The organism is Streptomyces sp. NPDC050504, assembly GCF_044458065.1.
In the GTDB taxonomy this organism is placed as follows: Bacteria; Actinomycetota; Actinomycetes; order Streptomycetales; family Streptomycetaceae; genus Streptomyces.
The window spans coordinates 171,687-285,594 of record NZ_JBITHO010000003.1 but is presented as its reverse complement, the minus strand read 5'-3'; the positions used below and the strand labels follow the sequence as shown (position 1 = coordinate 285,594).

Sequence of the window (113,908 nt, the reverse complement as noted above, 5' to 3'; positions counted from 1 at the left end):
GTCCGCCTCGGCGTCCATCGCAGCACGGCCGCTGAGCAGCGCGGGCTTGGTGGACGTCGTGAAGGACAGCTGCGCGACCGGGGAGTCGATGGCGCTCAGGCCGTCGAGCAGGAAGGTCGGGTTGAAGGCGATGGAGATGTCGTCGCCGTCGAGCTGGGCGTCGACCCTTTCCACAGCCTGTGCGTCGTCGCTGGAGCCGGCCTCCAGGATCAGCACGCCCTGCTCGAAGCTGAGGCGCACCGGGGTGTTGCGCTCGGCGACGAGCGAGACGCGCTTGACGGCCTCGACGAACGGGGCGGTCTCGATGACCGCGACCGAGTTGAACTCGGTGGGGAACAGCGTGCGGTACTTCGGCAGGTCGCCTTCGAGCAGCCGGGTCGTGGTGCGGCGGCCCGCGCCCTCGAAGCCGATCAGGCCCTCACCGGCGCCGGAGCCCGACAGCGCGAGCGTGACCGTGTCACCGCTGGTCAGGGCCTTGGCGGTGTCCAGGAGCGTCTTGGCGGGCACCAGGGCGACCGCGGAGGCGTCCGGGTTCTCCGGCTTCCACAGGAACTCGCGGACCGCGAAGCGGTAGCGGTCGGTGGAGGCCAGGGTGACCGTCTCGCCCTCGATCTCGATGCGCACACCGGTGAGGACGGGCAGCGTGTCGTCGCGGCCGGCGGCGATGGCGACCTGGGCGGCCGCGGACGCGAAGACCTCGCCGGGGACGGTGCCCGTGGCGGTCGGCATCTCGGGCAGCGCCGGGTACTCCTCCACAGGAAGGGTGTGGAGTGTGAATCGCGAGGAGCCGCAGACGACCGTCGCCCGTACACCGTCTGTGGAGATCTCCACCGGGCGGTTGGGGAGGGCGCGGCAGATGTCGGCGAGCAGGCGGCCGGAGACCAGGACCGTGCCGTCCTCGTCGATCTCGGCGTCCACCGAGACCTTCGCGGAGACCTCGTAGTCGAAGCTGGAGAAGCTGAGGGCGCCGTCCTCCGCCTTCAGGAGAAGGCCCGCGAGCACGGGCGCCGGCGGACGGGCCGGGAGGCTTCGGGCCACCCAGGCCACTGCCTCCGCGAGTACATCGCGCTCCACCCGGATCTTCACCGGAACCGCCTCCTGCTGTTGCTCGCTCGCCCTGCTGGCCTTCGTCGTCGGCTGTGACGCCGGAGACCAGTCTGACGTACGGCACTGACAGTCGCTGCGGCTCGGGGTCAAGTCGCGACAAGTGGCGTCGGGAGGTCCGGCGCCGAGTTGTGCACAGCCCCGTCTTCCAAACGAAATCCGAGCTAACTCTAAGTGGGAGTAGTAGTAGGGCCTGTGGAAACCGTGGATAACCCCGTCTACGCAGGTCAGCGCCTGTTTTTTGTCCACCGCGCCTGTGGGTGGAGCCGGTGGATAACCCCGGTCTTCTGTGGACGCGGGAAAGTTCTGCACACCCGATGCACAGGTAGCCCCTACTTCTCCCCAGCGCTGTCCCCAGCTTTACCCACGTTCCCCACAGCCCAACCGACCTCATTGGTGTGACGCCTTTCACTCGGGCCGGTGAGGCCGGGTGTCGGGTTGCCGAACAGTGGACAGGGGTGTGGGGAAGCTGTGGGCAACCTCCCCCAGCCTGTGGACCGCCCGTGGACAACCTCGATCCACACCTGTGGATGAAGTTTTTATCCACAGTCTGTGGAACGCGGTTGACCACAAATCCACAACCACCTGACCTGGTGTGATGAACTTTCAGCAGTCGCCCCTGTGGATGCCGTCTGGACAACTTCGCAGTCCCCAGCCTGTGGACGGAGGATTCCGCACAGATCTGTGGAGAACTGCCGCTGACCAGCCGGTATTCGAACAGCCGTCATGTGCGGGACGCCCCGCGGACGGCTGCCGGACGCCCGTCGGAGAGGTTTGAAGAGCGGTTCCGGGGTGGTCCTGGGGCGGTTTCGGAGCGCCTGTGGACGCGCGCAGGAGCCGTCCTGACGAAGCGCGGGCGTGCCGCCGGCAGGCCCCGGACGGGGTCCTCGGCGGGTCCTCGACGGGGTCTCGACGGGTCCGTGACAGGGTCTCGACGGGCTCGGGAACGCGAAAAGGCGCCCGGGGAGCGTTGTCCCCGAGCGCCTTCCAGAGGGCCGTACGAAGCGGTCTCAGCCGTTCTTGATGCGGTTGGTCAGCTCCGTGACCTGGTTGTAGATGGAGCGCCGCTCGGCCATCAGCGCGCGGATCTTGCGGTCCGCGTGCATCACCGTCGTGTGGTCGCGGCCGCCGAACTGCGCGCCGATCTTCGGCAGCGAGAGGTCGGTGAGCTCGCGGCAGAGGTACATGGCGATCTGCCGGGCCGTCACCAGCACCCGGCTGCGCGACGATCCGCACAGGTCCTCGACCGTCAGCCCGAAGTAGTCCGCGGTCGACGCCATGATGGCGCTCGCCGTGATCTCGGGGGCCGAGTCCTCGCCGCCGGGGATCAGGTCCTTGAGGACGATCTCCGTGAGCCCCAGGTCGACCGGCTGGCGGTTGAGCGAGGCGAACGCCGTGACGCGGATCAGCGCGCCCTCCAGCTCGCGGATGTTGCGCGAGATGCGGGACGCGATGAACTCCAGCACCTCCGGCGGGGCGTTCAGCTGCTCCTGCACCGCCTTCTTGCGGAGGATCGCGATGCGCGTCTCCAGCTCGGGCGGCTGCACGTCGGTGGTCAGGCCCCACTCGAAGCGGTTGCGGAGCCGGTCCTCCAGCGTCATCAGCTGCTTGGGCGGGCGGTCCGAGGACAGCACGATCTGCTTGTTGGCGTTGTGCAGCGTGTTGAAGGTGTGGAAGAACTCCTCCTGCGTCGACTCCTTGCTCGCGAGGAACTGGATGTCGTCGACCAGCAGGATGTCCACGTCGCGGTAGCGCTTGCGGAACGTGTCGCCCTTGCCGTCGCGGATGGAGTTGATGAACTCGTTGGTGAATTCCTCGGAGCTCACGTAGCGGACCCGGGTGCCCGGGTAGAGGCTGCGCGCGTAGTGGCCGATCGCGTGGAGCAGGTGCGTCTTGCCGAGCCCCGACTCGCCGTAGATGAAGAGCGGGTTGTACGCCTTCGCGGGCGCCTCCGCCACGGCCACGGCGGCCGCGTGCGCGAACCGGTTCGACGAACCGATGACGAACGTGTCGAAGAGGTACTTCGGGTTCAGCCTGGCGTGCGGCTCACCGGGGCCGGGCGGCTGCGAGGGCTGGGCGCCGAGCGGCCCCGTACCGCTGCCGTGGCCGCTGCCGGGACCGCCGCGGTGCGGCTGCTGGGGCTCGGGAAGGTCGCGGCGCTCCGGGCGCTCGGGGCGGTGGGACTCATAGGACTGCTGGGGCTGCTGCCGCTCGGGCGGCTGCGGCCGGTAGTCGTGCTGCGGCTGCTGGGGGTGGGCCTGGCCGTAGGGCTCGCGCCACTGGTCCGCCGGCGCCTCGCGCTCCTGGAAGCCGCCGAGCCGGGGCTGCTGCCAGGAGGAGATGTCCTCGGACGTGCGCGGCCAGGCGCCGGGCTCCGGGCGCTGCTGCTGGTAGTCCGGGTAGGCGGGGCGGGCGGTCGGCAGCCCGTCGTCGGCGGGCCGGTGCCCGTAGCCGTCGTAGCCCTCGCCCTGCTGGGGGCGCTCGTCGTGCTGCGGGCCCTGGTAGCGGGGCTGCTGCGGGTGCTGGGGCTGGGAGTGCTGCGGCGGGGCCGCGGACGGACCGGCCGGGCCCGACGGCGCGGGGGACTCGCCGACCGAGTCGTCGACGGTGATCGCGATCCGGATCGGACGGCCGCACTCGCGGCTCAGCGTCTCGCTGATGAGCGGCGCGAGCCTGCCCTCCAGGACGCGCTTGCCCCATTCGTTGGGGACGGCGAGCAGCGCCGTGTCGGCGACCAGGGCGAGCGGCTGGCACCGCTCGATCCACTGCTTGTCCTTCGCTTCGATGCCCTGCTGGCCGTCTCCGAGGAGCTGTTCCAGCACTTGCGGCCACACTGCGGCAAGATCGGCAGGTACGTCAGCCACAGGGCACGCTCTCTCACGAGTCCCACGAAGGTGTGGTTCTTGGGACGGGACGGGACGGACAGGCAAGGACACAAGGGAAGAGAATCCGAGTTCAGACACGGTAGTCGTGGCGCCTTGCGTGCTTCAAGTTTTTGTCCACAGGCTGTGCACAGTGGGCCCCCGAGCGCCCCCGGTTTGACCGGATGGCGTAGCCGCGCGTACCGTAACCAGGTCGAGTTGTCGATGGCTGCTGCCGCCTGCCTCCGATGGGCAACGATCACGATCAGTGATCACGAAGCGGTGCACTCGGGCGTATACGCGAGCTACTCGTGGGCGCACGGTGACAGCCAGGCGATGCACCCGCCATCAACGATTTACTTCTGGAGCCCCCGAGTGAGCAAGCGCACCTTCCAGCCGAACAACCGTCGTCGCGCGAAGACCCACGGCTTCCGCCTGCGCATGCGGACCCGTGCCGGCCGCGCCATCCTGGCGAACCGCCGTTCCAAGGGTCGCGCCCGCCTGTCCGCCTGATCTCGTACAGGTCATGACGTGCTGCCTTCCGAGAATCGGCTGAGGCGGCGCGAGGACTTCGCGACCGCGGTACGACGAGGACGCCGGGCTGGCCGCCCGCTTCTGGTCGTCCATCTGCGCAGTGGTTCAACGGACCCGCACGTGTCGGGGGAGCAGACTCCCCCGACACGTGCGGGTTTCGTCGTGAGCAAGGCAGTGGGCGGCGCCGTAATCCGTAACCAGGTGAAGCGAAGACTGCGTCACCTGATGCGCGAACGTGTCACGCAGCTGCCCCCCGGTAGCCTGGTGGTCGTACGGGCACTGCCCGGTGCGGGCGATGCCGACCAAGCACAGCTGACCCAAGACCTGGATGCCGCCCTTGAGCGGCTACTGGGAAGGGGTGCGCGGTGAAGTACCCACTGCTGGCTCTCATCAAGCTGTACCAGTGGACGATCAGCCCTCTCCTGGGGCCCGTCTGCCGGTACTACCCGTCGTGCTCCCACTATGGATACACGTCCATCGACCGGCATGGCGCGCTGAAGGGGACGGCCCTGACCGCCTGGCGCATTCTGCGGTGCAATCCGTGGTCGCCCGGCGGTGTGGATCACGTTCCGCCCCGCAAGCGGCCGCGCTGGCACGAATCGCTGCGCAATGCGGTGCGCGGTGACAAGGGCGGGCAGTCCGCCGCCGGCGTGCAGCCCCCAGGGGCCGCATCCGGACCCCCGAGCCCGGCCGCAGAGACCTCGCCCAATGCTCAAGGAGCCTGATTAGTGGACACGATTGCCAGTCTGTTCAGCTTCATCACCTGGCCTGTTTCCTGGGTCATCGTCCAGTTCCACAAGCTGTACGGAGCGATCTTCGGTCCTGACACGGGCTGGGCCTGGGGCCTGTCCATCGTGTCCCTGGTGATCGTGATCCGCGTCTGCCTGATCCCGCTCTTCGTGAAGCAGATCAAGTCGACCCGGAACATGCAGGTGCTCCAGCCGAAGATGAAGGCGATCCAGGAGCGCTACAAGAACGACAAGCAGCGTCAGTCCGAAGAGATGATGAAGCTGTACAAGGAGACGGGCACCAACCCGCTCTCCTCGTGCCTTCCCATCCTGGCGCAGTCGCCGTTCTTCTTCGCCCTGTACCACGTGCTGTCCAACATCGCGTCGGGCAAGGAGATCGGCGCGATGAACCAGGCGCTGGTCGACAGTGCCCGGCAGGCCCACATCTTCGGCGCCCCGATCGCGGCGAAGTTCATGGACAGCCCGGACAAGGTCGCCGCGCTCGACGCCTCGCTGAACTCCGTCCGCATCGTCACCGCGATCATGATCGTGATGATGTCGGCGTCGCAGTTCTTCACGCAGCGCCAGCTGATGACCAAGAACGTCGACCTCACGGTCAAGACGCCGTACATGCAGCAGCAGAAGATGCTGATGTACATCTTCCCGGTCATCTTCGCCGTCATGGGCATCAACTTCCCCGTCGGCGTCCTCGTCTACTGGCTGACCACCAACGTGTGGACCCTGGGCCAGCAGATGTACGTGATCAACCAGAACCCGACCCCGGGCAGCAAGGCGCAGGAGCAGTACCTGACCCGCCTGCTGAAGAGCGTCACGACGCACGGCGAGGTCCGCGGACGCACCCGGCGCGGTGCGGTGAAGCGGCTCGTGGAGAAGGGCTCCAACCGCAACGAGATCGAGCGGAAGTTCATCACGGGCCTGGCGAAGGCCGGTCTGGCCGCCGAGGCCGACGGCTCCGTGGTGAAGAGCGACGTTCCCGCGGCCGAGGCGGACGGCACCGCCGCCAAGCGTCAGCAGCCCAAGCGCCAGACCAAGGCGAAGCGCCAGACCGCCAGTACGCCGGGTCCGGCCAAGGCCGTGACCGCCAAGACCTCGCTGGAGAAGTCGGCCGAGGCGCAGGACGCCGAGCCCGCGTCGGGTGGCAAGTCCGCCTCCGGTTCCGCACGTCAGGCCAAGTCCGGGCAGCGCAAGGGTCCGCAGCGGCCCAAGCACCCGACCAAGAAGTAAGAAGGAGTCCATCCCGTGACGGAAGGCACCACCCCCTCCGCGCCCGAGGGCGCCGACACCCTGACCCGCCTTGAGCAGGAAGGGGAGATCGCGGCCGATTACCTGGAGGGTCTGCTCGACATCGCCGACCTCGACGGCGACATCGACATGGACGTCGAGGCGGACCGTGCCGCCGTCTCGATCATCAGCGACTCGGGCGGCCGCGACCTCCAGAAGCTGGTGGGCCGCGACGGTGAGGTGCTGGAGGCGCTCCAGGAGCTCACCCGGCTCGCCGTGCACCGCGAGACCGGTGACCGCAGTCGGCTGATGCTGGACATCGCGGGCTTCCGGGCCAAGAAGCGCACCGAGCTCGCGGAGCTCGGCGCCAAGGCCGCGGACGAGGTGAAGAACTCCGGTGAGCCGGTGAAGCTGGACCCGATGACGCCCTTCGAGCGCAAGGTCGTCCACGACGCGGTCGCGGCGGCGGGTCTCCGCAGCGAGTCCGAGGGCGAGGAGCCGCAGCGCTTCGTCGTCGTGCTCCCGGCCTGACCGGACCATTGCCACTCGGCCCCGTCTGTTCGCAGGCGGGGCCGATCTTTGTCAGCCTGATAGTCAGCAACCACAGTTTTGGTAGCGCGGTACGGAAGGACGGTTCCCGGTGACGGAAGCAGCGGAGCTCCCGCAGGCGCCGGAAGAGGCGCGGGCGGTATTCGGCGAGTACTTCCCCGATGCCGTCCGGTACGCGGAGCTGCTCGCGGACGCGGGAGTCAAGCGAGGGCTGATCGGCCCGCGTGAGGTCCCCAGGCTGTGGGAGCGGCACCTGCTGAACTGCGCGGTGCTCTCGGAGGTGGTGCCCGAGGGCGTCACCGTGTGCGATGTCGGTTCGGGCGCCGGTCTGCCCGGCATCCCGCTGGCGCTGGTGCGCCGCGACCTCAAGATCACGCTCCTTGAGCCCCTGCTGCGGCGCACGAACTTCCTCCAGGAGGTCGTCGAGCTGCTCGGCCTCGACCACGTGACTGTGCTGCGGGGCCGTGCCGAGGAAGTGCTCAGCACCTTCCAGCCCGTCCACGTCGTGACGGCGCGCGCGGTGGCGCCGCTGGACCGCCTCGCGGGCTGGGGCGTTCCGCTGCTGCGGCCCTACGGAGAGATGCTGGCGCTCAAGGGCGACACCGCCGAGGAGGAGATCAAGAGCGCGCGTGCCGCTCTGATCAAGCTCGGTGCGGTGTCCTCCGAGGTGCTGCACGTGGGTGAGGGCGTCGTCGATCCGCTCACCACCGTGGTGCGGGTCGAGGTCGGGGAGAGCCCCGGCGGTGTCAGGTTCGCCGCGAAGCGCGCCAAGGCAGCGAGGAGCGGGCGCACCCGGCGTCGCCGCTGACGCTTCCTTCGGAGTGTCGTAGCGCTCCTGCCGTGCATGCGCGGGCATCGTGTTTCACGTGAAACATCGCTCTCTGCTGCATGGGATCATCAGTCGCGGTCGTGCGGCTGCCTTGCCCCGCGGACTGAGGTCCACAAGGGCTACGGAGTTGTCCACAGACGTGGATTCATCCACAGAAGAGCGGGCCTCGCTGGTTCACGACCCCGAAAGCATGGCAGGCTCTGAGCATTCCGAGCCTGAAGTCGAGGAGAGTGAATCCTTGCGGTCCGACGCCAACATCGCGGGACCGATGACCGATCCGGTCCCCGGTCCCCGTACCGAGTCGGCGGCAGCGGATGTTTCACGTGAAACATCGCCGTCGATGGACGACACCCCCATCGGCCGTGCGGCCCAGCTGGCGGTCGAGGCACTCGGCCGCGCCGGTGAGGGTCTGCCCCGACCGGCCCAGACCAGGATCATGGTCGTCGCCAACCAGAAGGGCGGCGTAGGGAAGACCACGACGACGGTCAACCTGGCCGCCTCGCTCGCTCTCCACGGCGCACGGGTCCTGGTGATCGACCTCGACCCGCAGGGCAACGCCTCCACAGCACTGGGGATCGACCACCACGCCGAGGTCCCTTCCATCTACGACGTCCTGGTGGAGAGCCGTCCGCTCTCCGAGGTGGTGCAGCCGGTCTCCGACGTCGAAGGCCTCTTCTGTGCCCCCGCCACCATCGATCTCGCCGGTGCGGAGATCGAGCTGGTGTCGCTGGTGGCACGGGAGAGCCGACTGCAGCGCGCCATCCAGGCGTACGAGCAGCCGCTGGACTACATCCTGATCGACTGCCCGCCGTCGCTCGGTCTGCTGACCGTCAACGCACTGGTGGCCGGGGCCGAGGTGCTGATCCCCATCCAGTGCGAGTACTACGCGCTGGAAGGGCTCGGTCAGCTGCTGCGCAACGTCGATCTGGTGCGCGGCCATCTGAACCCGACGCTCCACGTCTCGACGATCCTGCTCACCATGTACGACGGCAGGACGCGACTCGCCTCGCAGGTCGCGGACGAAGTGCGGAGCCACTTCGGCAAGGAAGTGCTGCGGACCAACATTCCGCGGTCGGTGCGCATCTCGGAGGCACCGAGCTACGGACAGACGGTGCTGACCTACGACCCGGGTTCCAGCGGCGCGCTCTCCTATCTCGAAGCCGCGCGTGAGATCGCGCTGCGGGGGGTCGGGATCCACTACGACCCGGCGCAGGCCCATGCGGGCGCACAGGACAACCAGCAGATCATGTCGGAGGGGATTCAGTGAGTGAGCGTCGTAGGGGACTGGGGCGTGGGCTCGGTGCGCTGATCCCCGCCGCCCCCCAGGAGAAGGCCGGCCCGTCGATCGGTTCGGGTGCGATGTCGTCGGGTGCCGTACCGGTGCTCACGACGGACCGTGGAGTGGCGGCGGCGAAGCTGACCACGCTGCCCTCGCCTCCGGTGGAGCCGGAGCCGGTCGCGCCCGAGCCGGAGGACGAGCCCGCCCTGGTGGCGGGCGCGTACTTCGCCGAGTTGCCGCTGGACTCCATCACGCCCAACCCGCGTCAGCCCCGAGAGGTGTTCGACGAGGACGCCCTCGACGAACTGATCACCTCCATCAAGGAGGTCGGGCTCCTCCAGCCCGTCGTCGTACGTCAGGTGGCGTCCGAGCGCTATGAGCTCATCATGGGCGAGCGGCGCTGGAGGGCCTGCCGCGAGGCCGGCCTTGAGCGCATCCCCGCCATCGTGCGGGACACCGACGACGAGAAGCTGCTGCTGGACGCGCTCCTGGAGAACCTGCACCGGGCCCAGCTGAACCCGCTGGAAGAGGCGGCCGCCTACGACCAGCTGCTCAAGGACTTCAACTGCACGCACGACCAGCTGGCGGACCGGATCGGGCGCTCGCGTCCGCAGGTCTCCAACACGCTGCGCCTGCTGCGGCTCTCTCCCGCGGTACAGAACAGGGTGGCCGCCGGGGTGCTGTCGGCGGGGCACGCCAGGGCGCTGCTCTCGATCGACGACTCCGAGGAGCAGGACCGGCTCGCCTACCGCATCGTGGCCGAGGGGCTCTCGGTGCGGGCGGTCGAAGAGATCGTGACCCTGATGGGCACCCGCCCCAAGAGCTCGACCAAGTCGAAGGGCCCGCGTGCCGGTGCCCTGGTCTCGCCCGCGCTCAGTGATCTGGCCGCTCGGCTCTCCGACCGCTTCGAAACCCGGGTGAAGGTCGACCTGGGGCAGAAGAAGGGCAAGATCGTCGTCGAGTTCGCCTCGGTGGAGGACCTGGACCGCATCCTCAGCAGCCTCGCTCCCGGCGAGGGCAAGCTGATGGAGAAGGTCCTCAAGGACGAGGAGACGGAGGACGGCGAGGACTGAGCCGTCCCCGGTCCACGAGGGCGGGCCATGTTCCGGTACTGACCGGAACATGGCCCGCCCTTTCCCGTCTCTCGGTATCCGTCCGATCGCCCGGTGGATACGATGCGTTCTGGTACGGCGCTTCCACCCTGGTCCATCTCACTCGGAGGGCTCAATGGGAGGGCAGAGACCATGCGATCGGTGAGCCGCAACCAACTGCTGACAGCGGGCCTGGGGCTTGGAGCCGTGGGCGGGTTCATCGGCAGCCTGCTCAGGGAGCGGAGCGCGCTGTCGGCCGCGCTCGGTGCGGCAGGCGAGGGAAGTGAGGAACACCCTTCATGGGGCGTCGGCTCGTACCGCTCACGCTGGACAACCTTCCGGACCTTCCCAAACGCTGCCGTTCGTGTGTCTTCTGGGAACTCGACCCGGTCAGCGGAGAGGCCGCGGTAACGGCCGGCACGTCCGACCTGGAGAAGGAGGCGTGGATCTCCGCCGTTCTCCTGGACTGGGGATCCTGCGGCCGGGTCGTCTACGTCGATGAGGTGCCGGTGGGCTTCGTGCTCTACGCGCCCCCGGCGTACGTACCGCGCTCCACGGCCTTCTCCACCAGTCCGGTCTCGTCGGACGCCGTGCAGCTGATGACGGCGTGGATCGCCCCCGGCTATCAGGGGCAGGGTCTGGGACGAGTGATCGTGCAGACGGTCGCCAAGGATCTGCTGCGGCGGGGCTTCAAGGCGATCGAGGCGTTCGGCGACACCCGCTGGAACGAGCCCGCCTGTGTGCTGCCCGCCGACCATCTGCTGGCGGTCGGCTTCAAGACCGTACGGCCGCATCCGCGTCATCCCCGGCTGAGACTGGAGCTGCGCACCACGCTCTCCTGGAAGGAAGACGTGGAGATGGCGCTCGACAGACTGCTGGGGGCGGTACAGAAGGAACCCGCGCTGCGACCGCTGTAGAGCGCGGTGGACAACGCGGTGGGCCCGACTCCCTCAGGAGTCGGGCCCACATGTTTCACGTGAAACAGCGTGGCGTCAGCCCTTGACGACCTCGTCGCCGATGAAGTCCTCAAGGTCGCGCACGATCGCGGCCTTCGGCTTCGCGCCCACGATCGTCTTGGCGACGTCGCCGTTCTGGTAGACGTTCAGCGTCGGGATGGACATGACGCCGTACTTCGCGGCGGTGGCCGGGTTCTCGTCGATGTTGAGCTTGACGATCTCGATCTTGTCGCCGTGCTCGGCCGCGATCGCCTCCAGGGAGGGGGCGATCTGGCGGCACGGACCGCACCAGGCGGCCCAGAAGTCCACCAGGACCGGCTTGTCGCTCTTGAGGACGGTCTCCTCGAAGTCTGCGTCAGTAACGTTCTTCAGGGTGCCAGCCATGGCAACCTCCTTGCTTTACGGGGGTGTGGGGAGGGGGTGTGTGGCTCAGACGGACGTGGCGGCCTTCTCGTCGTCCGTCAGCGCGGCGAGGAAGCGCTCGGCGTCGAGGGCGGCGGAGCAGCCGGTACCGGCAGCGGTGATGGCCTGTCGGTAGGTGTGGTCCACGACGTCACCGGCGGCGAACACACCGGTGAGGTTCGTTCGGGTCGTGGGGGCCTCGACCTTCACGTAGCCCTCGTCGTCCAGGTCGATCTGGCCCTTGAAGAGCTCGGTGCGCGGGTCGTGGCCCACGGCGATGAAGAGGCCGGTCACCGGGAGCGGGGAGGTCTCGCCGGTCTTGGTGTTGCGCAGCACCAGACCCGAGAGCTTCTGGTCGCCCTGGATCTCGGCGACCTCGCTGTCCCAGGCGAACTTGATCTTCGGGTCGGCGAAGGCACGCTCCTGCATCGTCTTGGAGGCGCGCAGGCTGTCGCGGCGGTGGACGATGGTCACGGACTTGGCGAACCGCGAGAGGAAGGTGGCCTCCTCCATCGCGGTGTCACCGCCACCGACCACGACGATGTCGTGGTCCTTGAAGAAGAACCCGTCGCAGGTGGCGCACCAGGAGACGCCGCGGCCGGACAGCGCGTCCTCGTTCGGCAGGCCGAGCTTGCGGTAGGACGAGCCGGTCGTGATGATCACGGCCTTGGCGCGGTGGACCGTGCCCGCGGTGTCCGTGACGGTCTTGATGTCCCCGGTCAGGTCGACGGAGACGATGTCGTCGGGGATCAGCTCGGCACCGAAACGCTCGGCCTGCGCGCGCATGTTGTCCATGAGGTCGGGACCCATGATGCCGTCGCGGAAGCCGGGGAAGTTCTCCACATCGGTGGTGTTCATCAGCGCACCGCCTGCGGTGACGGCACCCTCGAAGACCAGCGGCTTGAGCGCCGCGCGCGCGGTGTACAGCGCTGCGGTGTACCCGGCCGGCCCGGAGCCGATGATGATCACGTTACGGACGTCGCTCACGGGTTGATTCCTCGTCTCTGCAGACTGCCTACTGCCTACTGGGGTGGGTCCATCGACTCTCACCCCACCCAACGGATCCTACGGGGCGTGCATTCCCGAGAGGCCCGAGCAGCGTCGGCGGAGTGTCAGCGGCGGGGGTAGACCTGGCTGAGAAGGAGCTCTCCCTTGGCGGGCGGCGAGGCGTTCACACAGGAGGCGGCGACGACGTACGCCTGGACGCGTTCGGCATCGGAGGGATCGGGCAGGACGAGGAGATAGGCGTCGGAGCCCTCGAACCGTCCGTGCTCGGCCGCCAGTGGATCCGTCGTGCGCCCGGTTCCCTGCAGTACACACGCCGGAACGTCGGTCGTGTGGAAGGCGGTGCCGCCCTCTTCCTGGACGCCCGCGGTCGGCGATTCCGAATTCGCTGTGCCCATGGATGACGGCTTCCCGGACTTCGTGCCCGGTGCGCTCTCCTGGAGCTTCGGCTTCTGACCGAGCAGGGTCTGGACCTTGCTCTCGATCGCCACATTGGAGAAGAGCCGGTCTCCGGCCATTTTCGCGCCTTCCGCCGCCCTTCCTCCAGTGGCGTTGTCCGACTGTGAGTTCGATTGGAGGGCGAAGACGCCCACCCCGAGGACCACCGCGGCACCGAAGGCGGCTCCGAAGACGGCCGTGTGCCGACGCCGCCTCCGTTGGGCGTCGCGGCCCGGTCCTACAGCGGCCCGTGGGCGCCCGCTGGGCCGGGTCACGGCAGTGGGCTCCATGGTGCGGATCGGCGTTGTTTCACGTGAAACATGCGCGGCACTCTCGACGGACTCCGGCATCGTGGCGTCGAGCAGGGCCTCGGCGGCGAGAGCGGCGTCGATACGGCCTGCGATGTCGGCGGGCATGCGCTGTGGCCCCGGCAGGGTCCCGAGCAGGCCGCGGATCTCCTCAAGCGAGGTGTGCACATCGGCGCAGAGCTCGCAGCTCTCCAGGTGCCGTCGTACGTCGGCCGTGCGGGACTGCGGGAGGATCCCCTCGGTGAGGTCGGAGATCTCCGAGACGTCCGGGTGCTGTGCTGTGTCGGCCTCGTCGGTCGTGGATGTCACGTGCGCCCACCTCCGCCCTTCACAGCAGTCTGATCGTTCGGTCCCGGGTCTTCGGGACTCGGCTCCGGTGGGACGGATGTCCCCTGCGTCCGGTTCCTTCCCACGCCGACGTCACTGTTACCCCTGCTCTCGTCGCGCAGATGAGTGAGCATCGGGACCAGTCGGGCGCGACCCCGGGCACAGCGGCTCTTCACCGTCCCGACCGGCACGTCGAGGGCCTTGGCGGCCTCGGCCACGGGATACCCCTGCATGTCGACCAGGACGAGCGCCGCGCGCTGTTCGACGGGCAGGGTGGCGAGCGCGGCCAGGAGCTGGCGGTGGAGGTCCTGGCGTTCGGCGGGGGCCTCGGCGGACTCATGGGGTTCGAGCAGTTGCTCCAGCCGCTCGGTGTCGTCCACCGGGGCCGTCCTGCGGGAGGCGGCCTTGCGGGCCCGGTCGAGGCAGGCATTGACGGTGATGCGGTGCAGCCAGGTCGTGACGGCGGACTGGCCGCGGAAGGTGTGGGCCGCGCGGAAGGCGGAGACGAGCGCGTCCTGGACGGCGTCAGCGGCCTCCTCGCGGTCCCCCAGGGTGCGCAGGGCCACGGCCCACAGACGGTCGCGGTGACGCCGTACGAGCTCACCGAAGGCGTCCGGGTCGCCCGCGACGTGCCGCGCCAGGAGTTCCTGGTCGGCTATGCCGTCGAGTGCGGCGTCTTCCAACGGTGAGCCCCTCCCCTCCCGTTCGTCAGGTGCTGACCTTGATCTCCGAGATCCTGCCCCGGTACGAGTCTCCGCCGTCGCTCGGCAGGTCGGTCAGCCAGACGAGAACATAGCGTGCCTCGGCAGCCTTCCCCGGCTTGAGCGAGACACTCGTTCCGCTCCCCTCGGCGACCTTGCTGAAGGCGTCCAGCGAGGTCGGACGGCTCGACGCGTCGGCGGCAGCGGCCCGGAGCTCCACCTTCGTGTTGCCCACGAACGTGACGTCCACCTTGCCGACCTTCTGCACCTTGCCGAGGTCCAGGATGAGCCCGAGCCCCTTCTTCTTGTTGCCGAAGTTGGAGAAGCCGTAGTAGGCGTCGGTCTGCCAGTAGGTGCCCGGGTCGCCGTCGTACGTCTTCGGCACGTCCCTGGGCTTCTCGGCGCCGTCTCCCAGCGGGTCGAAGTCGGTGGCGTCCTCGATGGCGATCGGCTTCGGCGGCGCGGGCTTGACCGGCTTGCCGCCGGTCTGGTTGGTCTCGGAGGAGTCCGTGTCACCGGAGTTCCCGCCCCGTCCCAGCACCGCCTCGGCCAGCTGCCAGCTGCCCAGCCCGAGCGCCGCGATGAGCAGCGCGGAGACGGCCCACTTGAGGACCTTCCCGGTGCGGCTCTGCAGCGGGCGCGGCGGGTGGTGCGCGGCGACCTGGGCGGTCGCCGTCGTCGGGAGGCCGGGCGGCCGTCCGTAGGTGCCCTGCTGGTACGTGGTGCGCTGGTACTCGGGCGGGGCGGTGAACGTGGGCTCCGGCGGGCGGACGCGGGGCATCGCGGCCACGGCCTTGGCCAGCTCGTCGGGCGTGGTGCAGGGCGGTTCCTGGCGGGACGCGGTGGCGCCGTCGTTGGCCAGGGCGCGCATCGCCAGCTCGGAGAGGCCGCGGTGGACCCCGGCCCGGACCTGGTCGGGGGCGATGAGGCCGACGCCCTTGGGCAGGCCGGAGAGGCCGTGCGCGTCGTTCTCGTACGGCCAGCGCTGCGTCAGCGCCGCGTACAGCAGGGCGCCGATCGCCTCGGTGTCGGTGCGCTGCGGCCGCTCGGCGCTGATGCCGCGCAGCGCCGCGTTCACGGCGAGGCCGCGGATCCGGTACTGGCCGGTCGAGCTGCGCAGCACCGCGCCGGGGGTGAGGCGCAGATGCGCGAGCCCCTCGCGGTGCGCCGCGGCCATGGCCTGGGACACCTGGCTGACGAGCTGATAGGCGTCGTGCGCCTCCAGCGGCCCGGACGCGAGCAGGGTGGTGAGCTCCGTGGCGTCGGGCAGCCACTCGTGGACGACGTAGACGAGGTCGTTCTCCTCGACCGCGTCCAGGACCTGAACGAACCGGGGGTCGCCGAGCAGCGCGGATGAGCGGGCGGCGGCCAGGACCGAGCGGGCCCGGGAGTGGTCGGCGGGCAGCACGTGGACGCCCACCGCACGGCGCAGTTTCTCGTCGACCGCGCGCCAGCTGCTGAAACCGTCCAGACGGGTGACGCACTCCTCCAGCCGGTAGCGTCTGGCCAACTTGTGGCCGCTGTGCAGCTCGGGAGTGGCGACCGTGGGCGGCTCGGCCGCCTTGCGCTCGCCGTCCGCCTCCCGTGCGCTCTTGTCCGCCGGGTCCTGGGCTTTCGCGACCCCGTCGGCCGTGGCCTCGCCCGCCTTGGCGGTCAACGGCTCATCGCCGCTGTTGTCGGCCACGTCGACGGCAGTCGTGCTACGTTCCGCCACCGTCGTTCCTGCCTCCCCATCCGTTGCGCGATGCCAGCCAGCTCTGCACAGTCATGCCAATTGTGCCCACAGTCCGGTGCTATGCACGACACGCGGCGGTGGGCGATGGTTGTGCGGGGACGTGCCCCACTAGCGTCCGAGCCGCCCTCGGACCATTCCGACCAGGGCATTGAGCTCCTCGATCCGCATCTTCCGCGCCGCGACGAAGAAGATCCCGAGGAGCACGACTCCGCCGCCCACCAGCGCGGCCAGCGACCCGAACGGACCCTGCCCGAGCACCTGGGTGATCCCGTACGCGGCTCCGCCCGAGAGGGCGGCCGCGGGCACCGAGGCCAGTCCGAGACGGGCGTACGTACGCAGGACGCGGGCGCCGTCCAGGTCGCCGCCCAGCCGCTTGCGCAGCCGCTGCCACGCCACGCCGACACCGATGGCGTAGGCCAGGCCGTACGAGGCGGCCATGCCGGCGACGGCCCAGCGGGACGGCAGGACGAAGTAGCAGAGGGCGGAGGCACCGGCGTTGACGGCGGCCACGATGACCGTGTTGTAGAAGGGCGTCCTGGTGTCCTCGTACGCGTAGAAGGCACGCAGGACGACGTACTGCACGGAGTAGGGGATCAGGCCGAGGCCGAAGGCCATCAGCATGTAGCCCATGTTCGTGGCGCTGCCCGTGCCCGATGAGCCGAACATCAGGGTGCACATCGGGACGCCGAGAGCGACGAACCCGAAGGCGATGGGGACGATCGCGACGGCTGTGGTGCGCAGTCCCTGGGAGATGTCGTCGCGTACGGCGCCGCTGTCGCCCTCGTTGGCCGAGCGGGCCAGCCGGGGCAGCAGGGCCGCCATCAGCGAGACGGTGATGATCGCCTGCGGGAGTCCCCAGATGAGCTGGGCGTTGGCGTAGGCCGCGATGCCGGTACCGGCGACGCCCGAGTCCTTGCCCGCCGACGTGGAGAGCTGGGTGACGACCAGCGCGCCCGCCTGGTTGGCGAGGACGAACAGGATCGTCCACTTGGCGAGCATGGCGGCCTTGCCGAGGCCGTGGCCCTTCCAGTCGAAGCGCAGCTGCGGCTTGAAGCCGGACTCGCGCAGATAGGGGAGCATCGCGAGGGACTGCACGACCATGCCGAGCAGGACGCCGACGCCGAGCAGCCGCACGGCCTCCGTCGGGATGGTCTCCGCGGAGATGCCGGAGGTGGACGCGCTGCCGTACACCCAGAGGAACGCGCCGAGCGTGGCGATGATGATGACGTTGTTGAGGACCGGGGTCCACATCATCGCGCCGAACCGGCCGCGCGTGTTGAGGATCTGCCCCATCACGACGTGGACGCCCATGAAGAAGATCGAGGGCAGGAAGTAGCGCAGCAGCGTGACGGCGACGTCGTTGGCCGCCGGATCGTTCGCCACCGGCAGCGACAGGAACTTCACCAGGAGCGGTGCGGCCACCATCGCCAGGGCCGTGAGGGTGCCCAGGACGACCATGACGAGCGTCAGCAGCCGGTTGGCGTACGACTGTCCGCCGTCCTCGTCCTCCTTCATGGCCCGGACGAGCTGCGGCACGAAGACGGAGTTGAGGCCGCCGCCGACGGTCAGGATGTAGATCATCGTCGGCAGCTGGTACGCGACCTGGAAGGAGTCACCGAGGATGGCGACGCCCAGGGCCGCGACGATCATCGCGGAGCGGACGAAACCGGTGAGGCGCGAGACCAGGGTGCCCGCGGCCATCACCGCGCTGGACTTCAGCAGCCCGGAGGCGCGGCCGCCCGACTTCTTGGGCGGGGCGGGTGCCGGGGGCGGCGCGGGCGGTGCCGGGGGCGCCGCGCCGGGCGTCTGCTGGTCGCGGAAGAGGTGGGCGAAGGCGTCCGGCTGCTCGCGCTCGTCGGCGGCGTGGGTCACCAGGTCGTCGACCCCGGTGAACTGGACGGTCCTGGCGTCGTCGCCGTACGGCAGGTGGCGGGAGGGGCCGTCCGGCTCGGGCGGCGGGGTCTGCGCCCAGATGCGGGGGTCGGGGGCGTGTTGGGGCGCCACGGGCTGCTGGTAGAGCGGCTGCGGCTCCTGGTACGTGCCCGGGGGTGGCGGCGGGTGCGCCGAGCGGTCGTAGAGCGCCTCGGCCACCGGGTCCTGGGCGGAGAGGTCCTGGCCCCGGTAGGGGTCGTAGCCGTAGGCGTCCTGGATGTACGGGTCCTGGTTGTACGGAGCCTGGTTGTACTGAGCCTGGTCGTACTGAGATTGGTCGTACTGAGGTTGGTTGTACGGGGCCTGGTTGTACGGGTCCTGCGGAGGCACGGGGTCGGCGGCGGGAGGCTGCCCGCCGTAGTGCCCGCCTCCGCCCGCGCCCTGACCGCGGTCACCGTCGTACGGCGCGTTCATCGAAACCCCACCTCATCGTCCCCAGGCCGGCCGGCCACGACAGACATCGCTCAACGGTCCACTTTCTCACCCGCGCCCGACGGGTCCCCGCTTTCCGGCCCGGTGTCACCGGTGTCAGGCGTCGGGTCACTCGGCTGCCCGGATCCGGTGGTGTCATCCGGGGCCTCGGTGGTGTCCTTCCGCTCCGCTTCGGCGTCCTCCCGGGCCGCTGCCGCGGTGGCGGCCGTGCGCTTGCGCTGGGTGTACATCCTGACGCCCGCGAGCACCAGGAGCAGCACGCCTCCCGCGATGACCAGCATCACGGTGGGGGTGATCTCGGAGACCTTCACCGTGAACGTCATCTCTTTGCCGTACGGCAGGTTGTCCGCGGTGTAGAGCTGGGCGGTCACCCTGGCCTGGCCGTTGGCATTGGCGGAGGTGTCGAACTTCACCGTCTGGCGGTGTCCGCCGGAGATCTTGATCGGCTCTTCCGACACGACCTTGCCGTCGTCGAGCGTCAGTCGCCGCGGAGTGTCCGACTTGAGCCGCAGCACCAGGTTGTCGACACCCTGCACGAGCTTGTTCTGCACGGTGACCGGGATCGTCGCGCTGCGGCCCGAGAGGGTCACGTCGGACTTGTCGATGAGCTTGACCTCGGAGGTGAGGTCGCTGAGGTACATCTGCACCGAGTCCCGGTACCGGGTGGCCTCCGCCTCGTGACCGCGCCAGGACGTCGACATCTCGCGGTTTATGGCGTTCCCGAAGGGCGTCACCACGCGGTCGGGCTGGGTGAGGATGCCCTTGAACGTGTCGAGCGTGCCCTGGACCGTCCTGATCTGCTGGAACGCCCCGTCGGTCAGTTCATCGGCGCGGAGCTTCTTCGGGTACCGGGCGGTGCTGGGAACCTTCGTGGTGGCCTTGGGATCCGGCTTGACGGCCGACGCGGCGACCAGGTCGAGGGGCTGGGTCCAGCGCTGGGCTTCGAGCGTGCGCAGGGCCTGGGCCATGGACTGGGCCTGGGCCGCCGTCGGCATCCGCTGCGGAGCGACGACGATGCTGCGCTGCTTGTCGGGCTCCTGGAGGGTGAAGGCCAGGCTCTGGGCCAGGAACTCCTGGACGGCGAGGGTGGAGTTCTCCGCGTCCGTCATGTCGCCCTGGAAGGCGGTGGAGAGCCGGGCGTCGGAGACCACGGCCGTCGTACCGCCCCCGATGGGACGGGCCGCCGTGGGCGTGTACGGCAGCCCCGCGGTCTCCCGGAGGCTGTCGCTGCGGGCGATCACCTTGTGGGCGCCGGCCGAGGTGGCGACGTTCACGATCGACGGATCGATCGCGCCGTCCACGGGCCAGGCGAAGTCGACCGAGGGCTTCACGTGGAGCACCGTTTCCACGGTCATCTCCGCCACCTCCGTGGCGGGCTGGAGGTGGCTCAGGGAGCCGGAGACGCCGTGGTGGGCGAGAGATGCCAGGTCGGGGTCGCCGAAGGGCAGCGCGACCACCTTGCGGCCCTGGACGGCGGTCTCCAGCGCGGTGAGCCACTGCCGGGCGACGGCCTGGTTCTTGCCCGCGACGGTGGTGTCGTCGGACTTGACCCGGTAGCTCTTGGTCATCGCGTCGACCGAGGCGAGCAGGTCCGGGTCGATGACCCAGGTCACGGGGAGCTGGGAGCCGAGCGAGACCATCTGCTCCAGGCGGCCGCCAGGGGCGAGCTCCGCCGCCAGCGCTTCGTCCTCGAACACCGGCGTCTGCTGCTCGTCGGAGCCCGTCTCGGCCGTGAGGTGCACCGAGGAGATCAGCGGCCACAGGTAGGTGAACTGGCTCTTCTTCCCGGTGGCGGAGGGCTGCCAGGGGAGGAACGTGCGCTCGCTGCCGAGCACGTGGTCGTAGTCCTCGTCGGCGGTCTCGCCGGACAGGGACACCCCGAGCTGGTAGACGCCGTCGCCGTCGAGCCCCAGCTTGTCGACGGGGACCGAGATGCTGAAGTCGGTGCTGATGCCCGAGGCGAGCTTCGAGACCTTGACGGAGTACTTGTCCTCGATGGACGAGAGGTCGTCGCTGGAGGAACCCGTACGGGCGGCGGCGTCGTCGATCTCGATCCGGCCGGAGAGCTTGCGGCCCACCCGCAGGTCGACATGGGCGTTGGTGACGGTCTCCTTGCCCTTGTTCGTCAGGGTCCCGGAGACGGTGACCGTGTCGCCCTTCACGGGCGCCGCGGGCATCAGGGAGTCGAGCGAGACGTCGACGCGCGGGCCCGTGTCCTTCTCCGCGGCTGTCGCGGCCGTCGCGGGCTTCGCCGCGGGGCCGTAGATCAGCGCTGCCAGGATCGGTGCTCCGGCGACCAGAGCGGCTGTGCGGCGCACCCAACGGCGGGCAGGGGAGGGATTCATTCCCTGGATGTCTGCCGCCTCGGCCACGCGCCCGTCCGTCCCTCGTCGTCTGCGGTCATCGGTGGTTGTCGCTTGCTGCGTCCACGCATGGTAACGATGCGGGCTGGGGCTAAGTGCCGCGGACTGCTCCACGTGATCGTCAAAGCCTCCCGGGCAAGCGGGACGAGACGGTGGACCTCAGAGTACGAGCGGTGGAATTCGGCCGCCGGGAAACCTGGGAGCCAGGGTCGGCCGGGGCACGTACCCTTTTCTGTTGTGCCGAACGCCAACGAAGACAATCCCCTCGCACTGAGCCAGGTGCAGCGCCGCGCGGTCAGCGAGCTGCTGCGGGTGGCTCCCGTCGCCGACGACCTGGCCCGCCGTTTCCAGGAGGCGGGTTTCAGCCTCGCCCTGGTCGGAGGCTCGGTCCGGGATGCCTTGCTCGGGCGGCTCGGTAACGATCTGGACTTCACGACCGACGCCCGTCCCCAGGACGTGCTGAAGATCGTCCGGCCGTGGGCCGACGCCGTCTGGGAGGTCGGGATCGCCTTCGGTACGGTCGGCAGCCAGAAGGACGGCTACCAGATCGAGGTCACCACCTACCGCTCCGAGGCCTACGACAGGACCTCGCGCAAGCCCGAGGTGTCCTACGGCGACTCGATCGAGGAAGACCTCGTACGGCGTGACTTCACGGTCAACGCGATGGCGGTCGCCCTCCCGCAGAAGGAGTTCGTCGACCCGCACGGCGGCCTGGAGGACCTCGCGGCCCGCGTGCTGCGCACCCCGGGCACGCCCGAGGAGTCCTTCTCCGACGACCCGCTGCGGATGCTGCGCGCCGCGCGCTTCGCCGCCCAGCTGGACTTCGAGGTGGCCCCCGAGGTCGTGGCCGCGATGAAGGACATGGCGGGACGCATCGAGATCGTCTCCGCCGAGCGCGTGCGCGACGAACTCAACAAGCTGCTGCTCTCCGAGCACCCGCGCAAGGGCCTCGGGCTCCTCGTCGACACCGGGCTCGCCGAGTACGTACTGCCCGAGCTGCCCGCGCTGCGGCTGGAGAGCGACGAGCACCACCGTCACAAAGATGTGTACGAGCACTCACTGACCGTGTTGGACCAGGCCATCGACCTGGAGGAGAACGGGCCGGACCTGGTGCTGCGGCTGTCCGCGCTGCTGCACGACATCGGCAAGCCGCGCACCCGGCGCTTCGAGAAGGACGGCCGGGTCTCCTTCCACCACCACGAGGTGGTGGGCGCGAAGATGACCAAGAAGCGCATGACCGAGCTGAAGTACTCCAACGACATGGTCAAGGACGTCACGAAGCTGGTGGAGCTGCATCTGCGCTTCCACGGCTACGGGACGGGAGAGTGGACCGACTCGGCGGTGCGCCGCTACGTGCGGGACGCGGGTCCGCTGCTGGAGCGGCTGCACAAGCTGACCCGCTCGGACTGCACGACCCGCAACAAGCGCAAGGCGACGGCCCTGTCGCGCGCCTACGACGGCCTTGAGGAGCGCATTGCCGCGCTCAAGGAGCAGGAGGAGCTGGACTCGATCCGGCCGGACCTCGACGGCAACCAGATCCAGGAGATCCTGGGGATCGGCCCGGGACCGGCGATCGGCAAGGCGTACAAGTTCCTGCTGGAGCTGCGGCTGGAGAACGGGCCGATGGAGTACGACGCGGCGGTCACGGCGCTCAAGGAGTGGTGGGCCGGACAGGGCTGAGGCGGCCCTGGGTCATGTTTCACGTGAAACATGACCCAGGAGCGACCCCTGTTCCGCGGTCGAGGGGCGATGTTTCACGTGAAACATCGCCCCTCGGCGCGTCGCCAGGAGCTCAGCAGCAGCGCGACCGAGGCGTAGAGGACGGCCACCGCGACCACGAGCACGGCCGACCGCCCATCGGCGGGCAGTACCAGCGCGGCCACGGCCGCCGCCCCCACGAAGGCGACGTTGAACAGCACGTCGTAGAGCGAGAAGACCCGGCCGCGGAAGGCGTCATCCACCTCCGTCTGCACCACGGTGTCCGTCGCGATCTTCGAGCCCTGGGTGACGAGACCCAGTACGAAGGCGGCGATCAGTATCGGTACGGGGGTGAACGGCAGCCCGAGCGCCGGTTCGAGCACCGCCGCGGCCGTCGCGCACACCACCATCCAGCCGTACGGGCCGAGGCGGCCCACCGCCCAGGGGGTGAGCAGCGCGGCGGCGAAGAAGCCAGCTCCCGAGATCCCCACGGCGAGGCCCAGAAGTGCGAGGCCGTCGGACGCGGAGCCCGCGCCGCCCGAAGCGTCGCCGGGCCTGGTGGCATCGGACCAGGCGTACCGGCAGAGCATCAGCACCATCACCGTCAGCGCCCCGTAGCAGAACCGCAGCAGGGTCATGGCCGCCAGTGCGCGGGCCGCGGTCCTGCGCTCCCCCAGGTGCCGCAGCCCCTCGACGAGGCCGTGCGCCGTCGAGGCGACCGCCGCCCGCAGTCTGGGCCGGTACGCCGACGGGTCGGGGCCGAGCAGTTCCCGGCCCAGGCGCAGCGAGGCGAGCGCCCCGCAGAGGTAGAGCGCCGCGCCCAGCAGCACCACGGCGGCGTCCGAGTCCGAGCTCAGGATCCGTACGGCGAAGGCCAGACCGCCGCCCGCGGTCGCGGCGAGGGTGCCCGCGGTGGGGGACAGCGCGTTGGCCGTCACGAGCCGGTCGGTGTCCACGACGCGCGGCAGCGCGGCCGACAGCCCGGCGAGCACGAAGCGGTTGACGGCGGTGACGCTCAGGGCGGAGGCGTAGAAGAGCCAGTCGGGGGCGGAGCCGAGGATCAGCAGGGCCGTGCAGCAGGCGAGGGCCGCGCGCAGCAGGTTGCCGTAGAGGAAGACCTGGCGGCGCGGCCAGCGGTCCAGGAGCACTCCGGCGAAGGGGCCGACGAGCGAGTAGGGAAGCAGGAGCACGGCCATCGCGGAGGCGATGGCGGCGGGCGAGGTCTGCTTCTCGGGGGAGAAGACGACGTAGGTGGCGAGGGCGACCTGGTAGACGCCGTCGGCGGACTGGGAGAGCAGGCGTACGCCGAGCAGACGCCGGAAGTCGCCGAGGCGCAGGAGCACGCGTAGATCACGCACGACGGACATGTGCGCAAGCGTCACACACGAGGAGGGTCCCCGGGCGGATTGCCCGGGGACCCTCGCACGTCGAACGGGAAGGGGAGCTTTAGCGCTCGACCTCGCCCTTGATGAACTTCTCGACGTTGGCGAGCGCCTCGTCGTCGAAGTACTGCACCGGCGGGGACTTCATGAAGTACGAGGACGCGGAGAGGATCGGGCCACCGATGCCCCGGTCCTTCGCGATCTTCGCGGCGCGCAGCGCGTCGATGATGACACCGGCGGAGTTCGGGGAGTCCCACACCTCGAGCTTGTACTCAAGGTTCAGCGGGACGTCGCCGAAGGCGCGGCCCTCAAGGCGGACGTACGCCCACTTGCGGTCGTCCAGCCAGGCCACGTAGTCCGACGGGCCGATGTGGACGTTCTTCTCGCCCAGCTCGCGGTCGGGGATCTGCGAGGTGACGGCCTGCGTCTTCGAGATCTTCTTGGACTCGAGGCGGTCGCGCTCCAGCATGTTCTTGAAGTCCATGTTGCCGCCGACGTTGAGCTGCATGGTGCGCTCAAGACGGACACCGCGGTCTTCGAAGAGCTTCGCCATCACGCGGTGCGTGATGGTGGCGCCGACCTGCGACTTGATGTCGTCGCCGACGATCGGGACACCGGCCTCGGTGAACTTGTCGGCCCACTCCTTGGTGCCGGCGATGAAGACCGGGAGGGCGTTGACGAAGGCGACCTTGGCGTCGATGGCGCACTGGGCGTAGAACTTCGCCGCGTCCTCGGAGCCGACGGGCAGGTAGCAGACGAGAACGTCGACCTGCTTGTCCTTCAGGACCTGGACGACGTCGACCGGGGCCTCGGTGGACTCCTCGATGGTCTGGCGGTAGTACTTGCCGAGACCGTCGTGGGTGTGGCCGCGCTGGACGGTCACGCCGCTGGTGGGCACGTCGCAGATCTTGATGGTGTTGTTCTCGCTGGCGCCGATGGCGTCCGCGAGGTCGAGGCCGACCTTCTTCGCGTCCACATCGAAGGCGGCGACGAACTCGACGTCACCGACGTGGTAGTCGCCGAACTGCACGTGCATCAGACCCGGCACCTTGGTCGCCGGGTCGGCGTCCTTGTAGTACTCGACGCCCTGCACCAGCGAGGCGGCGCAGTTGCCCACGCCGACGATGGCTACGCGAACCGAACCCATTCCGGTTGCTCCCTGTGTGTTCTAGACGAAGCCCTGCGGACGCAGGGCCTCACTTGGCGGTGTCGTCGGACGGATCCGGCGGGGCGATGCCCCGGTGCCGGGGCAGGCCGCCCGCGTCCCCTGTTGTGTGGTCGTGCTGAGCGGAGCTCTCGGGGGCGGACCGTCTCTGGTCCCGCCCCGCGCGCTCGCTCTCGATGAGCTCGTTCAGCCAGCGCACTTCGCGCTCCACGGACTCCATGCCGTGTCGCTGCAGCTCAAGCGTGTAGTCGTCCAGGCGCTCTCGTGTACGGGCCAGCGAGGCCCGCATCTTTTCGAGCCGCTCCTCCAGCCGGCTGCGCCTGCCTTCCAGGACCCGCATCCGCACCTCGCGCTCCGTCTGCCCGAAGAAGGCGAAGCGTGCCGCGAAGTGCTCGTCCTCCCAGGTGTCGGGGCCGGTGTGGGAGAGCAGCTCCTCGAAGTGCTCCTTACCTTCCGCCGTCAACCGGTAGACGATCTTGGCGCGGCGCCCTGCGAGTGAAGCCGCGAGCGCGTCCTCGGGGGCGCTGCCCGGCTCTTCGGCCAACCAGCCGTTGGCGACGAGCGTCTTGAGGCAGGGGTACAGGGTGCCGTAGCTGAAGGCGCGGAAGATCCCCAGCGAGGTGTTGAGGCGTTTCCGCAGCTCGTAACCGTGCATGGGGGACTCACGGAGCAGACCGAGAACGGCGAATTCGAGGATGCCCGAGCGTCTGCTCATCCCCGCCTCCTCTGACCGTTCTCGTCCGATATGCCGTGCTGATGTATCGACTCGATACATCAGCACGATAGAACGGCCCCGCTGTCGCGACAAGGGGGGTCATCGTGAACGGCGTCACATCGTCAATTCGCAGGCGGTGACTTGCCTGATTTGGGGTGAACATCGGCCCTAGATGGGTTTTGACCGTGCGTAGTCTGTGCGGCATGCAGACCACCGGGAACCGCGCGACGACGGGGAACGCCGCGCCGCGGGGCGTGTCGGGAGGCGTGCCGAGAGGCGTGCCGCACACGTGCCGCGAGGTCCACCGGGGTCCGCGTGTCGGGGGGACACGGATCTCAACTGCCGCTTCCAGGCGCTCTCGCCTGCCCGAGGAGTAGTCGTTCGATGAGCGAGCACCGTCGCAAACCGCCGCAGCCGCAAGGTGGCGGTCGAGCCGCGGCCAGACGCGCAGCGCAGCAGCCCCAGGGCCGACGCGCGGCACCCTCACATGACGTGCCGACCGGTTCGCCGTCCGGCGCGTCCGATCCCGAACGCCCGTACGGCGGGCGTGCCGAGGCCCGGAGGGCCGCCCAGCGCGGCGGCGGTTCGGGCCGCGGCGGAGGCGGGGGCCGCCGCGGCACGGGCGGTGGCGGCGGGGGGTCCGAGGGCCCCGGGCGCGGGCGGGGCGGGGGCAGGGCTCCGCGGTCCAAGAAGCGCTTCATCGACTACCCGCGCGCCGGCAAGACCGGCGCGCGGCGTTTCGTACCGTCCTGGAAACAGGTGCTCGGCACCTGCTTCGGCTTCCTCGCGATCCTCCTGGGCGCCGCGGGCGCGGCCATCGCCTGGGTCGAGGTGCCGGACGTCAACAAGGTCACCCAGGCGGAGAACAACGTCTTCTACTGGGCCGACGGGACGCAGATGGCCGCCACGGGCGGTACCCGCAACCGCCAGATCGTGGGCCTGGACCGGATCCCCGACACGATCCGCGACGCCGTCATCGCGGCCGAGAACGACTCCTTCTACGAGGACAAGGGCGTCGACCCGATGGGCATCGCCCGCGCCGTGGTGAACATGGCCAAGGGCGGCGAGACCCAGGGCGGCTCGACCATCACCCAGCAGTACGTGAAGAACACCTTCCTGAGCCAGGAGCAGAGCCTGGACCGGAAGGTGAAGGAGCTGTTCATCTCCATAAAGGTCGGTACGACCCAGGAGAAGAACGACATCCTCGCGGGGTACCTGAACACCGCCTACTACGGGCGCGGTGCCTACGGCATCCAGGCCGCGGCCCAGGCGTACTTCGGCGTGGACAGCGAGGACCTGACGGAGTCGCAGAGCGCACTGCTCGCGGCCACGCTCAAGGGGCCGAACCTCTACACCCCGGACGGCGGCATCGGGCCCAAGGCCACCCGGGAGGAGAACACCGCGCGCGCCAAGAAGCGCTGGGCGTGGATCCTCAACCGCGAGGTCGAGGTGGGCCGGCTGGACGCGGCCACCCGCGACAAGGTCATCCAGGAGGGCTTCCCCAAGATGATCGACTCCACCGCGGCCACCGGGCTCGACGGGCAGAAGGGCTATCTCGTCGAGATCGCCAAGAAGTACGTCCTGAAGACGCGCCCCGAGCTGAAGCCCGAGGACCTCGACCTCGGGGGCTACCGCATCTACACGACCTTCGAGAAGCCGAAGGTCGACGCGATGGCGGCGGCGGTGGAGAAGACCCGCAAGGACTTCCTCGACCTCAAGGAACGCCCCGAGCTGGACAAGTACGTGCAGTTCGGCAGCGCTTCGGTCGACGTGAAGACCGGTGCGATCGTCGCGGTGTACGGCGGCGAGGGCTGGGACAAGAAGCACTTCACCAACAACGCCGACACCTCCGGCGTCCCCGTGGGATCGACCTGGAAGCCGTACGTCCTCGCCGCAGCGATGAAGTACGGCACGCAGAACACCGATCCGGGCGAGGGCCTGTCGCCGCAGAGCAAGTACAACGGCGACGACCTGATCGTCATCAAGGACCGCAACGGCGATCCGCTGCTGTCGCAGGGCAAGCCCTTCCGGCAGAAGAACGAGAGCCCCACGCCGTACGGCTACGTCACGCTGGAGAAGGCGATGGAGAAGTCCATCAACACGCCCTTCGTGCAGCTCGGCGTCGACGTCGGACTGAAGAACGTGCGGGACGTCGCCGAGAGCACCGGCATCCTCAAGGACTCGATGGACCAGCTGAACGCCTCGTTCTCGCTGGGTACCTCCACGCCGAGCGCGATCCGCATGGCCGACTCGTACGCCACCTTCGCGGCGTCGGGCGAGCACCACGAGCCGTACTCCGTGACCAAGGTGGTCCGCAAGGGCGAGGAAATGGCGGGCTTCGAGAAGCCGAAGCCGGAGAACGCGCTCGACTCCGACATCGCGGACAACATCACCAAGGTGCTGGAGAACGTCGTCCAGAACGGCACCGGCACCCGGGCCAAGGAACTGGGCCGTCCCGCGGCGGGCAAGACGGGTACGACCGACAAGAACAAGTCGGCCTGGTTCGTCGGCTACACCCCGCAGCTGTCGACCGCCGTCACCCTGTTCCGTACGGATCCCGAGTCCCGCAAGCTGCTGTCCATGAACGGCACGGGCGGCAAGGACTCCATCCACGGTGGTGACATCCCCACCCAGGTGTGGACGGACTACATGAAGGCCGCGCTCAAGGGCGTCTCGGAGGAGAAGTTCCCCGAGGCCGACGACATCTGGGACAAGGCCGACAGCGACGGGGCACCGACCTCGCCGCCGCCGACCTCAGAGAAGCCCGAGGAGAAGCCGTCCGAGACCCCGTCCGAGACGCCTCCGACGAAGATCCCGCCGAAGCAGCCGACCCAGACCCCGTCCAAGACCCCGGACCCCGATCCGGATCCGACCTGCAAGCCGTGGGACCCGAACTGCGGTACCGACGGCGGCGGGGACCCGGGCGGCGCGGCCAACGGTGACCCGGGCGGCGGGGATCCGGGCGGCGGGACGATCGAGGGCTCGACCGACGGCTCCACCACCGGCAGGCCGGGCGGCGGAACCGGAAGACCGGGCGGGGGCGTCAACGACGGCACGAACGACGGCGGAGGACTGTTCCGCTAGCGCCCCGTGGCACCGCACAGCACGGCGAGGGCCGCCGCACCGATCAGGTGCGGCGGCCCTCGCCGTACGCCCCGTACACAGCCCCGTACGGCAGGATGGCCCGCATGCCAAGCGCGGAGGGAACCAGCGTGAACCAGGACCGGCCGGTCGTACGGCCCACGCAGCAGGACGAGGTCGCCGCCGCGGGCAGCGAGCTGATCGGCGGTCCGCTCGGGCGCTGGGCACGCACCGGCGGACGCGCCTGGATCACCCCGGTCCAGGTCGTCGCCCTGGTGGCGATCGGGATGTTCGCCCTCGGCATGGTGCAGAAGATGCCCTGCTACGAATGGGCGTGGTTCAGGGGCGTGAACTCGCAGTACACCCACGCCTGCTACTCCGACATCCCGCACCTGTACGGCGGGCGCGGCTTCGCCGACGGGCTCATCCCGTACTTCGACCGGCTCGACGGCGACATGGAGTACCTGGAGTACCCCGTGCTGACCGGCCTGTTCATGAAGGTCGCGGCCTGGCTGACGCTGCCCTTCGAGGGCACGTCGACCGAGAGCGAGCAGGCGTACTGGATGGTCAACGCGGCCATGCTGATGGTCTGCACGGCGGTCATGGCCGTGTGCGTCGCGCGCACCCACAGGAGGCGGCCCTGGGACGGCCTGCTGGTCGCGCTGGCGCCCGCCTTCGCGCTGACCGCGACCATCAACTGGGACCTGCTGGCCGTCGCGCTCACCGCGGCGGCCCTCTTGATGTGGTCGCGCGGCAGGAGCCTGGCGTTCGGCATCCTGATCGGCCTCGCGACGGCGGCCAAGCTCTACCCCGTCCTGCTGCTCGGGCCGCTGTTCGTGCTGTGCTGGCGGGCCGGGAAGTGGCGGGAGTTCGGGGCGGCGGCGCTCGGCACGGCGGGCGCCTGGCTGGTGGTGAACCTGCCGGTGATGTTCCTCGCGCCCGAGGGGTGGAAGAAGTTCTACACCTTCAGCCAGGAGCGCGACGTCGACTTCGGCTCCTTCTGGCTGATCATCGCCCAGCGCGGCAACACCCAGCTCGACGTGGAGTCGGTGAACACCTACGCGGTGCTGCTGATGGTCCTGGCGTGCGCGGGCATCGCCGCGCTGGCCCTCATGGCGCCGCGCAGGCCGCGCTTCGCCCAGCTGGCCTTCCTGGTGGTCGCGGCCTTCATCCTCACCAACAAGGTCTACTCACCGCAGTACGTGCTGTGGCTGGTCCCCCTCGCGGCGCTGGCCAGGCCGCGCTGGCGGGACTTCCTGGTGTGGCAGGCGTGCGAGGTCCTGTACTTCCTGGGGATCTGGATGTACCTGGCGTTCACCATGAGCGGCGACAAGCAGCAGGGGCTGCCGCAGGACGGCTACCACCTGGCGATCGTGCTGCACCTGGTGGGAACGCTGTACCTGTGCGCACTGGTCGTACGGGACGTGCTGATGCCCGAGAAGGACGGCGTACGGCGCGACGGTTCGGACGATCCGTCGGGCGGGGTGCTCGACGGGGCCGAGGACGTCCACGCGTACGGTCAGGCGGCCCGCCCGCCGCACGCGGCGCACGGTGCGGAGGGGCCCAGGGTGGAATGGGGCACGGAGGGGCGGAACTAGCCCGCGACGTGCCCTACGTGCCCTACGGCGGGGCGTTTCCTCAACGCCCCGCCGTACGGCGCCGCACCGCTCAGCGGTCTCCTGCTCAGCGGTCTCCTGCTCAGCGCTCTACGAGGCGGTCGAACTGCGTCGTCGTGTGCCGCAGATGGGCCACCAGTTCGTCGCCGACCTTCGGCTCCTGCGCGTCCGCGGGCACGAACAGGATGGACACCTGCATGTGCGGCGGTTCGGCGAACCAGCGCTGCTTGCCCGCCCAGACGAACGGCGAGAGGTTGCGGTTGACCGTCGCGAGCCCGGCGCGCGCCACGCCCTTGGCGCGCGGCATCACCCCGTGCAGCGCCTTGGGGGCCTCCAGGCCGACGCCGTGCGAGGTGCCGCCGGCGACGACCACGAGCCAGCCGTCGGACGCGACCTTCTGCTGGCGGTAGCCGAAACGATCCCCCTTGGCGACGCGGGTGACGTCCAGCACCGAACCCCGGTACTGCGTCGCCTCGTGGTCGCCGAGCCACAGCCGCGTGCCGATGCGGGCGCGGAAGCGGGTCTGCGGGAACTGCTGCTGGAGCCTGGCCTGCTCCTCGGCCCGCAGGTGGCTGACGAACATCGTGTGCAGCGGCAGCCTGGCGGCGCGCAGCCGGTCCATCCAGCCGATGACCTCCTCGACCGCGTCGGACCCGTCGGCGCGGTCCAGCGGGAGGTGCAGCGCGAAGCCCTCCAGGCGGACGTCCTCGATGGCCGCCTGGAGCAGCCCCAGCTCCTCCTCCTTGACGCCGTGGCGCTTCATCGAGGACATGCACTCGATGACGACGCGCGCGCCGACCAGGGCGTGCACCCCGTCGACCGACGACACGGAGCGGATCACGCGGTCGGGCAGCGGCACCGGCTCCTCGCCGCGGCGGAACGGGGTGAGGACCAGCAGGTCACCGCTGAACCAGTCCTTGATCTTGGCCGCTTCGTAGGTGGTCCCGACGGCGAGGGTGTCCGCGCCGAAGCGCGTCGCCTCCTCCGCGAGCCGTTCGTGACCGAAGCCGTAGCCGTTGCCCTTGCAGACCGGGATGACCCCGGGGAACTGCTCGAGAACGGACTTCTGGTGCGCCCGCCAGCGCGCGGTGTCGACGTAGAGGGAGAGCGCCATGGCCGGCCCGGAACCTTTCTGGTGGCAGCGGTGTACAAGAGGTGTGAACAGGAACGAGATTAAGGAATGCTCACCGGCGCGACATGTAGATGTCGAGTGCCTTGTGGAGCAGCTTGTTGAGCGGGAAGTCCCACTCGCCGACGTACTCCACGGCCTCGCCGCCCGTGCCGACCTTGAACTGGATCAGGCCGAAGAGGTGGTCGGTCTCGTCGAGCGAGTCCGAGATGCCGCGCAGGTCGTAGACGGTCGCGCCCATCGCGTAGGCGTCGCGCAGCATCCGCCACTGCATCGCGTTCGAGGGCCTGACCTCGCGGCCGATGTTGTCGGACGCGCCGTAGGAGTACCAGACGTGCCCGCCGACGACGAGCATCGTGGCGGCGGACAGGTTCACGCCGTTGTGGCGCGCGAAGTACAGCCGCATCCGGTTGGGGTCCTCGGAGTTGAGGACCGACCACATGCGCTGGAAGTACGACAGGGGGCGCGGGCGGAACTTGTCGCGCACGGCGGTGATCTCGTAGAGCCGCTGCCACTCGGCGAGGTCCTCGTAGCCGCCCTGGACGACCTCGACGCCGGCCTTCTCGGACTTCTTGATGTTCCGCCGCCACAGCTGGTTGAAGCCCTTCAGGACCTCGTCGAGCGAGCGGTTGGCCAACGGCACCTGGAAGACGTAGCGGGGCTGTACGTCGCCGAAGCCCGCGCCGCCGTCCTCGCCCTGCTGCCAGCCCATCTTCCGCAGCCGGTCGGAGACCTCGAAGGCGCGCGGCTCGATGTACGAGGCCTCGACGTCGCGCAGGCGCTTCACGTCGGGGTTCTGGATGCCGGACTTGATGGCCGCGGAGTCCCAGCGGCGGATGACGACCGGCGGGCCCATCTTCACGGAGAAGGCGCCCTGCTGCTTGAGGTGGGCCAGCATCGGCTGGAGCCACTCGTCGAGGTTGGGCGCGTACCAGTTGATGACCGGGCCCTCGGGGAGGTACGCGAGATAGCGCTTGATCTTGGGCAGCTGCCGATAGAGCACCAGGCCGGCGCCGACCAGCTGGCCGTTCCTGTCGAACCAGCCGAGGTTCTCCGAGCGCCACTCCGTCTTCACATCGGCCCATGCCGGAACCTGGCAGTGGCTCGCCGACGGCAGGCTCTGGATGAATGCCAGATGCTGCTCTCGGCTGATGGTCCTCAGGGTCAGGCTCATGCGGGGCGCTCCTCGGCAGGTGTGTCCCCATGGGTTCAGGGGCTCCGGCTCTCGCGCCGAAGCCTACTGTGACCGGGGAGCGCCCCGACTGGCCGTATGGGGGCGGGCCGCGGACGGCCCGTCCGTGAGGGGTGGCGGTGGCTAGCCGACCACCCCGCCGAAGAGGCCGCCGTGGGCCATGCCGAGGAAGAAGCCGACGCCCGCGGCGCCGAGCCCGACGACCAGTGCGAACCGCTCGCGGGTCGTCACCGAGATGAACTGTCCGTACGCCCCCGTGAGGATTCCCACCAGCCCTGACCAGGAGCTGAGCAGGTGGAGGTTGTGGAACTGGGCCGTCACGAAGGAGAGGACGCCCAGGACGAGGGTGACCGCGACCAGGGTGTCCTGGAGCGGGTGGGGTTTGCCGTCCGTGGCGAAGAGGGAGACGGAGGGATTGGGTCGCATTGCCTGTGCCATCGGGCACCTCCTGCCGGAAGCGGCGCATCGTAACGCCGCGCACATCCGATGTGTACAGATTGCGGCCGATGACCGTTGGATTTCAACCGGAACCGGGTGTGCGGGTACTCTGTACGGTCTGCACCGGTGTCTGCCCTGCCCAGAGTCACGATCGCCCTCTTCGAGCGTCGATTGTCAGTGGCGGCCGATACCGTTGCTCACGCATCACGACCCTCCTGCCACGGAACGACCGTGGCCGCTGAGTCCAAAGGAGGTGGGTTCCACATGCGTCACTACGAGGTGATGGTCATCCTCGACCCCGATCTGGAGGAGCGCGCTGTCTCCCCCCTGATCGAGAACTTCCTCTCCGTCGTCCGTGAGGGCAACGGAAAGGTCGAGAAGGTCGACACCTGGGGCCGTCGTCGTCTCTCGTACGAGATCAAGAAGAAGCCCGAGGGCATCTACTCGGTCATCGACCTGCAGGCCGAGCCTGCGGTCGTCAAGGAGCTCGACCGCCAGATGAACCTGAACGAGTCGGTCCTCCGGACCAAGGTCCTCCGCCCCGAGACCCACTGAGCTTCTAGCTCAGAGGTCATCGGGTTCGAGTAGCAGCAAGCAGCCAGAAGCAATCCCGCCGAGAGGTTCACCCATGGCAGGCGAGACCGTCATCACGGTCGTCGGCAATCTCGTCGACGACCCCGAGCTGCGCTTCACCCCGTCCGGTGCGGCGGTCGCGAAGTTCCGTGTCGCGTCCACTCCCCGCATCTTCGACCGGCAGACCAACGAGTGGAAGGACGGCGAAGGCCTGTTCCTCACCTGCTCGGTCTGGCGTCAGGCGGCGGAGAACGTCGCGGAGTCGCTCCAGCGAGGCATGCGCGTCATCGTGCAGGGCCGGCTGAAGCAGCGGTCCTACGAAGACCGTGAGGGCGTCAAGCGCACGGTCTACGAGCTGGACGTCGAGGAAGTCGGCCCCAGCCTCAAGAGCGCCACGGCCAAGGTCACCAAGACGTCCGGTCGCGGTGGTCAGGGCGGCCAGGGTGGTTACGGCGGCGGTGGCGGCCAGCAGGGCGGCGGCAACTGGGGCGGCGGCTCCGGTGGCGGCGGCCAGCAGGGTGGCGGCGGTGCTCCCGCCGACGACCCGTGGGCCACCAGCGCCCCGGCCGGCGGCGGTCAGCAGGGCGGCGGCGGTGGCGGCTGGGGTGGAAACTCCGGCGGCTCCGGCGGCGGCTACTCGGACGAGCCGCCCTTCTAGGGCAGCTCGTACCCCCACTTCTTGATCACACAGGAGAAACACCATGGCGAAGCCGCCTGTGCGCAAGCCTAAGAAGAAGGTCTGCGCGTTCTGCAAGGACAAGACCGCTTACGTGGACTACAAGGACACGAACATGCTGCGGAAGTTCATTTCCGACCGCGGCAAGATCCGTGCCCGCCGCGTGACCGGCAACTGCACGCAGCACCAGCGTGACGTCGCCACGGCCGTGAAGAACAGCCGTGAGATGGCGCTGCTGCCCTACACGTCCACCGCGCGATAAGGGAAGGGTGACCGAAAAATGAAGATCATCCTCACCCACGAGGTCTCTGGCCTCGGTGCCGCTGGCGACGTCGTCGACGTCAAGGACGGGTACGCCCGCAACTACCTGGTCCCGCGCGGTTTCGCGATCCGCTGGACCAAGGGCGGCGAGAAGGACGTGGCGCAGATCCGCCGCGCCCGCAAGATCCACGAGATCGCCACCATCGAGCAGGCCAACGAGATCAAGGCCAAGCTCGAAGGCGTGAAGGTGCGTCTGGCCGTTCGCTCCGGCGACGCCGGCCGTCTCTTCGGCTCCGTCACCCCGGCCGACATCGCCTCGGCGATCAAGGCTGCCGGTGGCCCGGACGTCGACAAGCGCCGCGTCGAGCTCGGCTCGCCGGTCAAGACCCTGGGCTCGCACCAGGTGTCGGTGCGCCTGCACCCCGAGGTTGCCGCTCAGGTCGGCGTCGAGGTCGTTGCCGCGTAACGCAACGCTCGGCAGAGCATGAGCAGAGAGGGCCGTACCCCCGCCGGGGTACGGCCCTCCCGCTGTTTCACGTGAAACATGACCGCTCTCAGCGCGTGGCGCCCGTGACGATCCAGCGGCCCGAGCGGGCCCGTAGCCAGAGCGTCACCAGGCGGACCGCCATCATCAGGGTCATCGCCCACCACAGGGCCGTGAGGCCACCGCCGAGCGTCGGTACGAGCAGGGCGGCCGGGGCGAAGACGGCCAGGGTCACCAGCATCGCGCCCGCCAGGTACGGCCCGTCCCCCGCGCCCATCAGCACGCCGTCGAGCACGAAGACCACGCCCGCGACCGGCTGGGAGACGGCCACCACCAGGAGGGCCGGGAGCAGTGCGTCCTGGACCGCCCGGTCGCTGGTGAACAGCGGAACGAACAGCGGGCGGGCGAGCACCAGCAGCGCCCCCAGCACCACGCCGGAGACGACGCCCCACAGCACCATGCGGCGGCAGACCTCGCGGGCGCCGTCGGCGTCGTCCGCGCCCAGGTAGCGGCCGATGATCGCCTGGCCCGCGATGGCGATGGCGTCGAGCGCGAAGGCCAGCAGGCTCCACAGGGAGAGCACGATCTGGTGCGCGGCGATGTCCGTGTCGCCGAGGCGCGCCGCGACGGCGGTGGCGATCATCAGTACGGCGCGCAGCGAGAGCGTACGGACCAGCAGGGGGACGCCCGCCTGGGCGCAGGCCCTTATCCCGGCGGCGTCGGGCCGCAGCGATGCGCCGTGACGCCGGGCGCCGCGCACCACGACGACGAGGTAGACGGCGGCCATGCCGCACTGGGCGATGACGGTGCCCCAGGCCGATCCGGCGATGCCGAGGCCGACGCCGTAGACGAGGAGTGCGTTGAGAGCGGCGTTGGCCGTGAAGCCGCCGACGGCGACGTACAGGGGGGTGCGGGTGTCCTGGAGGCCGCGGAGCACTCCGGTGGCGGCGAGCACGATCAGCATCGCCGGGATGCCGAGGCTGGAGATCCGCAGGTAGGTGACGGCGTACGGGGCGGCGGTGTCGGAGGCGCCGAAGAGCTCGACCAGCCAGGGGGCGCAGGGCAGGGTGACCGCGATGACGGCGAGGCCGAGGAGCAGGGCGAGCCAGATGCCGTCCATGCCCTGCCGGATGGCTGCCTGCATGTCGCCCGCGCCCACGCGGCGGGAGACGGCGGCCGTGGTGGCGTACGCGAGGAAGACGAAGACGCTCACGGCGGTGGTGAGGAGGGCCGCGGCGACGGCGAGGCCGGCCAGTTGGGGGGTGCCGAGGTGGCCGACGACGGCACTGTCGACCATGACGAAGAGGGGCTCGGCGACGAGGGCGCCGAAGGCCGGTACGGCCAGCGCGATGATCTCGCGGTCGTGGCGTCTGCGAGGGGACTTCGACGCCGTGGGGGCCTGTGTCATGTGCTCAATCTAATCTTCCACAGGTAAGAGATGCAATGCGAGAGTGATCCTTACATCCTGGTGTGTCGCCCGCTCGTGTGTGCGCCGTTTGCAGTGATCTTGGCCCGGTCGGGAAAGTTTTTCTCCCCCACAGCCCGTGGATGGAAAAAGTGCAGGTCAGGGGCACTGTGCGAGGGCCGCTATGAGTTTGTCCACAGTGCTGTCCCCCGGTCCGTGCACAGTTTCCGCGGGGTTCTCCACAGAGTGGGGGCAGTCATCCACAGAGCCTGTGGATAACAAGATTGGCTGACGGTGCCCACGGGCCTAACGTGGACCGGCGCCCGACGCGCCGAAAACGGAGTCGGGCCGCTTGATTTGTCAGTGCCGTGCCGTAAGAAAGAGTGGCACGGCGAGGTCCGCGGAGCGGACGGGAGGAGGCGGGCCGGTGAGCATCTCCGAGCCTTTGGACGACCCCTGGGCAGAGAGCGGTCCCAGTGACCGTCTCCCCTCGCGCAAGCGCCGTGGGGAGGGCCGTGGCAGGGACGACCAGCACGACCGCGGCCGGGACGGCGACTGGGAGTCGGGCACCACGTTCGAGCGGGTGCCCCCGCAGGACCTGGACGCCGAGCAGTCGGTCCTCGGCGGCATGCTGCTCTCCAAGGACGCCATCGCGGACGTCGTCGAGATCATCAAGGGCCACGACTTCTACCGGCCCGCCCACGAGACGGTCTACCAGGCGATCCTCGACCTCTACGCCAAGGGAGAGCCGGCCGACCCCATCACGGTCGCGGCCGAGCTGGTCAAGCGGGGCGAGATCACCAAGGTCGGCGGGGCGCCGTATCTGCACACCCTCGTCCAGTCGGTGCCGACCGCGGCCAACGCCTCGTACTACGCGGAGATCGTCCACGAGCGAGCGGTGCTGCGCAGGCTCGTCGAGGCGGGCACCAAGATCACGCAGATGGGTTACGCGGCCGACGGCGACGTGGACGAGATCGTCAACTCCGCCCAGGCCGAGGTCTACGCCGTCACCGAGCAGCGCACCACCGAGGACTACCTCCCGCTCGGCGACATCATGGAGGGCGCGCTCGACGAGATCGAGGCGATCGGTTCGCGCAGCGGCGAGATGACCGGTGTGCCGACCGGCTTCACCGACCTCGACCAGCTCACCAACGGGCTGCACCCCGGTCAGATGATCATCATTGCCGCGCGTCCCGCCATGGGTAAGTCGACGCTCGCGCTGGACTTCGCCCGTGCCTGCTCGATCAAGCACAACCTGCCCAGCGTCATCTTCTCCCTCGAAATGGGGCGCAACGAGATCGCGATGCGCCTGCTGTCGGCCGAGGCGCGGGTGGCGCTGCACCACATGCGCTCGGGCACGATGACGGACGAGGACTGGACCCGGCTGGCGCGCCGGATGCCGGACGTCTCCCAGGCCCCGCTCTACATCGACGACTCGCCGAACCTGTCGATGATGGAGATCCGCGCCAAGTGCCGCCGCCTGAAGCAGCGGGCCGGCCTCAAGCTCGTGGTCATCGACTACCTCCAGCTGATGCAGTCCGGCGGCAAGCGGTCCGAGAGCCGTCAGCAGGAGGTCTCGGACATGTCGCGAAACCTCAAGCTCCTCGCCAAGGAGCTGGAGCTGCCGGTCATCGCGCTCTCCCAGCTGAACCGAGGCCCCGAGCAGCGCACCGACAAGAAGCCCATGGTCTCCGACCTCCGTGAGTCGGGATCGATCGAGCAGGACGCCGACATGGTGATCCTGCTGCACCGCGAGGACGCCTACGAGAAGGAGTCGCCGCGCGCGGGCGAGGCGGACATCATCGTCGGCAAGCACCGTAACGGCCCCACCGCGACGATCACGGTGGCCTTCCAGGGCCACTACTCGCGCTTCGTGGACATGGCGCAGACCTGATCCGCGAGGTCGTGACGGCCGAGGGGCGGGCCCGCGCGCCCATGCGCGAGACCGGTGCTGAAAAGTAGTCGACTCCCGGGTTCGGCAGCGGTAGTTCTTGGGGGCATGACGTCGACTTTTGAAGAGCTGCTGCCCAGCACGGCACGGGCCCTGCTGCATCGGATCGCCACCGGACAGTCCGAAGGGCGCGTGCCCTCGCTCGTCGGGGCGGTGGTGCGTGACGGACGGATCGTCTGGACCGGCGCACGGACGTCGGTCGACGGACACGCGCCCGACGCCGACACCCAGTACCGCATCGGGTCCATCACCAAGACCTTCACCGCGGTCCTGGTGATGCGGCTGCGCGACGAGGGGCTGCTGGACCTGGAGGACCCGCTGGAGAAGTACCTGCCGGGCACGGGCGTCGGAGAGGTGACGATCGCTCAACTTCTCACCCACAGTGCGGGGTTGAAGGCCGAGAGTCCTGCGCCGTGGTGGGAGCGGAGCCCGGCGACGTTCCGCCCGGAGCTGTCGGACGTCCTCGGCGAGCAGCCCTTGATCAATCCCCCGGGCCGCCACCACCACTACTCCAACCCCGGTTACACCCTGCTCGGTCGGCTCATCGAGACGGTGCGCGGCGTGCCTTGGGAGGAGGCGTTGCGGGAGGAGGTCCTGGAGCCGCTGGGGCTGCACCGTACGAGCGCCCAGCCGCAGGCTCCGCACGCGGGTGCCTGGGCCGTCCACCCCTGGGCGGACGTGCTGCTGCCCGAGCCGGCCGAGGACCTCGGTCTGATGGCCCCGGCGGGACAGCTCTGGTCCACGGCGGAGGACCTGTGTGCGTTCGCGGTGTTCCTCGCCGAGGGCGATGACCGGGTGCTGTGCGCGGAGACGGTACGGGAGATGCGGAGTCCGGCGTCGCCGCCGCTGCCGGGCGGCTGGGACGACGGCTACGGCCTCGGGGTGCAGCTCGCCAGGGTGGAGGGCCGCTCGCTGTCCGGGCACACCGGGTCGCTGCCGGGCTTCCTGGCGGGTCTGTGGATGAGCGTGGAGGACGGGGTCGGCGCGGTGGTGCTGGCCAACGCCACTTCGGGGCCGTACGCCGGGGTGATCGCTGCGGACCTCGTACGGATCGTCGCGGAGGCCGAGCCCCGGATCCCCGAGCCCTGGCGACCGCTGCCGGCCGCCGAGGTCTGTGAGGAACTGCTGGCGCTCACCGGACCCTGGTACTGGGGCACTTACGCCTTCGGGTTGAAGGTGACTGGGGAGCGGGGAGTGGAACTGCGCCGCCTGGACGGGGGCGGTAGGGGGTCGCGCTTCGTCGCGCAGCCGGACGGGACCTGGAAGGGGATCGACGGCTACTACACGGGGGAGACGCTCCAGGTGATGCGACGGGAGGACGGCTCGGTGAGCCATCTCGACCTGGGGTCCTTCGCCTTCACGCGCGAGCCGTACGGGCCGGATGCGGATGTGGTGCCGGGCGGAGTGGACGAGGGCGGCTGGCGCGGTCTGTGATGTTTCACGTGAAACAGGGCGATGTTTCACGTGAAACACGACGTTCGGCCGTCGCTCCGTCAGGGGGCGGCGGCCGAACGCTTTCGGATCCTCAGAGAGTCAGTTTGAAGCCGAGGTGTGAGGCTTCGAAGCCGAGCCGCTCGTAGAAGCGGTGGGCATCGGTGCGGGTGGCGTCGGAGGTGAGCTGCACCAGCTGGCAGCCCTCGCTGCGGGAGGTGTCGACGGCCCATTCGATGAGCTGGGTGCCGAGCCCGCTGCCGCGCTCGTCGGAGTGGATGCGTACGCCCTCGATGATGGAACGGGTCGAGCCGCGCCGCGACAGCCCGGGGATGACGGTGAGCTGCAGCGTGCCGACGATCTTCTCCTCGGTCCCGGAGCTCCCGCGCACGGCGACGACGACGTGCTGGTTCGGGTCGTCTACCAGCCGGGCCAGGGCCGCGGTGTACGGGGCGAGGTCGTCCGGCGACTCCCGCTGGGCGCCCAGCGGATCGTCGGCGAGCATGGCCACGATGGCGGGAAGGTCATCGGCGGTGGCGGGGCGTATGCGTAGATCGCTCATGGGGTGGAGCGTACGCGGCCAAGATCGGCCCGGACCGCTCAGACGGGCACCTTCAGCTGCTCGACGGTCCGCACCAGCGGAGCCAGTTCGGGATTCTTGGCGGCCTCGTCGAGGGCTTCGCGCAGCGCCGTGTCATTGGTGGGCCTGGCCGCCGCGAGCAGCGTGAGGCCCGCCTCGGTGACATCGGTGTAGATCCCGCGGCGGTCGGTGTCGCAGAGGTAGCGGGTGAGCAGCCCGCGGTCTTCGAGCCGGGTGACCAGGCGGGTCGTGGCGCTCTGGCTGAGCACCACGGCATCGGCGACCTGGCGCATCTGGAGGTGGCCGCCGGGCCCGCTGTGCTGGCGGCTCAGGACGTCGAGCAGGGAGTACTCGCGCACGCTCAGCCCGTGCCGCGATTCGAGGGCCTTCTCGATGTGGGACTCGATCTTCCCGTGGAGCAGGGAGAGCGCGCACCACCCCTGGGAGAGGGCGGTGAGGGCCGGGTCGGTCGCTGCCATGGGGTCTCTCCTCCGTGCGGCGGGGCGCTGTGCCTTCAGGATAGGCGACTGCCGCAATAGCCCGCGCTTGCAATTAACCCGCGTCTGCAATTATTGTGAACGCTCGTAAGGCGCAGACGCAACCTCTTGGAAGGTGTCCTCCCATGCCGCTCGCGCTCCTAGCCCTGGCCATCGGGGCATTCGGTATCGGCACCACCGAATTCGTGATCATGGGGCTGTTGCCCGAGGTCGGCGCCGACTTCGGCGTCTCGATCCCCACCGCCGGATTCCTGGTCACGGGCTATGCGCTGGGCGTCGTCCTCGGGGCTCCGCTCATGACGGTCCTGGGCACCCGCGTCAGTCGCAAGCGCATGCTGATGCTGCTGATGGGCCTGTTCATCGTCGGCAACGTGCTCTCCGCCGTCGCCCCGGTCTTCGGCGTGATGCTGGCGGGACGCGTGGTCGCCTCCCTGGCACACGGAGCGTTCTTCGGCATCGGCTCCGTCGTCGCGGCCGGCCTGGTCGCCCCGGAGAAGAAGGCCGGAGCCATCGCCATGATGTTCACCGGTCTGACCGTCGCCAATGTGATCGGCGTCCCGCTGGGCACCTACATCGGCCAGAGCATCGGCTGGCGCGCCACGTTCTTCATCGTCGCCGGGCTCGGTGTCGTCGGCCTGCTGGGCGTCGCCAAGCTCATCCCCGAGCAGGCCGGGCCCGAGGACGTACGGCTGCGCCACGAGCTCGCCGCCTTCCGCAACGTCCAGGTGCTGCTCGCCATGGCGATGACCGTGCTGGGCTTCGGCGGGGTCTTCGCCGCCATCACCTACATCAAGCCGATGATGACGGACGTCGCCGGCTACTCGGACGGTGCCGTCACCTGGCTGCTGGTCCTCTTCGGCCTCGGCATGGTCGCCGGGAACCTCATCGGCGGGAAGTTCGCCGACCGCGCGCTGATGCCGCTGCTCTACGTGTCGCTGAGCGCGCTGGCCCTGACCCTGGCGCTGTTCACGCTCACCGCGCACCACCAGGTCGCCGCGGCCGTGACCGTCTTCCTGATCGGCGGGCTGGGCTTCGCGACCGTGCCGCCGCTCCAGAAGCGGGTCCTCGACCAGGCGTCAGGCGCCCCCACCCTGGCCTCGGCGGTCAACATCGGCGCCTTCAACCTGGGCAACGCGCTCGCCGCCTGGCTCGGCGGCCTCGTCATCGGCGCGGGCTTCGGCTATACCGCCCCCAACTGGGTCGGCGCGGTGCTCGCGGGATCCGCGCTCCTGCTCGCCGTGCTCTCCAGCACGCTGGAGCGCCGTGCCACCGCCAGCGCCACCGACGACGCCGTCGGCAGCAGGATCGTCGCGGGCTCCCCCGCTCAGCCCGCCGCCACGGTGAGCGGGGCGAAGCGACGGGTCCAGTCGCCCGGGAAGTCCGCGGTGCGATAGGCCATCATCAGCGTGGAGCCGGTCTGTTCAAGGCCGCTCCGCGCTGTCCAGTCGAGGAGCGCGGTGTGCCGGGCGTCGACGTCCAGCCGCAGCGGGGCCACGACGTTCGCGGCGATTCCGGCGATCAGCGCCTGCGCGGTTTCGGTGTCCCGGGCGACCAGCGGGCCGACGCACTGGGCGCGCCCGCTCGGCCAGGCCGCCGCGTAGCCGATCAGTTCGTCCCCGTCCCGGGCGACCCGCAGCTGGTCGGCGAAGGCGGGCAGCCGCGTGATCATGTGGGTGCGGTCCGCCCCGAAGACCTCCGCGTCCAGCCGGAGGATGGCCGGCAGATCGCCCGCGGTCGCCGCCCTGGTCGACACCGCGGGGGAGGCCCCGCCGGGCCCGGGGCGGAAGACGCCGCGCACCCGGACGGCCGGTCCCTTGTGGACGAAGCCGAGCTCCTCGTACAGCTGCTTCCCCGACTCCGTGGCGAACAGGGACAGCGGGGTGTCCCCGGTCGTCTCGATCACGTGCCGCATCAGACGGCGGCCGATGCCCTGCCGCTCGTACCGTCCGGCGACCAGCAGGACGCCGACGGCGGCGAGCTCGGAGCCGTAGGACGTCACCACGCACGAGGCGGCCAGGCCCTTTCCGTCCGGGGCGTCGATGCCGTAGCCGGTGCCCGCCGAGAGCAGGAGCCCCCATCTGTGCTCGTCGCGTTCCCAGCCCCGGTCCTCGGAGAGGTCGGCACAGGCGAGCAGGTCGCCCCTGGCCAGACGACGGACGGGCAGCGTGGTGAGCTCAGTCGGCATGAAGGTCAGGCTGTCTGACGCGTAGATCGTTCGTCCACCGTTTTCCGTGAACTCGCAGTGACGCGCAGCCTCCTGCCGCGCCGGGTCAGCCCCCAGGGCTTCAGCACGGAGATCACGGTCATGAAGACGTACGAGGTTAGCGAGACGATCGGGCCCATCACCAGGTCCCTGGGCTCGGCCAGGGGCAGGCCCGCCGAGGTGGTCTCGGCGGCCTCGGTGACGCCCGGCCGCAGCAGGAAGACCGAGAGGCCGGTCGTGACGAGGGTCAGCCAGAACTTCGTGAAGACCCAGTGGTACCGGGCGAGGCCCCAGGGCGTACCGAGCGAGAGCACCAGACCGCTCACCAGGGTCAGCAGGGCCAGCGGGACGACCAGCCAGTCGGCGAAGACCTTCATGGAGCGGCAGGCCGCCTCGACCATGGGACCGGAGTCCGTGGTGAGCGCGGTGACGGCCAGGGCGAGCAGCCCGAGCGAGAGCCCGAGCCAGGCCGCGGAGGCGGTGACGTGGACGGCGAGGAGGGCCCTGCGGGCGGGCCGCTTGAGTGGTTTCACGTGAAACACCGTGCCGGGCAGCGCGCCCGACGGCGTCTGACAGCGGGAGTAACCGCGTCTACTAGCCTCGGCGTACATGACGAGGCTGCACTTCTTCGACCTGGACGGGACGCTGATGCGCGGCTCGGCCGCCGCCGTGGAGATCTCCCGCCAACTGGGCCTGCTGGACGAGATCACCGAACTGGAACGGGACTTCGTCGAGCGGGGGCTCTCGCCCGGCGACTTCGCGGTACGGGCCAGGGAACTCTGGGCCGGACTCACCGAGGAGCAGGTGGCCGCGGCCTTCGCGGGCGCGCCGTGGCTGGCCGGGATCCAGGAGGTGTGGGCGGAGATCAGGGAGCGGGGCGAGTACTGCGCGGTGATCTCGCTGTCGCCGGACTTCTTCGTCGCACGGCTGCTGGAGTGGGGCGCCCACTGCGCACACGGCTCGCTCTGGCCCGCCGTACCGTTCACCGCCCCGGTGGACCCGGCGGGCATCCTCACCGCGGACGCCAAGGTGAGGGTCGCCGGGGAACTGCGGGCGCGCTTCGGCGTGGCTGCGGCGGACTGTGTGGCGTACGGGGACTCGATGTCGGACGCGAAGATCTTCCGGGCCGTGCCCGTGACGGTCGCGGTCAACGCGGACCACCATCTGACCGGGATCGCCACGCACTCCTACACGGGCGGTGACCTGCGCGAGGCGTACGGGCTGGTCCGCGACTGAGAGTCCGGGGAGCGGCCGGAGCACGCACCTCCCGAAACAGGGACGTACCGCACGGAAGCTTAATGGTCCGTACCGCTCCCCGACCCGGACTTCACGTTCTTCGCCCGCCGTGCCCCCGTCCACTGCGACTCTGCGGCCATGTGGTCCGTGCGAGCAAGGCGAGGCACAGCGATGAACGCTCCGGCCATCATGTCCGTCCGCAAGGAGCCCTCGTCCGACGCGGTGCGCATCCGCCGCACCCTGGAGGAGATAGCCCCCGACGCGGACAAGGTCACCTCGTACTTCTACGCCCTGCTCTTCATCCGCCACCCCGAGCTGCGCGTGCTCTTCCCCGGCGCGATGGACGCCCAGCGCGACCGGCTGCTCAAGGCACTGTTCACCGCGGCCGAGCACCTGGACGACACCGCGGTGCTCACCGGCTACCTGACGCGGCTCGGCCGGGGCCACCGCAAGTACGGCACGCGTCCCGTCCACTACCCGGCGCTAGGCGAGGCGCTGCTCTCGGCGCTGAGCCGGTACGCGGGCAGCAGCTGGGACGAGGAGACCGAAGGGGCCTGGGTCCGGACGTACACCACGATCTCCCAGATCATGATCGACGCGGCGGCGGACGACGAGGAGCGTTCCCCGGCCTGGTGGCAGGCCGAGGTGGTGGCGCACGAGCTGAGGACCGCCGACATCGCGGTGGTCACCGTCCGCCCCGATCAGCCGTACCCCTTCCTGGCCGGGCAGTACACCACGCTGGAGACGCCGTGGTGGCCGCGCATATGGCGGCACTACTCCTTCGCGACCGCGCCGCGTTCCGACGGGCTGCTGTCGTTCCACGTGAAGGCCGTCCCCGCGGGCTGGGTCTCCAACTCGCTGGTGCACCACGCCCGCCCCGGCGACGTGCTACGGCTCGGTCCGCCCGCCGGTTCGATGACGGTCGACCACACCACCGACAACGGCCTGCTGTGCCTCGGCGGCGGCACCGGGATCGCCCCGATCAGGGCGCTCGTCGAGGACGTCGCCGAGCACGGCGAGCGGCGGCCGGTCGAGGTGTTCTACGGCGCCCGCAGCGACCGCGACCTCTACGACATCGACACGATGCTGCGCCTCCAGCGCTCGCACCCCTGGCTTGAGGTGCGCCCGGTGGTCGACGACCGGGCGCGGTTCCCCGACGCGGTGCGCTCCTACGGCCCGTGGACCGAGTACGACGCCTACCTCTCCGGGCCGCCCGGCATGATCCGCAGCGGTGTCCACGCGCTGAAGGGCATCGGCATCCCGGACGAGCGCATCCGCCACGACGAGCTGGAGGAGCTGGTGGCGGGCTGAGGCGCGCGGCGCGCGAGGGGCCAGGCCCCGTGCGAAAGGGCCCGGCTCAGCCCAGGTCGGGGGCGTGCATGGCGCGCACGCCCTCGATGTTGCCGTCCAGGTAGTGCCGCAGCGACAGCGGTACGAGGTGGACGGCGGCGATGCCGACGCGGCTGAACGGCACCCGCACGATCTCGTACTCCCCGCAGGGCTCGTCGACCTCGGGGCCGTGCCGCCGCGAGGTGTCCATCGACTCCAGGCGGCAGACGAAGAAGTGCTGGACCTTCACCCCCGACACCCCGCCGTCCACGATGTGCTCGACGGTGTCGACGAAGCAGGGCACCACGTCGCTGATCTTCGCGCCGAGCTCTTCGTCGACTTCGCGGTGGAGGGCGTCGACGACGGTGGCGTCCTCGGCCTCGACGCCGCCGCCCGGGGTGACCCAGTACGGATCGACGCCGGGTTTCGTGCGCTTGATGAGGACGAGGTGGTCGCCGTCGAGCAGGATGGCGCGTGCGGTGCGCTTGACCACGGGACGTTCGGTCATGGCAAGAGAGTGGCCCGCCGGACGGCTTCTGAAACGCACCGGGGCCCCCGGTCGACCAGGAGTCACCAGTCGACGGCAGCGCGCAACAGCCATTCGTGCGCCCGCGTGAGGTGCGGAAGGGCGAGCGTGCCGGTGCGTACGACGAGGAAGTACGTGCGCAGCGGCGGCACCGGCGGGTCGAGCAGCGCCACCACCTCGCCGCGCTCCAGCGCCTCCTCGCACAGGTAGCGCGGCAGCACGGCGAGTCCGGCGCCCGCGGCCGCGCACTGGAGCACGGCCCGCAGGTCGGGGGCGATCACCGTGCCGGAGGCCGCGGGGCTGGAGTCGAAGACGGCGGCCCAGTAGCGGGCGACGAACGGCAGCGACTCGTGGACCTCGACCACCGGCAGCTGCTCCAGGACCAGGGCACCCTTCTGCCGCAGCACCTGCGGGCCGAGGCGGGCGGCCCAGCGGGGCGAGGCGACCAGCACGTGCTCCTCGTCGCAGAGCGGGGTCGCGGTGAGGAGTTCGCCGCGCGGCCGGGTGGTGGCGATGGCGAGGTCGTGGTGGCCGGCCGCGAGCCCGTCCAGGGTCTCGTCGGCGCCCGCGAAGAAGGAGGAGCGCAGGGTGAGGCCCTGGGAGAGCAGCGGGGTGAGGGCGGGCAGGGCGCGCAGCGAGGTGAACTCCGGCGGCCCGGCCAGGTGCAGGGTCCGTACGCCGGACTCCTCGTCCAGTCCCGTCTCGGCGATCTCCACGAGCGCGTCGAGGTGGGGCGCGGCGCGGTGGGCCAGTTCGTCGCCGATCGAGGTGGGGGTGACGCCGCGGGCCTGGCGGAGGAAGAGCGGGCGGCCCAGCTGTCGCTCCAGGGTGCGTATCTGCGAGGTGACGGCGGGCTGGGAGAGGCCGAGGAGGGCGGCGGCGCGGGTGAAGGAACCGGCCCTGTGCACCGTGACGAACGTGCGCAGCAGGGCGAGATCCATGGCCTGCCCTCCCGGTCACATCGGCGGCATCGGACAACGATAAATATGTCGATAGGTCTCTGTCGCTACTGTGATTGGACACTGACGCAGAGTCAACTAGCCTTGTTCAGGCGGTTCTTCGCGCGTGGAACCGGGGCGGTCCGAGCCAAGAGGGGGGAGGCTCGGACCGTCCGTTGTGTGTATCGCGGGCGAGCGCGGGGGCGTACGCCGGGCGTATTCAGCGCGCCGCCGCGTCCAGCGCGCCGACCACGTCGGCCAGCAGGTCCACGGGATCCTCCGCCCCCACCGAGAAGCGGACGAACCCCTCGGACACCGCGTCGCCGCCCCACCGTCCGCGCCGCTCGGCCGTTGAGCGCACGCCGCCGAAGCTCGTCGCGTCGTCGACCAGCCGCAGCCCGGCGAGGAACCGCTCGGCGAAGGCGCGGTCCGGCAGCTCGAACGAGACCACGGAGCCGTAGCGCCGCATCTGCCGGGAGGCGACGGCGTACGAGGGGTCGGACTCCAGGCCGGGATAGCGCAGCCCGGTCACCTCGCTCCGGCCGGACAGGGTGCGGGCGAGCTCCAGCGCGGTCGCGCACTGCCGGTCCACGCGCAGTTGGAGCGTGGCCAGCGAGCGGTGGGCCAGCCAGGCTTCCATGGGCCCCGGGATCGCTCCGACGATCTTGCGCCAGCGCCGCACCCCGGCGGCCAGCTCCGCGTCCCGGCAGGTGACGTGGCCGAGCAGGAGGTCGCCGTGGCCCGTGAGGCCCTTGGTGTCACTGGCGACCGCGAAGTCCGCGCCGAGCGCGAGCGGGCGCTGTCCGAGCGGGGTGGCGAGGGTGTTGTCGACGGCGACCAGCGCGCCCGCCGCGTGCGCCGCGTCCGCGAGGCGGCGCACGTCGCACACGTCGAGCCCGGGGTTGGACGGCGTCTCGATCCACAGCAGCCGCGCCCCTTCGAGCGCGGACAGTTGGGCGTCGCCCGCCGTCGGGGCGGTGCGCACCTCGACTCCGTACGCCGTCAGCTGCTCGCCCACCAGCGGCAGCGCCTGGTAGCCGTCGTCGGGCAGCACCACCGCGTCCCCCGCGCGCACCTGGGAGAGCAGTACGGCGGACACGGCGGCCATCCCGGAGGCGAAGGCGGTCGTGACGACGCTCTCGCCGGGCGCCTCCAGCTCGCCGATCGCCCGTTCCAGGGCGGTCCAGGTGGGGTTCTCGTCCCGGCCGTAGGTGTAGGGGCCGTCGGGTTCGCCGGGCAGGTGGTAGTGGGCGGCGAAGGCCGGGCCCGGGAGGGCGGGCCGGTTCTTCACCGCTTCGGGCAGGCCGGCCCGTACCGCCCTGGTGCCGTCCCCGTCCCGGGTTCCGCCGGTGCTTCCCGGGCGTATTCCGTCGCTGTCGTCGGCCGTCATCGCGGTCAGTCCCCGTCGGGCAGCACGACGTTGAGGGCCCAGGAGACGATCGAGATGATCAGGCCGCCGACCACCGCGGTCCCGAAGCCCTCGACGTGGAAGCTCAGCTCGAACGTGTCGGCGAGCCAGGAGGTCAGCAGCAGCATGAGGGCGTTGACCACCAGGGTGATCAGGCCGAGCGTGAGGATGAACAGGGGCAGCGTCAGCAGCTTCACGACGGGCTTCACGACGAAGTTCACCAGCCCGAAGAGCAGGGCGACGACCACCAGGGTCAGCGCCTTCCTGCCCGTGCTGTCGCCGGTCAGCGTGATGTCCTTGAGCAGCCAGATGGCCACCCACAGGGCTCCCGCGTTCGCGATCGTCTTGACTACGAAATTCTTCATGTGTCTGATCGTGGCAGACCTGATCAGAACAAGCGTTGGGGCGGACGGACGATGAAGGCATTCCGACTGGACGAGCTGGAGGCGGAGCGCGCCGCCAACGACGGTGCCTATCTGCAGTTCCTGCGGGAACGGAACATGTCGGTCGGCCTGTACGCGCTGGACGCGGGCGAGCTCGACCCGCAGAACCCGCACGACCAGGACGAGGTCTACTTCGTCGTCAGCGGCCGCGCGTCGATCACGGTGGGCACCGAGACGACGCAGGTGGGGCGGGGCAGCGTGGTCTACGTACCGGCGGGAGTGCCGCACAAGTTCCACCACATCACCGAGGACCTGAGGGTCATGGTGGTCTTCTCTCCGCCTGAGAGCTGATTCGGAACTCCGGATTCCCTAGGGGTCGGGTCAGGGGAGAGCGGGGGGCGCGAGGCCCCCGTCGGCCCCTGTCCCGCGCCTAGCATCGAATCAGGAAGCGGCGGTAGCGCCGGGCACGCCGCGCGAGCGGTGCGGAGACAGCGAGGGAGAGGGCCATGGCAGACGTGCGAGAGGTGTTCAAGGGGATGCCCTGGTGGGTGAAGTGGGTCGCCGTGCCCGTCATCGCGCTGTTCGTCTTCGGCAGCCTGATAGCGAGCGTGGTCGGCTTCGTGATCGGCCTGCTCTTCAAGGCCCTGCTCTTCGTGGCGATCGTCGGCGGCCTGATCTACGTCGTACGGAAGTTCATGTCGTCCTCGACGAACCGCGGCGACAGCTGGTGAACGGGGCGTGTGCGGGTTAGCCCGGCCGGGGGAACGCTCCGGGCGAAACCCCACCCGCGACCGGGGGCTGCCGATAGAGTGACGACCCTCTGCCGCCTCCTGGGAATCAAGGGCCGGTGACCGCCAAGTCCGGTGATTGCCACGGTCGTTCGAATGGAGACCCAGGCTTGTGGTGGGCGCGCGGGGGAGGCCCCCGCGGGCGGGCCGGCAGCCCGTCAGCACGCCTGGGGGTGCCCTTTGGCCACGCCATCGCATTCGGCGGTACCCACCCTGATCGGGTCGGTGCAACGGGCCCTGCGGCTGCTGGAGGCCGTCGGCTCCCACCGGGACGGCGCCCCCGCCAAACAGCTGGCGCGCGAGGCCGGACTCCCCCTCCCCACCGCGTACCACCTGCTGCGCACCCTGACGCACGAGGGATATCTGCGCCGCGAGAAGGGCGTGTTCCTGTACGGCGACGCGGCCGAGCGGCTGGCCGGTGGCGGAGCGCAGCAGAATCGTCGCACCAAGATCAGTGACTCGCTGGAGCACTGGCGGGACGTCATCGGCGTCCCGGTCTACTTCGCGGTCTACCGCGAGGGGGAGATCGAGCTCGTCGCCGTCGCCGACACCCCCAACGCCCCCGCCGTCGAGGAGTGGGCGGACTTCCGCGAGACCGGCCACGCCCACGCGCTGGGCCAGTGCCTGCTGAGCCAGCTCGACGAGAAGAGCCGCCAGGACCACCTCGACCGGCACCCCGTCCAGCCCGTGACGCGCTACTCGGTGCCGGGGCAGCGCGCGCTGATGGAGCGGCTCGGCTCGATGGAGCGCATGAAGCCGGTCATCGAGCGCCAGGAGTACGCGCTGGGGACGGTCTGCGCGGCGATTCCGATTACTGTCGGTACAACTGCCGCGACCATGGCCATTTCTCTCCCCGTGCACCAAGAAGGCCGTCTCCTCCCCGCAGTTGAGCAGTTGCGGAGCGAAGTGGGGGCGCTCGTGAGCTCCCTGGCCTTCTCTATCAGTATCTGAAAACTCACTCCTTGTGATCTGTTAGCGGGTACAGCACGATGGCGTCAAGAGAGCCAGTGGGGATCATTCCTGGCCAGTTTCATCTACTGCGGGGTTAGGCAATGCTCGAATCCGTTCAGGCAGAGGTCATGATGAGCTTCCTCGTCTCCGAGGAGCTCTCCTTCCGTATCCCGGTGGAGCTCCGGTACGAGATGCGCGATCCGTACGCAGTACGCATGACCTTCCATCTGCCCGGCGATGCCCCCGTCACCTGGGCGTTCGGCCGCGAACTGCTGCTCGACGGGCTCGGCAGGCCGAGCGGCGACGGCGACGTGCACGTCTCCCCCGCGGAGCCGGACAACCTCAGCGACGTCCACATCCGGCTCCAGGTCGGTGGCGACCGGGCGCTCTTCAGGGCCGGGGCCGCGCCGCTGGTCGCCTTCCTCGACCGGACCGACAAGCTCGTGCCGCTCGGCCAGGAGCGTGCGCTCGGTGAGTTCGAGGTGCACCTGGAGGAGGCCCTGGGCCGGATCCTGGCCGAGGAGCAGAGCGCGGGCTGACCCCGCCCGCCCCGTACGGAAGGGGCCGTCGCCGCTACTTCTTGCGGCGGCGGCCCCTTCCGCCGCGTACGGGGGCCGCCGCGGCCCCGGCCCCGCTCGGCCGGTCGGCCGAGACGACCAGCGCCGCCAGCACGGTGGTCACCGGCACCGAGGCGACCAGGCCGATCGAGCCGATCAGCGTCCGGACGATCTCCTCGGCCACCAGCTCGCTGTTGGCGACCGTCCCCACGCTGGACTGCGCGATCGAGAAGAGCAGCAGCAGCGGCAGCGCGGCGCCCGCGTAGGCCAGTACGAGCGTGTTCACGACCGACGCGATGTGGTCCCGGCCGATCCTGATGCCCGCCCGGTACAGCTTGCGGACGCCCATCGTCGGATCCGCCTGGTGCAGCTCCCAGACCGCCGACGTCTGGGTGACCGTCACGTCGTCCAGGACGCCCAGCGAACCGATGATGACGCCCGCGAGCAGCAGCCCCGACATGTCGATGTTCGGGTAGAGGCCGTGGATCAGCCCGGTGTTGTCGTCGGTGTTGCCGCTGAGGAACGCCTGGCCGATGAAGAGCGAGCCGAGCAGCCCGATCAGCAGCAGCGAGATGAGCGTGCCGAGGACGGCGACGGAGGTGCGGGCGGTGAGGCCGTGACAGGCGTAGAGCGCGATCAGCATGATCGTGCTCGCCCCGACCACCGCCACCACCAGCGGGTTGGAGCCCTGGAGGATCGCCGGGAGGATGAACAGGGTCAGTACGGCGAAGGACACGGCGAGCGCGATCAGCGCCATCACGCCCTTCATCCGCCCGACCGCGACCACCGCGAGCGCGAAGATCCCGGCCAGCAGTGCCATCGGGAACTTCCGGTTCACGTCGGTCACCGAGTACTGGAGCTCGCGGGGCGCGTCCGGGGCGTACGCCACCACCACGCCCTGACCGTGCTCCAACTGGCGCGGTGCGCCGGGCTGGACGATCTCGACGAAGGTGCGGCCCTTGTCCTTGCCGCTGGTCACCTCGACCGTGGCCTTCTTGCACCCCTTCCGCTCGGCGCCGGCCGCCTTGCCGCCCTGTGCGGTGGACGGGTCACCGGCGGGCGGCACCTGACCGGCGTTCACGTCCTTGCAGTCGACCGCCTCGACCTTGGCGACCCTGCCCGTCTCGGTCTGCCGGTCGAAGCCGACCCCGGTGCGTTCATGGGCGGGGGCGCCGCCCGGCCACAGGACGCACAGCCCGACGAAGACCGCGGTGGCGAAGGGGATCAGGACCGCGGCGATGACCTTCCGCAGGTGCTTGGAGACGGGCGCGGCGGGCCCGTGGCTGTGGGAGTGGCCGTGGGAGTGGGCGGGGGCGGGGGGCTCGGCCTCGGGCGCGTGGTGTGGGGACGTCACCGACCGATCATCGCAAGAACGGACGGGGCCCTCTGTTCAGCGCGCCAGCGAGGACGCTAGCGTGGGGGCAAAACCTTGCACACGCGGGAGCTCGGAGCACCGGGCTGAGAGGGCGCTGACGACGACACGGGTCGCAGCTGCGCCGACCGCCGAACCTGTTACCGGGTAATGCCGGCGTAGGGAGTAGGTCTCATGACCACATCGGACGCACGCACGCCTGCCTCCACGCAGAACGAGGCCGGGAAGTCCATCGGCTGGCACAAGGGATACGTCGAGGGCTCGCGCCCCGACCTCCGCGTGCCGGTCCGTCAGGTGCACCTCACCAACGGCAAGGACGTGACGCTGTACGACACGTCGGGGCCGTACACCGACCCGAACGTCGACACCGACGTGCGGCGCGGGCTGCCTCCGCTGCGGGACAACTGGATCATCGGGCGCGGCGACACCGAGGAGTACGCGGGCCGCCCGGTCCGCCCCGAGGACGACGGGATCAAGCACACCGCGCCGCGCGGCGGTCTGCGCAACCTCGACGCGGTCTTCCCCGGCCGCCCGCGCCAGCCCCGCCGGGGCCGCGACGGGCAGGCGGTGACCCAGCTCGCGTACGCCCGCAGGGGCGAGGTGACGCCGGAGATGGAGTACGTCGCGATCCGCGAGAACGTCTCCCCCGAGGTCGTCCGCGAGGAGATCGCGGCCGGGCGCGCGGTGCTGCCGGCCAACGTCAACCACCCGGAGATCGAGCCGATGATCATCGGCAAGCGGTTCCTGGTGAAGGTCAACGCCAACATCGGCAACTCCGCGGTCACCTCCTCCATCGAGGAGGAGGTGGAGAAGATGACCTGGGCGACCCGCTGGGGCGCCGACACGGTCATGGACCTCTCCACGGGCCGCAACATCCACACCACCCGCGAATGGGTGCTGCGCAACTCCCCCGTGCCGATCGGCACCGTGCCGCTCTACCAGGCCCTGGAGAAGGTCGACGGCAAGGCCGAGGAGCTGACCTGGGAGATCTACAAGGACACGGTCATCGAGCAGGCCGAGCAGGGCGTCGACTACATGACGGTCCACGCGGGCGTGCTGCTGCGGTACGTGCCGCTGACCGCGCGCCGCAAGACCGGCATCGTCTCGCGCGGCGGCTCGATCATGGCCGCGTGGTGCCTGGCACACCACAAGGAGTCGTTCCTCTACGAGAACTTCGAGGAGCTCTGCGAGATCCTCGCGGCGTACGACGTCACGTACTCGCTCGGCGACGGGCTGCGCCCGGGGTCGATCGCGGACGCCAACGACGAGGCGCAGTTCGCCGAGTTGAAGACGCTGGGCGAGCTGAACACCATCGCCAAGCGCCACAACGTGCAGACGATGATCGAGGGCCCCGGGCACGTCCCGATGCACAAGATCAAGGAGAACATCGACCTCCAGCAGGAGATCTGCGAGGAGGCGCCGTTCTACACGCTCGGCCCGCTGACCACGGACGTCGCCCCGGCGTACGACCACATCACCTCGGGCATCGGCGCCGCGATGATCGCCTGGTGGGGCACGGCGATGCTCTGCTACGTCACGCCCAAGGAGCACCTGGGCCTGCCCAACCGCGACGACGTGAAGACCGGCGTCATCACGTACAAGATCGCGGCGCACGCGGCGGACCTCGCCAAGGGGCACCCGGGCGCACAGGACTGGGACGACGCGCTCTCCGACGCGCGCTTCGAGTTCCGCTGGGAGGACCAGTTCAACCTGGCCCTCGACCCGGACACGGCGCGGGAGTTCCACGACGAGACGCTGCCCGCCGAGCCCGCGAAGACGGCGCACTTCTGCTCCATGTGCGGCCCCAAGTTCTGCTCGATGAAGATCTCGCAGGACATCAGGCGCGAGCACGGCGGCGACCTCTCGTCCGAGGGGTCAGCGGCGGAGGAGATCGAGGCGGGCATGGCGGAGAAGTCCAAGGAGTTCGCCGAGGCGGGCAACCGGGTCTACCTCCCGATCGCCAACTGAACAGAGCGATGTTTCACGTGAAACCGTGAAACGGGTGCGGCCCCGGTGCGCCCGTCCGTCATTCGGGCTGGTGCTCGGGGCCGCCGTAGTCGGGACTCGTGAAGTCGGGGCTGGTGAAGGTCGGCCGGGGCCCGGCCACCGGCCCCTCGTTGGGGCTCGCGAAGTCGGGGCCGCTGTAGCCGACCTTCGGTATGCGGCCGCTGGACCGGTAGGGCTTGCGGTTCGACGTCGGGTCGACGCTCGGATCGGCCAGGGCGTCCCGCAGGAAGGGCAGCAGACCGCGCTCCAACAGGGCGTGGCGCCAGGCCTCGCGGGCGCGCGACACCTCCTCGGTCAGTCCCTCCTCCTCGTCGACCGCGGGTTCCTGGGTGGAGCTGTTGCGCAGGGCGGCGATGAGCAGGGCCACGGCGGCTACCAGGATGCTGGCCGCCGTGACGGCCCCGAAGAACCAGCCCGCCGCGACCAGGGTGTCAGCGAAGACGGGCGCGGGGCTCAGCATCTGAAGGAGGTAGCCGACGATCAGGAAGATCGCGGCGGATGCGCCCGCGAGGACGGGTGCCAGGACGGTGACGACCGCGGCGACTCCCGCTCCCGACCCGGCCGCCGCGTCCGTCATGGGGTCGGGGTCGGAGTCGCGCGTCGAGAGCGGGTCCTCGGGCGCGCGCAGTTCGTCGCGGGCCTTCACGTAGTGGTCGTACTCGGCTGCGGCGGCCGCGGTGATCAGCGCGGTGGCGTTCAGCGCCATGGTGCGCAGCTGTTCCAGGTTGAGCCGTTCGCCCACAGAGGCGAGGTCGGGCCGGTCGTGCGCGTGGCGCAGTGCGTCGTCGAGGATCCGCTCGAACTCCGGGCGGTCCTCGGTCAGCAGGTGCGGAGCGCTGTTCATGTGCATCCCCCGATGCTCCGTAGGGCCGGATTGCCCGCGATGACCGGGCGATTGGGCGAAACGGAGGAGAGCCTGCTACGGATACGCCGATGGTAGAGCGGTTACGGCACGGGGTGACAGGGGCTTTCCAGAAATAGGGCCCAATGGTCGCGGTGCTTCCGGTCGTACGGGCGCCTGCCCAGAGAACCGTCAGTCATGCAGGGGAAGTTGGACCACCAGCAACTTACCGGCCATGGTCACTCCGCCGTCCATGGCGATGGCGAGCCCGTCGGCGTACACGTGGGGGCCCTCGACGACCGGTCCTGCCGAGTCGTCGCCGTCCTCGGATCCGACCTCTCCCAGCAGGTAGGGGATGGGGCTGTGGCCGTGGACGACGCGCTCGCCGCCGTAGGTCGACAGCAGTTCCCGTACGGCCGTGGAGCCGCCCTCGTCGCGGAAGGCGAACCGCTTGGTGAACTTCCGGAAGAGGTCCCAGCACTCGTCGGCGTCGTTGCGGGTGAGGATCGCGTGGACGGTGTCGTTGACGTCCTCGATGGTGGAGCCGTATTCGAGGTAGGCGGTCGTGTCGGAGTGCAGGAGCAGGTGCCCGTCCTCCTCGACCACGGCGTCGAGCCGGGACATCCACTGGAGGTGCACGTCCTGGAGGCGGTCCATGTCGGACTTCTGGCCGCCGTTGAGCAGCCAGGCCGCCTGGAAGGTGGCGGTGCCCGCGCCGGAGTTCACCGGGGTGTCGCCGAAGCGCTTGGCGCCCAGCAGCAGCAGTTCGTGGTTGCCCATGAGGGCCTTGCAGTAGCCGCCCGCGGCGGCCGCCTCGGCGGAGAGCCGCATCACCAGGTCGATGACGCCGATGCCGTCGGGGCCGCGGTCGGTGAAGTCGCCGAGGAACCAGAGGCGCGCGTTGCCCGCGGACCAGTTGCCGGCCTCGTCGATGAGGCCCTGCTCGTGGAGGGCGGCGACCAGCTCGTCGTAGTAGCCGTGGACGTCGCCGACGACGTAGAGCGGGCCGAGGCCGTTCTCGCCGGGCGCGGGGCGCTGCTGCGGCACGGTCTCCATCTTGACGGTGTCGCCCCTGTTGATCACGGGGAGGTCGCGCGCGGTCGGCGTGTACCCCTCCGGCGGCTCGCCCTCGGGGAAGGCGTTGCCGGGGTGCCCGCTGTGCGCCGAGGGCTCGGCGGCGGACTGTGCTGCGGGAGCCTGGGCGTACGGCGGCACACGGAAATCGCGCAACGTCGCCGTCCGCACCACGGGTCCCTGACCGGCCCCCTGAGTCATCGACCCCTCCACCACCGTCGCACCGCCGCACACCTCACGGCCCTACCTGGTCGGGGTGGTCCGCGGTGTCGTCCGCCCATCATAGGAATGCGGCTGGCGCTCTGTGACTCACCAGGGGTGGTCAATCCGAGTGCACCCCTGGTTCGTCGACTGTTTCGCCCGGAATGGGCAGATCGGTCCCCCGTCGGTCGCCCGCTGCTCCCTCCCGTTGTCCGTCGGTTTCCCCTCGGTTCGCGGTCCCGGGCCCGTTCAGTCCCCGGCGGGGGACCGCGGCGGGCTCACCGTGGTGCGGGGAGGGCGCCGCATCGACGAGGTCCGGACGATCAGTTCGGTCGGTATGACCTGCTCCACGGGCCGGTCGGCCTCCAGTCCCTCGATGGCGTCGATGAGGAGCTGGACGACGGCCGTGCCGATGCGGCGCGGCTTGAGCGAGAGCGTGGTGATGGGCGGCTCGGTCGCGGCGTACACCGTGGATTCGCTGCAGCAGACCAGGAGCAGGTCGTCGGGGACGCGCAGCCCGTAGCGCCGGGCGGCGGCCAGGAGGTCGGTGCCGTTGGGGTCGAAGAGGCCGTAGACGGCGTCGGGGCGGTCCGGACGGGCCAGGAGGCGGTCGGCCGCCACGGCTCCCGCACAGGGGTCGTGGGCGGGGTAGGACTCGTAGACGGGGTCCTGGCCGACGCGCTCGCACCAGCGCAGGTACGCGGTGGTGGAGAGCCGGGTGTAGGTGTCGGTGGTGGTGCCGGTCAGGAGGCCGATGCGGCGGGCTCCTGCGTCGGCGAGGTGGTCGAGGAGTTCGAGTACGGCGGCCTCGTGGTCGTTGTCGACCCAGGCGGTGACCGGCAGGGAGCCCGCCGGGCGGCCGTCGGAGACCACCGGGAGGCCCTGGCGGACCAGCTCGGTGACGACGGGGTCCTGGTCGGACGGGTCGATGACGACGGTGCCGTCGAGGGCGACGTTCGACCAGACGTCGTGTCTGGAGGTGGCGGGGAGGATGACCAGGGCGTAGCCGCGGGCGAGCGCGGCGGACGTGGCGGCTCTGGCCATCTCCGCGAAGTACGCGAATTCGGTGAAGGTGAAAGGTTCATCCCCGTAGGTCGTCACGGTCAGGCCGATCAGTCCTGACTTGCCGGTACGGAGCGTGCGGGCCGCGGCGGACGGGCGGTAGCCCAGCCGGTCGGCGACCTCGCGGACGTGGCGGCGGGTGGCGTCCGGGAGCCGGCCCTTGCCGTTGAGCGCGTCGGAGACGGTCGTGATGGAGACACCGGCGGCGGCGGCGACGTCCCGGATGCCCGCACGCACCTGTCGGTTGCCCCGCCGGGGTGTGTCCGTCCGGCTCACCTGGTGCTTCCCTGCTGCTGTCATGGCAGGCCGATAGTAGGGCTCGCACGGCCGGGCTGGCCGATCGCATATTCACGCGTTGACAGGCACGTTTCTGCAAGGTGTTAACTGATCAATGACCTTGGAAATAAAGGTAGTTGGTGGGTCCGGCGGTAGAGTGATGGGTGGCGACTCGTGTGTGCCTGACAAAAGACCGAGGTCTCGAAGAGGTCTCAACTCACCTCTACGGGTGACGCGCGCCACGGCGCGAGCCACCGGCGCACGCCAGGGCGGCGAGCGCCCCCTGCTTCCGGGGCCCGCTTTCCCCGGGGCATTCGCAGGCGCGGCGAATCCTCATAAGGTGAGTGGTATTGATCTGTACGGACGGTCGAGGAGGACCTGCGGTGAGCGAGACGAGCCCCAAGCTGCGCGCCGAGCTGGACGGCATCCCCACCTACAAGCCCGGCAAGCCGGCGGCCGCGGGCGGCCCCGTGGCGTACAAGCTGTCCTCCAACGAGAACCCCTACCCGCCGCTGCCGGGGGTCCTGGAGAGCGCGGTCGCGGCGGCCGGGAGCTTCAACCGCTACCCGGACATGGCCTGCACGGGCCTGATGAACGAGCTGGCCGATCGCTTCGGCGTGCCGGTCTCGCACGTGGCGACGGGGACGGGCTCCGTCGGCGTCGCGCAGTCGCTGCTCCAGTCCACGGCCGGCCCCGGTGACGAGGTCATCTACGCCTGGCGGTCCTTCGAGGCGTACCCGATCCTCACGCAGATCAGCGGTGCGGCGTCGGTGAAGGTGCCGCTGACGGACGGCGACGTGCACGACCTCGACGCGATGGCCGACGCGATCACCGACCGCACCCGGCTGATCTTCGTCTGCAACCCCAACAACCCGACCGGCACGGTGGTGCGCAGGGCGGAGCTGGAGCGGTTCCTGGACCGGGTGCCGTCCGACGTGCTGGTGGTGCTGGACGAGGCGTACCGGGAGTTCATCCGCGACGCCGACGTCCCGGACGGGATCGAGCTCTACCGGGACCGGCCGAACGTCGCCGTGCTGCGGACCTTCTCCAAGGCGTACGGCCTCGCGGGGCTGCGGGTCGGCTTCGCGGTCGCCCACGAGCCGGTCGCGGCGGCGCTGCGCAAGACCGCCGTGCCCTTCGGCGTGACGCAGCTGGCCCAGGACGCGGCGGTCGCCTCGCTGCGCGCCGAGGACGAGCTGCTCGGCCGGGTCGGGTCGCTGGTGGCCGAGCGCGCGCGGGTCTACGAGGGACTGGTGGGCCAGGGCTGGACGGTGCCCGAGACGCAGGCGAACTTCGTCTGGCTGCGGCTCGGCGAGCGTACGACCGACTTCGCGGCGGCCTGCGAGAAGGCGGGCGTCGTGGTGCGGCCGTTCGCGGGCGAGGGGCTGCGGGTCACGATCGGCGAGACCGAGGCCAACGACATCTTCCTGAAGGCGGCGGAGGCGTTCCGCAAGGAGCTGTAGGCGCGGGGCGGAGCTGCCCGCCGCGGTGCGAAGTCCCCCACGAGCGTCCCGTTCGTGGGGGACTTCGCCGTTCCCGGGCGGGATACCGCGGGTAGGGGACCCCCGGTCGAACGTCCCGAATGTCTGTGCGCCATAATGCTTGTGAATGTGAACGCGTTCACAAGCGTGTCCCGGTTCATCCCGTGATCAGTGGAATTAAAGGGGCAAACTGCCGCTGTGACCACGGCGACGTAAGGAGAAAGACGACGTGGACCTAGCTCTGGCGCCAGAGACCCTGGCGCGCTGGCAGTTCGGCATCACCACCGTCTACCACTTCCTCTTCGTTCCCCTGACGATCTCGCTCGCCGCGCTCACCGCCGGCCTGCAGACCGCCTGGGTGCGCACGGAGAACGAGAAGTACCTCAAGGCCACGAAGTTCTGGGGAAAGCTCTTCCTCATCAACATCGCGATGGGTGTCGTCACCGGCATCGTCCAGGAGTTCCAGTTCGGCATGAACTGGTCCGACTACTCGCGCTTCGTCGGTGACATCTTCGGCGCCCCACTCGCCTTCGAGGCGCTGATCGCGTTCTTCTTCGAGTCCACCTTCATCGGACTGTGGATCTTCGGCTGGGACAAGCTGCCGAAGAAGATCCACCTCGCCTGCATCTGGATGGTCTCGATCGGCACCGTCCTCTCCGCGTACTTCATCCTGGCCGCCAACTCCTGGATGCAGCACCCGGTCGGCTACCGGATCAACGAGGAGAACGGCCGCGCCGAGCTCACCGACTTCTGGGCGGTCCTGAGCCAGAACACCACCCTCACCCAGGTCTTCCACACCCTGACGGCGGCCTTCCTGGTCGGCGGCGCCTTCATGGTCGGCATCTCCGCCTTCCACCTGGCGCGCAAGAAGCACGTCCCGGTGATGCGCACCTCGCTCAGGCTCGGCCTGGTGACGGTGATCGTCGCGGGCCTGCTCACCGCCGTCAGCGGCGACTTCCTCGGCAAGGTGATGTTCAAGCAGCAGCCGATGAAGATGGCCGCCGCCGAAGCGCTCTGGGAGGGCCAGGACGGGGCGCCCTTCTCGCTCTTCGCCTACGGGGACGTGGACAAGGGCCACAACACCGTCGCCATCGAGATCCCCGGGATACTGTCCTTCCTCGCCAACGACGACTTCTCCTCGTACGTCCCCGGCATCAACGACACCAACAAGGCCGAGCAGGAGAAGTACGGGCCCGGCGACTACCGGCCCAACATCCCCGTCGCCTTCTGGGCGTTCCGCTGGATGATCGGCTTCGGCATGGCCTCCTTCGCGCTCGGCCTGCTCGGGCTGTGGCTGACGCGGAAGAAGTTCATGCTGCCGCAGCACCTGCGGACCGGCGAGGACGAAGTGCCGAACCTGGTGCTCTTCAAGAACAAGGCCCTGAGCCCGAAGTTCACCAAGCTCTACTGGCTCGTCGCCCTGTGGACCCTGCTGTTCCCGCTGATCGGCAACTCCTGGGGCTGGATCTTCACCGAGATGGGCCGTCAGCCCTGGGTCGTCTACGGCGTGCTGCGCACCGAGGACGCGGTGTCCCCCGGCGTCTCACAGGGCGAGGTGCTCACCTCGATGATCACCTTCACGCTGCTCTACGCGGTGCTCGCGGTGATCGAGGTCAAGCTCCTCGTGAAGTACATCAAGGCAGGACCGCCCGAGCTCACCGAGTCCGACCTCAACCCGCCCACCAAGATCGGCGGGGACGACCGCGACCCCGACCGGCCGATGGCCTTCTCGTACTGAGGAGTTGACGTATGGAACTCCATGACGTCTGGTTCGTGCTGATCGCCGTCCTCTGGATCGGCTACTTCTTCCTGGAGGGCTTCGACTTCGGGATCGGGATCCTCACCAGGCTCCTCGCCAGGGACCGCACCGAGAAGCGGGTCCTGATCAACACCATCGGGCCCGTCTGGGACGGCAACGAGGTGTGGCTGCTGACGGCCGGCGGCGCGACCTTCGCCGCCTTCCCCGAGTGGTACGCGACGCTCTTCTCCGGCTTCTACCTGCCGCTGCTGATCATCCTGGTCTGTCTGATCGTGCGCGGCGTCGCCTTCGAGTACCGCGCCAAGCGGCCCGAGGAGCGCTGGCAGACCAACTGGGAGCGGGCCATCTTCTGGACCTCGCTCGTCCCGGCGCTGCTGTGGGGCGTGGCCTTCGGCAACATCGTGCGCGGCGTGAAGATCGACCGCGAGATGGAGTACGTCGGCAACTTCTGGGACCTGCTGAACCCGTACGCCCTGCTGGGCGGACTGGTCACGCTGACGCTCTTCACCTTCCACGGCGCGGTCTTCGCCTCCCTCAAGACCGTCGGGGACATCCGGGACCGGGCACGGGCGCTCGCGCTCAAGCTGGGGCTCGTCACGGCGGTGCTGGCGCTCGCCTTCCTGATCTGGACCCAGGTCGACAAGGGCGACGGCAAGAGCCTGGTCGCGATGGTGGTGGCCGTGCTGGCGCTGGTCGGCGCGGTCGGGGCCATCAAGGCGGGGCGCGAGGGCTGGTCGTTCGCGCTCTCCGGGGTCACCATCGCGGCGGCCGTGGCGATGCTCTTCCTGACGCTCTTCCCGAACGTCATGCCCTCGTCGCTGAACCCGGAGTGGAGCCTCACGGTGACGAACGCCTCGTCGAGCCCGTACACGCTCAAGATCATGACCTGGTGCGCGGGGGTGGCCACTCCGGTGGTGCTGCTCTACCAGAGCTGGACCTACTGGGTGTTCCGCAAGCGGATCGGTACGCAGCACATCGCTGACGCTCCGTCGCACTAGCCGCACTAGCTGATGCCCCGTCGCACCAGTGGGAGATGTTTCACGTGAAACCGATCGATCCGCGTCTGCTCCGGTACGCCCGGTCCACCCGTCGCTTCCTCGTGGCGGTGGTGCTGCTCGGCCTGGTCGGAGCGGCGCTGGTCGTCGCCCAGGCGATGCTCGTCGCCGAGGTGGTGGTGGGCGCGTTCGAGGACGGGCACTCCGTCTCCGAACTGCGCACCGCGCTGGTGCTGCTGGCGGCGGTCGCGGTCGGTCGGGGGCTCGTGTCCTGGCTCACCGAACTGGCCGCCCACCGGGCCAGTGCGGCGGTCAAGAGCGAGCTGCGGGGGCGGCTGCTCGAACGGGCGGCGGGGCTGGGACCCGGTTGGCTGGGGCAGCAGAAGACGGGCTCCCTGGTGGCGCTCGCCACGCGGGGGATCGACGCGCTCGACGACTACTTCGCGCGCTATCTGCCGCAGCTGGGGCTCGCGGTGGTGGTGCCCGTGGCGGTGCTGGCGCGGATCGTCACCGAGGACTGGGTGTCGGCCGCGATCATCGTGGTGACGCTCCCGCTGATCCCGCTGTTCATGGTGCTGATCGGGTGGGCCACGCAGAACCGGATGGACCGTCAGTGGCGGCTGCTCTCCCAGCTCTCGGGGCACTTCCTGGACGTGGTCGCGGGGCTGCCCACGCTCAAGGTGTTCGGGCGGGCGAAGGCGCAGGCGGAGTCGATCCGGAAGATCACCTCCGAGTACCGGCGGGCGACCGTGCGGACGCTGCGGATCGCGTTCCTGTCGTCGTTCGCGCTGGAACTGCTCGCGACGCTCTCCGTCGCGCTGGTGGCGGTGACCATCGGGATGCGGCTCGTGCACGGGGAGATGGACCTGTACACGGGGCTGGTGATCCTCGTGCTGGCGCCCGAGGCGTATCTGCCGATCCGGCAGGTGGGGGCGCAGTACCACGCGGCGGCGGAGGGGCTCTCGGCCGCCGAGGAGATCTTCGAGGTGCTGGAGGCGGGCCCCGCGGGTGGCGGGGCGGTGCCCGGGGGCGCCGTGCCCCGGGGGGTGCGGATCGAGCTTCAGGGGGTGAGCGTTCGTCACGCCGGGCGCGGTGAGCCCTCGCTGGACTCGACCGATCTGGTCGTGGAGGAGGGCGAGACCGTCGCCCTGGTCGGGCCGAGCGGGTCCGGGAAGTCGACGCTGCTCGACGTGGTGCTGGGGTTCGTCCCGCCCGAAGAGGGGCGGGCGCTCGTCGGCGGCGTCGAGATCGGGGACGTGGACCTCGCGCTGTGGCGGGAGTCGGTCGCCTGGGTGCCCCAGCGGCCCCATCTCTTCGCGGGGAGCATCGCGGAGAACGTACGGCTCGCCCGGCCCGACGCCTCGGACGAGGCGGTGCGCGGGGCGCTGGAGGCTGCGGGGGCCTGGGAGTTCGTCGCCGGGCTGCCGCTGGGTGCCAGGACCCCGCTCGGGGAGGACGGGGCGGGACTGTCCGCCGGGCAGCGGCAGCGGCTCGCCCTCGCTCGGGCGTTCCTCGCGGACCGTCCGCTCCTGCTGCTCGACGAGCCCACCGCCGCGTTGGACGGGGAGACCGAGGCGGGGGTCGTGGAGGCGGTGCGGCGGCTCGCGGTGGGGCGGACGGTGCTCGTGGTCGTGCACCGGCCCGCGCTGCTCGCGGTCGCGGACCGGGTGGTGCGGATCGGGGCCGCGGGGGCTTCGGGGGCGGTGCTCGGTGCGGGTGCGGGTGCGGTGCTCGGTGCGGGGGTGGCCGGGGCGGGGCCGCTGCGCGGGGCCTCTCCCCTCCCTGCGCCTTCCCACGACCGGGGCTCGGCCCCCGCCCCCGAAGCGATGAGCGCTGCTCCTGTGCCCACCACCAAGCGGGTCAGGGGAATGGCCCGGGAACTTCGGGGGCGGCTCGGTCTTGCCCTCGTTCTGGGGAGCCTCGCCCTGGGGTCCGCCGTGGGGCTCATGGCCGTCTCCGGGTGGCTGATCTCGCGCGCCTCCGAACAGCCTCCCGTGATGTACCTGATGATCGCCGTCACCGCCACGCGCGCCTTCGGGATCGGGCGGGCCGTCTTCCGGTACGCCGAGCGGCTCGTCTCGCACGACGCCGTGCTGCGGATGCTCGCCGACCTGCGGGTCGCGGTCTACCGGCGCCTCGAACGCATCTCCCCCGCGGGGCTGCGCAGGACCAGGCGCGGTGACCTCCTCTCGCGGCTCGTCGCCGACGTGGACGCGCTCCAGGACTACTGGCTGCGGTGGCTGCTGCCGGTCGGCGCCGCCCTCCTGGTGGGCGTCGGAGCCGTCGGCTTCACGGGCTGGCTGCTGCCCGAGGCGGGCGCCGTGCTGGCCGTCGGGCTGCTCGTCGCGGGCGTCGGGGTGCCCGCGCTCAGCGGGGCCGTCGCGCGGCGCGCCGAGCGCCAGTTGGCGCCCGCGCGCGGCGAACTGGCGACCAGAGTCGTGGACCTGCTGCGCGGCATCGGGGAACTGACCGTGGCGGGCGCGCTGCCGAGTCGGCTGCGGCAGGCCAGGGAGGCCGACGCGGTGCTGACCGGGATCGCCGCGCGGGGCGCCGCCGCCACCGCGCTCGGCGCCGGGCTCACCGCCCTGGTCACCGGACTGACCGTGGCGGGCGCCGCGCTCGTCGGCGTCCAGGCCGTGGGCGACGGCAGGCTGCCCGGCGTACAGCTGGCCGTCCTGGTGCTGACGCCGCTCGCCGCGTTCGAGACCGTCGCCGGGCTGCCGCTCGCCGTGCAGTACCGGCAGCGCGTGAAGCGGAGCGCGGAGCGGGTGTACGAAGTGCTCGACGCCCCCGTCCCCGTCCCCGAGCCCGGGCGGCCCGTCGCGCCGCCCGCCGAGGTGTTCCCCCTGGTGCTCGACGGGGTGTCAGCGCGGTACGAGGGGCAGGAGCGGGACGCGCTCGCCGGGTTCGGGCTGCGGCTCGACGCCGGGCGGCGGGTCGCCGTCGTCGGGGCGTCGGGGTCGGGCAAGACGACCCTCGCCCAGGTGCTGCTGCGCTTCCTCGACGTGCGGCAGGGGACGTACGAGATCGGCGGGGTCGCCGCGCGGGCGATGGCGGGCGACGACGTCCGCGCGACCGTGGGGCTCTGCGCCCAGGACGCGCACGTCTTCGACAGCTCCGTACGGGAGAACCTGCGGCTGGCCAGGCCCGGCGCCGACGACACCGAACTGCGCGCCGCGCTGGCGCGGGCCCGGCTGCTGGAGTGGGTGGACACGCTGCCCGACGGCCTCGACACCCCGGTCGGCGAGCACGGCGCGCGGATGTCCGGCGGACAGCGGCAGCGGCTCGCCCTGGCGCGGGCGCTGCTCGCGGACTTCCCGGTGCTGGTGCTCGACGAGCCCGCCGAACACCTGGACCTGGCGACCGCAGACGCGCTCACCGAGGACCTGCTCGCCGCCACGGAAGGGCGTACGACGGTGTTGATCACGCACCGGCTGCGCGGCCTCGAAGCCGTCGACGAGATCGTCGTGCTGGAACGGGGACACGTCGTGCAGCGCGGGGAGTTCGGGGAACTCTCGGTCGTCGAGGGGCCGCTGCGGCGCATGCTGGAGAGGGAGCGGGAGACGGAAGGACTCTCACAGCCGACTTTCCTTGCCAAATAGGACTAACTAATCTCTAGGCATGCCAGCGCCGGACCCGAAGGACTCCCTTGACGCCGCGACCGAGGCGACCCGCAGCCTGCAGGGTCTGTCCACCGAGCTGACCGCCCGCGTCCCGCAGCTCCTGGAGGCGATGCGCTCCGTGGGCACGGGCCTCGAACTGCGCTCCACCCTCGACCGGATCTGCCGGACCGCCGCCGAACTCGCCGACGCCCGCTACGCCGCGATCGGCGTGGTCGACGAGGAGGGCGACGGCCTCTCGGACTTCGTGACGTACGGGGTCCCGCAGGAGGTCGCGGACCGGATCGGGCGCCGGCCCGACGGGCACAGGGGGCTGCTGGGCGCGCTGATCCACGACCCCGTGCCGATGCGGCTCGCCGACCTGCGGACCGATCCGCGCGCGGCCGGGTTCCCCGAGGGGCACCCGGTGATGCGGACCTTCCTGGGCGTCCCCATCCGCGTCCAGGGCGACATCTTCGGCAACCTCTACCTGACCGAGAAGAACGACGGCGGCGAGTTCAACGACTACGACCTGCACATGGTGCGGGTCCTCGCCACCGAGGCCGGGATCGCGATCGGCAACGCCCGGCTGTACGAGGAGGCCCGCCAGCGCGAGCGGTGGATCGACGGCTCGGTCGCCGTCACCACCGCGCTGCTCGCCGGGGGCGACGCGGACGACGCGCTCGCCGTCGTCGCCGAACAGGCGCGGCGGCTGGCCGCGGCGACGGCCGGGATGGTGCTGCTGCCCGCCGACGAGGGGGCCCTGGAGATCGTCGCGGTCGCCGAGGACGAGCCCTCGGGGGCGCTCGGCACGGTCATCCCGGGAGAGAGCCGGGTGGTCGCGACGCTGCTGAAGGGCGAGGCGGTGTTCGTCGACGACTCGGCGACCGACGACCGGATGCTCACCCGCCTCGCGGAGCGGTACGGGCCGAGCATGCTGCTGCCGCTGCAGAGCGGCGGGCGGGTGCTGGGCGCGCTCGCCACGCCCCGCGCGCGCGGCGAGCGCCCCTTCACGGAGGCGGAGCGCACCCTGGCCACGCAGTTCGCCTCGCAGGCCGCGCTGGCCCTGATGATGGCGGACGCCCAGCGCGACCGGGAGCGCCTCGCGGTGTACGAGGACCGCGACCGGATCGCGCGGGACCTGCACGACCTGGTCATCCAACGGCTCTTCGCCACCGGGATGATGCTGGAGGGCGCCCAGCGCAAGTCGGTGGTGCCCGAGGTGCAGACGGGCGTCGGGCGGGCGGTCGACGAGCTGGACGTGACGATCCAGGAGATCCGCACCGCCATCTTCGCGCTCCAGCAGGGACCGGCCGAGGCGCCGTCCGGGCTGCGCACCCGCGTGCTGCGGGAGATCAACATGGCGGCCGTGCCGCTCGGCTACAAGCCCTCGCACCGCTTCGTCGGCCCGGTGGACTCGCTGGTCGGGGAGTTGACCGGAAAGAACCTCATCGCGGCGCTGCGCGAGGCGCTGTCCAACGCCTTCCGGCACGCGCGGGCACAGCACATCGAGGTCGTGGTCGACGCGACCGTGACCCTGCCCGACGGCACGCCCGGGGTGCGGCTCTCGGTCGCCGACGACGGGGTGGGCATCCCGGAGGGCGGTCGGCGCAGCGGGCTGCGCAACCTGCGGCGGCGCGCGGAGTCGCTGGGCGGGTCGAGCGACTGCGGGCCGGGGATCGGGGAGGACGGGGCGGGGACGACCGTGGTGTGGGAGGCCCCGCTGTAGTTCCGGGTGCGGGTGCGGGTGCGGGTGCGGGTGCGGGTGCTGGCTCCGGCTCCGGCTCCGGCTCCGGCTCCGGAACGGACACGGAAGGTGGGTTTGGCTGCGGATCCGGCGGTCCCGCGCCGTGCCGTCCGTGTGTGCGGGCGCTGGTCCGTTGGCGGGACGCGGCGCCACGCGCCCGTGCGGTTGCGCCGAAACCCCGGCGCCCGGGGCGACGATCCTGGGATGCGAACGCGACGTACAAGGGGGCGCAGGCGCTGCCTGGGGGCGCTGGCGCTCTGCGCGCTGCTCACCCTCGCGCCCGACCCGTCCGCACACGCCGCCGACGGGCCGGCCGCACGCCCCGGTGCCGGTAAGGCCGCAGGTACGAGTGCCGGTACGGGGGCCGGTACGGGCAGTGCCGCGGGCGGGTCCGACGGGCCCCGCGCGGGCGCCCGGGTGGCGCGGCTGTACGAGCAGGTGGCGCGGGCCACCGACGCGTACGAGAGAGGCAGGCGCGCCGCCGGGCTGCGGCGCGCCGAGGCCCGGCGCCTGGAGGTGCGGCTCGCGCGGCAGCGCCGGGTGCTCGCCGGGCACCGCGCCGGTCTGGGCGCGGTCGCCCGCTCCCAGTACCGCGCGGGCGCCGGGCCCGTCGCGGACACGGCCCGGGTCCTCCTCGCGGGCGACCCCGAGCGGCTGCTGCGCGGCCGGTACCTGGCGCACCGGGCCGACCTGGCGCTGGCGCGGATGCTGGACCGGGCGGTGCTGGCCGAGCGGGTGCTCGTACGGGACGAGCGGCGCGCCCGGGACGCCTGGCGCGACCTGGAGGCGCGCACCGCGCGGCTCGCGCTGCTGCGGCGGTCCGTCGAGGCGCGGCTGAAGGCGGTGCGGGCGCGCCTGGAGAGGGACGCGGAGCGCAGCGTGGCGGCCGGGAAGTGCGACGGCGTCGTACGGATGGCGCAGCGCGGGCTGCCGGACGGCGGGGCGTGGGTCGCGCCGCTGGAGTCGTACGCGCTGTCGGCGGGGTTCGACCGTGCGGGCGAGCGCTGGGCGCACCGGCACACCGGGCAGGACTTCGCGGTCGCCGTCGGCACGCCGGTGCGGGCGGCCGGTGCGGGGCGGGTGGTCTCGGTGTCCTGCGGGGGCGGCTTCGGCATCGAGGTGGTGCTCGGGCACGCGAACGGCTGGTACACGCAGTACGCGCACCTGTCGGCCGCCGCCGTCGAGCCGGGCGAGCGGGTGCGGGCCGGGCAGTGGGTCGGGCAGGCGGGGACGACGGGCAACTCGACGGGGCCGCACCTGCACTTCGAGGTGCGGCTGACGCCGTACCTGGGGTCGGGCGTGGACCCGATGGGGTGGATGCGGGAGCACGGAGTGGTGCTCTAGGGGTACGGGGGTACAGAGGTACGGGGTGTACGGGGTACGGGGTACGGGACCCCGCCTCCGTTCCCGCCCCGGGCTACCGGCCTTCGAGGATGCGCTCGATCACGGCCGCCACGCCGTCCTCGTTGTTCGACTCCGTACGGCCGGACGCGGCGGCGAGCACCGCCGGGTGGGCGTTGCCCATCGCGTACGAGGCACCGGCCCAGCTCAGCATCTCGATGTCGTTCGGCATGTCGCCGAAGGCCACGACCTCCTCGGCCGAGATGCCGCGCTCGGCGCAGCACAGCGCCAGCGTGGACGCCTTGGAGACGCCGGGGGCGCTGATCTCCAGGAGCGCGGTGGGGCTGGAGCGGGTGACCTCGGCGCGCGGGCCCACGGCGGCGCGGGCCAGGCCGAGGAAGGCGTCGGGGGACAGCTCGGGGTGGAAGGCGAGGATCTTGAGGACGGGCTCGTCCGCCTCGGCGGCCGCCGCGTCCAGGAGCTTCTCGGCGGTGGCGATGGAGAGCGCCGGGTCCATGTGCAGCGGGGGATAGGCGGGCTCGTGCTGTATGCCGCAGGTCCGCTCGACGGCGAACGACGTGCCGGGTGCGGCGGCGCGCAGCGTGCCGACGACGTCCAGCGCGGTCTCCCGCTCGACGGGGCGGACCTTGATGAAGCGGGGTGCTCCCGCGCCGTCGTGCCGCAGGTCGACGACGGCCGCGCCGTTGCCGCAGATGGCCAGGCCGTGGCCGTGCACGTGGTCGCTGACGACGTCCATCCAGCGGGCCGGGCGGCCGGTGACGAAGAAGACCTCGATGCCCGCACGCTCCGCCGCGGCGAGCGCGGCGACGGTGCGCTCCGACACGGACTTGTCGTCGCGCAGCAGGGTGCCGTCCAGGTCGGTGGCGATCAGCCGGGGGACGGCGGGGACGCGGCGGGGGGCGGTAGCTGAGGTCACAGATCCATTCTCGCGTACGAGGTGCACGGTAGTGCGAGGGGGCGCACATTTGAGAGCGTGCGCCCCCTTATGGAATCGACGAGTTCCGGTCAGTCCGGGCCGGTCCCGCCGGGCGGAGCCGGCCTCGTGGCGGACGGCCGCTCAGAGCTGGGCGAGCGCCTCGGTGGCGATCCGCTCGAAGACCTTCTCGTCCGCCGCGAACTCGGAGTCGGGAATGGGCCAGTGGATCACGATTTCGGTGATGCCGAGCGCCTTGTGGTTCGCCGCGAACTCCACGAAGGCGTCGACGGACTCCAGCGGGCGCTGCCGGTCCGGCGTGAAGCCGGTGAGCAGGATCTTGTCGAGTTCGTCGGGGTTGCGGTCGATCGCCTCGCAGGCCGCGCCCAGCTTGCCTACCTGGCCCCTGATCGCCTCGACGGAGTCGGCGGGCGTGCCGGTCTCGAAGATCTTCGGGTCGCCCGTGGTCACCCACGCCTGGCCGTACCCGGCGGCCAGCTTCATGCCGCGCGGCCCGGTCGCCGCGACCGCGAAGGGCAGCCGGGGGCGCTGGACGCAGCCGGGGAGGTTGCGCGCCTCGTGCGCGGAGTAGCGCTCGCCCTCGTGCGTCACGGACGCGGGCGAGCGCAGCAGCCGGTCCAGGAGCGGCACGAACTCGCCGAAGTGGTCGGCCCGTTCGCGCGGCGTCCACTCCTGTCCCGGGCCGCGCAGGGTGGTGGCGTCGAAGCCGTTGCCGCCCGCGCCGACGCCGAGCGTGATCCGGCCGTCCGAGATGTCGTCCAGGGAGATCAGTTCCTTGGCGAGGGTCACCGGGTGGCGGAAGTTCGGCGAGGTCACGAGGGTGCCCAGGCGCATCCGCGAGGTCGCGGCCGCGGCGGCGGTCAGGGTCGGCACCGCGCCGAACCAGGGGCCGTCGCGGAAGGACCGCCAGGCGAGGTGGTCGTAGGTGTACGCGGTGTGGAAACCGAGTTCCTCGGCGCGCTGCCAGTGGCTGCGGCCCTCGTCGTTCCAACGGTAGATCGGCAGAATCACAGTGCTCAGGCGCATGGTCACGACCTTAAGGGCCCAGATCGCGGACCGTCGCACGGGCGAGCCGCCGCGCGGCCGGGGCGGTCGGCGCAGGGCCTGCCGGGACCGGGGCGGTCAGCGCAGGGCCCGGCTGAGCCAGGGGGAGAGGTACGGGAACGGGATCAGCTCCCGGTACGTCTCGTCGCCCGGCAGCGGCACGGTCAGCCAGTAGCCGGGCGGGAAGAAACGGCCCTTCACGTGCGCGAGGCCGCCGAGGACCGAGCGGAGGAAGGCGGGCGCACGGTCGCGCGGGACGTCCGCGAACTCCACGCCTTCGACGGTGATCTTCGCGTCGCCGTCGGGGAAGACGTGCACGGTGACGGCGGGCGGGCCCGACAGCTCCACGTACGCCTCGTGCGGCAGGCTGCCGTCCGTGTCGAGGGCGGTGAAGGCGCCCGCGGCGGTGCGCCGGGACACCTGGTCGGTGCCGATGTCGTCGCTGACGCGGATCTCCAGGCCGTGCTCCCCGGCGATCTCGCGGATCGCCGTGACGACGGCTTCGGTGCTGGCGTGGCGCGGCTGGTCCATGGAACGGATCATGCCCCGGCGGGCCGGGTCCTGGGAACGCGGGGCTTCCCGGAGAAAACGCGGGGCTTCCCGGAGAAGGGGGGGGCGGGGCGCGGTTCAGGGGCGCGGCTCGCCCGGCAGGCGGAGGAACCGCGGGGGTACGGCGTCGGTGAGCCAGACCCCGTTCTCGCTGACCAGGAAGGTGTGGCCCGCCCGGTGCATCGCGCCCGCGTCCACCGACAGGACCACGGGGCGGCCGCGGCGGGCGCCGACCCGGGTCGCGGTGGCCCGGTCGGGCGAGAGGTGGACGTGGTGGCGGTCCATCGGGCGCAGGCCCTCCGCGCGGATCGCGTCCAGGAAGCGGGCGACGGTGCCGTGGTAGAGGTACGCGGGCGGTTCGGCGGGCTCCAGGGCGAGGTCGACCGTGACGGTGTGGCCCTGGTTGGCGCGGATCCGGTCGCCGTCCGGGCCGGTCTCGACGGTGAAGCGCTTCTTGTCGTTCTCGGCGACCACGTGGTCCAGTTCGTCGCGCGTGATGCGCATGCCGTGTGCGGCGGCCGCGCCCAGCAGCTCCGCCACCGGCACCCAGCCGTTCGCGTCGAGGGCGATCCCGATGCGTCCGGGCTGGTGCCGCAGGTGTTTCGAGAGGTACTTCGACACCTTCACGGTGCGTCGTTCGTCCATCCCGTCAGCGTGCCGGATGTGACGATCGTCGCGCATCCGTTTTTGGCGCTCAGGTTTGATCCACAGTCAAGTGTGGTTTTCCACAGGGGGAGTTGAAGGTTCTGTGGACAAGTGACGCCGGATTCAAGGGTTTTGGTCAACTATTCTGCCATTTGTCACAGTTGGGGCTAGAGCGTCCAATGTCCGGCTCTGTAGCTCCCGTTCGGTCGCCGCGGTGATGAAGGCCGCCGCGTTCTGCGCGCCAACCAGCCGCTGTACGGCCCTGATCGTCCCGCCGGGCAGGGCCACGGAACGCAGCTCGTCATCCTTCGCCGGGGGCTCGTCCGGCACCAGGTGCTGCTGGAGGTGACGGGTCGCCAGGGTCTGCATGGCGCGCGCGAGTTCGGCGTCCACGGTCTGCTGGGCGAGCGGGCGCAGGCGGCGGACGAGCGAGGCGGCTTCGGCCGCGTCCGAGTCCGTCGGGGGCAGATGGCCGAGGTAGCGCGCGAAGACGTGCTCGGTGGTGAACTCCAGGAAGCGCGCGGCGATGTGTTCCACTTGGCCCCGAAGTTCCCGCAGGTGTCCGGAGATTGCGGTGAGCGGGACTCCCGCCGCGTACAACTCCACGGCCACGGAGAGTTCCTGTGGGCTCGGAACCAGGAATTCCGCCTCGTTCCCCGGCAGCCGCTGGAGCACCCCAAGCTCCACCGCCTCGGCGATCGCCTCCTCGTCGGGCGTGCCGCCGAACTTCTCGTCCAGATCGGCCCGGGAGATCCTGGCCGACTGCTCGTCGGTCCACGGCCCGTGCACCTCGGCGACCAGTCCGAGCACCCCGCCGAGACCGCGCCCGGAGTCCCACGCCTCCAGCAGCTCCTTGATGGACGCCAGGGTGTAGCCGCGCTCCAGCAGGTCGGCGATGCGGTGCAGCCTGGCCAGGTGCTCCTCGCCGTACACGTTGGCCCGGCCGCGCCGCTCCGGCTTGGGCAGCAGCCCGCGGTCCTGGTAGGCGCGGATGGTGCGGACCGTGGCGCCGCTGAGATGCGCCAGGTCCTCGATGCGGTACTCGACCGCCGACGCCTCGGACAAAACCACTCCCCACTCGACCCGTCGCGGCGCGGCCCACCGCGCCCGAGCGATGGTACGACCCGCCTACAGCGGAGGCTCCATCCTGGCTATCGCCCGCAGCGCCCTGGGCGTGAAGCGCGACATCAGGTGTGCGCCGCGCGCCTCGGGGGTGACCGGCACGACCGCCCGGTTCTGCGCGACGGCCCGCAGGATCGCCGAAGCGACCTTCTCCGGCGGGTAGTTGCGCAGCCCGTACAGCCGTGACGTGCGCTTCTGGAGCCGCTTCTGCTCGGTGTCGTCGACCCCGGTGAAGGTGGTCGTCGCGGTGATGTTGGTGTTGACGAGTCCGGGGCAGATCGCCGACACGCCGATGCCCTGCCCGGCCAGCTCGGCGCGCAGGCACTCGCTGAGCATCAGCACGGCGGCCTTCGACGTGGAGTACGCCGGCAGTGCCTTGGACGGCTGGAAGGCGGCGGCCGACGCGGTGTTGACGATGTGGCCGCCCTGGCCGCGGTCGGCCATCTGCTTGCCGAAGATCCGGCAGCCGTGGATGACGCCCCACAGATTGACGTCCAGGACCCTCTTCCAGTCCTCGGCCGAGGTGTCGAAGAAGGAGCCGGAGAGCCCGATCCCGGCGTTGTTCACCAGGACGTCCACGATGCCGCACTCCCTGGCGACCTTCTCGGCCAGCTTCTCCATCGCCTGCTCGTCGCTGACGTCCACCGCTTCGCCCCAGGCTTCGGGGGCGCCGATCAGCCGCGCCAGCTCCGCCGTCCTGGCCGCCCCCTCCGCGTCCCGGTCGACGGCCACGATCCGCGCCCCCGCCTCGGCGAACGCGAAGGCCGTGGCCCGGCCGATGCCGCTGGCCGCGCCCGTGACCAGCACCAGCTGGCCGCCGAAGCGCTCGGCGTAGGGGCCGTCGGCCAGGGCGTCCCGCGCGGACGCCCCGCCCTCCACCGCCGTCGCGAACTCGTTGATCCACGCCGTCAGCCGGTCGGGCCTGGTGCGCGGCACCCAGTGCTTGGCGGGCAGGCTGCGGCGCACCAGCTGCGGCGCCCACCGCTCCAGGTCGTCGTAGAGGTGCTCGGAGAGGAAGGCGTCGCCGGTCGGGGTGATCAGCTGGACCGGGGCGTGGGCGAACGCGTCGGCGCGCGGACGGCCCAGCCTGGCCCGGACGTTGTCCCGGTAGAGCCAGGCGCCGTGCGCCGCGTCCGAGGGGAGCGAGGCCGTCGGGTAGTCGCCCGCCGGGACCTTCTCCAGACGCTCCAGCAGCCCAGGCCACCGCTTGCCGAGCGGTCCGCGCCAGGCCAGCTCGGGCAGCACGGGCGTGTGCAGCAGGTACACGTACCAGGACTTGGCGCCCTGGCCCAGGAGCTGGCCCACCCGGCGCGGGGTCGGCCGGGTCACGCGCTGCTTGATCCAGTGCCCGAAGTGGTCGAGGGACGGGCCGGACATGGAGGTGAACGAGGCGATCCTGCCCTCCGTGCGCTTGACCGTCACGAACTCCCAGGACTGCACCGAGCCCCAGTCGTGCCCCACCAGGTGCACCGGCCGGTCCGGGCTCACCGCGTCGGCGACGGCCAGGAAGTCGTCGGTCAGCTTCTCCAGCGTGAAGCCGCCGCGCAGCGGCGTCGGGGCCGTCGACCTGCCGTGGCCCCGCACGTCGTACAGCACCACGTGCCACCGCTCGGCCAGCCGCTCGGCGACCTCCGTCCAGACCTCCTTGCTGTCCGGATAGCCGTGCACCAGCAGCACCGTCGGCTGCGCGGCGTCGCCCAGCTCCGCGACGCACAGCTCGACCCCGCCCGTACGCACCCAGCGCTCGCGCGCGCCCGTGAGCCCGCCGCCCGCTGCCCCGCCGCCCGCTGCGATGTCGCCCACTGCCCCGCCGTCCGCCGCCCCGCTGCCCACCGTCACGCCGCCTTCTCCTCAGCCCAGCGCCGCACGTGCGGCAGGTCGTCGTCCAGCCAGAACGCGCTCTGTTCGGGGTCACGTGAGTCGGTGACGACCAGGATCTCCTCGAACTTCGCGCCCGTACCCCGGAATCCGAGGTGCGGCTCGACCGCCCACAGCCCCGGTCGGGGAGGGTGGTCGGAGAACTTGTACGGGGACCAGAGCGGCGACCAGCCGTCCCGGTGCCCGTGGACCGCGTCGCTCGCCAGGCCCTTGAGCGCCTGCGTGCCGAACCCGAACACGGTCGGCGACCAGCGGCGCTGCTCGACCCGGTCCACCTTGTGCGCGATCACGCCGAAGGGGTACGCGCGGTGCCGGTTGGCGTACCCCTGCCGGACCATCAGCCGCTCCACGTCCTCGTAGATCTCGCGCAGCGACCGGCGCTCGCGGACCTCGCGCAGGATCAGCTCGCGGTGCGCCTCCAGGTCCGCGAGCAGCCTGTCGTGCACGGGGTTGAGGCCCAGGCAGCCCGAGTACCCGACGTCGGCCACGTACCCCTCGTACACCGGGGCCATGTCCAGGACGAACGGCATCCCCGGCTCCAACCGCCGGTTGGTGGGGAAGAACTGGAGGGGTATCCGGAAGTTCGTGAACGCCGTGCGGTCGCCGAACCAGGCGAACGGCAGGTGGAACCAGTCCCGCACCCCGCGGGCGCGCAGCCACTCCCGCTGCATCCGGGCCGCCTCGCGCTCCGTGACCCCGGGCTTGAGCTGCGCGGCCACCGCCTCCGCGCACTCGTAGGCGAGGCGCTGCACCGTCCTGAACCCGCGCAGGTCCGCGTCCAGTTCGCCCCTCGATGGAGTGGCTGGGGTCATGGCTGAGGTCATGCCACCGTCCGTCCGTGTGCGGTACGCGTCCGTAACTTGACACTGATGAATGTGACAATGCCCGACGGCTACGTCAAGGGGTCCGACGCCGACCTGGGGACAACTCGGGGACGGCTCGGGGTCCGCCAGGGGTCCGCCCAGGGTCTGCCCAGGGTCCGCCCGGGGTCCGCTCCGGGGCGCCGCCCCGTACCTGTCACCAGACCTGTCGCCGGACCTGTCACCTTCCGTCGCCCATGTTGTTCACTTTCGTCTCCTCCCCCTTACGGGTCCGTACTCCTGCGGTCGGACAGCGATCCAACCGTCAAGGCTGACGCCCGATGTGGCGCGCGCCACTACCGTCGGAGACGTGACTGTGATCGCGACCGAAAGCCTGAGCAAGCGGTTCCCCCGGGTGACCGCGCTTGACCGGCTCTCCTTGGACATCGGGCCCGGTGTGACCGGCCTGGTGGGCGCCAACGGAGCCGGCAAGTCCACCATGATCAAGATCCTTCTTGGTCTCTCCCCCGCCACCGAGGGCCGGGCCCGGGTGCTCGATCTGGACGTCGCCACGCACGGCGCCGAGATCCGCGAGCGCGTGGGCTACATGCCGGAGCACGACTGCCTGCCGCCCGACGTCTCGGCCACCGAGTTCGTCGTCCACATGGCGCGCATGTCGGGCCTGCCGCCCACCGCGGCCCGCGAGCGGACCGCCGACACCCTGCGCCACGTCGGGCTCTACGAGGAGCGCTACCGCCCCATCGGCGGCTACTCGACCGGCATGAAGCAGCGCGTGAAGCTGGCCCAGGCGCTCGTCCACGACCCGCAGTTGGTGCTGCTCGACGAGCCGACCAACGGCCTCGACCCGGTCGGCCGCGACGAGATGCTGGGCCTGATCCGCCGCGTCTGGACGGACTTCGGCATCTCGGTCCTGGTCACCTCGCACCTGCTGGGCGAGTTGGAGCGCACCTGCGACCACGTCGTCGTCATCGACGGCGGCAAGCTGCTGCGCTCCAGCTCCACCAGCGACTTCACCCAGACCACCACGACCCTCGCGGTCGAGGTCACCGACTCCGACGCGCACCCGGACGGCACGGCGGCGGTCCGCACCGCCCTGGCCGCCGCGGGCGTCGTGCTCCACGAGGGCCTGGAGGACGGCCTGCCGGGCGCCGGGCACATCCTGCTCGTCGAGGCGGCGGGCGAGGAGACGTACGACGTCGTGCGGGACACCGTCGCCGAACTCGGCCTCGGTCTCGTACGGATGGAACAGCGGCGCCACCACATCGCCGAGGTGTTCCGCACGGAACAGAGCCAGGAGCACGAGCCGCAGGCCGCCGCGCAGAAGGGAGCCGGCCGATGAGCACCGAAGCCGCCCAGAGCCCCGGCCAGGGGCCGGGCCAGAGCCGGATCCACAACATCGGCTACCGCGACTACGAGGGCCCCCGCCTGGGTCGCGCCTACGCCCGCCGCTCGCTCTACTCGCAGTCCCTGCGCGGCGCCTACGGCCTCGGCCGCAGCGCCAAGTCCAAGGTCCTGCCGATGATCCTCTTCGCGGTGATGTGCCTGCCCGCGGCGATCATCGTCGCGGTCGCGGTCGCCACCAACCTCAAGGACCTCCCCCTGGAGTACACGCGCTACGCGGTCGTCACCCAGGCGGTCATCGGCCTCTTCCTGGCCGCGCAGGCGCCCCAGTCCGTCTCCCGCGACCTGCGGTTCAAGACGATCCCGCTGTACTTCTCGCGCCCGATCGAGCGCGTCGACTACGTCCTCGCCAAGTACGTGGCGATGGCGTCGGCGCTCTTCGCCCTCACCGCGGCGCCCGTCCTGATCCTCTACATCGGCTCGCTGCTCGCCAAGATGGACTTCGCCGAGCAGACCAAGGGCTTCGCCCAGGGGATCGTCTCGGTGGCCCTGCTCTCCGTGCTCTTCGCCGGGATCGGCCTGGTCATGGCCGCGCTGACGCCGCGCCGCGGGTTCGGCGTCGCCGCCGTCATCGCCGTCCTGACCATCAGCTTCGGCGCGGTCTCCACGATCCAGGCGATCGCCTACGAACAGGGCTCGATCGACTCGATCGAGTGGTTCGGCCTCTTCTCGCCCATCACGCTCGTCGACGGGGTGCAGACGGCCTTCCTCGGCGCGACGACCGCCTTCCCCGGCGGGGGCGGTCCCGGCGCCGGCACCGGCGCGGTCTACCTCCTCGTCGTCCTCGCGCTGATCGCGGGCTCCTACGCCGTGCTGATGCGCCGCTACCGGAAGGTCGGACTGTGACAGTCATCGACATCGACCACACCTCCCGCTGGTTCGGCAACGTGGTGGCCGTCAACGACGTCACCATGTCCATCGGCCCCGGAGTGACCGGACTGCTCGGCCCCAACGGCGCCGGAAAATCGACCCTGATCAACATGATGGCCGGTTTCCTCGCGCCCTCGACGGGAAGCGTGACGCTCGACGGCAAGCCGATCTGGCGCAACGAGTCGGTCTACGAGGAGATCGGCATCGTTCCCGAGCGCGAGGGCATGTACGACTTCCTCACCGGCGAGGAGTTCGTCGTCGCCAACGCCGAACTGCACGGACTCGGCGCGAAGGCGGCCCAGAAGGCGCTCGCCACGGTCGAGATGGAGTACGCCCAGGACCGCAAGATCCAGACGTACAGCAAGGGCATGCGCCAGCGCGTGAAGATGGCGTCCGCGCTGGTCCACGAGCCGTCCGTGCTGCTCCTCGACGAGCCGTTCAACGGCATGGACCCGCGCCAGCGCATGCAGCTGATGGAGCTGCTGCGCCGGATGGGCGCCGAGGGCCGCACCGTGCTGTTCTCCTCGCACATCCTCGAAGAGGTCGAACAGCTCGCCTCGCACATCGAGGTGATCGTCGCGGGGCGGCACGCCGCGTCCGGCGACTTCCGGCGCATCCGCCGGCTGATGACGGACCGCCCGCACCGCTATCTGATCCGCTCCAGCGACGACCGCGCGCTCGCCGCCGCCCTCATCGCCGACCCGTCGACCGCCGGGATCGAGGTGGACCTCAAGGAGGGCGCGCTGCGCGTCCAGGCCGTCGACTTCGGCCGGTTCACCACGCTGCTGCCGCAGGTCGCCCGCGCGCACGGCATCCGGCTGCTGACCGTCTCGCCGTCCGACGAGTCCCTCGAATCGGTCTTCTCCTACCTCGTAGCGGCCTGAAAGGAGCTGAGACGGACCATGTACGACCCCACAGTCGCCCGGCTCACCTACCGCGCGCTCCTCGGCCGCCGCCGAGCGCTGATCCTCTTCGCCCTGCCCGCGCTGCTGATCCTGATCTCGGTTGCGGTGCGCATGCTGAGCGGCGCCGACGACCAGACGGCGGCCAACGTGCTGGGCGGCTTCGCGCTCGCCACGATGGTGCCGCTGATCGGCGTCATCGCGGGCACGGGCGCGATCGGCCCCGAGATCGACGACGGCTCGATCGTCTACCTGCTCTCCAAGCCGGTGAAGCGCCCGACGATCATCCTCACCAAACTGACCGTCGCGATCGCCGTGACGATGGTCTTCTCCGCGCTTCCCACCGCGATCGCCGGATTCGTCCTGAACGGCAACGGCCAGCAGGTCGCCGTCGCGTACACCGTCGCCGCGCTGGTCGCCTCCATCGCGTACAGCGCGCTGTTCCTGCTGCTGGGCACGGTCAGCAGGCACGCGGTGGTCATCGGCCTGGTCTACGCGCTGGTCTGGGAGGCCCTGTTCGGCAGCCTGGTGGCGGGCGCCCGCACGCTCAGCGTCCAGCAGTGGTCGCTCGCGGTCGCCGAGAAGGTCACCGGCGGGGACGGCCTGATCACCTCGGACGTCGGGCTGCCGCTGGCCGTGGTGCTGCTCGCGGGCGTGACGGGCGTCGCGACCTGGTACGCGGGGCAGAAGCTGCGCACGCTGACCCTGGCGGGCGAGGAGTAGGCCCCGCCGGTACGGGGAAGGGGCGGCCGTCCACGGGGGGCGGCCGCCCCTTCCCCGTACCCCGTACCCGTGCGGGTCCTCAGACCTTCCGGTCGCGGGCCGCGAAGAGGCCCACCACGAGCGCCGCCGCGCACACGCCGAGCACCAGCGCGATCGGTACGGTCCAGCTGCCCGTCGCCTGGTAGACCGCGCCCGCCGCGAGCGGACCGGCCGCCGCCAGCAGGTAGCCCACCGTCTGCGCCATCCCGGACAGCCGCGCCGCCGTCAGCGCGTCCCCCGAGCGCAGCACGATCATCGTCAGCGCCAGCCCGACCGCGCCGCCCTGCCCGACGCCCAGGACCGCCGACCAGAGCCAGGGCAACCAGGGCGCGGCCGCCGGAGCCACCATCAGCCCCACGTACCCCGCCCCCACCAGCGACGTCACCAGCACCACCAGCGGGCGCTGGCCGCGCATCCGGCCCGCGAGGAGCGGCACCCCGAAGGCGCCCGCGACCTGCATCAGGTTGTTGAAGGCGAAGACCACGCCCGCGGCCGACCGGTCCATCCCGGCGTCCGTGAGGATCGTCGGCATCCAGGCGATCAGGACGTACGTCCACAGGGACTGGAGCCCCATGAAGAGCGTCACCTGCCAGGCCAGTGCCGAGCGCCACACGCTCCCGGCCGGGGCGCCGCCCGCGGGGGAGGCGCGCACCTCGTGGCCGGTGCGCCCGCGCGCGATCAGCACCTGCGGCAGCCAGGCCGCGGCCGCGAGCGCCGCCAGCAGCGACCAGCAGGCGAGCGACGCCTCCCACGACCCGCCGAACGCCTTCTCCAGCGGCACGGACGCGGCGGCCGCCACCGTCGCGCCCGCGATCATCGCGCCCGTGTAGACCGAGGTCATCGCGGCGGCCCGGTCCGGGAAGTCCCGTTTGATCAGCCCCGGCATCAACACGTTGAGCAGCGCGATCGCCGTGCCGACCAGCACCCCGCCGCCGTACACCGCGAAGACCGACGGCACGACCCGCACCAGGATGCCGACGCCGAGCAGCACCAGCGCGGCGAGGAGCACCGGCTCGGTGCCGAACCGCCGCGCCAGCCAGGGCGCGACCAGCGCGCCGAGCCCCAGGAAGAGCACCGGCACGGACGTGATCAGCGAGGTCGCGGTCGAGGAGAGCCCGAAGCCCTCGCCGATCTCACCGACCAGCGGCGAGACGCTGGCCAGCGCCGCCCGCATGTTGAGCGAGGCCAGCACGATCCCGACGAGGAGCAGCGCCGGGTGCGCCAGCAGCGCTCGGCGGGCCGCCGCCGCGCGGGGCGAGGGCCGGACGTCGGCCTCCGCGTCCAGGAGGAGCCGGTCGGAATCCGGGCGTGACAAGGCTGCCGCCTCTCTTCAAGGCTCGAAGGTCTCGTACGTGGGGGAGCGGGCGGTTCCTACGGGGCCGCGGGCCCCGCCGGTGCGGTCGGCCCTGCCGGTGCGGCCGGCCCCGTCGGCGCTTCCAGGGCCGCCAGTGCCGCCAGTGCCGCCAGGGCTTCCATGGGGCCCCGCAGCAGCTCGCGCGCGACCCGCTCGGCGGCCGCCGCGTCGCCCGCCTCGACGGCGTCGACCAGCGCGGTGTGCGCGGCCAGGTCGATCGGCGGCATCTCGTGGTCGCCCAGCGCCTCGGCCAGGGACTCGTGGACCTGGACCGAGAAGAAGCGGTACACCTCGACGAACGCCGCGTTGTGCGTCGCCTCCACGACGCCCTGGTGGAAGGCGACGTCGGCGTCGGCCGCCCGGTCCCCCTCCTCGTGCAGCGTCACCAGGGCCGCCCGCAGCCGCAGCAGGTCGTGGGCGTCGCGCCGCGCGGCGGCCAGCCTGGCGGCCTCCGCCTCCAGGGCGACCCGCAGCTCCAGCACGTCCAGCGCCCCGGCGTGCCGGATCCCGCGCAGGACGGCGGACGGGTCGGCCGTCGACCGCACGAAGGTGCCGTTGCCCTGCCGCGATTCCAGGAGCCCCGCGTGCACCAGCACCCGGACCGCCTCGCGCACGGTGTTGCGGCCCACGCCCAGCTGCTCGGCGAGGTCGTGCTCGGTGGGGATGCGGTCGCCGACGGACCACTCCCCCGAGGTCAGCTGCGCGCGCAGCTGGTCGACGACGGTGTCCACGAGGGACTGGCGTCCCGCGGCCCGCAGCGCCATCTGAATTTCCCCAATCACCCGGTTGCCCAGTCATCCTACAACTGTGCGCCGACGAGGTGCGGGCGAAAAAACGGGTGGCGCCCAACGGCCGCCCCGGGCACAGTGGTTGGGCTGGTCCGGGCACGCGCCGGACGGCACGGAAGACCGGGAGAGGAGCGCGGCGACGACCGGCATCACGAGTCCGCCGCGTTCCCGACAAGGACGGCCCCGGGCAGGCACCGGAGTAATCACCTCACTCCGCCGAGCCGCCCGCGGGGCCCGTCCGGGGGCGGCCGTTCCGCGCACCGCGCGAGGCCGCCCCACCCACGTGATCCGGGGCGTGCGTCAGCCGCCGAGCAGCTGCTCCAGGACCACCGCGATCCCGTCGTGCTCGTTCGACGCGGTGATCTCGTGCGCGACGGCCTTCAGGTCGTCGTGCGCGTTGGCCATCGCCACGCCGTGCTGCGCCCAGCCGAACATCGGGATGTCGTTGGGCATGTCGCCGAACGCGATCGTGTCCGCGGCCTTCACGCCGAGCCGCCGCGCGGCCAGCGAGAGCCCCGTCGCCTTGCTCAGCCCGAGCGGCAGGATCTCCACGATCCCCTCGCCCGCCATGACCACGTCCACCAGGTTGCCCACGGCCTCGCGCGTGATCCGCGCGAGCGCGTCGTCGGAGAGCCCGGGGTGCTGGACGTACACCTTGTTCAGCGGGGCGGCCCACAGCTCGGCCGGGTCCTCGAAGGGCACGACGGGCAGCGGCCCCTCCTGCACCCGGTAGCCGGGGCCGACCAGCACCTCGCCGTCGAGCCCGTCGCGGCTGGCGGCCAGCGCGAGCGGCCCGACCTCCGCCTCGACCTTGGAGAGCGCGAGACCGGCGAGCTGCCGGTCCAGCGTCACCGAGGTCAAAAGCCGGTGCTCGCCCGCGTGGTAGACCTGCGCGCCCTGTCCGCACACCGCGAGGCCCTCGTACCCGAGGTCGTCGAGGATGTGCCGGGTCCAGGCCACCGACCGGCCGGTCACGACGATGTGCGCGGCGCCCGTCGCCGTGGCGGCGACGAGCGCGTCGCGGGTGCGCCGCGAGACCGTCCCGTCGGAGCGCAGCAGCGTCCCGTCCAGATCGGTCGCGATCAGTTTGTACGGAAAGGGAGCGGTGGTGCTCACTTGGCGATCGGCTCCAGGACCTCACGGCCGCCCAGGTAGGGGCGGAGGACCTCAGGCACGCGCACCGAGCCGTCGGCGAGCTGGTGGTTCTCCAGGATCGCCACGATCGTGCGCGGGACGGCGCAGAGCGTGCCGTTGAGCGTGGCCAGCGGCTGCACCTTGCTCTTGCCGTCCGCGCTCTCGCGCATCCGGACGGAGAGGCGGCGCGCCTGGAAGCTGTCGCAGTTCGACGCGGAGGTCAGCTCGCGGTACTTGCCCTGGGTCGGGATCCACGCCTCGCAGTCGAACTTGCGGGACGCGGAGGCGCCGAGGTCGCCGGTGGCCACGTCGATGACCTGGAAGGGCAGTTCGAGGCCGGTCAGCCACTGCTTCTCCCAGTCCAGGAGGCGCTTGTGCTCGTTCGCCGCGTCGGCCGGGTCGACGTACGAGAACATCTCGACCTTGTCGAACTGGTGGACGCGGAAGATGCCCCGGGTGTCCTTGCCGTACGTGCCGGCCTCGCGGCGGAAGCACGGCGAGAAGCCCGCGTAGCGCAGCGGGAGCTTGTCCGCGTCGATGATCTCGTCCATGTGGTACGCCGCGAGGGGCACCTCGGACGTGCCGACGAGGTAGTAGTCGTCCTTCTCCAGGTGGTACACGTTCTCGGCGGCCTGGCCGAGGAAGCCGGTGCCCTCCATGGCGCGCGGGCGGACCAGCGCGGGGGTGAGCATCGGGGTGAAACCGGCCTCGGTGGCCTGCGCGATGGCCGCGTTGACCAGGGCCAGCTCCAGGAGCGCGCCGACGCCCGTCAGGTAGTAGAAGCGCGAGCCCGACACCTTGGCGCCGCGCTCGACGTCGATGGCGCCCAGCGCCTCGCCGAGCTCCAGGTGGTCCTTGGGCTCGAAGCCCTCGGCCGCGAAGTCGCGGATCGTGCCGTGCGTCTCCAGGACGGTGAAGTCCTCCTCGCCGCCGACCGGCACGTCCGGGTGGACGAGGTTGCCGAGGCGCAGCAGGAGGCCCTTGGTCTCCTCGTCGGCCTCGTGCTGCTCGGCGTCGGCGGCCTTGACCGCGGCGGCGAGTTCACCGGCCTTCTTGAGGAGGCCGGCCTTCTCGTCGGGCGCGGCCTTGGGGATCAGCTTGCCGAGCGACTTCTGCTCGGAACGGAGTTCGTCGAAGCGGACGCCGGACGACCTGCGCCGCTCATCGGCGGAGAGCAGGGCGTCGACGAGCTCGACGTCCTCTCCACGGGCGCGCTGGGAGGCGCGAACACGGTCGGGGTCCTCACGGAGCAGGCGAAGGTCAATCACCCCACCAGGCTACCGGTGGGCGCTTCCGGCGCTCGAACCGATATTGCCTTGCGTGTCGCTATGTCCGAATTGCTGCAATATCGCCATAATGCGGAATGGTGAGGGGAAATCCCCTGTGGATACCCGCGGGTACCGTCAATTCGCCCCCGGTCATTCCCCGGGAGGGTGCGGAACGCGCCAGGCGGGTTGACGTACTTCCCGTGCGGGAGGCGGCAGTTGGCGCCGGTTGTCCACAGGAATGCACAGGGCCGGGATGTTATCCACAGGGTGTGCGAGAAACCTGTGGACTTCGGAATTGATCGCTCCGAAAGCCGTTGACCAGGCCGCGATCCCCTTGTTCAAACCCCCCTCACGCACTCATTCGGGTGGGAATTCCTCGCCCTGAAGAGTTGACCCGTGGAGCAGGGGTGACGTGGCCCGATCTGTCACCCTGTGGACGGAGCTGGGGTCACTGAGCCGATTTGTCGACTGTGTCGGCCCGTCTTGTCGACTTGTCCCCAGGTCGAGTCTCAGCCCTGTGGATAACTTCTGTGGGTAACGTAAATAAGCAGGTAGGCCTGGCCTAAACCGTCAGGACCGATCAGATTCGGCCGTCTTCGCAGCGCTTCAGCCAGTCCGATGCCGCCAGGAACTCCTCGTCCGACGTGCCCGTCCGCAACTCCCGCACCTCGTCGGGCGAGACCCCGGCCCTCGGGTACGAGCCGAGGAAGCGCACCTCGGGGCAGATCCGCTTCAGCCCCATCAGCGCCTCGCCGACGCGCCGCTCCGAGACGTGCCCCTCGGCGTCCACCGCGAAGCAGTAGTTGCCGATGCCCTCGCCCGTCGGACGGGACTGGAGCAGCATCAGGTTCACCCCGCGCACCGCGAACTCCTGGAGCAGTTCGAGCAGGGCGCCCGGGTGGTCGTCGCGCTGCCAGATGACCACGGACGTCTTGTCGGCGCCGGTCGGGGCCGCGGGCCGGGCGGGCCTGCCGACCAGCACGAACCGCGTCTGCGCGTTCTGCGCGTCGTGGATCTCGGTGAACAGCGGCTCCAGCCCGTACGTCGCCGCCGCGAACTCGCCCGCGAACGCCGCGTCGTACCGCCCCTCCCGCACCAGCCGGGCGCCGTCCGCGTTGGACGCGGCCGACTCCCACACCGCGTCGGGGAGGTTGGCCTCCAGCCACTTGCGCACCTGCGGCTGGGCCGCCGGGTGCGCGGTGACCGTCTTGACGTCCGAGAGCTCGGTGCCGGGCCGCACCAGCAGCGCGAAGGTGATGGAGAGCAGCACCTCGCGGTAGATCATCAGCGGCTCGCCCGACGCCAGCTGGTCGATGGTGGCGGTGATGCCGCCCTCCACCGAGTTCTCGATCGGTACGAGGGCGGCTGCCGCCTCCCCGCTGCGCACGGCGTCCAGGGCCGCCGGGACGGAGACCGCGGGGACGAGCTCGCGGGCGGCGGCCTCCGGCAGCTGTCGCAGCGCGGCCTCGGTGAACGTGCCCTCGGGGCCGAGATAGGTGTAGCGGGTGGCTGACATGCGGTCACCCTAATGGGCCCCGCAAGATCACTGCGCCGTACCGCGTATTGATCTTGCGGCGGCCCTACGACTCCAGCAGCCGCTGCCCCACGTACTCCCCCTCCACGGCCCCGCCCGGCACCGCGAACAGCCCGCTCGACTCGTGCCGGACGAACCGCGACAGCGCGTCGCCCCGGTCGAGCTTGCGCTGCACGGGCACGAAGCCGCGCAGCGGGTCAGCCTGCCAGCAGACGAAGAGCAGCCCCGCGTCCGGCGTCCCGTCGGGGGAGAGCCCGTCGTGGAAGGAGAACGGCCTGCGCAGCATCGCGGCGCCCGCGTTCTGCTCGGGCGCGGAGATCCTGGCGTGGGCGTCCGCCGGGATCACCGGCTTGCCGTCGGGGCCCGCCTCGTCCAGCGCGAGCGGGGTGCGCTCGGTGCCGCCGGTCAGCGGGGCGCCGTCCTTCTTGCGGCGGCCGATCACCTTCTCCTGCTCGTCCAGCGGCAGCCGCTCCCAGTCGTCGAGGAGCATCCGGATCCGGCGCACCACCGCGTAGGAGCCGCCCGCCATCCAGGCGGGGGCGCCGCCGTCGGGGACGAAGACCCGCCGCTGGAAGTCGGGCTCGTCCGGCTTGGGGTTGTTGGTGCCGTCGACCTGGCCCATCAGGTTGCGCGAGGTCATGGGGGAGGCCGTCGCACCGGGCGAGCGGTTGAACCCCTTCATCTGCCAGCGCACCTTCGCCGCCTGCCCCGCCTCCTTCTGGAGCGCGCGCAGCGCGTGGAAGGCGACCAGGGCGTCGTTCGCCCCGATCTGCACCCAGAGGTCGCCGCCCGAGCGCTTGGCGTCCAGCCGGTCGGCGGAGAAGTCGGGCAGCGGGTCGAGCTGGCGCGGGCGGTGCGCCGCCAGGCCCGTACGGTCGAAGAAGGAGTGGCCGAAGCCGAAGGTGACGGTCAGCGAGGAGGGGCCCGCGTCCAGCGCGACCCCGGTGTCCTGCGCGGTCCGCTCTCCGGCCATCAGCTGCTCGGCCACCGCCGACCAGCGGCGCAGCAGGGCCACCGCCTCCTTGCGGCCCGCGCCCGGCACCAGGTCGAACGCGGTCAGATGGCCGTGCGCCTGGGACGGGTCGAGGATGCCGGACTGATGTTTCCCGTGAAACATCGCCCGCGTCGAGCCCACCGTGGAGAGCGCGGTGCCCGCCCGGCCGTCGTCCTTCTCCTTGCGCCCCGAGCCGTCCAGCGCGCTGTAGACGTACGAGCTGCCGGCCGCGCCGAGCACCGCTCCGGCCGCGCCCGCGGCGCCGGTGCGGGCCAGCAGCCCGCGCCGGGAGAGGCCGCCGTCGTTCGCGGTACCGGCCGCGGGGCCCTTCCCGCCGTTGCTCACGGGGTCGTTCTTGGTCTCGTTCGCAGTCTCGTTCGCGGTCACGATGCAGGTCAGCCGATCTTCACGTTCTTGTCGATGGTGGTCTGGTCGATGTCCGACGTCCGGACCGTCACGGCGATCTTCCAGTCGCCCGGCATCGGGAGCTGGACGCCCTTGGCGGTCCAGTGCCCGGTCGCGATCCGGTCGGGGGCGACCGGCAGCGGGCCGATCTCCTTGTCCTCCAGGGTGAGGGCGACCTGCACCTCGGGGACGTCGAACGGCTTGCCGTTGGCGCGGTCGACCCAGACGTGGAGCTGGTTGAGGCCGGTGCGGCCCGGGTCGAGGCTGAGCCGTACGGTGCCCTTGCCGTCCGCGCCCCCGGTGTCGAACGGCAGCGAGATGTTGACCGGGCGGTCGGGCACGGCGGGCTGGGACCGACCGGCCGAGGTGGCGGCCGCGGCCTCCTCCTCGGTGCGGCCCGGCTCGGTGGACGTCAGCACGGTGGTCACCGCGAGCAGCACCACCGCGACGGACGCCTCCATGAGGACCGAGCGGCGCAGCCCGGAACGGACCGGGTCCGCGTCGCGGATCTTCTTGCTGCGTACGGCGTCGAGGGCGGCGCGCTGCCGGGCGAGCTGCGCGGCGCGCTCGGGGTCGGCGTCGGGAGTGGTGTCGGAAGCGGCGGTCCCGGCGGAGGCATCGGCGGACGCGGGCACGGAGACCGGCTCGCGCTCCCGGGCCTCCTCGCCCGTCGCCGCGTCCTCCTGCTCTTCCGACTCCGACTCCGACTCCGACTCCGACTCCGACTCCGACTCCGTCACCGTCTGCTCGCCGAGCCGGCCCGTCCAGCGCCGCGAGAACCACGCGACGCCGACCATCAGGGCGACCAGGGCGACCTTGACCAGCAGCAGCTGCCCGTACTCCGTGCCGGTCAGCGCCGACCACGAGCCGACCTGCCGCCACGACTGGTAGAGCCCGGTCGCGGTGAGCGCGACGACGCTGCCGAACGCGACGCGCGAGAAGTTCCGTACCGCCGAACCCTCGATCGAGGGCACCTTGTACAGCGCCACCAGCAGCGCGGCGAGCCCGCCCAGCCAGACGGCGACGGCCAGCAGATGGAGCACGTCCACCGGCATGGCGACGCCCGGCTGGATGCCGGTCGACGCGTGCTCGGAGAGCGCCCAGGTCCCGGCGATCCCGGCGGCGACGACACCGCCGCCGATCGCCAGACCGAAGGTGAGGTCCTGCTTCTCCTTCGGGTCCTCCCGCCGGGCGTACGCCCCGAAGAGCACGGCCACGAACAGCGCGGCGGCGCCGAGCAGCAGCAGCCGCGAGACGAGCGCGGCACCGGTCTTGGTCTCCAGGACCGCCTTGAGCCCGTCGAGGTCGAAGGCGTCGCCCAGCTGCCCGGACGAGGTGTAGGGGTGGCGCAGCAGCAGCATCGCCAGCGTGGCCGCGGTGATCGTCACCCAGCCCCGGACGACGAGCCGCTGCACGGGCCGCTCCCCCGCCCCGCGCCGCCAGCAGGCCAGCACGAAGGCCGCGCCGCCGACGAGCAGCACGAACCCGGCGTACGAGGCGTAGCGCGCGGCGTCGTAGAGCCGGCCGACGAGGCCGCCGCCCGCCACCTGGTCGGGGAGGTCGACGGCGGTGCTCGAAGGGGCGCCGATGGAGAAGGTGAAGGCCCCGGACACCGGGTGGCTGTCGGCCGAGACCGCCTGCCAGGCCACGGTGTACGTGCCGTCGGCGAGCCCGGCGCGCAGGTTCACGCCGTACTTGATGACCGAGCCGCTGCACATGTCGCGCAGCTCGCCGGTGTCGGCGCGCTTGCCGGTCGGGTCCAGGACCCGGATCGACTCGCCGTCCATGGCGATCTGCTCGGAGAAGGTGAGCGTGACCGCCTTGGGAGCGGTGGCGACCACCGCCCCGTCCTTCGGGTCGCTCCCGGTGAGGGCGGCGTGCGCGGACGCGGGGCCCGCACCGGCGAACAGTGCGAGCAGCGCGCCGAGCAGCGCGGCCGCGAGGAGCGCCGGATGTCCGAAGCGCGGGGCGGTGGCCGTCGTGATCATCGGGGGATGGTCCTCCCTGTCAGTGCTGGTGCTGCTTGGAGGTGTGCGTCTGCTCCATCACCGGCAGTTCGAGCTTGACCGGGTCGGACTTCTCGAAGTGCAGCTCGACGGTGACCTTCTGGCCCTTCTTCGGCTGCTCCTTGATCTTCATGAACATGATGTGGCTGCCGCCGCGCTCCAGCTTGAGCTCGCCGTTCGCGGGGATGTCGAAGGACTCCACCCGCCGCATCTTCTGGTCCTTGGTCTCGTGGATCTGGACGTCGTCGGAGAGCGGGCTGGTGACGGAAGTGAGCTTGTCGGCGGTGCCCCCGCTGTTCTTGACGGTGAGGAAGCCGCCTGCCATGTCGCCGACGGGCTGCGGCATGAAGGCGTCGCTGACCTTCAGCTCGGGCTTGCTCTTCGCGTCCGAATCAGAGGTGGAGCAACCCGTCAGCGCCAGCCCTGTGGTGAGGGTGGCTATCGCGGCGGTGACGAGGGTGGTGCGGCGGTTCACGGGTTCTCCCCCTTGACGATCTTCGGCAGGTCCTTGGTGTAGTCCTCGGGCGTGGTGTCCTCGCCGTACAGGACGTACCCCTGGTCGGTCTTCGGGGAGAACGCGATGACCTGGGCGCCGTGCATCGAGGTGATCGAGCCGTCCTTCTCCTTCTTCGGCGGGTCGATGCCGATGCCGAGCTGCCTGGCCCCGGCCTGGATGGTCGGGAAGTCGCCGGTGAGGCCGATGAAATCGGTGGTGCCCATGCCCTTGAGCCACTTGCCCAGGGACGCCGGGGTGTCCCTGATCGGGTCGGTGGTGACCATGACGACCTGGAGGTTCTTCTGGTCGGCCGCGGGCAGTGCCTTCCTGGCGACGGCGATGTTGCCCATCGTCATCGGGCAGACGTCGGGGCAGTTGGTGTAGCCGAAGTAGATCAGCGTCGGCTTGCCCTTGGTCCGCTCGCGGAAGTCGAACTTCTTGCCCGAGGTGTCCGTCAGGACGAAGTCGGGCTTGGTGAACGGCCGGTCGAGGACGGTCGCGGCCTTGTTCGACTGCGTCGTGACGACGTCGGCCACCGGTGACTTCGACTTCTTGTCGCCGTCGTCCGACCCGCAGGCGGACAGGGTGAGAGCGGCCGCCACCGCGAAAGCGGCGGCCGCCAGAGACTTCTTGTGCATGAAAGAGGTATCCCAGTCGAGGAGGGGAACGTCAGGCTCGGGCGCGCCGACGGGAGGCAACGAAACCGAAGGCGAGCCCCGCGACGCCGACGACGATGCCGGCGATGCCGAGGGCGCGGGCGGTGGTGTCGCTGCTGTCGCCGTCGTCGGACGAGGCCGACTCCTCGGCGTGCGCGTCCTTCTCGCCCTTCTCGCTCTTCTCGTCCTTGGCCTCGGCACCCTTGGCACCGCCGCCGTGGTGGTCGTCGGACGCGGCGCTCAGTTTGAGCACGGGGGCGGGCAGGGCCGGCTCCTTGTCGCCCTGCGGCACCTCGATCCAGCGCACGACCTCGTTGTTGTCGTACGTCTGGAGCGCCTTGAAGACCAGCTCGTCGGCGTCCTCGGGGAGCTGGCCGACGGAGAGCGGGAACTGCTGGAACTCGCCGGGGCCGATCTTGCCGCCGGTCCAGGTGACCTTGGAGACGGCCTCGGTGATCTTCTTGCCGTGGATCTCCAGCGGCTTGGCGAGCTTGGCCTTCTCGACCTTGACGGTCCAGCCGGGGACCGGCTGCGGCATCACGGAGGCCAGCGGGTGCTCGGTGACGGGGAAGGACACTTCGAGCTTGTTGGTCGACGCCTTGTCGCGCTCGTTGGGCACCTTGAAGTTGATGGTGGCGTAGCCGCCCTTGGCGGCCTCGCCCTGCGGCTGCACGCTGACGTGCGCGACGGCGGGGCCGGCGAGGAGCAGGACGGTCGACGCGGCGACCGAGCCCGCCACCGCGATACGGGAAACGTTCATGGCAGAAACACTCCGCGGAAGAAGGGAGGGTGGGTGGTCCGGCGCGCGGGTGCGCGACGGCATCGCGACACCGCTCCCCCTGTCGTACGGAATCCAATCCCGTACGGAGTGCTGGGCGTCGCGTCAGGCTGCGAGGCGGTACGCGCGAGCGGGCGGACCGCGCCTGGTCACCGCGTGCTGGAGCGGGTTCCCCGGCGACGGCAGGGGCGCGTCGAGCGCGGTGCGCGGCGCCCGCGGGCCCCGCGGGGCACCGGCCAGTCCGGCGCGCAGCACCCGCACCAGCGCGAGCGCGGTGCGCAGCGCCCGCAGCCTGGCCCCCTGTGCGAGGGCACCGGCCGAAGCGGCCGACAGCCGGGCGACGCGGAACAGCGCGACCTCGCCGCGCCGCAGCAGCCAGCCCGTCACCAGCGCGGCCAGCAGGTGGCCCAGCACCATGGAGAGGCTGGGCAGCACGCCCCCGGCGACCGCGGCGGACGCCTGGTGCGCGGCCTGTCCCGCGGCCGCTGACGCCTGGTGGGCGGTGTGTCCCGCGCCCTGCGCGGGGGAGAGCCCGGCGTCCGTGACGATGCGCCGCGCCTCGATCGGGTCGATCTGCGCGGGCCCGGCGCCGCAGACGAGCTTGGCGGCGAGCCGGACGAACGAGTCGCCGCCCGAACCGCCCGCGCCGGCGGCCGCGGCGTCGAGGCCCGCGTGCCGCTGCCCGACGCCGAAGAGCGCGTGCAGCGCGAGCTGACCTGCGACCATGGCCGCCACGATCTGGCCCAGGGAGCGTTCCCGCCCGGCCAGCAGCGTCACCACCGCGAACATCCCGACGAATCCCACGAGCAGCGTCCACCACGGCACGGCCGCGCAGGCGGCCAGCACGTGTCCGGTCGCGGACAGCACGACGCAGACCGCGGTGAACACCGTGGCCCTCAGCAGTCGCAGTCCGGCACCGGCGCGCGCGGCGGGGTGGACGAGGGGGGTCGACATGGCGGGGCCATCATCGCACTGCGCCCCACCCGTTCACGCGGCAGGTCCGGAACGTCGGCTCTGTCCCCCGCCGCCCTACACCAGCGCACGGCGCGCGCACATCCGCCGTATGAGCGCTCTCACGCCGACCGGGGGCTTACGGAGGGCGTACAGCGGCAATACGTATCGATATGTCGAGCCGCAGCCAGGAGGCCGAAGCATGAGCATCTGGTGGTCCCTCCACTTGCGGCGCGAGGCGGCGAGCGTGCCGCTCGCCCGCCGTCTCCTGCTCGGTGCCATGGAGACGGCCGGGGTGGACCCGGAAGTCTCCTTCGACCTGTCGGTCGCGCTCAGCGAGGCGTGCGCCAACGCGGTCGAGCACGGCGGGGACGGCGCGGAGGGCGGCTACTCGGAGGCGTACCGGGTGACGGCGTACCTCGACGGCGAGAAGTGCCGCATCGAGGTGGCCGACTCGGGGCCGGGCTTCGCCCCGCGCCGGGGCCGGGCCCCGGCCCACGAGAGCGAGGAGAGCGGCCGCGGGCTCTGTCTGATCGAACAGCTCGCCGACCACGTCCACTTCAGGAGCAGGCCGGGGCAGGGCGCCGTGGTCAGCTTCGACAAGATCCTCAAATGGCGGGAGGGCGCGCTGCTCGGCGTCGTGTGACGTCCCGAGCGGCGCGCCCTCCCGGCGCGGTCCGGCGGATCAGCCCTTGAGCGCGGCCATCCACGCCTCGACCTCGTCCGAGCGGCGCGGCAGCGCGGCGGAGAGGTTCACGTTGCCGTCCTCGGTGACCAGGATGTCGTCCTCGATCCGGACGCCGATGCCGCGGTACTCCTCCGGCACGCTCAGGTCGTCGGCCTGGAAGTACAGGCCCGGCTCGACGGTCAGGCAGACGCCGGGCTCCAGGATGCCGTTGACGTACGACTCGGTGCGCGCGGCGGCGCAGTCGTGGACGTCCATGCCGAGCATGTGGCCCGTGCCGTGCAGCGTCCAGCGGCGCTGGAGGCCCAGCTCCAGGACCTTCTCCACGTCCAGGTCGCCCAGCAGGCCCCACTCGACCAGCTTGGTGGCGAGCACGCGCTGCGCGGCGTCGTGGAAGTCGCGGAACTCCCCGCCCGGCTTGACGGCGGCGATGCCCGCCTCCTGGGCCTCGTACACCGCGTCGTAGATCTTGCGCTGGAGCGGCGTGAAGGTGCCGTTGATCGGCAGCGTGCGGGTCACGTCGGCGGTGTAGAGCTCGGTGGTCTCCACGCCGGCGTCGAGCAGCAGCAGGTCGCCGGAGCGGACCGGGCCGTCGTTGCGCACCCAGTGCAGGGTGGTGGCGTGCGGGCCCGCGGCGCAGATGGAGCCGTAGCCGATGTCGTTGCCCTCGACGCGGGCGCGCAGGAAGAACGTGCCCTCGATGTAGCGCTCGCTGGTCGCCTCGGCCTTGTCGAGGACCTTCACGACGTCCTCGAAGCCGCGCGCGGTGGCGTCGCAGGCCTTCTGGAGCTCGGCGATCTCGAAGGCGTCCTTCACCAGGCGCGCCTCGGAGAGGTAGACCCGCAGCTCCTCGTCGCGCTCGGCGGTGACCTTGTCGGTCAGCGCGGCCTCGATGCCCGCGTCGTGCCCGCGCACGGCGCGCACCGGGCCCGTGGCCTCCTTCAGCGCCTCGGCCAGCTCGCGGACGTCCTTCGCGGGGAGCCCGAGCAGCTGCTCGGCCTCGGCGAGGGAGTTGCGGCGGCCGACCCACAGCTCGCCCTGGCCGTCGAGCCAGAACTCGCCGTTCTCGCGGTTGGAGCGCGGCAGCAGGTAGATCGTGGCCTCGTGGCCGTCCGCACCCGCGGGGCTCTTCGGCTCCAGCACCAGCACGCCGTCGTGCGTCTGGTCGCCGGTCAGGTAGGCGTACTCGGTCGAGGCGCGGAAGGCGTACTCGGTGTCGTTCGAGCGGGTCTTCAGGTTGCCCGAGGGGATGACGAGGCGCTCGCCGGGGAAGCGCGCGGAGAGCGCGGCGCGGCGGGCCGCGGTGTGCTCGGCCTGCGCGATCGGCGCGAGGCCGGTCAGCTCGGTGTCGGCCCAGCCGGACTTCATGGACTCGGCAAGCTCGTCGGACACGCCCGGGTACAGGCCGTTCTTCCGCTGCTTGATCGGCTCTTCTTCGGTCTCCGGGGTCTCCGGGTTGAGCTCGTCAGCCACGACGTTTTCTCCTAGGTACGACGCTGGGGCCCTGCCGGGTCCCCGTCCATCGTACGGGCGTACGGGAAGGGGACCAGAGGCAGAAGACCCTGGACACCGCGTTCCGGGAGCTCGCGCGGCACGGTGCGCGGGCCGGTGCGCCCCCCCCCGGCGCCGCTCACTCGAAGCGGGCCGCCAGCAGCACCGCGTCCACCCCGTCGTCCACCGCGTCCCGCTCCTCGGGCAGCACGGCCCGCAGCACGTGGTCCGCGATGGCCCCGGGGTCGTCCCTGACGGCCTTCGGCACGCTCGCCGCCGCCGCGTGCAGCCGCGCGAAGGCCCGGTCCATGGGGTCCCCGGTCCTGCGCAGCAGCCCGTCCGTGTAGAGCAGCACCGTTTCTCCGGGCTCGGGGGAGAGCTCCACGCTGGGCGCCTCCCAGCAGGAGAGCATCCCCAGCGGCGCCGACAGCGAGGTCTCCACGTACTCCGTGCGCCGCTCGCCGACCAGCAGCGGCGGCGCGTGCCCCGCCCCGGCCAGCACGATCTTGCGGCGGGCCGGCTCGCAGTAGGCGAACAGCGCGGTCGCCGAACGCGCGGGCTCGGTCAGCCGCAGCAGCAGCTCCAGGTCGGACAGTACGGCGACGGGGTCCTCGCCCTCCATCACCGCGTACGCCCGCAGCGAGGCCCGCAGCCGTCCCATCGCGGCCAGCGCGCTCGGCCCCGAACCGGTCACCGAGCCGACGGTCAGGCCCAGCGCCCCCTCCGGCAGCGGCAGCGCGTCGTACCAGTCGCCGCCGCCGCGCGGTCCCGTGCGGTGCCGCGCTGCGAGCTGCACCCCGGAGACCCGCGGCAGCCTGCTCGGCAGCAGTTCCTCGGCGACGTCCGCGACCCGGGCGCGCGCCCGCTCCAGCTCCACGAGCCGGGCCAGGTGCTCGGACGCGTAGCGGGCGTACAGCCCGACGAGGTGGCGCTGGCGCCCGGTGGGTTCGGCCGGTTCGTCGTACAGCCAGACGGCGGCGCCGAGCTTGCCGGCCGTCCCGGTGGCGAGCGGCACGGCGTAGCTCGCGCTGTAGCCGAGGCGCGCCGCGACCTCGCGGTGGCGCGGGTCGAGGGCCTCGTCGCCCAGCAGGTCGGGCACGGCGACCGGCTCGGGCAGCGTCGCTCCGTCGGTGCCGGTGCCGGTGCCGGTGCCGGTGTTCGCGAGGTCGTCCAGGTCGTCGAGCACCCGGCCGAGCGCGGAGGAGTGGCGGGGGACGGTCTCGATGTGGCCGAGGTCCGCGTGGGCGAGCCCGAGGCCGACGGTGGTCACGGGCCCCTGTCCGTCGGCCGGTTCGAGGACGACGAGGCCGCGGCGCGCGCCGACGAGCGCCGACCCGGCCCCGAGCAGCTCGCGCAGCGCGTCCTGGAGGGTCCCGGTCCTGGTCAGGCGCTCGGTGAGTTCATGGAGCGTGGTGAGGTCCGAGACCCAGCCGGCCAGCCGGTCCTGGATGAGGACGCCGGGTCCCGCGGGGCTGCCCGCCCTGGCCTTCGCCGCGGCAGTGTGCGCGGGGGCGGGAACTGTCGGATCGAATCCGGCCACTTTCGGCAGATGTGGGGTAGTCATGCCGGCCGGCTTTCCAGCTGGAGCGTTTCCCGAAATAGCATCGCAAACCCCCATGTCATTCTGCGCCGCCACGAGTGGATCCACATGTACACGCACATGTAAGGGGATGTCCAGCATTGTCAATAGGGGACTTGTGGTGTCTGCGGGACTGCTAAGTTGGCTGGAAAAAGCACCCGACAGCGCTGGTGCACGGTCGACTGAGGGCGTTCAACACGGCGTCGTTCGCGACGTGTTGGGTACCTAAACGGTGAGGGCAAGAGCAGTTGCGGCTGCTGAGGAACCTGGCACCGGGCCTGGGCGTCTTAACCCCTGACGGCCGCGCCCACACCCCCGAGTGGCGGGGTTTCGCACTCCGGGGACGGCATGTGCGAGCGCACTGGCACACCGGACCCCTCGCCATGCACGAGGCACTGGAATCCGTACAGCACAGCCTGGCAAGGCATGTACGCACCGTGAAGTGTTGTGCACGCGGCGTGACGCGCGTGATGTGATGTGGACCTCGGCGTTCAACGGAAAGGAACGAGCGCTCATGCGCGAGATCCTCGGAAGGCGACGCAGGCTCCGGTTCTGGCGCAAGGGGAGTCCTGCCCAGCTCGAAGCGGCGCTGACCTGCGCCGTCGCATGGCAGTGGCCGGTGCTCCCCGGCGTGGGGCTGAAGTCTGCGGGCGGCCGCGGCGACCGCGGGCGCGGCTGCGCCTGCCCCGACCCCGAGTGCGCCGTGCCCGGGGCGCACCCCTTCGACCCGGGGCTGCTCGCGGCCTCGACCGACGAGCGCATGGTCCGCTGGTGGTGGACCAACCGCCCGACCGCCCCCGTCGTGCTCGCCACCGGCGGGCACGCCCCGTGCGCGGTGAGCCTGCCCGCGATGGCGGGCGCGCGGGCGCTGGCCGCGCTCGACGCGATGGACGTGCGGCTCGGCCCGGTCGTGGCGACGCCCACCCGGTGGTCGCTGCTGGTCGCCCCGTACTCCCTGGAGCAGCTGGGCGAGCTGCTGCACACCCAGGACTGGGTGCCGGGCTCGCTGCGGTTCCACGGCGAGGGCGGCTATCTGATGCTGCCGCCGTCCGAGACCGGCGCGGGCCAGGTGCGCTGGGAGCGGGCCCCGCTGGAGGGCTCCGCGACGCCGTGGCTGCCCGACGTGGAGGCCGTTGTGGAGGCGCTCGTCGAGGCGAGCGTCAGCACGCCGGACGGCGGAAGCAGGCTCGCGTACTGACCGGCGCGCCGACGCACCCGCGTGCGCGGGGAGGACTGCGGGAAGGGCAGCCCTCACTCGTACGGGTGTGAGCGGGCACCGGATCTGCGGGAATTGGGCGCGCGGCAGCCCGGCTGCCGCGTTCGCGCCGATATCTTCGGCAGACCATGAATCTCCGCATGATCGGGCTCGCGACGGTGGTGGTGTGCACCGCGCTGCTGCCGCTGGCCGCCTCCGCAGGACAGGCCGGATCCGGTTCGGAAACCGGGTCCGGGCTCGACCCCGTCCTGGACCCCCTGCTCGGGTCCGGGACGTCCGACGCGGAGCCCGGGAGGCCCGCGGAGCCCGCCGGGTCCACCGCCGCGTCCGCCGCGCCCCGCGCCCCCTCGCGTCCCCCGTTCGGCCCCACGTCCCGGTGCGGTCCCGAACTGACCTCTCCGGACGGGATCGAGGCGCAGACCTGCGTGCTGTCCGAGGGGCGCGACACCTGGGCGCGCACGTACTACCGGAACACGACCGGCGCGGAACTCGACTCCGTACTCACGCTGATGGCTCCCGCGGGGCGGACCGTGCGGGTCCACTGCGAGGTGACGGCGGCCGACGAGCCGGGCGCGTGCGAGACGCCGCGTGAGGCGACGGCCGGCGGGGCGGGGGCGTACACGGCGGTGGCGGAGTTCGCCGACGCGACGGGCGAGGGGCCGCTGCTGCTGAGGTCGGGGAGCAACTCGGCCGCACCGTCTGAGCGTTGACGCGGGGTCCGGCCGTGGGCGGGGCGGGCTCCGCCCGGAAACGTAAAGGGCCCGATCGCTGGCGACGGGGGATGCACCAGCGACCGGGCTTCTAGAACGGTAACAAGAGATCTGCGGTTCGCAAATTCGATCTCGGCTATTCGGACAGGCATTTACCTGCCATTACGGGGAGTTGTGACCGGAGTCACCGGCATCTGTCCCGCTTCGTCACCGTCAGCTGAGGGTCACCTGGCGGTTGGTGAGCCCGCCGCGCGCCCGCCGCTCGTCCGCCGTCAGCGGGGTCGGCTCGGCCAGCGCACCCGCCAGGCGCTCGGCGAACGCGGCCGCCGGCTTCTCGCACTCGTCGGCGCCCATGCCGGTCGGCAGGTCCCAGACGGGGACCACGAGACCGTGCGCGCGGAACGACCCGACCAGGCGCGTTCCCTCGCCGAGCGAGGACAGACCGGCCGCGTGCAGCCGGGCCAGCGCGTCGAGCAGCTTCTCCTCGGGGTGCAGCATCACCCAGCGCAGGTGGTTCTTCTCGGGCGTCTCGCACCAGTAGGCGGCGTCCACCCCGGCGAGCTTCACGGTCGGGATCGCCGCCTCATTGGCGCGTTCCAGTGAGGCGGACACCTCGGGCGTGGCGTTCTCCGCGTCCGGAATCCAGAATTCGAAGCCCGTGTGCACGACCGGCTCGAAAGCGGCGTCCGCGTCGAGGAGGTCCTGGAGGCGCGGACCGTCCGCGTCGGCGCGCCCGGCGGCGACCGGGCTGCCCGGCTCGGCGGTCAGCGCGCGCCCCAGGGTGTCGGCCAGGTCGCGGCTCAGGTCGCCGGACGAGGTGTCGTTCTGGAGCGCGAGCAGGACGGTGCCGTCGTCGCGGCGCAGTGCGGGCCAGGCCATCGGGAGGACGGTCGCCAGCTGTACGGACGGCACGCCGTCGGGCAGCCCGTCCTTGAGCGTGAGCTCCACCGTCGCCGCGGGCACCAGCTCGCGCAGGGCCACCCAGTCGGCCTCGCCCGGCAGCCCGTCGAAGGGGCGCTGGACCAGCTCGGTCACGGCGTGCGCGGCGGCACGGCCGTGACACGCCTTGTAGCGGCGGCCGGAGCCGCACGGGCACGGTTCGCGGGCCCCGACGACCGGGATCTCGCCATCCTTGAGCTGCGGCTTCCCGGCGGCCTTGGTCTGGGGACGCTTCTTGGCCATGTGAGGCTTTCTCCCGAGTGCGTACGGCGGTGCAGTGTCGGGCGCGAGCCTAGCCGGAACGGGGCGCGCCGGGCCTCATCAGCTCGGGCCGGACGCGGCCCCGCACGTCCACGCGGGTTCAGACCGCGCGGCCCCGCACGTCCTCGGGAGTCCGGGCCGCGCGGCTCCGCACGTCCTCGCGGGTTCCAGCCGTGCGGCCCCGTACGTCCTCTGGGAGTCCGGGCCGCGCGGCCCCGTGCGGCCTCGTCGGCGTCAGTCCAGGTCCTCGTACGCGTCCAGGAGGTCGTACCCGCCCCGCCCGTCGTAGCCGCCGCCACCACCGCCACCGGCAGCGGCCGCGGTCGCTGCCGCGGCGGACGGGCCCGTGACGCGCGTAGCGAAGTCCTCGCGCCGGTGCCCCTCCGTGACGAGCACCCAGACGGTGACCTCGCCCGCGGCGTTGTCCCGTACGCCCCACTCCTGGGCGAGGGCGCCGATGATGGTGAGCCCCCTGCCGCCGTGCGCTGTCACCGACGGTGTGGCCGGAACCGGTCGGGTCGGACCGCCCCCGTCCGTCACCTCTACGGTCAGCCCGCCCGCTCCGTCCACGTGCCACGCGGCCCTGACATCGCCGTCGCCGACCTCGCCGCGCCCCAGCGGCCTGCCGTGCCGGCAGGAATTGCTGAGCAGTTCGGAAAGGATCAGTACGGCATCGTCGACGACCGATTCGGCCATCCCCGTGCTGCGCAGGTCCTCGCGCAACCGGTGCCTCGCCTCTCCCACGCCCGCAGGGCCATGGGGAACGGCCATGCTCGACGACGTGGGCACCTTCTGTGCCACCACCAACGCCACCCCCGAGACCTCCTTCGCCCCACGCCAACGAGTCAATGCCCCAATGGACTGGACCGGAAACCGGCCAACCCCTGGTCGGTGACGCACTCGGGACGATCGAACACGGACCGAATGCGCCGGGGCACTCCCTGTGACGGCAGGTGCGGGCGGTACGAGAGGTACGGGGCGCGAGCACCGGGGCGGTGCGGGCGACCGGACGCCCGGTCCGGTCGCCCGCCGCGACGGACCCCGGTCCTGCCGGGGCCGTCGGCACCGGTGCCCTACTTCTTGAAGTTCCTGACCTTGAACTCGCTGTCCTCCTGCAGCGCGGCCTCGTTCGCCTGCTTGTAGTTGGCTTCCAGGACCGAGGGGATGCCCGCGTAGTTCAACGCGCGGTCCACCCTGCCGCGCAGCTCGGCCCAGCCCTCGGTGTCGTCGTCGGCCAGCGTGACGCGGGCGAGCTTCTGGAGCTCGGCCCTGGCCTTCCTCCGCGCGGCGGCGGCGCCCTTGTTCCCCGCGACGGCGTCGTCCTTCAGGAAGGCGTTGTTCCGGAGCTCGGTGAGCACCTTGATCTGCTGCTCCTGCGTCTTGCCCGCCTTCTCCTCCTCCATGGACAGCACGAGGCCGTCGTTGCGGTCGCCCTCGGCCCGGTACTCGGGGAAGTCCTGGAAGTCCGGCATGCTGAGCCGCTTGAGCAGCGTGCTGATCGGCTCGATCCGGCCGTTGCGGCCGCCCGGGTCGACGCCGCCCACGAGGTGGTCGGGGACGTAGGTGACGAGGCTCCCGCCGACCGCGAAGGCGGACACCTGCTGGAGCCAGTCGCCCCTGACCTCGTACTGGTCGGAGTCCTTCGACTTGTCGACGTTCTGGTTCAGCTTGCGCGTGTCGGTGACGTCCTTGGTCTGCGCCTCGCTGACCGCGTTGTTGGTCACCTGCTGGTAGACGTAGAGCGGGACCAGGAACGAGCGGACCATCGACGTGGTCTTCGAGTCGATGGCGCCCTTCGTCTTGCCGCGGTTCTTCTGGTCCTGGTACGTGCGCATGTAGTGCATGGAGCGCCACGGACGGCCCATGTTCAGCCAGGCGCCGTCCTTCTGGTTCACGAGGTCGATGGCGCCGTCCTCGTGCTGGTGGACGTCCTTGAAGCCCTTCTTGGCGTCCGACACGGGGACCGGCTGGAAGACGGTCTGGTAGACCCGGACGCAGGTCTCCCCGCCGCTCTCCTCGGTCTCGATGTCGCCCCGGTTGGTGAGGGACTTCTTGTTGGCGACCTCCGCCACGTAGCTGGGCTCCTGGTGGACCGCGCGCTGTACGGAACCGGTCGCGGGGGTCCCGGCCGGTCCTGCGGCGGACCCGGCGCGCTGCACGGGGGCGGCGCCGCTCATGACGCGGGTGGCGTTGGCCTCGGCCTCGCGTTCGAAGCGGTCGGACGGGTCGGAGACCTTCAGGCCGTTCCCGTCGTCCGTGCCCGCGACCGGGCCCTGCCGCTGCTGGATGACGTGGGTCAGCTCGTGGGCCAGGGTGTGCTTGTCGCCGCCGCCCTCGCCGATGACCACATGGGAACCGGAGGTGTACGCACGGGCACCGACCGCCGCGGCGGACGCCTTCGCGGCGCTGTCCGTGTGGACCCGTACGTCGGAGAAGTCGGCGCCCAGGCGCGCCTCCATGTCGCTGCGGGTCCCCTCGTCCAGGGGGCGGCCGCCGGTGCGCAGGACGTCGTGGACGGCGGAGCGCTGCACGGCGGCCTGGTTCGCCCGGTCGGCCTGTTCCGTCTGTCCCGCCTGTTCCGTCTGGTGTCCGCAGCCGCCTGTGTGCTGGTGCTGCTCGGGCTGCGCCCCGGGGTGCCCGCCCCGGCGGAGCATCTGGAGGACCGCGGCGTTCCCGGCCGTGGCCTGGAGGCCGAGCACGGCGTCGAGGGCGCGCCGCGGTCCGGGGGAGGGCGACGAGGCGGGGGAAGGGGCCTTCTCGGCCCCGGTGTTCTTGTGGTGGTGCACGGGGGATCTCTCTGCTGGGCCTGTTTTCGACAGCTCCTTCTGGATACGTGGCGGAGAACCGCCTCTGCCAGGTACGGCCGGGTACTACGGGGTGAACAGACGGGCAATGTCCGGACAGGGGCCGCTATGCGCGCCCCAGCTGCGTCAGCACCTGCCTGGGGCGGTTGGTGATGATCGCCTCGACGCCGAGGCGGGCGCAGAGCTCGACGTCCTCGGGCTCGTTGACGGTCCAGACGTGGACGCGGTGGCCCGCGCGGTGCAGCCGGGCGATGTAGCCGGGGTGGTTGCGGACGATCCGGATGCCGGGCCCCGCGATGCGGGCCCCGGCGGGCAGCCGCCCGTCGCGCAGCCTGGGCGTCACGAACTGCATCAGGTAGACGGTGGGGATGGTGGGCGCCGCGGCCGCGACGCGGTGCAGCGAACGCGCCGAGAAGCTCATGATCCGTACCGGGGAGTCGTCCGGATCCGGTGCGTCGAGACCGAACCTCTTCAGGGTCTGCATCAGCCGCTCCTCGACCTGTCCGGCCCAGCGCGTCGGATGTTTGGTCTCGATGGCCAGTTCGATGCGGCGGCCCGCGTCCGCGACGAGTTCGAGCAGGCGCTCCAGGGTGAGTACGGAGGTGAAGTCGCGGTCCCAGTCGGGGCTCTCGTCCGGGTCCTTCCAGGAGCCGAAGTCGAGCGCGGCGAGGTCGGCGAGCTCCAGGGCGGAGACGGCGCCGCGGCCGTTGGACGTGCGGTTCACCCGGCGGTCGTGGACGCAGACGAGGTGGCCGTCCGCCGTGAGGCGCACGTCGCACTCAAGGGCGTCCGCCCCGTCCTCGATGGCCTTCTTGTAGGCGGCCAGGGTGTGCTCGGGCGCGTCCTCCGACGCGCCGCGGTGGGCGACCACCTGGATCGCGGAGTGCGTGTCTTGCTGCCGTGCATGGGTCACCGCGTCATGGTGGCAGGGCGGAGCGGTCGGACGCACTGGGGATGCGCCCGTTTTGTCGGAGATAAAGGATGGCAGGCGGATACACAGGTCCCGCTTACCGTGGTCTGACGCCCCGTGGGAAAAGCTTTATGACAGACACGTGCACAGCGGGAACTCGTACCGACCTCATGCCGAGACCAGCCGAGATCAGCCCGAGATCAGCCGTGGAACCGAGGAGAGAGAGCTGTGAGCACCGAGAACGAGGGCACCAACGCGGGTACGAACGCGGGTCCGACGCCCCCGGTCGCCCCCAGCGTCCCGTCAGCGCCCCCGGCGCCCGCGGCCGCGCCCGCCGGTGAGCCCGCAGGCGCCTTTGCCGCGGCCGAGCCGGTGAGCGAGCAGCCCGCGCGGCCGCACCCCCAGTCCTCTGCGGCGCCGCAGCCCCCGACGGCGCCGCAGACCCACGCCCCGGCCGCGCCCCCGGCCGCGCCGCAGACCCAGGCCCCCGCCGCGCCCCCGGCCGCTCCCCCGGCCCCGGCGGCTCCGCCCGTGGCCGCCGCCCCCGTGAACCCCGCCGCTCCGCCGACCCCTCCCCCGGCGGACGCGGCGTGGCCTCCCCCGCCCCCGGCGCAGCCCGCGTACGGCGCGGGCGGCACCGGCGGTGACCCGTACGGCGGCGGTGGCGGCGCGTACGGCGGCGGTGGCGCGTCCGGTGGTGGCGGCGGTCCCGTGTGGGGCGCCTCCGCGCCCGCCCCGTCGGACGCACCGCGCAAGCGCGCGGGCGGCCTGGTCGCGACGGTCCTCGCCGCGGCCCTGGTCGCGGGCGGCATCGGCGGCGGCATCGGGTACTGGGCCGCTGACCGCAACGACCGCGTCGAGTCGAGCGGTTCGACCACGGTCTCGGCGGGCGACAGCCCGGCGGACCTGAAGCGCGAGCCCGGCACGGTCGCGGGCGTCGCGGCCAAGGCGCTGCCCAGCGTCGTCACCATCCAGGCGTCGGCGGGCGACGGCGAGGGCGGCACGGGCACCGGCTTCGTCTACGACCAGCAGGGCCACATCCTCACCAACAACCACGTGGTGGCGTCGGCGGCGAACGGCGGCGAGGTCTCCGCGACGTTCTCGAACGGCAAGAAGTACGCGGCCGAGGTGGTCGGCCGCGCCCAGGGCTACGACGTGGCCGTCCTGAAGCTCAAGAACCCCCCGGCGGGCCTGACCCCGCTGCCGCTCGGCAACTCCGACAAGGTCGCGGTCGGCGACTCGACCATCGCGATCGGCGCGCCCTTCGGCCTCTCCAACACGGTCACGACGGGCATCGTCAGCGCCAAGGACAGGCCGGTGGCGTCGGGCGACGGCCAGAGCAACAAGAACTCGTACATGAGCGCGCTCCAGACGGACGCCTCGATCAACCCGGGCAACTCGGGCGGCCCGCTGCTCGACGCGCGCGGCGCGGTGATCGGCATCAACTCCGCGATCCAGTCGCCGGGCGGCGGCGGTTTCGGCCAGTCGCAGGCGGGCTCGGTGGGCCTCGGCTTCGCGATCCCGATCAACCAGGCGAAGAACGTCGCGGAGCAGCTGATCAAGACGGGCAAGCCGGTCTACCCGGTGATCGGCGCGACGGTCGACGTCTCGCGCAAGAACCTGGACGGCGCCACGATCCCGACCCAGGGCCAGGGCGGCGGCCCCGCGGTCACCCCGAACGGCCCGGCGGCGAAGGCAGGCCTGAAGGCGGGCGACGTCATCACCAGGCTGAACGACACGGTGATCGACAGCGGCCCCACGCTGATCGGCGAGATCTGGACGTACAAGCCGGGCGACAAGGTCAAGGTCACCTTCGAGCGCGACGGCAAGCAGCAGACCGTGGAGCTGACCCTGGGCCAGCGTGAGGGCGACGACTGACCCGGACCCGATAGTCTGTCCCCGCGCCACCACGAGCCGCACGCGGCAGGTGGCGCGGGGTGGGTTGCCCGAGCGGCCTAAGGGAACGGTCTTGAAAACCGTCGTGGCGCGAGTCACCGTGGGTTCAAATCCCACACCCACCGCGTAGCAGGTCAGAGGCTTGCAGGTCAGAAGGGGTGCCCCTCTCCAGAGGGGCACCCCTTCTGCATGACCGTGTCCCACCCTGTTCCGGCTGTGTCCCACTGTTGACCAGCGCGTGCGGCCAACCTGCGGCCAGGATTCACGGCCCGTGGGCTCCTCCTCTTGCTTGGCCAACCCAGGCCGATCAGAGGCCCCCACTGCCAGGCCGCTGTAGCGAAGTTGAGTATGGCGGCCCTGCCTGCCCGCTACGCTTATGGGTATGAACGGCCACGAACGACCTTAGATCATGCCCTGACGGGCCCTTCGTGCTGTTCCGACTCAGTTGGCAGTCGACGTCGATCGACTGTCCGGATGGATGACTCAGCGGCCTGCCGGACAACTGTGGTACCCATAAAATCCATTGAAGGGATTTCTGGGGCTGCATCGAGTCGAGCCAACCGCCGAGAATGTCATAGATCATCATCGCTGGAGCTGCGAACGCCGACTTCTCTCATGACTCGAAGGAAGGCGGAGATCAGCTTATCGGGGGAGTCGCCAAGCTCCCACGTGACATGGTGGATAACCGTACTGTCGGGGGCGACCTTAAGGAAGTGTTTGGCTTTAGCGGTAAAGCCTGCTGGAGAGACAATAAGAAGTCCAGACAAGTCTGCGGCCGTCGCGATTGCCTGTGCCTGGGCTGCGAAGTTAAAAGTCAGTAGGCGTGACGCATGCTTGACTTCGACACCGATCCTTCCGTGTGTGCGCTCTTTGAGCAGGAAATCGGGTGCGATCTCGGCGTGTTGGTTGGTCGCTTGCAGCCCTAGAAAAACTTCCTTCAGTATCGAGAATACCGCGTGTTCGTAATCAAGGTATATTTGCGGATCGAACGAGGAGGCGCGGGTGACTTGTCGAATCGCTTCCTGGGAAACCGGCTTATGAAGAACCCTTGAGCTGCGACTGAGGAACGCGGGAAGTCGCTGCTGATAGTACGTGAATCCAGCTTTCTGCATTTCCCGGACCAGTTCTACGCGAGGGCCAATCGTTCTACCGCTCTGCTTCCTGTACCAATCCTCCTTCACGTCATTTGTGATTAGTAGGACCTTTTTGTTGCCCGGCAGTGACTTTAGGTAATCTATAAGTTCGAACCAAAGGATTGCGTCCCCGTGCTTATTTTCCTCTTTCTTCTTGTCGAGATAGCCCGGCGGTATCTCTTGTTCGTAACGCCTCGCGGCCTCCTCTTCGTACTTTGATTTAACTTCTTCCGATGGTGGTTCCCCCATGCGCCCGTCTAGAAGGGACTCCCACTTTTCAAGGATGGAATCCGCACGCAGGGCATCTTCGAGCTTTTCGTCGCGACCCTCACTCAGATTCTTTACTAGGTCAATGGCGTCACTGATGTGACGTATGATTTTTGATTTCTCTGCATCGGTCACAACGGGATGAGCGGAGAGCGTCTTGAGGTGTTCTTCAATCTTCTCCTTCGCGTCATTGAGAGGCTTTTGTATGTTGTTGTAAACTTTATCCTCTCCACTGATCACATTTGGTCGATTCTGGAAAAACTCCCACCCTGCTTGGTAGGGGACCCAGATCCGCTCTTGCAGGTCGCCCAATACGGAAAAAACTTGGCCTCTGGTCTCGGCGTCTAGTCGATATGGCGCCAGTAGGACGTTTGCGTCGAGGACAATCAATCCTTCCCTGATGAATTCTTCATAGTCTCTATCGTTCGGCGTGTAATACTCACTGAAAGAGTTCTTCATGTTTGTCTTTCTGATTTACGACTAAGGGGTACCGTCAAGGATCACGCTCCTGGAGTGCCGCTGCAACCGTTTTGTGTGAATTGGCGAAAAAACCGAGGGGTGGTCATCGCTGCCGCGTCCATCTGGCGCCATTCGAAACACGCGATCCCAGGGGCCTGGCCCTTCACGACCTCATGCTGCCGCTGGCACGACTCCCGTAGGGGCAGGAGGGAGAGCGTTTGAAGGGGCACGTGGCCATCCTCTGGCCAACAAGACGCCTGTGAGGCGGACCGATTGGCCTGCCCCGCAGGTCGGAAGCCCTTTTGCTACGGGCAACCGGATGGTCTTGAAAACCGTCGTGGCAGCGATGTCACCGTGGGTTCAAATCCCACACTCACCGCAGCAGGTCAGAGAAGTAGCAGGTCAGAGGGCGCGAACCCGATCCGGGTCCGCGCCCTTCCTGTTCGCCCCGTCTCACCCAGGACCGGCCCTGTACCGCCTTTGACCAGGGTGTGTGGGCCATACGTGGGCCAGGATCGTCACTCGTCCTCGGCTTCCAGACCCTCCTGGATGAGGCGGTTGGCGTGCGCCGACCCGCCCCAGGCGTGGAAGGTCAACTGATCGTCGGTCGTTCGAAGACAGCTCCCTCACCCGCCAAAACCCATGCTCAACAAGCCTCGTCCCCGTCCGTACGGGGGTGGTCCGTTCTTGCGCCGCGCCGGCTGGGACGAGATGGAGTCCGCTCCGCGCAGGCGGAGATGGTCCAGGCTAGGGCGCGATCATCGAGGCCTGCTAGCTATGGTCCCCGCGTGCGGGGGGTCGCCCCGAGCTGTTTGCCGCTCCCAATAGACGTCTGTTGCCCCGCCCAGCCAGCTTCCAGCACCCTCTGCGAGATCTCTGGCCTCTCGTGATGGACGAGACACCCGCGAAACGGGAAGTTGCTCTGCCCTGGGACTGCTACGGTTTCCCGCTCGCCGAGGAGGTCGTGATGACTGAACCCCTGCCCGTCGCTGCTCGCGTGGATCTTCGCCGTCAGTCCGTCGATCACGTGCTGGAGTTGGTGGAACAAGCCCTGCACATCCGGTTGGACCGGGACGCCCTGGTGCGCAAGCGCCGTTCCCTGGGCGGTCGTACGGAGCAAGGGACGTGGGTGCGCATCGAGCGCCGGGGGTTCGAGCGGATCGGGCCGCAGGGGTGGAACGGGACCGAGGCCGCCGCTGTGTTGCAAGGCGTGTCCATGCCTGAGTGGTACCGGGGTTTGGCGTGGCGCGAGCTGGGCGAGCCGGTGATGTGGCGTGCCGATGAGCTGGAACTGATCGCGTCGCCGTCCGTGGGGAAGGGCGCCCTGGTGCTCGAAGACCCGGACCTGCCAGAAGCGTGGTGGGCAGAGCTGAACGCTTCCCTGGACGCGCTCGCCGTACAGCAGACACCGAGGATCGCGACCCCGGACACGGTGACGATCACGCAGGAGCTGGTGACGCGGACGCTCGGGGAGGTCTTCCCGGGGGTGGCCGATACGCGGATCGAGCGATGGGCTCCCGCGCACGCCGATCTCACGTGGGCCAACGTGATGGGGCCCGAGTTCTCGATCATCGACTGGGAGGACTGGGGCATGGCGCCGCGCGGCCTGGACGCCGCCACGTTGTGGGGCAACGCGCTCGCCGTCCCCGCGCTCGCGGACCGCGTTCACCGGGAGAGGCGCGCGGACTTGGAGAGCAGGGACGGCCGGTTGATGGCGTTGTTCTTCCTGGCGAAGATCGTCGGCCCGCATGCGTACGAGGAAGACCCGCTGCTGACGCCCGCCCGCAAGGAGGCCGAGCGCCTGGTGGTCGAGCTTCAGTCCTGACGACGGTCGCGGAGCACGTCCAGGTACTGGCTGACAGCGGAGGCGTCGATCTCTGCACCCAGGGCTTGGACGAGCTGCGCGAGGTGACCGGGGTCGTCGGTGCCGACCGCCACGGCGGCGGTTTCGGGCAGGTGGAACGCGGCACGGAACGCAGCCTGTACGCGGGAGAGGCCGACGTGCGGCGGTCGTAGGAAGGGCCGTGGGTCGAAGCCTTCCCACACCTGCTCGCCGCCCCCGCCGAAGGGGCTCATTCCCCACGTCTCGGTGGCCCGCCAGTTGGTACGGAGGTGGTCCGCAGCGTCGAGGATGTCGATCCCGACGAGGAACCCGGCCCGGACCATGAGGACGTCCGGGGACGGAAAGCCATTCAGTCGGAGCGCGGCGAGTGGCCGAGGGTCCCAGGAAGACATCCCCCAGGCCCGGCAACGCCCCTCTTGGGCCATGCCGTTGAGCGTCGCGCACGCTGCCCCGAGCAGGTCGTGACCCTCAGCGGGAGACAGGCCCACGAGGCTCCGCTCAGGGTTGTGAAGGAGCACGGTGTCGGGCTCGACTCCAAGTTCCCTGTTCGCCTTCTCGACAGCCAGGCGCAGGCGAGCCGGATCGAGGGAGTGCTCACTGCCTTGGGCGCCTTGGAAGAATCCCACCTTCGTGGACACGTCGAACTTCGTCAGCAGGTCGGCTGCGGATTCGGCCAGCACGCTGTGCGAGCGGAAGCCGAGATAGGGGGCAGCGGTGTCCAGCGCTGTGACGCCGAGATCGAGCGCGGCCGTCAGGATGTTCCGTTGGTGACGAGACCGGTGTAGGCCGAGGACAAGGCGGGCGTCAGTTCCGTGCACAGTTCCTCCTCCACCAGAATCTCGGCGAGCCGTTCCACGTCGACGCCGGTCGTTTCGGCGGCGGTTGCGATCTCGACGGGGTGGCCGCTCAGCAGCAGGGCGAGCGCGGGGTACGCCTTATTGGCGAAGGAGAGCTTCTTGCCCGCCGCGAGGACGTCGACCGTGTCGCGATGCTGCTCGATCACGGGCTCGAAGTCGGTGATGCAGACGACCGACGAGGGCTTGCCGAACAGTCCGGTGGCGGGCACGTGCCGCGCGGCGCGGCGTTCCCGTTCGCGGGCGTCGAGGAAGTCCTGCGGCGACAGTTCGGCAGCCATCCCGGCGACGGCGTCCGCCAGGAGCCGCTGTTGCCCCTCCCACTGGCTGGGGGAGTTCCAGCGGTCCAGGTCGTACCGGAACAGCTCCTTCGTGCGGGAACGATCGGCGAGCCAGTCCAGCCAGTTCACGCCGACGCGCTTCACGATGCCGAAGGTGGCGTGGAGGCTGTAGCCGTCGCCCTGGTCGGCCCGGGTTGCTTGGTGCCAGAACCCGCGCGGGATGTGCATGACGTCGCCGGGCCGCATGACTCCCTGCCACACGATCTCTTCGCTGGGCTCGGAGTTGGGAGCCGCGTCCCGGTACATCGGCACCTTGCGCGAGGCGCCGCGGACCTCCCAGCTCTTGTGGCCGGCGAGCTGGACGATGACGACGTCGTGGTCGTCCCAGTGGAGCTTGAAGCCGCCGGCGTCCTGCGTGGTGAGGTACGTGTTCACCTGGACCAGCTCGTGGGCCCACCACTGGAGCGCACGGCACGCGGCTTCCATCGTCGGGTCGAAGAAGTCCACCTCGTCCAGGACCATCGTGCATCCCTCACGCATCAACGCACCGACACGGCGCATGTCCGCCATGGGGATGGCCTGCCCCCGCCGGGTGACGGACGGGGTGATGTAGCGGCCGGGGTGCAGTTCGGAACCGTCCTGGAAGATGCGGAACTGCGGCGTGGAGAGGCTGCGGCGCATCACGAGGTCCAGCAGCTTGGCGGGGTTCATTAGGCGGTCGAGCAGTTCGGGATCTTCGATCGTTCCCCGGACGAAGGCTGTGCCGAGCAGGCCGGGCCCGTTCCAGCCCAGTGCCTTTTCGAGCGCGCTGACGAAGCGGTGGTGCATCTGTTCCTCCGGTCTGAGGTGTGGAGAGAAGGCGGGGCCCGCCGCGGACGACGGGCCCCGGTGGTGCTTCTGCGTGCTGGTGGCGCTACTCCTGGGGGAGGTTCAAGCCGTCGCGGTTGTCGCCGTCGTCCCCCGCCGAGGTTCCGGTGGGGTCGGACTCCGCCGCTTCGGCGGTGAAGCGGTTCTGGACCTCGATCAGACTCTCGACTCCGATCAGGAGGTCTTCCTTCTGCGCTGTCATCCGGGTATCTCCCATTCCTGGTCGACCAGGGCCAACGGCTGTCGGCCCAGCCCTGTGAGGGCGTACCTCGCCCGACTCCGTGCCTTCCGGAGCCGCCGAGGAGCTGAGGATGGTGGTCAGTCGATGGGTTCACCGGCGAGTGCCAGGGCGACCACGACGAAGGTGACCGCCACGAGGTAGAGCAGGCCGGCGAGACGCTGTCTCCAGCCGCGTAAGAGAACCCTCACGGCGTGGCCTCGATGTGCTCGGCCCTGGTGGTCCATTCGATGCCGCACTTCGGACGGATGTGCGCGACGCGGATCACTCCGTCACTGTGCAGTTCGTGAGTGACGGCCTGGAGGATGCCTTCATCCCTGCTTGCCCGTCGCGAACCTTCCGGTTGATCAAGGGGTGTTGTTCGTACCCCGAGTGGTCGACCGGGTATGTGCCGGGCCTGCCGACCTCAGTGCGCCACCGACGAAGAGCAGCCAGAACAGTCTGCGAAGGGGCACGGATCAGCGCTGTGTTCAACGGCCGCATTCCGTCGCGCGGCGAGGACTGGGCCTTGGGCATGACGACCTCCTGACACAGAGGGGGAGGGGGCAGCGGGCCGCAGTAGTGCGGGGGCTCGGCCTGCGATCCGCTGCGAGGGGAACACCTGCCGGGGCCACCAACACCACGCGGTGCGTTGACCATTCAAGGTCGGCCGCATCAGCAGGAGAACGTTTCCAGGGGGTTCCCCCGGGCGTAGAAACCCCCCGTTTCTCCTACCGGGAGTAACCTGCTGGCTACGATTTGAGGGGAGGGTGGAATGTCTGACCCGTTAGCCCTGCACCCGCTGACGTACGTGCGGCAGGTCAGAGGGTGGGGGAAGAACGAGTTAGCCAGGCTCATGCGTGAACGTGGCGCTGAGCTGGGCATACCGCTGGCGACCAATCGCACCACCGTGTGGAAGTGGGAGCAGGGCCAAGAGCCCGACGCCGATGCTCGAACAGTGCTCGCGGATCTGCTCGGAGTTCCCTACGACTACGTGCGCACGGAGTCGTGGCCGCGGTGGCTCCCCGCTTGGGAGTCGACTGCTCTTATCGCGCCATGGACCCCGGCGGGTACCGTGAAAGTATTCGCTGATCTCGTCAGGAGTGGGCACATGGATCGTCGAGGTTTCCTGTCCATCACCGGTGCCGCGTTGACCGGCGTTGCCGCCAACTGGGTCGAGGCACCAGAGGCGTTCGCCTCGGCGCTCGAAGGAGACCGCGTGACGGACGAGATGGTTTCCACCATCGAGCGCCGCGTCGAAACGCTCCGTACGCTCGATGACCAGATGGGCGGGGCGCGCCTCCTGGACCAGGCGACCAGCGATCTCGCACTCGTCACCAGTCTGCTCGGCAACGCCAGCTACACCGGGGCCGTCGAGCGACGGCTCTACGGAACGGCGGCGAGGGTCTCGTACCTCGCTGGCTGGATGGCCTACGACAAGGGGCTTCGTTCCCTGGGACAGCGCTACTACGTGGGCGCCTTGCGCAGCGCGCGCACCGGGAAGGACGACGGCTTCGGCGCCTTCGTGCTGGCCGAGATGGGCGTCCACGTCTCCGACATCGGCGACACCGCGACACGCGTGAAGCTCATCGGCACGGCGATCGACAACGCGCCGGCCGCCATGCCGCCGGGTGCGTCTTCGTACCTCTACCTGCATCAGGCCGAAGCGCTGTCGCGAGACGGTCAGCACGAGGCGGCGGGCAAGGCGTTGAACCAGGCCTACGACCTCTGGAGCACGCACCGCGAGGGAGACTGCCCCGACTGGCTCGGCTGGTACGGCGAAGCGCAGCTCAAGTCCACCGAGGGAAAGATCATGCTGCGCTCCGGCTACCCGGAGAAAGCGACTAGCGCTCTGGCCGTGGCAGTCGAGCAGGCTGTTCCCCGCGACCGTGCCGTACGGTCCGGACGCCTTGCGACCGCGCGTCTGGCAGCACGTGACCTCGACGGCGCCCTGGACGCCGCGAACGTCGGCCTGGCGCTGCTGGAGAGCAAGGTGCGGTCGGACCGGGCGCACGTACGCCTGAAGAAGTTCAGCGGCCACCTCGAACCGCACGCCACCGCACCGGCCGTACACGAGTTCCGCGACCGGCTCCGGGCTCTCCCTGTTGCCGCCTGACGCCGCCTGACGCCGCAAGTCGCCGTCAGTGGACCAGATGTGGACCGGAGGGCATCGCGAGAGGGCCGGGGAGCGGGGGACGCGCAGGTCAGCCACGGTAGGGATGCTTTCCGCAGCACCCTCTTGAAAACCGTCGTGGCGCGAGTCACCGTGGGTTCAAATCCCACACCCACCGAGGTGGTTGAAGGCCCCTGACCAGCAACATCGGTCGGGGGCCTTCGGTGTGCGCGGTGCCCGTCCGTGGCCGTGGTTCCCCGTGCGTGCCCCGTTCAACGGGCACGGACAGGGCGCGGCTCCGACGGGGCTCGGGTTCGGCTTGCGCCCGTTCGCGCGCTGGCGCTGAGGGGCTTTACAGGTTGTCGTCGCGTTCCAGGATCAGACTGATCGAGCCGTCTTCGAGGTTGATGCCGCCCTCAAGGTGCTCGTGGTAGCCGTCCCGGAGCTCGGGATCGGAGAGGCTTACGAGCCGCTCGGCCAGGTCTCGCAGACCGGCGGCATTCGCTGCGACGGTGATCTCGGCGCCGGAGCCGTACACCTTGATCTTTGGTTCATCCATGCCGGCACGCTAAGCCATCACCACTCGCCCCGGCCCGCCACCTAGCTCAGCTCCCATCCCGTCCGCCGTCGACCCACGCCTCTGTGCGGCGGGCGTGGTTCAGGCGGCACGTGACCTTGACGGCGCCCTGGACGCCGCGAACGTCGGCCTGGCGCTGCTGGAGAGCAAGGTCCGCTCGGGCCGGGCGCACGTACGCCTGAAGAAGTTCAGCGGCTATCTCGAACCGCACGCCACCGCACCGGCCGTACGCGAGTTCCGCGATCGGCTCCCCGATGATGAGCGCGTACTTCGAACAGAAGGTCTACGGCGAGAACGGCTGGATGCTGCCGGCGGTGGAGCCGGACGAA

99 protein-coding genes, 2 tRNA genes, 1 pseudogene and 1 riboswitch (2 of these 103 only partly in view) are annotated in these 113,908 nt (G+C 70.5%); of the genes and pseudogenes, 45 read left to right on the top strand and 57 right to left on the bottom strand.

The genetic code is table 11. The annotated features are described in order from the left end of the window. Together dnaN and dnaA are read right to left on the bottom strand one after the other, a co-directional pair. A protein-coding gene (dnaN, locus tag ACIBNE_RS12600) for a DNA polymerase III subunit beta (RefSeq protein WP_399271510.1) crosses the window boundary here: on the bottom strand, nt 1-1,086 show its 5' portion. It extends 45 nt beyond the left edge of the window; the window shows 1,086 of its 1,131 coding nt (coding positions 1-1,086); the start codon lies at nt 1,084-1,086; the stop codon falls past the left edge of the window. A gap of 1,028 nt (nt 1,087-2,114) precedes the next feature. Beyond that, nucleotides 2,115-3,968, bottom strand: coding sequence for a chromosomal replication initiator protein DnaA (gene dnaA / locus ACIBNE_RS12595; protein ID WP_399271509.1), 1,854 nt, complete (start codon nt 3,966-3,968; stop codon nt 2,115-2,117). 372 nt (nt 3,969-4,340) lie between these two features. Between dnaA and rpmH the strand changes: the two genes are divergently transcribed. The 9 genes from rpmH to ACIBNE_RS12550 all read left to right on the top strand — a co-directional run bounded on the left by rpmH (nt 4,341) and on the right by ACIBNE_RS12550 (nt 11,134). Then, on the top strand, nt 4,341-4,478 hold the full coding sequence (gene rpmH, locus ACIBNE_RS12590; RefSeq protein ID WP_182853871.1) for a 50S ribosomal protein L34: 138 nt from the start codon (nt 4,341-4,343) through the stop codon (nt 4,476-4,478). A gap of 18 nt (nt 4,479-4,496) precedes the next feature. Next, nucleotides 4,497-4,868 (top strand): ribonuclease P protein component, encoded by a 372-nt coding sequence (rnpA, locus tag ACIBNE_RS12585; RefSeq protein WP_399271508.1) that lies wholly within the window; start codon nt 4,497-4,499, stop codon nt 4,866-4,868. Then, entirely contained in the window at nt 4,865-5,224 is a 360-nt protein-coding gene (yidD, locus tag ACIBNE_RS12580) for a membrane protein insertion efficiency factor YidD (RefSeq protein WP_399271507.1), read from the top strand. The genes rnpA and yidD overlap by 4 nt, the downstream gene beginning before the upstream one ends. Before the next feature lie 3 nt (nt 5,225-5,227). Beyond that, complete coding sequence (gene yidC / locus ACIBNE_RS12575) at nt 5,228-6,472, top strand: membrane protein insertase YidC (protein WP_399271506.1); 1,245 nt, start codon at nt 5,228-5,230, stop codon at nt 6,470-6,472. Nucleotides 6,473-6,487: 15 nt separating this feature from the next. Continuing rightward, a complete protein-coding gene (locus tag ACIBNE_RS12570) occupies nt 6,488-7,000 on the top strand; it encodes a protein jag (protein WP_399271505.1) in 513 nt (170 codons plus the stop codon). A gap of 109 nt (nt 7,001-7,109) precedes the next feature. After that, the gene (gene rsmG, locus ACIBNE_RS12565) at nt 7,110-7,826 is read left to right on the top strand and encodes a 16S rRNA (guanine(527)-N(7))-methyltransferase RsmG (protein ID WP_399271504.1); all 717 of its coding nucleotides are present in this window, start codon (nt 7,110-7,112) and stop codon (nt 7,824-7,826) included. 211 nt (nt 7,827-8,037) lie between these two features. Beyond that, the gene (locus tag ACIBNE_RS12560) at nt 8,038-9,114 is read left to right on the top strand and encodes a ParA family protein (RefSeq protein WP_399271503.1); all 1,077 of its coding nucleotides are present in this window, start codon (nt 8,038-8,040) and stop codon (nt 9,112-9,114) included. After that, nucleotides 9,111-10,199 (top strand): ParB/RepB/Spo0J family partition protein, encoded by a 1,089-nt coding sequence (locus ACIBNE_RS12555; RefSeq protein ID WP_399271502.1) that lies wholly within the window; start codon nt 9,111-9,113, stop codon nt 10,197-10,199. The genes ACIBNE_RS12560 and ACIBNE_RS12555 overlap by 4 nt, the downstream gene beginning before the upstream one ends. A gap of 317 nt (nt 10,200-10,516) precedes the next feature. Further along, nucleotides 10,517-11,134: a GNAT family N-acetyltransferase gene (locus ACIBNE_RS12550; RefSeq protein ID WP_399271501.1), complete on the top strand. Its 618-nt coding sequence runs from the start codon at nt 10,517-10,519 to the stop codon at nt 11,132-11,134. Between the two features lie 75 nt (nt 11,135-11,209). Here the strand turns inward: ACIBNE_RS12550 and trxA are convergent, their stop codons facing one another. The 7 genes from trxA to ACIBNE_RS12515 all read right to left on the bottom strand — a co-directional run bounded on the left by trxA (nt 11,210) and on the right by ACIBNE_RS12515 (nt 20,825). Further along, the gene (gene trxA, locus ACIBNE_RS12545) at nt 11,210-11,557 is read right to left on the bottom strand and encodes a thioredoxin (RefSeq protein ID WP_399271500.1); all 348 of its coding nucleotides are present in this window, start codon (nt 11,555-11,557) and stop codon (nt 11,210-11,212) included. Nucleotides 11,558-11,602: 45 nt separating this feature from the next. Further along, the gene (trxB, locus tag ACIBNE_RS12540; protein WP_399271499.1) at nt 11,603-12,562 is read right to left on the bottom strand and encodes a thioredoxin-disulfide reductase; all 960 of its coding nucleotides are present in this window, start codon (nt 12,560-12,562) and stop codon (nt 11,603-11,605) included. A 125-nt stretch (nt 12,563-12,687) separates the two neighbouring features. After that, nucleotides 12,688-13,635 (bottom strand): hypothetical protein, encoded by a 948-nt coding sequence (locus ACIBNE_RS12535; protein ID WP_399271498.1) that lies wholly within the window; start codon nt 13,633-13,635, stop codon nt 12,688-12,690. Further along, entirely contained in the window at nt 13,632-14,336 is a 705-nt protein-coding gene (gene sigM / locus ACIBNE_RS12530) for an RNA polymerase sigma factor SigM (protein ID WP_399271497.1), read from the bottom strand. Before sigM ends, ACIBNE_RS12535 begins: the two co-directional genes overlap by 4 nt. Before the next feature lie 25 nt (nt 14,337-14,361). Further along, complete coding sequence (locus ACIBNE_RS12525) at nt 14,362-16,068, bottom strand: protein kinase family protein (protein ID WP_399271496.1); 1,707 nt, start codon at nt 16,066-16,068, stop codon at nt 14,362-14,364. A gap of 129 nt (nt 16,069-16,197) precedes the next feature. Continuing rightward, nucleotides 16,198-18,435, bottom strand: coding sequence for a murein biosynthesis integral membrane protein MurJ (murJ, locus tag ACIBNE_RS12520; protein ID WP_399271495.1), 2,238 nt, complete (start codon nt 18,433-18,435; stop codon nt 16,198-16,200). 50 nt (nt 18,436-18,485) lie between these two features. Then, nucleotides 18,486-20,825 carry a DUF6049 family protein gene (locus ACIBNE_RS12515; protein ID WP_399271494.1) on the bottom strand — a complete coding sequence of 780 codons (2,340 nt, stop codon included), beginning with the start codon at nt 20,823-20,825 and terminating at the stop codon, nt 18,486-18,488. Nucleotides 20,826-21,053: 228 nt separating this feature from the next. Here ACIBNE_RS12515 and ACIBNE_RS12510 point away from each other — a divergent pair, with 228 nt between their 5' ends. Continuing rightward, nucleotides 21,054-22,496 carry a CCA tRNA nucleotidyltransferase gene (locus ACIBNE_RS12510; protein ID WP_399271493.1) on the top strand — a complete coding sequence of 481 codons (1,443 nt, stop codon included), beginning with the start codon at nt 21,054-21,056 and terminating at the stop codon, nt 22,494-22,496. 74 nt (nt 22,497-22,570) lie between these two features. Here the strand turns inward: ACIBNE_RS12510 and ACIBNE_RS12505 are convergent, their stop codons facing one another. The 3 genes from ACIBNE_RS12505 to ACIBNE_RS12495 form a co-directional block, all read right to left on the bottom strand. Next, entirely contained in the window at nt 22,571-23,881 is a 1,311-nt protein-coding gene (locus ACIBNE_RS12505; RefSeq protein ID WP_399271492.1) for an MFS transporter, read from the bottom strand. Nucleotides 23,882-23,960: 79 nt separating this feature from the next. Further along, nucleotides 23,961-25,043: an inositol-3-phosphate synthase gene (locus ACIBNE_RS12500; protein WP_399271491.1), complete on the bottom strand. Its 1,083-nt coding sequence runs from the start codon at nt 25,041-25,043 to the stop codon at nt 23,961-23,963. 49 nt (nt 25,044-25,092) lie between these two features. Further along, complete coding sequence (locus ACIBNE_RS12495; protein WP_399271490.1) at nt 25,093-25,776, bottom strand: helix-turn-helix transcriptional regulator; 684 nt, start codon at nt 25,774-25,776, stop codon at nt 25,093-25,095. A 384-nt stretch (nt 25,777-26,160) separates the two neighbouring features. On the opposite strand from ACIBNE_RS12495, the gene ACIBNE_RS12490 reads away from it, so the two are divergent. Beyond that, a complete protein-coding gene (locus ACIBNE_RS12490; protein WP_399271489.1) occupies nt 26,161-28,860 on the top strand; it encodes a transglycosylase domain-containing protein in 2,700 nt (899 codons plus the stop codon). A gap of 104 nt (nt 28,861-28,964) precedes the next feature. Next, nucleotides 28,965-30,455, top strand: coding sequence for a glycosyltransferase family 87 protein (locus ACIBNE_RS12485; RefSeq protein ID WP_399271488.1), 1,491 nt, complete (start codon nt 28,965-28,967; stop codon nt 30,453-30,455). Between the two features lie 100 nt (nt 30,456-30,555). On the opposite strand, the gene ACIBNE_RS12480 is transcribed toward ACIBNE_RS12485, so the two are convergent. From ACIBNE_RS12480 to ACIBNE_RS12470, 3 genes are all read right to left on the bottom strand, one after another. Further along, nucleotides 30,556-31,587 carry an alanine racemase gene (locus tag ACIBNE_RS12480; RefSeq protein WP_399271487.1) on the bottom strand — a complete coding sequence of 344 codons (1,032 nt, stop codon included), beginning with the start codon at nt 31,585-31,587 and terminating at the stop codon, nt 30,556-30,558. A 70-nt stretch (nt 31,588-31,657) separates the two neighbouring features. After that, the gene (locus ACIBNE_RS12475; protein WP_399271486.1) at nt 31,658-32,776 is read right to left on the bottom strand and encodes a lipid II:glycine glycyltransferase FemX; all 1,119 of its coding nucleotides are present in this window, start codon (nt 32,774-32,776) and stop codon (nt 31,658-31,660) included. A 141-nt stretch (nt 32,777-32,917) separates the two neighbouring features. After that, nucleotides 32,918-33,232: a hypothetical protein gene (locus ACIBNE_RS12470; protein WP_399271485.1), complete on the bottom strand. Its 315-nt coding sequence runs from the start codon at nt 33,230-33,232 to the stop codon at nt 32,918-32,920. A 264-nt stretch (nt 33,233-33,496) separates the two neighbouring features. Here ACIBNE_RS12470 and rpsF point away from each other — a divergent pair, with 264 nt between their 5' ends. The 4 genes from rpsF to rplI all read left to right on the top strand — a co-directional run bounded on the left by rpsF (nt 33,497) and on the right by rplI (nt 35,208). Then, nucleotides 33,497-33,787 carry a 30S ribosomal protein S6 gene (gene rpsF, locus ACIBNE_RS12465; RefSeq protein ID WP_006604399.1) on the top strand — a complete coding sequence of 97 codons (291 nt, stop codon included), beginning with the start codon at nt 33,497-33,499 and terminating at the stop codon, nt 33,785-33,787. Nucleotides 33,788-33,860: 73 nt separating this feature from the next. Further along, nucleotides 33,861-34,463, top strand: a complete 603-nt coding sequence (locus ACIBNE_RS12460; RefSeq protein ID WP_399271484.1) for a single-stranded DNA-binding protein — start codon at nt 33,861-33,863, stop codon at nt 34,461-34,463. Between the two features lie 43 nt (nt 34,464-34,506). Next, entirely contained in the window at nt 34,507-34,743 is a 237-nt protein-coding gene (rpsR, locus tag ACIBNE_RS12455; RefSeq protein WP_005315025.1) for a 30S ribosomal protein S18, read from the top strand. Between the two features lie 18 nt (nt 34,744-34,761). Beyond that, on the top strand, nt 34,762-35,208 hold the full coding sequence (gene rplI / locus ACIBNE_RS12450) for a 50S ribosomal protein L9 (RefSeq protein ID WP_399271483.1): 447 nt from the start codon (nt 34,762-34,764) through the stop codon (nt 35,206-35,208). A gap of 88 nt (nt 35,209-35,296) precedes the next feature. On the opposite strand, the gene ACIBNE_RS12445 is transcribed toward rplI, so the two are convergent. Beyond that, the gene (locus ACIBNE_RS12445) at nt 35,297-36,634 is read right to left on the bottom strand and encodes an MATE family efflux transporter (RefSeq protein WP_399271482.1); all 1,338 of its coding nucleotides are present in this window, start codon (nt 36,632-36,634) and stop codon (nt 35,297-35,299) included. A 424-nt stretch (nt 36,635-37,058) separates the two neighbouring features. Here ACIBNE_RS12445 and dnaB point away from each other — a divergent pair, with 424 nt between their 5' ends. Continuing rightward, entirely contained in the window at nt 37,059-38,525 is a 1,467-nt protein-coding gene (gene dnaB / locus ACIBNE_RS12440; RefSeq protein WP_399271481.1) for a replicative DNA helicase, read from the top strand. A 105-nt stretch (nt 38,526-38,630) separates the two neighbouring features. Further along, nucleotides 38,631-40,016, top strand: coding sequence for a serine hydrolase domain-containing protein (locus tag ACIBNE_RS12435; RefSeq protein WP_399271480.1), 1,386 nt, complete (start codon nt 38,631-38,633; stop codon nt 40,014-40,016). Nucleotides 40,017-40,107: 91 nt separating this feature from the next. Here ACIBNE_RS12435 and ACIBNE_RS12430 read toward each other — a convergent pair whose 3' ends face one another. Both ACIBNE_RS12430 and ACIBNE_RS12425 read right to left on the bottom strand, forming a co-directional pair. Continuing rightward, complete coding sequence (locus ACIBNE_RS12430; RefSeq protein WP_399271479.1) at nt 40,108-40,575, bottom strand: GNAT family N-acetyltransferase; 468 nt, start codon at nt 40,573-40,575, stop codon at nt 40,108-40,110. A gap of 38 nt (nt 40,576-40,613) precedes the next feature. Next, on the bottom strand, nt 40,614-41,072 hold the full coding sequence (locus tag ACIBNE_RS12425) for a MarR family winged helix-turn-helix transcriptional regulator (protein WP_399271478.1): 459 nt from the start codon (nt 41,070-41,072) through the stop codon (nt 40,614-40,616). Between the two features lie 143 nt (nt 41,073-41,215). On the opposite strand from ACIBNE_RS12425, the gene ACIBNE_RS12420 reads away from it, so the two are divergent. Then, nucleotides 41,216-42,484: an MFS transporter gene (locus ACIBNE_RS12420; RefSeq protein ID WP_399271477.1), complete on the top strand. Its 1,269-nt coding sequence runs from the start codon at nt 41,216-41,218 to the stop codon at nt 42,482-42,484. Here the strand turns inward: ACIBNE_RS12420 and ACIBNE_RS12415 are convergent. Together ACIBNE_RS12415 and ACIBNE_RS12410 are read right to left on the bottom strand one after the other, a co-directional pair. Then, the gene (locus ACIBNE_RS12415; protein WP_399271476.1) at nt 42,415-43,275 is read right to left on the bottom strand and encodes a GNAT family N-acetyltransferase; all 861 of its coding nucleotides are present in this window, start codon (nt 43,273-43,275) and stop codon (nt 42,415-42,417) included. The genes ACIBNE_RS12420 and ACIBNE_RS12415 overlap by 70 nt on opposite strands. A gap of 5 nt (nt 43,276-43,280) precedes the next feature. Continuing rightward, on the bottom strand, nt 43,281-43,826 hold the full coding sequence (locus ACIBNE_RS12410) for a DUF2269 domain-containing protein (protein WP_399271475.1): 546 nt from the start codon (nt 43,824-43,826) through the stop codon (nt 43,281-43,283). A gap of 76 nt (nt 43,827-43,902) precedes the next feature. Here ACIBNE_RS12410 and ACIBNE_RS12405 point away from each other — a divergent pair, with 76 nt between their 5' ends. Next, nucleotides 43,903-44,529: an HAD family hydrolase gene (locus tag ACIBNE_RS12405; RefSeq protein WP_399271474.1), complete on the top strand. Its 627-nt coding sequence runs from the start codon at nt 43,903-43,905 to the stop codon at nt 44,527-44,529. A 171-nt stretch (nt 44,530-44,700) separates the two neighbouring features. Next, the gene (locus tag ACIBNE_RS12400; RefSeq protein ID WP_399271473.1) at nt 44,701-45,840 is read left to right on the top strand and encodes a globin domain-containing protein; all 1,140 of its coding nucleotides are present in this window, start codon (nt 44,701-44,703) and stop codon (nt 45,838-45,840) included. A 46-nt stretch (nt 45,841-45,886) separates the two neighbouring features. Here the strand turns inward: ACIBNE_RS12400 and ACIBNE_RS12395 are convergent, their stop codons facing one another. The 4 genes from ACIBNE_RS12395 to ACIBNE_RS12380 form a co-directional block, all read right to left on the bottom strand. Then, the gene (locus ACIBNE_RS12395) at nt 45,887-46,366 is read right to left on the bottom strand and encodes an NUDIX domain-containing protein (RefSeq protein WP_399271472.1); all 480 of its coding nucleotides are present in this window, start codon (nt 46,364-46,366) and stop codon (nt 45,887-45,889) included. 62 nt (nt 46,367-46,428) lie between these two features. Continuing rightward, on the bottom strand, nt 46,429-47,325 hold the full coding sequence (locus ACIBNE_RS12390) for a LysR family transcriptional regulator (protein ID WP_399271471.1): 897 nt from the start codon (nt 47,323-47,325) through the stop codon (nt 46,429-46,431). Between the two features lie 217 nt (nt 47,326-47,542). Beyond that, complete coding sequence (locus ACIBNE_RS12385) at nt 47,543-48,712, bottom strand: cystathionine gamma-lyase (RefSeq protein WP_399271470.1); 1,170 nt, start codon at nt 48,710-48,712, stop codon at nt 47,543-47,545. A gap of 5 nt (nt 48,713-48,717) precedes the next feature. Continuing rightward, the gene (locus tag ACIBNE_RS12380) at nt 48,718-49,095 is read right to left on the bottom strand and encodes a phage holin family protein (protein ID WP_399271469.1); all 378 of its coding nucleotides are present in this window, start codon (nt 49,093-49,095) and stop codon (nt 48,718-48,720) included. A 51-nt stretch (nt 49,096-49,146) separates the two neighbouring features. On the opposite strand from ACIBNE_RS12380, the gene ACIBNE_RS12375 reads away from it, so the two are divergent. From ACIBNE_RS12375 to ACIBNE_RS12360, 4 genes are all read left to right on the top strand, one after another. Beyond that, on the top strand, nt 49,147-49,464 hold the full coding sequence (locus ACIBNE_RS12375; RefSeq protein WP_399271468.1) for a cupin domain-containing protein: 318 nt from the start codon (nt 49,147-49,149) through the stop codon (nt 49,462-49,464). Nucleotides 49,465-49,628: 164 nt separating this feature from the next. Then, nucleotides 49,629-49,844 (top strand): DUF5326 family protein, encoded by a 216-nt coding sequence (locus ACIBNE_RS12370; RefSeq protein WP_399271661.1) that lies wholly within the window; start codon nt 49,629-49,631, stop codon nt 49,842-49,844. Between the two features lie 282 nt (nt 49,845-50,126). After that, nucleotides 50,127-50,852, top strand: coding sequence for an IclR family transcriptional regulator (locus ACIBNE_RS12365; RefSeq protein WP_399271467.1), 726 nt, complete (start codon nt 50,127-50,129; stop codon nt 50,850-50,852). A gap of 101 nt (nt 50,853-50,953) precedes the next feature. Then, nucleotides 50,954-51,391: an SsgA family sporulation/cell division regulator gene (locus tag ACIBNE_RS12360; RefSeq protein WP_399271465.1), complete on the top strand. Its 438-nt coding sequence runs from the start codon at nt 50,954-50,956 to the stop codon at nt 51,389-51,391. A 34-nt stretch (nt 51,392-51,425) separates the two neighbouring features. Here the strand turns inward: ACIBNE_RS12360 and ACIBNE_RS12355 are convergent, their stop codons facing one another. Further along, nucleotides 51,426-52,763, bottom strand: coding sequence for a YibE/F family protein (locus ACIBNE_RS12355; protein ID WP_399271464.1), 1,338 nt, complete (start codon nt 52,761-52,763; stop codon nt 51,426-51,428). Between the two features lie 73 nt (nt 52,764-52,836). After that, a riboswitch (TPP riboswitch) is annotated at nt 52,837-52,963 on the top strand. On the opposite strand from ACIBNE_RS12355, the gene thiC reads away from it, so the two are divergent. Next, complete coding sequence (thiC, locus tag ACIBNE_RS12350) at nt 52,956-54,749, top strand: phosphomethylpyrimidine synthase ThiC (RefSeq protein WP_399271463.1); 1,794 nt, start codon at nt 52,956-52,958, stop codon at nt 54,747-54,749. It overlaps the preceding riboswitch by 8 nt. Nucleotides 54,750-54,807: 58 nt before the next feature. Here thiC and ACIBNE_RS12345 read toward each other — a convergent pair whose 3' ends face one another. From ACIBNE_RS12345 to ACIBNE_RS12335, 3 genes are all read right to left on the bottom strand, one after another. Next, nucleotides 54,808-55,638 (bottom strand): hypothetical protein, encoded by an 831-nt coding sequence (locus ACIBNE_RS12345; protein WP_399271462.1) that lies wholly within the window; start codon nt 55,636-55,638, stop codon nt 54,808-54,810. A gap of 183 nt (nt 55,639-55,821) precedes the next feature. Next, nucleotides 55,822-56,919: a metallophosphoesterase gene (locus ACIBNE_RS12340; protein WP_399271461.1), complete on the bottom strand. Its 1,098-nt coding sequence runs from the start codon at nt 56,917-56,919 to the stop codon at nt 55,822-55,824. Nucleotides 56,920-57,153: 234 nt separating this feature from the next. After that, the gene (locus ACIBNE_RS12335; protein ID WP_399271460.1) at nt 57,154-58,266 is read right to left on the bottom strand and encodes a LacI family DNA-binding transcriptional regulator; all 1,113 of its coding nucleotides are present in this window, start codon (nt 58,264-58,266) and stop codon (nt 57,154-57,156) included. Nucleotides 58,267-58,625: 359 nt separating this feature from the next. Between ACIBNE_RS12335 and hisC the strand changes: the two genes are divergently transcribed. The 6 genes from hisC (at nt 58,626) to ACIBNE_RS12305 (ending at nt 69,167) form a co-directional block, all read left to right on the top strand. Continuing rightward, nucleotides 58,626-59,705, top strand: coding sequence for a histidinol-phosphate transaminase (gene hisC, locus ACIBNE_RS12330; protein ID WP_399271459.1), 1,080 nt, complete (start codon nt 58,626-58,628; stop codon nt 59,703-59,705). Between the two features lie 247 nt (nt 59,706-59,952). Beyond that, nucleotides 59,953-61,461, top strand: a complete 1,509-nt coding sequence (locus ACIBNE_RS12325; RefSeq protein ID WP_399271458.1) for a cytochrome ubiquinol oxidase subunit I — start codon at nt 59,953-59,955, stop codon at nt 61,459-61,461. An 11-nt stretch (nt 61,462-61,472) separates the two neighbouring features. After that, entirely contained in the window at nt 61,473-62,480 is a 1,008-nt protein-coding gene (cydB, locus tag ACIBNE_RS12320; protein WP_399271457.1) for a cytochrome d ubiquinol oxidase subunit II, read from the top strand. A gap of 44 nt (nt 62,481-62,524) precedes the next feature. Further along, complete coding sequence (gene cydD, locus ACIBNE_RS12315; protein ID WP_399271456.1) at nt 62,525-66,079, top strand: thiol reductant ABC exporter subunit CydD; 3,555 nt, start codon at nt 62,525-62,527, stop codon at nt 66,077-66,079. 19 nt (nt 66,080-66,098) lie between these two features. Then, nucleotides 66,099-67,805: a GAF domain-containing sensor histidine kinase gene (locus tag ACIBNE_RS12310; RefSeq protein WP_399271455.1), complete on the top strand. Its 1,707-nt coding sequence runs from the start codon at nt 66,099-66,101 to the stop codon at nt 67,803-67,805. A 222-nt stretch (nt 67,806-68,027) separates the two neighbouring features. Next, complete coding sequence (locus ACIBNE_RS12305) at nt 68,028-69,167, top strand: M23 family metallopeptidase (RefSeq protein WP_399271454.1); 1,140 nt, start codon at nt 68,028-68,030, stop codon at nt 69,165-69,167. Nucleotides 69,168-69,240: 73 nt separating this feature from the next. Here the strand turns inward: ACIBNE_RS12305 and ACIBNE_RS12300 are convergent, their stop codons facing one another. The 7 genes from ACIBNE_RS12300 to ACIBNE_RS12270 form a co-directional block, all read right to left on the bottom strand. Further along, nucleotides 69,241-70,101 carry a Cof-type HAD-IIB family hydrolase gene (locus ACIBNE_RS12300; protein WP_399271453.1) on the bottom strand — a complete coding sequence of 287 codons (861 nt, stop codon included), beginning with the start codon at nt 70,099-70,101 and terminating at the stop codon, nt 69,241-69,243. A 141-nt stretch (nt 70,102-70,242) separates the two neighbouring features. Continuing rightward, nucleotides 70,243-71,145 carry an LLM class flavin-dependent oxidoreductase gene (locus ACIBNE_RS12295; RefSeq protein WP_399271452.1) on the bottom strand — a complete coding sequence of 301 codons (903 nt, stop codon included), beginning with the start codon at nt 71,143-71,145 and terminating at the stop codon, nt 70,243-70,245. A 96-nt stretch (nt 71,146-71,241) separates the two neighbouring features. Further along, nucleotides 71,242-71,694, bottom strand: coding sequence for a hypothetical protein (locus ACIBNE_RS12290; RefSeq protein ID WP_399271451.1), 453 nt, complete (start codon nt 71,692-71,694; stop codon nt 71,242-71,244). Between the two features lie 96 nt (nt 71,695-71,790). Continuing rightward, the gene (locus tag ACIBNE_RS12285; protein WP_399271450.1) at nt 71,791-72,357 is read right to left on the bottom strand and encodes an RNA 2'-phosphotransferase; all 567 of its coding nucleotides are present in this window, start codon (nt 72,355-72,357) and stop codon (nt 71,791-71,793) included. Nucleotides 72,358-72,480: 123 nt separating this feature from the next. Then, nucleotides 72,481-73,422: a MerR family transcriptional regulator gene (locus ACIBNE_RS12280; RefSeq protein ID WP_399271449.1), complete on the bottom strand. Its 942-nt coding sequence runs from the start codon at nt 73,420-73,422 to the stop codon at nt 72,481-72,483. A gap of 63 nt (nt 73,423-73,485) precedes the next feature. Then, nucleotides 73,486-75,273 (bottom strand): SDR family oxidoreductase, encoded by a 1,788-nt coding sequence (locus tag ACIBNE_RS12275; RefSeq protein WP_399271660.1) that lies wholly within the window; start codon nt 75,271-75,273, stop codon nt 73,486-73,488. A gap of 41 nt (nt 75,274-75,314) precedes the next feature. After that, the gene (locus ACIBNE_RS12270; RefSeq protein ID WP_399271448.1) at nt 75,315-76,169 is read right to left on the bottom strand and encodes a M24 family metallopeptidase; all 855 of its coding nucleotides are present in this window, start codon (nt 76,167-76,169) and stop codon (nt 75,315-75,317) included. Nucleotides 76,170-76,527: 358 nt separating this feature from the next. Between ACIBNE_RS12270 and ACIBNE_RS12265 the strand changes: the two genes are divergently transcribed. From ACIBNE_RS12265 to ACIBNE_RS12250, 4 genes are read left to right on the top strand one after another with little or no spacing between them, the layout of a single operon-like run. Continuing rightward, nucleotides 76,528-77,517 carry an ABC transporter ATP-binding protein gene (locus ACIBNE_RS12265; protein WP_399271447.1) on the top strand — a complete coding sequence of 330 codons (990 nt, stop codon included), beginning with the start codon at nt 76,528-76,530 and terminating at the stop codon, nt 77,515-77,517. Beyond that, on the top strand, nt 77,514-78,425 hold the full coding sequence (locus ACIBNE_RS12260) for an ABC transporter permease (protein ID WP_399271446.1): 912 nt from the start codon (nt 77,514-77,516) through the stop codon (nt 78,423-78,425). The genes ACIBNE_RS12265 and ACIBNE_RS12260 overlap by 4 nt, the downstream gene beginning before the upstream one ends. Next, nucleotides 78,422-79,333 (top strand): ABC transporter ATP-binding protein, encoded by a 912-nt coding sequence (locus tag ACIBNE_RS12255; protein WP_399271445.1) that lies wholly within the window; start codon nt 78,422-78,424, stop codon nt 79,331-79,333. Before ACIBNE_RS12260 ends, ACIBNE_RS12255 begins: the two co-directional genes overlap by 4 nt. A gap of 18 nt (nt 79,334-79,351) precedes the next feature. Beyond that, nucleotides 79,352-80,074, top strand: coding sequence for an ABC transporter permease (locus ACIBNE_RS12250; RefSeq protein ID WP_399271444.1), 723 nt, complete (start codon nt 79,352-79,354; stop codon nt 80,072-80,074). A gap of 79 nt (nt 80,075-80,153) precedes the next feature. Here the strand turns inward: ACIBNE_RS12250 and ACIBNE_RS12245 are convergent, their stop codons facing one another. The 11 genes from ACIBNE_RS12245 to ACIBNE_RS12195 all read right to left on the bottom strand — a co-directional run bounded on the left by ACIBNE_RS12245 (nt 80,154) and on the right by ACIBNE_RS12195 (nt 92,480). Continuing rightward, nucleotides 80,154-81,428 (bottom strand): CynX/NimT family MFS transporter, encoded by a 1,275-nt coding sequence (locus ACIBNE_RS12245; protein WP_399271443.1) that lies wholly within the window; start codon nt 81,426-81,428, stop codon nt 80,154-80,156. A gap of 56 nt (nt 81,429-81,484) precedes the next feature. After that, nucleotides 81,485-82,231, bottom strand: a complete 747-nt coding sequence (locus ACIBNE_RS12240) for a FadR/GntR family transcriptional regulator (RefSeq protein ID WP_399271442.1) — start codon at nt 82,229-82,231, stop codon at nt 81,485-81,487. A 324-nt stretch (nt 82,232-82,555) separates the two neighbouring features. Further along, nucleotides 82,556-83,371, bottom strand: a complete 816-nt coding sequence (locus ACIBNE_RS12235) for an HAD family hydrolase (RefSeq protein WP_399271441.1) — start codon at nt 83,369-83,371, stop codon at nt 82,556-82,558. After that, nucleotides 83,368-84,657 carry a serine--tRNA ligase gene (gene serS / locus ACIBNE_RS12230; RefSeq protein WP_399271440.1) on the bottom strand — a complete coding sequence of 430 codons (1,290 nt, stop codon included), beginning with the start codon at nt 84,655-84,657 and terminating at the stop codon, nt 83,368-83,370. The genes ACIBNE_RS12235 and serS overlap by 4 nt, the downstream gene beginning before the upstream one ends. Before the next feature lie 580 nt (nt 84,658-85,237). Then, the gene (gene pheA / locus ACIBNE_RS12225; RefSeq protein ID WP_399271439.1) at nt 85,238-86,173 is read right to left on the bottom strand and encodes a prephenate dehydratase; all 936 of its coding nucleotides are present in this window, start codon (nt 86,171-86,173) and stop codon (nt 85,238-85,240) included. 64 nt (nt 86,174-86,237) lie between these two features. Then, nucleotides 86,238-87,530: an iron uptake transporter deferrochelatase/peroxidase subunit gene (gene efeB, locus ACIBNE_RS12220; RefSeq protein WP_399271659.1), complete on the bottom strand. Its 1,293-nt coding sequence runs from the start codon at nt 87,528-87,530 to the stop codon at nt 86,238-86,240. Between the two features lie 50 nt (nt 87,531-87,580). Next, nucleotides 87,581-89,578, bottom strand: coding sequence for a copper resistance CopC/CopD family protein (locus ACIBNE_RS12215; RefSeq protein WP_399271438.1), 1,998 nt, complete (start codon nt 89,576-89,578; stop codon nt 87,581-87,583). A 19-nt stretch (nt 89,579-89,597) separates the two neighbouring features. Further along, nucleotides 89,598-90,071: a copper chaperone PCu(A)C gene (locus tag ACIBNE_RS12210; protein ID WP_399271437.1), complete on the bottom strand. Its 474-nt coding sequence runs from the start codon at nt 90,069-90,071 to the stop codon at nt 89,598-89,600. Then, on the bottom strand, nt 90,068-90,730 hold the full coding sequence (locus ACIBNE_RS12205; protein WP_399271436.1) for an SCO family protein: 663 nt from the start codon (nt 90,728-90,730) through the stop codon (nt 90,068-90,070). The genes ACIBNE_RS12210 and ACIBNE_RS12205 overlap by 4 nt, the downstream gene beginning before the upstream one ends. Before the next feature lie 31 nt (nt 90,731-90,761). Continuing rightward, nucleotides 90,762-91,508, bottom strand: coding sequence for a YcnI family protein (locus ACIBNE_RS12200; RefSeq protein ID WP_399271435.1), 747 nt, complete (start codon nt 91,506-91,508; stop codon nt 90,762-90,764). A 123-nt stretch (nt 91,509-91,631) separates the two neighbouring features. Beyond that, nucleotides 91,632-92,480 carry a hypothetical protein gene (locus ACIBNE_RS12195; RefSeq protein WP_399271434.1) on the bottom strand — a complete coding sequence of 283 codons (849 nt, stop codon included), beginning with the start codon at nt 92,478-92,480 and terminating at the stop codon, nt 91,632-91,634. A gap of 199 nt (nt 92,481-92,679) precedes the next feature. On the opposite strand from ACIBNE_RS12195, the gene ACIBNE_RS12190 reads away from it, so the two are divergent. Beyond that, nucleotides 92,680-93,123 carry an ATP-binding protein gene (locus ACIBNE_RS12190; RefSeq protein WP_399271433.1) on the top strand — a complete coding sequence of 148 codons (444 nt, stop codon included), beginning with the start codon at nt 92,680-92,682 and terminating at the stop codon, nt 93,121-93,123. Between the two features lie 39 nt (nt 93,124-93,162). Here ACIBNE_RS12190 and ACIBNE_RS12185 read toward each other — a convergent pair whose 3' ends face one another. Continuing rightward, complete coding sequence (locus tag ACIBNE_RS12185) at nt 93,163-94,635, bottom strand: aminopeptidase P family protein (protein WP_399271432.1); 1,473 nt, start codon at nt 94,633-94,635, stop codon at nt 93,163-93,165. Nucleotides 94,636-94,792: 157 nt separating this feature from the next. Next, a complete protein-coding gene (locus tag ACIBNE_RS12180; protein WP_399271431.1) occupies nt 94,793-96,334 on the bottom strand; it encodes a PP2C family protein-serine/threonine phosphatase in 1,542 nt (513 codons plus the stop codon). A gap of 412 nt (nt 96,335-96,746) precedes the next feature. Between ACIBNE_RS12180 and ACIBNE_RS12175 the strand changes: the two genes are divergently transcribed. Further along, nucleotides 96,747-97,430, top strand: coding sequence for a bifunctional DNA primase/polymerase (locus ACIBNE_RS12175; protein WP_399271430.1), 684 nt, complete (start codon nt 96,747-96,749; stop codon nt 97,428-97,430). Between the two features lie 146 nt (nt 97,431-97,576). Continuing rightward, entirely contained in the window at nt 97,577-98,158 is a 582-nt protein-coding gene (locus tag ACIBNE_RS12170; protein WP_399271429.1) for a hypothetical protein, read from the top strand. 213 nt (nt 98,159-98,371) lie between these two features. On the opposite strand, the gene ACIBNE_RS12165 is transcribed toward ACIBNE_RS12170, so the two are convergent. From ACIBNE_RS12165 to ACIBNE_RS12150, 4 genes are all read right to left on the bottom strand, one after another. Further along, nucleotides 98,372-99,340 carry a DUF5926 family protein gene (locus ACIBNE_RS12165; RefSeq protein ID WP_399271428.1) on the bottom strand — a complete coding sequence of 323 codons (969 nt, stop codon included), beginning with the start codon at nt 99,338-99,340 and terminating at the stop codon, nt 98,372-98,374. 252 nt (nt 99,341-99,592) lie between these two features. Then, nucleotides 99,593-100,258 carry an ATP-binding protein gene (locus ACIBNE_RS12160; protein WP_399271427.1) on the bottom strand — a complete coding sequence of 222 codons (666 nt, stop codon included), beginning with the start codon at nt 100,256-100,258 and terminating at the stop codon, nt 99,593-99,595. 173 nt (nt 100,259-100,431) lie between these two features. Further along, nucleotides 100,432-102,144, bottom strand: coding sequence for a DUF4157 domain-containing protein (locus ACIBNE_RS12155; RefSeq protein WP_399271426.1), 1,713 nt, complete (start codon nt 102,142-102,144; stop codon nt 100,432-100,434). A 124-nt stretch (nt 102,145-102,268) separates the two neighbouring features. Next, a complete protein-coding gene (locus ACIBNE_RS12150) occupies nt 102,269-103,075 on the bottom strand; it encodes a glycerophosphodiester phosphodiesterase (protein WP_399271425.1) in 807 nt (268 codons plus the stop codon). A 225-nt stretch (nt 103,076-103,300) separates the two neighbouring features. Here ACIBNE_RS12150 and ACIBNE_RS12145 point away from each other — a divergent pair, with 225 nt between their 5' ends. Beyond that, nucleotides 103,301-104,950: a S1C family serine protease gene (locus tag ACIBNE_RS12145; protein ID WP_399271424.1), complete on the top strand. Its 1,650-nt coding sequence runs from the start codon at nt 103,301-103,303 to the stop codon at nt 104,948-104,950. Nucleotides 104,951-105,008: 58 nt separating this feature from the next. Next, a tRNA-Ser gene (locus ACIBNE_RS12140) sits at nt 105,009-105,093 on the top strand. Between the two features lie 447 nt (nt 105,094-105,540). Here ACIBNE_RS12140 and ACIBNE_RS12135 read toward each other — a convergent pair. Continuing rightward, nucleotides 105,541-106,827: a PIN-like domain-containing protein gene (locus ACIBNE_RS12135; RefSeq protein ID WP_399271423.1), complete on the bottom strand. Its 1,287-nt coding sequence runs from the start codon at nt 106,825-106,827 to the stop codon at nt 105,541-105,543. 288 nt (nt 106,828-107,115) lie between these two features. Between ACIBNE_RS12135 and ACIBNE_RS12130 the strand changes: the two genes are divergently transcribed. Continuing rightward, a tRNA-Ser gene (locus ACIBNE_RS12130) sits at nt 107,116-107,206 on the top strand. 588 nt (nt 107,207-107,794) lie between these two features. Continuing rightward, nucleotides 107,795-108,652 carry a hypothetical protein gene (locus tag ACIBNE_RS12125; protein ID WP_399271658.1) on the top strand — a complete coding sequence of 286 codons (858 nt, stop codon included), beginning with the start codon at nt 107,795-107,797 and terminating at the stop codon, nt 108,650-108,652. Here the strand turns inward: ACIBNE_RS12125 and ACIBNE_RS12120 are convergent. The 3 genes from ACIBNE_RS12120 to ACIBNE_RS12110 form a co-directional block, all read right to left on the bottom strand. After that, nucleotides 108,643-109,488: an aldo/keto reductase gene (locus tag ACIBNE_RS12120; protein WP_399271421.1), complete on the bottom strand. Its 846-nt coding sequence runs from the start codon at nt 109,486-109,488 to the stop codon at nt 108,643-108,645. The two genes, ACIBNE_RS12125 and ACIBNE_RS12120, sit on opposite strands and share 10 nt — an antisense overlap. After that, the gene (locus tag ACIBNE_RS12115) at nt 109,422-110,633 is read right to left on the bottom strand and encodes a JmjC domain-containing protein (protein WP_399271420.1); all 1,212 of its coding nucleotides are present in this window, start codon (nt 110,631-110,633) and stop codon (nt 109,422-109,424) included. The genes ACIBNE_RS12120 and ACIBNE_RS12115 overlap by 67 nt, the downstream gene beginning before the upstream one ends. An 85-nt stretch (nt 110,634-110,718) precedes the next feature. After that, nucleotides 110,719-110,874, bottom strand: a complete 156-nt coding sequence (locus ACIBNE_RS12110) for a hypothetical protein (RefSeq protein WP_399271419.1) — start codon at nt 110,872-110,874, stop codon at nt 110,719-110,721. Nucleotides 110,875-111,664: 790 nt separating this feature from the next. Between ACIBNE_RS12110 and ACIBNE_RS12105 the strand changes: the two genes are divergently transcribed. Then, nucleotides 111,665-113,005, top strand: coding sequence for a transcriptional regulator (locus ACIBNE_RS12105; RefSeq protein ID WP_399271418.1), 1,341 nt, complete (start codon nt 111,665-111,667; stop codon nt 113,003-113,005). A gap of 349 nt (nt 113,006-113,354) precedes the next feature. Here ACIBNE_RS12105 and ACIBNE_RS12100 read toward each other — a convergent pair whose 3' ends face one another. Beyond that, entirely contained in the window at nt 113,355-113,561 is a 207-nt protein-coding gene (locus ACIBNE_RS12100) for a hypothetical protein (RefSeq protein WP_399271417.1), read from the bottom strand. A 254-nt stretch (nt 113,562-113,815) separates the two neighbouring features. On the opposite strand from ACIBNE_RS12100, the pseudogene ACIBNE_RS12095 reads away from it, so the two are divergent. Beyond that, nucleotides 113,816-113,908 (top strand): annotated as a pseudogene (locus ACIBNE_RS12095) (serine hydrolase domain-containing protein); its annotated part runs 726 nt beyond the window's last position; the annotation flags it as partial.

What these genes read in the sequence shown, in the direction of transcription:
- ACIBNE_RS12560 (WP_399271503.1), top strand. Translation starts at nt 8,038, where the DNA reads ATGGCAGGCTCTGAGCATTCCGAGCCTGAAGTCGAGGAGAGTGAATCC.
- ACIBNE_RS12550 (WP_399271501.1), top strand. Translation starts at nt 10,517, where the DNA reads ATGGGGCGTCGGCTCGTACCGCTCACGCTGGACAACCTTCCGGACCTT.
- trxA (WP_399271500.1), bottom strand. Translation starts at nt 11,557, where the DNA reads ATGGCTGGCACCCTGAAGAACGTTACTGACGCAGACTTCGAGGAGACC.
- murJ (WP_399271495.1), bottom strand. Translation starts at nt 18,435, where the DNA reads ATGAACGCGCCGTACGACGGTGACCGCGGTCAGGGCGCGGGCGGAGGC.
- ACIBNE_RS12505 (WP_399271492.1), bottom strand. Translation starts at nt 23,881, where the DNA reads ATGTCCGTCGTGCGTGATCTACGCGTGCTCCTGCGCCTCGGCGACTTC.
- ACIBNE_RS12500 (WP_399271491.1), bottom strand. Translation starts at nt 25,043, where the DNA reads ATGGGTTCGGTTCGCGTAGCCATCGTCGGCGTGGGCAACTGCGCCGCC.
- ACIBNE_RS12495 (WP_399271490.1), bottom strand. Translation starts at nt 25,776, where the DNA reads ATGAGCAGACGCTCGGGCATCCTCGAATTCGCCGTTCTCGGTCTGCTC.
- ACIBNE_RS12490 (WP_399271489.1), top strand. Translation starts at nt 26,161, where the DNA reads ATGAGCGAGCACCGTCGCAAACCGCCGCAGCCGCAAGGTGGCGGTCGA.
- ACIBNE_RS12485 (WP_399271488.1), top strand. Translation starts at nt 28,965, where the DNA reads ATGCCAAGCGCGGAGGGAACCAGCGTGAACCAGGACCGGCCGGTCGTA.
- ACIBNE_RS12480 (WP_399271487.1), bottom strand. Translation starts at nt 31,587, where the DNA reads ATGGCGCTCTCCCTCTACGTCGACACCGCGCGCTGGCGGGCGCACCAG.
- ACIBNE_RS12475 (WP_399271486.1), bottom strand. Translation starts at nt 32,776, where the DNA reads ATGAGCCTGACCCTGAGGACCATCAGCCGAGAGCAGCATCTGGCATTC.
- ACIBNE_RS12470 (WP_399271485.1), bottom strand. Translation starts at nt 33,232, where the DNA reads ATGGCACAGGCAATGCGACCCAATCCCTCCGTCTCCCTCTTCGCCACG.
- rpsF (WP_006604399.1), top strand. Translation starts at nt 33,497, where the DNA reads ATGCGTCACTACGAGGTGATGGTCATCCTCGACCCCGATCTGGAGGAG.
- ACIBNE_RS12460 (WP_399271484.1), top strand. Translation starts at nt 33,861, where the DNA reads ATGGCAGGCGAGACCGTCATCACGGTCGTCGGCAATCTCGTCGACGAC.
- rpsR (WP_005315025.1), top strand. Translation starts at nt 34,507, where the DNA reads ATGGCGAAGCCGCCTGTGCGCAAGCCTAAGAAGAAGGTCTGCGCGTTC.
- rplI (WP_399271483.1), top strand. Translation starts at nt 34,762, where the DNA reads ATGAAGATCATCCTCACCCACGAGGTCTCTGGCCTCGGTGCCGCTGGC.
- ACIBNE_RS12445 (WP_399271482.1), bottom strand. Translation starts at nt 36,634, where the DNA reads ATGACACAGGCCCCCACGGCGTCGAAGTCCCCTCGCAGACGCCACGAC.
- ACIBNE_RS12435 (WP_399271480.1), top strand. Translation starts at nt 38,631, where the DNA reads ATGACGTCGACTTTTGAAGAGCTGCTGCCCAGCACGGCACGGGCCCTG.
- ACIBNE_RS12430 (WP_399271479.1), bottom strand. Translation starts at nt 40,575, where the DNA reads ATGAGCGATCTACGCATACGCCCCGCCACCGCCGATGACCTTCCCGCC.
- ACIBNE_RS12425 (WP_399271478.1), bottom strand. Translation starts at nt 41,072, where the DNA reads ATGGCAGCGACCGACCCGGCCCTCACCGCCCTCTCCCAGGGGTGGTGC.
- ACIBNE_RS12420 (WP_399271477.1), top strand. Translation starts at nt 41,216, where the DNA reads ATGCCGCTCGCGCTCCTAGCCCTGGCCATCGGGGCATTCGGTATCGGC.
- ACIBNE_RS12415 (WP_399271476.1), bottom strand. Translation starts at nt 43,275, where the DNA reads ATGCCGACTGAGCTCACCACGCTGCCCGTCCGTCGTCTGGCCAGGGGC.
- ACIBNE_RS12405 (WP_399271474.1), top strand. Translation starts at nt 43,903, where the DNA reads ATGACGAGGCTGCACTTCTTCGACCTGGACGGGACGCTGATGCGCGGC.
- ACIBNE_RS12400 (WP_399271473.1), top strand. Translation starts at nt 44,701, where the DNA reads ATGAACGCTCCGGCCATCATGTCCGTCCGCAAGGAGCCCTCGTCCGAC.
- ACIBNE_RS12395 (WP_399271472.1), bottom strand. Translation starts at nt 46,366, where the DNA reads ATGACCGAACGTCCCGTGGTCAAGCGCACCGCACGCGCCATCCTGCTC.
- ACIBNE_RS12390 (WP_399271471.1), bottom strand. Translation starts at nt 47,325, where the DNA reads ATGGATCTCGCCCTGCTGCGCACGTTCGTCACGGTGCACAGGGCCGGT.
- ACIBNE_RS12385 (WP_399271470.1), bottom strand. Translation starts at nt 48,712, where the DNA reads ATGACGGCCGACGACAGCGACGGAATACGCCCGGGAAGCACCGGCGGA.
- ACIBNE_RS12380 (WP_399271469.1), bottom strand. Translation starts at nt 49,095, where the DNA reads ATGAAGAATTTCGTAGTCAAGACGATCGCGAACGCGGGAGCCCTGTGG.
- ACIBNE_RS12375 (WP_399271468.1), top strand. Translation starts at nt 49,147, where the DNA reads ATGAAGGCATTCCGACTGGACGAGCTGGAGGCGGAGCGCGCCGCCAAC.
- ACIBNE_RS12360 (WP_399271465.1), top strand. Translation starts at nt 50,954, where the DNA reads ATGCTCGAATCCGTTCAGGCAGAGGTCATGATGAGCTTCCTCGTCTCC.
- thiC (WP_399271463.1), top strand. Translation starts at nt 52,956, where the DNA reads ATGACCACATCGGACGCACGCACGCCTGCCTCCACGCAGAACGAGGCC.
- ACIBNE_RS12345 (WP_399271462.1), bottom strand. Translation starts at nt 55,638, where the DNA reads ATGCACATGAACAGCGCTCCGCACCTGCTGACCGAGGACCGCCCGGAG.
- ACIBNE_RS12335 (WP_399271460.1), bottom strand. Translation starts at nt 58,266, where the DNA reads ATGACAGCAGCAGGGAAGCACCAGGTGAGCCGGACGGACACACCCCGG.
- cydB (WP_399271457.1), top strand. Translation starts at nt 61,473, where the DNA reads ATGGAACTCCATGACGTCTGGTTCGTGCTGATCGCCGTCCTCTGGATC.
- ACIBNE_RS12310 (WP_399271455.1), top strand. Translation starts at nt 66,099, where the DNA reads ATGCCAGCGCCGGACCCGAAGGACTCCCTTGACGCCGCGACCGAGGCG.
- ACIBNE_RS12305 (WP_399271454.1), top strand. Translation starts at nt 68,028, where the DNA reads ATGCGAACGCGACGTACAAGGGGGCGCAGGCGCTGCCTGGGGGCGCTG.
- ACIBNE_RS12295 (WP_399271452.1), bottom strand. Translation starts at nt 71,145, where the DNA reads ATGCGCCTGAGCACTGTGATTCTGCCGATCTACCGTTGGAACGACGAG.
- ACIBNE_RS12290 (WP_399271451.1), bottom strand. Translation starts at nt 71,694, where the DNA reads ATGGACCAGCCGCGCCACGCCAGCACCGAAGCCGTCGTCACGGCGATC.
- ACIBNE_RS12285 (WP_399271450.1), bottom strand. Translation starts at nt 72,357, where the DNA reads ATGGACGAACGACGCACCGTGAAGGTGTCGAAGTACCTCTCGAAACAC.
- ACIBNE_RS12270 (WP_399271448.1), bottom strand. Translation starts at nt 76,169, where the DNA reads ATGACCCCAGCCACTCCATCGAGGGGCGAACTGGACGCGGACCTGCGC.
- ACIBNE_RS12260 (WP_399271446.1), top strand. Translation starts at nt 77,514, where the DNA reads ATGAGCACCGAAGCCGCCCAGAGCCCCGGCCAGGGGCCGGGCCAGAGC.
- ACIBNE_RS12250 (WP_399271444.1), top strand. Translation starts at nt 79,352, where the DNA reads ATGTACGACCCCACAGTCGCCCGGCTCACCTACCGCGCGCTCCTCGGC.
- ACIBNE_RS12240 (WP_399271442.1), bottom strand. Translation starts at nt 82,231, where the DNA reads ATGGCGCTGCGGGCCGCGGGACGCCAGTCCCTCGTGGACACCGTCGTC.
- pheA (WP_399271439.1), bottom strand. Translation starts at nt 86,173, where the DNA reads ATGTCAGCCACCCGCTACACCTATCTCGGCCCCGAGGGCACGTTCACC.
- ACIBNE_RS12215 (WP_399271438.1), bottom strand. Translation starts at nt 89,578, where the DNA reads ATGATCACGACGGCCACCGCCCCGCGCTTCGGACATCCGGCGCTCCTC.
- ACIBNE_RS12205 (WP_399271436.1), bottom strand. Translation starts at nt 90,730, where the DNA reads ATGCACAAGAAGTCTCTGGCGGCCGCCGCTTTCGCGGTGGCGGCCGCT.
- ACIBNE_RS12200 (WP_399271435.1), bottom strand. Translation starts at nt 91,508, where the DNA reads ATGAACGTTTCCCGTATCGCGGTGGCGGGCTCGGTCGCCGCGTCGACC.
- ACIBNE_RS12195 (WP_399271434.1), bottom strand. Translation starts at nt 92,480, where the DNA reads ATGTCGACCCCCCTCGTCCACCCCGCCGCGCGCGCCGGTGCCGGACTG.
- ACIBNE_RS12190 (WP_399271433.1), top strand. Translation starts at nt 92,680, where the DNA reads ATGAGCATCTGGTGGTCCCTCCACTTGCGGCGCGAGGCGGCGAGCGTG.
- ACIBNE_RS12180 (WP_399271431.1), bottom strand. Translation starts at nt 96,334, where the DNA reads ATGCTGGACATCCCCTTACATGTGCGTGTACATGTGGATCCACTCGTG.
- ACIBNE_RS12175 (WP_399271430.1), top strand. Translation starts at nt 96,747, where the DNA reads ATGCGCGAGATCCTCGGAAGGCGACGCAGGCTCCGGTTCTGGCGCAAG.
- ACIBNE_RS12170 (WP_399271429.1), top strand. Translation starts at nt 97,577, where the DNA reads ATGAATCTCCGCATGATCGGGCTCGCGACGGTGGTGGTGTGCACCGCG.
- ACIBNE_RS12165 (WP_399271428.1), bottom strand. Translation starts at nt 99,340, where the DNA reads ATGGCCAAGAAGCGTCCCCAGACCAAGGCCGCCGGGAAGCCGCAGCTC.
- ACIBNE_RS12135 (WP_399271423.1), bottom strand. Translation starts at nt 106,827, where the DNA reads ATGAAGAACTCTTTCAGTGAGTATTACACGCCGAACGATAGAGACTAT.
- ACIBNE_RS12125 (WP_399271658.1), top strand. Translation starts at nt 107,795, where the DNA reads ATGACTGAACCCCTGCCCGTCGCTGCTCGCGTGGATCTTCGCCGTCAG.
- ACIBNE_RS12115 (WP_399271420.1), bottom strand. Translation starts at nt 110,633, where the DNA reads ATGCACCACCGCTTCGTCAGCGCGCTCGAAAAGGCACTGGGCTGGAAC.
- ACIBNE_RS12110 (WP_399271419.1), bottom strand. Translation starts at nt 110,874, where the DNA reads ATGACAGCGCAGAAGGAAGACCTCCTGATCGGAGTCGAGAGTCTGATC.
- ACIBNE_RS12105 (WP_399271418.1), top strand. Translation starts at nt 111,665, where the DNA reads ATGTCTGACCCGTTAGCCCTGCACCCGCTGACGTACGTGCGGCAGGTC.
- ACIBNE_RS12100 (WP_399271417.1), bottom strand. Translation starts at nt 113,561, where the DNA reads ATGGATGAACCAAAGATCAAGGTGTACGGCTCCGGCGCCGAGATCACC.